The following is a 115,343-nucleotide window of genomic DNA, read 5'->3' as shown; positions in this document are numbered from 1 at the left end:
CAGAGAGAACACCATCGAGTTTTTCAAAGGGTGGCTCCATGCACCAGAAACAGCCACCGGCAAAGAGAGCTGTCTGCTGGTTGCTCGCGCCTTCTTTGTCGGGATCTGGTTGCATCCCGATCGTTTTGTCGTTGCCACTGATTGAGGCAAAGACAATACCTGCTGCCAGCAGAATGCAGATGAGCGAAAAGGTGTGGAATGAAAGCATGACGATATCCTCCTGATTCAAGATCTGATAAAAGGGGATGGGAAAATTTATCATTAAAAGATAAGAATATTTTTCAGGCTCGCCAGACTGAATATGCATCGGCAAACCACCCGGCTGTCGCCTTTCAACGATTTGGGGCAGACAACAAGAAGGAAAAACTTGCCAAAGATGCGGCTAGAAGATACATATTTAAAAGTCAATTCGGCGCTTGGTTTCGAGGCTCGACATCAGCGTACTTGTCGACTCGCTGAGCTGAACAGTACCTGGATCCGCGAGTTTCCTTACGTATGACAGCTTTGTCGCTTGTGGCTGTTCCAGTAAAGGACCCTTTTTTTTCGGACCGGAATGGGCAATGGAGAGGGCCTGCGGAGGGACGACCCGAAGGACGGCGGGTGAAGGGTACTATCTGAAAATCCCCGTAAGAACAACCCCGAGCGCAGTACACCTCATCCTCAGCAAGAGTCCAACCGTCACGGATTCAGGCTATGGCCAACGGTACCTGTCAAGTTCACACTGGCTCGGTCGAATTCGACCGGTCTTGTTCCGGGGCGATGCCAGTCGCGTCGCTCCACCATTACAAATGAGGGAGGTTTTTCATGAAACGACTGGGGATGCTATTTGCGGGAATGCTCGTTCTGGCCATCGGCGTTCCTGCCGCGGAAGCGGCAGTCCGCTATGCCACCATCGGTACCGGAGGGGTGACCGGGGTCTACTATCCGGTGGGAGGTGCCATCAGCAGGATGGTGAATGCCAAGCGTGACGAGTATAATATCCGTGCCACGGTGGAATCCACCGGTGGTTCGGTGTTCAATATCAACGCGTTGATGGCTGGTGATCTCGAATTCGGCATAGTGCAGTCTGACCTGCAGTATCATGCTTTCAGTGGTCAAAATGACTGGGAAGGTCGTCCGCAGGAAAAATTGCGGGCTGTCTTTGCTCTGCATCCGGAAATTGTCACCATTGTCGCTGCTGTGGACAAGGACATCAAGACTGTAGCCGATTTGAAGGGTAAGATCGTCAACATTGGTCAGCCTGGCTCCGGCCAGCGCAGCAATGCCTTTGATCTTTTCGCCGTTGCGGGTATCGACCCTGACCAGGACCTTAAAGCCGAAGGCCTCAGGCCCGCGGAATCAGCAGGCATGCTCCAGGATAACCGCATCGATGCCTTCTTCTACACTGTGGGGCATCCCAACGGTTCAGTCCAGGAAGCCACCGCCGGGACTCGCAAGGTGAATTTTGTCACCGTTCCCGAGGAGATGGTCGCCAAATTGACTGAAATGCACTCTTTTTATGCCCCTGCAGACATTCCGATTCATCATTACCCGAACGTTGTGAATGATGCCGACGTCCCCTCTTTCGGTGTCAAAGCAACCCTGTGCACCAGCGCTGATGTACCTGACGATGTCGTGTATGCCGTTACCAAGGAAGTGTTCACCCAACTGGAATCCTTCCGCAACCTCCATCCTGCCCTGGCAGTGCTGACCCCGGAGAACATGCTCGAAGGGTTGAGCGCGCCGCTCCATCCTGGTGCTGTAAAGTTTTTTAAGGAAGCCGGTCTCATGTGATCGTTGGACCTTGTGGCCCGGACGGCAACCTTGTCGTTCGGGCCTTTTTTTGCTGCCATTGTTCAGCGGGTGCAAGTGCAAGCTGGTCGTGGCCCGAAGGGCGGCTGGTGAAAGTTCTCTTAAAGGATTCTGCTGAAATTATAATATAATTACAGCAAGATATATCCAAAAAAGCGTCCAGCCGTCACGGATTCAGGAGGTGGTTATCGGTGCTTGAGAGCTGATGCGCAGGCTGCCGGGTCAAGATTTCTGTATAGCCCCCTGATTTTTCGCGAATTGAGTGCCGGTGAAGGCTCACCGATCCAGAGGTTACTTTCTGTCAACCTTTTAAGGAGGGCTCCATGAACAGTGCCGATACCCGCAAGGATGAAGGTGTACGCCGTGCCCGGCGCATGGCTCAAGAGGAGGAATTGGGGCTGCGTCGTCCCAAAAACTGGGGGCGCTGGGCGATACCTGTCATTGCGTTGTGCTGGACTCTGTTCCAGCTTTCTCTGGCATCCTGGTTGCTGCTTGACTCCACCATTGTCCGGGCCATTCACCTGGCTTTCGCTTTTGCCCTTGTTTTCCTGGGCTATCCAACCTTGCGGCGTACAATTGACATTCCCGGATTACGCTGGCTTGGTGAACGAAGCCGCGTCACCCTTCCCGATGTTTTGCTGGCCCTGCTTGCCGTCGGCTCGGCACTGTATATTTTTTTTGATTATGAGGGGTTGGCAAGCCGGGTAGGAGCACCGTTACAGCGGGATGTGCTTTGCGGGTTGCTTTTGGTGGTGCTGCTGGTGGAGGCAGCCCGCAGGGTTATCGGGCCTGCCCTGCCGGTGATTATTGTCGCTTTCACCCTTTATGCCTTTTATGGGCCTTATATGCCCGATGTCCTCGCTTTTAAAGGAGTCAGTGTCAATCGTTATTTCTCCCAGATCACCCTGACCACCGAGGGGATCTACGGTATACCGCTCCATGTTTCCGCGACCATCGTTTTTCTCTTTGTTCTGTTCGGGGCACTGCTGCACAAAGCTGGAGGCGGCCGTTTTTTCATTGATCTGGCCATGAGTCTGCTGGGTCGCTACAAAGGCGGTCCAGCCAAGGCAGCGGTCCTCAGCTCGGGTCTGTCCGGACTGGTTTCCGGTTCCTCCATTGCCAACGTCGTTACCACCGGTACCTTCACGATTCCATTGATGAAAAAGGTTGGCTATCCAGCCAAAAAAGCGGGAGCCATCGAGGTTGCGGCCAGCACCAACGGTCAGCTCATGCCGCCGATCATGGGGGCAGCAGCCTTTATTATCGCCGAGTATGTCAACATGCCGTATCTTGAGGTGTGCAAGGCAGCGGCCATTCCCGCCTTTGCCGCCTATGCCACCCTGTTTTTCATCACCCACGTCGAGGCCTCGAAGCTGGGGCTCAAGGGGCTTCCCCGGGTCGATCTGCCCGGTTTTTTCACCACTCTGCTGAGTGGTGTGCAGTTCCTTGTCCCTCTGGGCGTTCTCCTCTATGAATTGATTATCGCCCGGCACAGTCCGGATCTTGCTGCTTTTCGCGCCATCATGACCCTGGTGCCGATCATGCTGCTGCAACATGCCGCCCGTGCCTGGGTTCAAGGCGGAGATGTGCGGGCCGGGCTGGCCCGTGGCGGCCGTGAGGTGTTGGACGGTATGGTGGCGGGTGCCCGCAATATGGTATCGGTAGCCATAGCCACTGCTGCAGCGGGAATCGTGGTCGGGATCGTCACCATGGGGCTGGGCGGGAGGATCACCGATATCATCGATATCCTCTCCGGGGGTAATTTCATTCTCATGCTGATGATTACCGCGGTGGCCAGTCTTATTCTGGGCATGGGGCTGCCGACCACGGCCAACTATATTGTCATGGCTTCCTTGACCGCTCCGGTCATCGTCACCATCGCTCAGTTCCAGGACTTTGCCGTGCCGCTCATCGCTGCCCACCTGTTCTGTTTTTATTTCGGTATCCTTGCCGATGATACGCCGCCGGTGGGGCTGGCGGCCTATGCCGCCAGCGCCATAGCCCATTCCCCGCCGATAGCCACCGGGGTCCAGGGCTTCATGTATGATATCCGCACAGCGGTGCTGCCTTTTATCTTCATCTTTAACACTGATCTGCTCCTGTGGGGGATTGACAGTTTCTGGATGGCGATGCTCATTTTCTTCATGACCTGCCTGGGGTGTTTTGCCTTTGCCGCCGTCACCCAGGGCTGGTTTATTGTGCGGATACGCTGGTATGAAATACCACTTCTGTTGGCCGTGACGGCGGTGATGTTTCGCCCTGGCTTTATCTCCAATCTGGTTGGACTGCCTGGAAAATATCCAGCGTATCTGATTGGAGTGGGTTTATTGTGTCTGGTCATTCTGATGCAATGGCAGCGCCGGCCAAAAGATACGGCAACAGCGGGAGGCATCTGATATGAAAGAACGATATGCACGTGTGCTCTATGCCACTGACCAGGGACCGGGAAGTCGGGTTGTCTTCCGCCATGCCCTGCTCACCGCCCGTCTCCACGGGGCCAGGCTGTTTGTGCTCCACGTGCTTCCAGAGGTCGAGGAGGCGGTCATTCAGAGTGTTGCCGCTGTTATGGGTCAGGATACCCTGATCGACGAGGAACGTAAGCATTTCGATGAGCAGGGGGAGGAGCTTCGCAACCGGTTTATGGAAAACCGTGAGGCCGGGTTGCAGGAATATCTGGTGGAGATGAAGGAGAATATTGAGTTTGCGATCTCCCACGGTCGCCCGGTGGCTGGCATTCTTGCCTTTGCCGATGAAGTCAATGCCGATCTGATTGTGATTGGCGCCCATCGTCGGGGCGTAATCCATCCTTTTTTTCTGGGGTCCGTGGCTGGCCGGTTACTGCGGCGTACCCGGCTGCCGGTGCTGGTCGTACCGCCGGATAAATGACCAGTGCCTGTCCGGGTCCGGGGCGGTGTTCCGATTGAGGGAAGGTGGCCGTCAGTCGATCCGGAAGTTGAGGAGGATGGATTCCCTGGCAGGAAAAAAACGGCGGTACGAAGTTTTTGATTTTTCCAGCATGATTTTTGCGGCCTGGACGGGCTCGGTGTCGGCGTATTTGTCAGAGAGATAGACGATTTCGTGGATGCCCGCCTGAATGATCACTTTAGTGCATTCATTGCATGGGAAAAGCGCGACATAAAGCCGGCAATTCCGCAGGTCGTAGGTGATGGAATTGAGGACCGCGTTGAGTTCCGCATGGCAGACGTAGGGGTATTTGGTATCCAGATACCTGCCTTCCCGTGACCACGGCAGTTCATCGTCCGAGCAGCCCCAGGGGAACCCATTGTACCCGACACCGACAATCTTGTTCTGGTCATTAGCCACGCAAGCCCCTACCTGGGTGTTGGGGTCTTTGGAGCGGTGACCCGAAAGCAGGGCCACCGCCATGAAGTATTCATCCCAGGAGAGATACCCGGTTCGTTTGCCCGTGGTGGTCATTCGGCGGTCAATCCATTGGTTTGCTGCTGCTTGAACTGGCGGCGCCGTTCCCGCCAGTCAGGCGCGTTGCCGGTTGATTTATCAATGAATTTTTTAATGGCCTGGAAATAGAGCAAGCCGGCCACGGCAATGAGCGAATTATGATCAGCACCGGGCACGATCTGCAGTTCCCTTGTCTTGGCATTGCTCTCAGCCATCAGTTTTTCTGCCTGCCAGATAGGGATCAACTGGTCGTATTGGCCGTGAAGAAGAAAGGTTGGTTTGGTAAACTGGCCGATTTTGCCGCTGTTGTTAAAAGTCTGCTCCTCGCTGATGCCCAGCTTTGCAAGGTCAAGCCCCAGGACCTTGGCCAGGGGCAGAGTTTGGGCAAAACCCGATTCGATGATAAGACCGTCCACCGCATCGCTGTGATTGACCGCGACATCGATGGCAGCGGCGCTGCCCAGAGAACGGCCCATGACAAACACCGGGCCACTGTAGCTATGTTCGGTGAGCCATCGACGCAACTGAAGAAAGAGGGCGTTGCTGTCGGATAGAAAAGTGCTGACCAGGGGGGTTCCGTCGCTCCAGCCATAACCGCGGTAATCGGTGACCAGAAAGTTCAGACCCTGCTGCATGTAGATAGGGCCGATGTCATCATAATCGGAAACGATTTCACCGTTGCCATGGAAGAAAATCAATGTAGGGGCCTCGGTGGAGTGGCTGAACAGTCGACAGCCAAGGGAAATGCCATCGGCTATGGTCGGCTGAATATCAATGGCTCCGGAAGGGGTCGGATTTTTGCCGACTCTGGTCGGGTGGAACAGCACCCGGTTGATATCCGGATGATCCATACTCTTCTGTTGTGTCAAAAGGGTCTCCATCTGTTGGTTGTTGTTGTTTTCAGTGTTGCCGATATTGCCGGATACGCCGACAGCGCAGAACAGGAAACACAGGGTGGACTGCATGATGCCGTTCCGTAGTCGTTTCCGGGTGCAATGAAGGCTGGCCCAAGGTCAATGTGCACTGATCCGTTTCCTTCCGTCGTTGCTCCCCAGTGTTGGCCATATTATGGCACCTTTATTTTTTCCTGCCAGGCTTTTTCTTGGGAGACTGAGGACGTTCACACTGCTTAGCGCCGCAGTTGCTGGTACAGTAATAACCAAAGCCGGATTTCCAGGTGACATCGCTGCGGGGGCAATCTTGAACATACTGGGCGTACTGGATCAATCGGTCAACAATCGATTTCGGTATACTGTGTTCCATTTTGCAGGCGGCCTGTTCAGCCTCTGCCTGATCGACTCCGAGTACGGTGACGAAAAAGTTGTTGAGAGCCTCGTGTCTGCCGACCACCTCTTTCGCCGCTTTGAGTCCGGTATCGGTCATGGTGACTAGATCATAGGGGGCGTAATTGATCAGGTCAAGGGAAGAGAGGACGCGCAAGGCATTGGTTACCGAAGAGGCTCGGACGCCAAGTCTTCTGGCAATGTCCTTGGCGCGAGCGACCTGCTTTTCCTTGCAGATGAGGTATACCGCTACCAGATAATCTTCCTGGCTGGCGGTCAGTGGTTGCTTGAGCATCGGCGGTCCATTGCATGGATCAGAAAGGATTCGGGGGAGCGGTCTATATCGAGGAGTCCTGGATCAGTGCACGTTCGTCCGTGCGTCAGCTTTGTTGTCTGTAACCGTTCGATGAAAGTACACTGTATCGGACGGTTACGGGCAATGAAGACGGCGAGCGGACGGACGCCCCGAAGGGCGGTTGGTGAAGGTTATTATCAAGGGTTCCGCTGCAATTACAATGTGATGAAAGTACGATATATCCATAACAAGAGTCCAGATGTCACGGATTCAGGCGAATACGTAAGAATGCTCATTATATCGGACACCTGAAACCGATTGGGTTGCGGACGGTCTCCGATCTGATACGTACTCCACCTGTCCCTTTTTGTCAAAAAATAGTTTCGTGTTTTGAACAGTATTGTTGTCCGGGGACAAATTTAGAAAAGAGTAAACAGAGTCGCTGAGTGACAGCTTTAGCAGCATTTGCCTGCATTGCATTTTAAATACCAACACAGCGGGACTGCAATTGCTTATTGCTGCCGAGGTCTTTGGTTGTCCCGGACCAGACGATCTCCCCTTTTTCCATGATGGAGTGCCGGTCGGCAATCTGGATTCCCTTGCCCGGTTCTGCTTCATCGTCCTCTCGCAGGAGTTCGACCGGGATGCCGCCAAGGTGACCGTCTTTCATGTCCATGGCGAGGCGGAACCCGTCCCGGATATGTGCACCATGTTATTGGAGAAACAAGGGATAAGTGAACGGCAGGCACCTTGCTGCCTTTTTTCCGATGACCGCCTGGGTACCGCCGATTATTCTGGCAGTCTGTCCAGTCTGGATGAGGCAGTCGTTGCTGTGTGCTCAACAGAATTGAGACCCAGATTCCTTTACCCCTGCCAATCGTGGAGCTGATGAGTGCGCAATGTACCACGCTCCTGTATCGGAGGTGATCAGAGGTGTTCTTTTTGCGTTATCCTGATGACCAAGGAACCAGCACGACCGCTGTCCAACTGAAATTCCTTGCCTGCCTGTGCATGTTGATGGATCATGTGGGGCACTATCTGTTGGCTGATCAATACGCCATTATGTGGCCCTTGAGGCTGGTTGGTCGCCTGGCTTTCCCTCTTTTCGCTTTTTTCATCGTCGTTGGGTATCGGCACACCCGGGATGTTTCCCGCTATTGGATGCGGCTGTTCCTGTTGGGGGTGGTCTCCTGGTTTGTCATCGCCTGGCTGGAGGGCAGTCCCCCCAGCCAACTCAACATTCTCTTTACCCTTTGTCTGGGTCTGATGGCAATTGCAGGGTATGAGCGCAGTCCATCCTGGTGGATACCGCTGCTGTGCCTGCTGGCTGCGGAATTGGGTCGGGTGGAATACGGTTCGATGGGAGTGCTGTTGATATTTGTCATGCACCGGTTCCATGGGCAGAGGAATCCTTTTCTGCTGTCATCCGGTTTGATTCTGCTGGTCCTGCTGGGCGTCAACCTGCTCATTGATATTCTCCTGACCGATCCGCATACGGACTGGACTCTATCCTGGTTGCTCCACACGCATCCGACCGCGGTTTTCCAGCCATTCAGTGTCCTGTCCCTTTTGCTGATTTGCCGGTATAATGGGCAGATTGGGTGGCACGCCAACTGGCTGCAGTATTCATTTTACCTCTTTTATCCTTTGCATCTGGCCGCAATCAAGTTGCTGCTGTGAAAGCTGACCGAGAATATGTCCGGGGAGAGAGCATGGAAAAATTTCTGACGGGAAAAACGGCAATTGTTACCGGTGGTTCAAGAGGGATCGGCAGGGCAATTGTCGGCAACCTGGCCGAGCAGGGTGCCACGGTGGTGTTTACTTATCTGCACAACCAGCAGCAGGCAAATGAACTGGTGGAGACGATCGCGGTACAAGGCGGTTCAGCCAGAGCGATCGCCGCCGATATGGCCCAACCCGAAGATATCGACCATCTTTTTTTATCAGTGATGAACAGCTGCCGGCGTCTCGATATTCTCATCAACAATGCCGGTATCGCCATCTACAAGCGTTTTGAGGACTTTACCGAGCAGGATATCAACCAGATTTTCGATGTGAATATCAAAGGGGTTTTTCTCTGCTGTCGCCATGCGGCACGATTGATGGAGAACAATGGCAGTATCATCAATATCGGTTCAACGGTAACCAGGGTCATGCTGCCGACCTATGGTGCCTATGCCGCATCAAAGGGCGCGGTTGAACAGATGAGCAAAGTACTGGCCAGGGAGCTTGGCGGGCGCGGCATACGGGTCAATACCGTCTCTCCCGGACCGATCGATACCGAGCTGTTTCGCGCCGGTAAATCCGATGAGCAGATTGCCCGACTCGCCGCCCAGGCGGCTCTGGGCAGGATCGGCACCGTTGCTGATGTCGCCGATCTGGTCACGGTGCTGCTTGATGAGCGATCAGGCTGGGTAACGGGTCAGAATATCCTGGTCAATGGCGGGTTTGCTGCCTGAGACGCGAAGATTTAGGCGTTCGTTATTTTCCTGGCTTGGGGCGATTGTACCAATAGGCGCAGAGCCGGCGTGAACGGACGGCAAAGGGCATGCACACCATGAGAAGAATCAAACCAAGAATGGCCGGGCTGGTATACCAGTGCAATTTTCGGGCGGAGGTGGCGGCGGGGGGATCGGTGAGGATGATAAACGACTGACCCCGGGCACGCCCCCATTTCTTGAGCAGTTGGGAAAGCCGCAATTCCTCGGAGGCATAGAGCTTGGTATCAAAGCCACCCACGGCTTGAAAGGCGTCTTGGCGGCAGAAAAAGAAGCTTCCGGCGGCATTGCGGGTGAGTCGGGAAATCCAATTCCATAAGCGGAGGGTGCAGCGGCCGAGGAAGGTGGTTGTGCCCTCAAATTGAATGAGAGCTCCTCCACCGACGCAGCGGCCGGAACGAAGCAGGTCAAGGGCATCGGTCAGCAATGCGGCCTCAATGCGGGTATCGGCATCGACAAAGACCAAAAAGTCGGCGCCGCTGACGGCGGCGCCGGCATTGCGAGCGCGGGCGATCTGATTCACCGGCTCGTGAACCACGCGATCGGCGCCGCCGGTTCTGGCCACATCGGCGGTGCCATCGCTTGAGTTGTTGTCCACGACAATACACTCGCCGGCAATGTTCTGCGCAGCCATGGCCCGCTGCACCGCAGCCAAGGTCGCAGGCAGTTCCTCAGCCTCGTTGTAGGCAGGAATGATGATGCTATAGCTCGTTGTTGACAATGGCCTGGATCCGTGACGGCTGGACTTTTTTTGTGATGTATTTCGCAGGACTCAGGTTATGAAGTGCGACAATATTTTTGACACTTCGTCGTCACCCGCCGCCCTTCGGGTCGCCTGTTCGCACGCCATCTTCATTGCCCGTACCGGTCCGAAAAAGTGTCCTTTATTCGAACGGTCACGAACGAAGGTTTTCGGACCCAGGGGATAATAACCAGCAAGGAGCAGATCAACTGTCCTTGAGAACTTCCAGGGCAATGAGGACGCGAACCTCCCTGCCAATGACCCCCATCTCATAAAACCGTCCTGATCCGACATTGTACTCCAGGCGGTCCAGCATGAAATCGATCTCAAAACCCGCGACTGTCTGCCCTCGCTTCAAGGGGTTTTCCTGCATTCCGAAATACCTCAAGGGCACGGTTATCCGCTTGGTCACATCCTTGATGGCCAGGTCACCTTCCAGGGCGTATTCATCCCCCTGTACATGGTGGACGCTTTTGGTGGTGAAGGTCATGCGAGGGTAGGTTCTCGCTTCAAAAAAGTCGGCTGAGCGTAAGTGGTCGTCTCGTCTGGTGATATTGGTATTGATACTGGCAACATTGACCGTGAAATCGAAGCGGGCAGCCGCCAGGTTTTCAGGATCAAACAATATGGTCCCTGAAAAATCATCGAACAGACCGCGGACAGTGACAAAAGTATGCCGGACATCAAAATAGATACCGGTATGGTCCTGGTCGATTTCCCATTGTCCGGCTCGAGCCTGGTCCAGGGGAGCTCCCAGCAGCACAGCAAGGGCGAGGGTGAAGAGGGCGGCTTTCCATTTCATGACAGCACTCCTTTGAATGAGGTTTGAATAGAGAAGAAGGGGTCGCTCTCTGCTCTCTGTCACTGGTCTGGACAGGTGGAAGGCCCACTTGTCCCGAGAACGATTCTCATGGAGCATCCCTTTCGTTCAGTTGTTGTCGACGATCTGATTATCATTATTAATATACTACTTTCGTCAGGCGAGTCAATCAGTGATATTACAAACTGAAGCGTTCCGTGAAAATCCGTTGGTGTGAAAAGCCTAGGCCAGGAAGCACCTTGGCCACTCCCGCCATCATCCCCTCAGGACCGCATATGAAAACCGCTGCGTCCCGGCCGCTGTCCATCAGCAACCTTTCCAGGATGACGCGGTTCAGGCGGTCTCCTGTGGTCGCGGCCTCAGGTCCTCTTGTGAAAAAAAGGTGCATCCGCAATCCGGGAAGGCGGGATTCCAGTTCCCGGAATGTATCGACCAGCACCACATCATCCTTGGTTTTATTGCTCCATATCAGGGTGATCTTGCGGTGGTCGTTCGAATCGGCCATATATCGGAGCATGCTCAACATGGGAGTGATGCCGATCCCGCCGGCGATCATGACCAGTTCCGCGTGTCCGTTGCAACGAAAATGGGAAAAAATGCCGTAGGGGCCATCGATGCTGATCTGGTCACCAGGCTGAACAGTGGCTATGGAGCGGGTCCAGTCACCGCAAAGGCGAATGACGAATTCCAGCTCCTTCGGCCTTTGCGGAGACGAGGCGATTGTAAATGGATGCTCCTCGCTTCGTACACCAGCGGATCTGATCCGAATGAAGGCGAACTGCCCGGGGGCGTATGCAAAAGCTCGGCCTGTTCGCGGCCTCACGCAAAGACGCACGGTATCCCGTCCTGCCGGCTCCACCGCCGCGACCGTGTGTGGTCTGATCCTGATCCAGAACCGATGCGCGGTCATCCAGGCAAACAGCAGCACCCACAGCCCGATGGCCCAGTATGTCGCTGTTTGGGGTACTCCCCGCCCGAAGCTATCGCTGACGTTGAGCACATGAACGGCCAATCCGGCGGTGACCACGACGGCTGCCACGCGATGCGCGGTCCGCCAGAACTCGTAGGGGAGCCGTAGGCTGCTGCGGAAGGTGCTGGTGATGGCCATGCTCAGGATGCACAGTAACAGGCCCAGCCCCACCAGTTCCGGCCAGTAGCGTTTTGTCAGGGGAATGATCAGGGTGTTGTCCGGGAGGTAGACCAGTATTGGGTGGAGCAGGGCGCAAGCGGCAATGGTGATGCCCATCAGGCGGTGAAATCGAAACAGGTTGTTCAAACCGAAAATCCTGTCCAGGAATCTGATTCTCGCACTCCAGAGTAACTGAATGAGGAGGAGGACGCCCGCGACCATGCCCAGGACCTTGCCGATCTGCAGCATGACCTTGGCACTGCCGAATTTGTAGAGCATGGACGAGGATTCGAAGCGGAAGGGGATGGATACAGCCCCTGCAAGCACCACGAGGATGACCAGCACCACCAGGACTCCCAGAACGGTGCGCGTCGCCTGAGACCAGACAATCATAGCAGCTTTCCCTTCAGTGTGTTTCATGTTCGCATCAATCACAATATCGCCGGGTGAGGTCACCATAGGCATCAATCCTGCGATCACGGAAATAAGGCCAGAGGCGGCGGACCTGCTCGCTGCGCTCCCGGTCGAGATCGATGACGAGCACCTGCTCTTGGTCGTTGTCGGCAAGAGCAAGCAGTTCGCCCTGGCACCCGGCAACTAAACTGTGACCCCAGAACTGTGCACCGGCACCGACTCCCGAGGGGTCAGGTTCAAAACCGACCCGGTTGACACTGACCACCGGGATCCCGTTGGCAATGGCATGGCTGCGTTGAATGGTGATCCAGGCCTCTCGTTGGCGGATTTGTTCCTCGAGGGGATCGTTGAGGTCATAACCGATGGCGGTGGGATAGATGAGCAGGTCGGCCCCGGCCATGGCCATCAACCGGGCCGCCTCGGGGTACCATTGATCCCAGCAGACCAGGACCCCCAGTCTGCCCACCGAGGTGGCGATGGGTTGAAATCCGAGATCTCCCGGGGTGAAGTAGAATTTTTCATAATACCCGGGGTCATCGGGGATGTGCATCTTACGGTACCGGCCGGCAATGCTGCCGTCCCTCTCCAAAACCACGGCGGTGTTGTGGTACAGGCCCGGCGCCCGTTTTTCAAAGAGAGAAGTGACCAGGACGATACCCAATTCCCTGGCCAGGGCGCCAAACTCCGTGGTGGCCGGTCCTGGAATCGGTTCAGCCAGATCAAAGCAGGCGGTAGCCTCGGTCTGACAGAAATACTGACTGCAATGCAGTTCCTGGAGAACCACCAACCAGGCTCCCCGAGTGGCGGCTTCTCGGATTGCCTCCACACTCCTGGCGATATTTTTTTGCCGGTCATCGACACAGCGTTGCTGCACCAGGCCGACGGTAAGGATGTTCATGGCAAAACTCCTCTGGGAATCTGCATGGTCACGCAATGCAGCGAACCATGCTGGTGGATCAGCGGGCCACAGTCGATGGCGATGACTGTACGGTCTGGGAAGACCTGAGCAAGGATCTCCAGGGCCTTGGCGTCCTGATCATCCTGGTACACAGGGACCAGCACCGCACCGTTGATGATGAGAAAATTGGCGTAGGTGGCCGGCAGGCGCTGCCCATTGGCATCGTAACAGGGACTCGGCCAGGGGAGGGGCACAAGGCGATAGGGATGTCCGGATGGGGTGCGAAAGGCACGAAGTTCTGATTCCATGGCCTTCAGGGGAGCATAATGTTCGTCGGCAGGATCGTCACATCGGACATAGGCGATGGTGTCGTTGGGGCAGAAGCGGGCAAGGGTGTCGATGTGTGCATCGGTATCATCTCCGACCAGAGAACCGGACTCTAGCCAGAGAATATGAAAAGCCCCCAGCAGATCCGCAAGGGCCTTTTCAATTGCTGAGCGGTTGAGGTGGGGGTTGCGATTAGGATGGAGGAGGCACTGACTGGTGGTCAGCAGGGTGCCGGCACCGTTGCTTTCGATACTCCCCCCTTCGAGGATCAGGCCGAGAGTACGGACTTCACATCGTCCGAATGCCCCGGATCGGGCCAGGGTTGCAGTGATCTGGTTGTCGAGGTAGGCGGCAAATTTCAACCCCCAGGCGTTAAAGCCAAAGTCCATTAGTACCGGGATTTCACTTTCGAGCACTGTGATGGCGCCAAAATCCCGCGCCCAGGTATCGTTGGTCGGCACAGGGTACAGACGGACACGTTGCAGATCCACCCCGTCTTTGATGAGCCGAGTTCGGATTGCTTCAATCTCTGGAGCGACGATGAGCACCTGTTCAAATTGGCTGATTGCCCGGGTAATGGCGACAAAGACCGGTTCAACTGTTTCCAGGAGGTCGTGCCAGTCGCTGGTCGCATGCGGCCAGGCCAGGAGGACACCATCCTGTTTTTCCCATTCAGCGGGAAGACGGATGTTCATAGCTCGATTGTTCTGCAGAGGATTTGGGTTGGTCCATGATGGGAGTTTTTTGGGTCACACCATTTGAAATATGTACAGAGTGGTGAACGGATACGACATTCGTGATGCCCGGGCAAGCAAAAAAAGGACGATCACCTGGATCCGTGAGCGTTCATCCGTGCATCAGCTATATTGGCGTTGACCGTTGAATTTAAGTACATTTTATCGGACGGTTACGGGCAATGAAGACGGCGTGCTGACGAACGCCACGAAGGGCGATGGGTGGAAGTTCGCGTCAAGAATGCTTCGACGATTATAATATGATTACAGCAAAATAAAACTCAAACAACAGGTTAGCCGCCACGGATTCAGGGATCAGTATTCGCTTGTTCCAATTGGTTGCGCTCCCTTCATGCCCCTCTTCGTTTCAAATTAGACAAAAAAGTGGCCGGAATCCAAGCAAAGAAGTAGAAAAGTGCCAAGGACGTGACGGGGCAACCTGAGAATCTCCCCCCTGTGCACGGACACGTATGCGGTGATTGCGTTTCCACTCCAACCAACAAACCATGGCAAAAGGGCACTTCAATGTCTCGACAAGGTAAAAAGGATGATAGTGCTGTTGCCAATAAGGAGCGGATAGGTCTCAGAGTGCTGGTCGTGATCAGTTTTTGCCATTTTCTCAATGATATGCTCCAGTCACTGATTCCGGCCATCTACCCACAGCTGAAAGAGAATTTCGATCTCAGTTTCACCCAGATCGGGCTCATCACCCTGACGTATCAGCTGTCCGCCTCGCTGCTGCAGCCGATGGTGGGATTGTATACCGATCTCCGCCCCAAACCGTACTCCCTGACCTTTGGCATGGGCTGCAGCTTGCTGGGTTTGATCCTGCTCGCCACCGCGCCGGGGTACGGACTGCTTCTGGTCGCGGTGGGCCTGGTCGGCACCGGATCGGCAATTTTTCATCCGGAATCTTCCCGGGTGGCCCGCATGGCTGCGGCCGGTCAATACGGTCTGGCCCAGTCCATCTTTCAGGTCGGCGGCAATGCCGGCACTGCCATGGGGCCGTTGCTGGCGGCACTGATTATCATCCCCCACGGGCGCCACAGTCTTGCCTGGTTTTCGCTGTGCGCCCTGCTGGCCATGCTCATTCTATTCCGGGTTGGGGGGTGGTACCGGAAAAAGCGGCCCGCGGTGGAACATATCAGGCGTCAATGGAGCGCCACCGGGATGGACACCCATCCCGGCGCCGGGACGGTGGTCTGGCCACTTCTGATCCTGCTGGTCCTGATTTTTTCCAAATTTTTTTATCTGGCCAGTCTCAACAGCTATTACATCTTTTACCTGATGCACACATTTCAGGTGTCTGTCCAGTCCGGTCAGATCCGTCTGTTCGTTTTTCTCTTCGGTGCGGCCCTGGGCACGCTGCTTGGCGGCCCGGTGGGCGACCGCATCGGGCGCCGCCGTGTCATCTGGTGGTCCATCCTGGGGGTGGCACCGTTCACCCTGATGCTGCCGCACGTCAGTTTATTCTGGACCGGCCCCTTGACCTTTTTCATCGGCCTCATGCTGGCCTCCGCCTTTCCCGCCATCGTGGTCTATGCTCAGGAACTCATTCCGGGCCGGGTGGGTACGGTCTCGGGCCTGTTCTTTGGTCTGGCCTTTGGCATGGCCGGGATCGGCGCGGCCCTCCTGGGGCGGTTGGCTGATCTGCAGGGGATTGTATATGTCTATCATCTCTGCTCGTTTTTGCCCCTTTTGGGATTATCGGCCATTCTGTTGCCGGATGTGGGGCGGAACAGGGATACTCGGTAGCGGAGACAAGGCATCCCGCTTAAGTACGTTCAGGCAACGGGAAATTGCGTGGGGCTGGATATGGTTATTTTTTAGGGATAAATCGAGGGTCGGTCATGCTTTCCGGACTGAGGATGTCGTAGAGCTGTTCCTGGGTCAGCAGCTCTTTATCGCAGACCAGCTGAAAAACGCTGCTCCCGGTCTTAAGGGCCTCCTTGGCAATGGCGGCACATAGGTCATAGCCAAGGAAGGGGACAAGAGCGGTCACCAGGCCGATACTGTTTTCCACATAACCGCGGCAGACATCCCGGTTGGCCTCTATCCCGTTAACACAGCGGCTGGTCAAGGTGACACAGGCATTGGTGAGGATCATCATGCCGTGAAGCAGGTCATAGGCAATGATCGGCTCCGCCATGCACAGCTCCAGTTCGCTGGCTTCGGCAGCCATGGAGACCACCGCATCATAGCCCATCACCTGATAGCAGACCTGATTGACCAGTTCGGGAATAACGGGATTGACTTTTCCGGGCATGATGGATGAACCCGGCTGCATGGGTGGCAGGTTGATTTCATTGAGCCCGCAGCGTGGCCCCGAGGACAGCCAGCGCAGATCGTTGCAGATTTTCGAGATCTGCACGGCAGCCCGCTTGAGAGTGGAGGACATCTGGCAGAAGGAACCGGCGTTCTGAGTGGCTTCGATCAGGTTACGGGCCCGTCGCAGGGCAAACCCGCTGACCATGGACAACTTCTGGGTGACCAGATCGGCGTACCCGGGCGGGCTGTTGATCCCGGTACCGATGGCGGTGGCCCCCATGTTGATGTCGAGAAATTCGTAGGCAGCCCGTTCAATGGCTTTGATGGCGCTTTCGATCATCACACCGTAGGCACTGAATTCCTGACCAAGAGTCATGGGAACCGCATCCTGATTTTCGGTGCGGCCCATTTTAAGCACATCGCCGAATTCCTCCGCCTTGGCGTCGAGAGCCGCCTTGAGGGCGGTCATGGCATTGATGAGACTGCGATTGGCCAGCAGCACGGCCAGTTTGATCGACGTTGGATACGCGTCATTGGTCGATTGGGAGCAGTTGACATCGTCATTGGGGTGCAGGTATCCGTAGTCGCCTTTTTCCCGGCCCATGAGTTCAAGACCGCGGTTGGCAATGACCTCGTTGGCATTCATGTTGGTCGAAGTGCCGGCACCACCCTGAAACATGTCGACCACGAAGTGTTCGTGCAGATTCCCGGCGAGAAGGTCGTCGCAGGCAGCAGCAATAGCCCGCATTTTTGCTTCCTCGAGTACACCCAGCTCGAAATTGGCCATGGCTGCCGCCTTTTTGACCAGGGCCAGGCCTTCGATGAGATGGGAGAAGTTGCGCAGTTGGATGCCGGAAATGGAAAAATTCTCCATCGCCCGGATGGTTTGCACACCGTAATAAGCATAATCGGAAACCTCCCGGTTACCAAGGGAATCCTGTTCCGTGCGAAATCCTCCTACCTCCTGGATACAGTCTTTCCGCTCATACAGACGGTTGGAGAGTTCCCGCAGTCGTCGATAAATACTGACGGCAATGCGGGCGACAATGCGATGAAAGAGGGCCGGTTGACTGGTGCGGAACTCAGCGATTTTTTCCGTGGAAATCTGCCAGACCGTCGCGCCATGGCGGGTGAAGGCGCTGTTGCTGTGCGAGTGGTCTTCCAGAAAGGCCCCTTCGCTGATCAGGGTGCCGGCGATTATGGTGGCAATATGGCGGGAGGAGCCATGCACCCCGCGCACCAGTTCGACCTTCCCATCAAGAATGATGCCCGCCCATCTCCGGGGCATGGATTCATGAAAGAGCCACTCATTGGGCGCATACGTGCGGCGAATACCCTCGCTGAAGAAGGCGGTGAGATCGTCGGCGGGGATATCCGAGGACCGCGCGGCAATTTTTATGATTTTCTCTTCGATGTTCATCAGTTTTCTTTTTTCGGGCTGGTGAATCCTGGCAGCTCCAGAGGGCTGACCTTGGGTTTTTTCGGGGTTCCGGTGATGTCGGTGATCCTCCGTACGGTGCGGCTGGCGATGCGCTTTCCTTTGGCGCCGGCGCCTTTGATCTGATAATCGTCGAGTTCTATTTCCAGGGCATTATACTTGGCCCGGGACGAGGGGGCTAGGCTGGCCCGGATCCGCAGGCCTTCTTTACCCAGCAGCAGGAGCAGGATAGCTGCGCGTTTCCCCGCTTCGAACAGCCGATACTCACGGTTGAGAATGAATTTGGGCATGACAAAGCGTTTGACATAGGCAAGATTTTCCGGGCCACGGTAGATGAGATTGAAGACAAGGTCGTTTCTCACCACCCCCATCCAGTGCAGATCCGGACCGACAAACAGTTTGTCGGGTACATTGATCACCTTGTAGAGGCCATCTTTGAAAATGAGCAGCAGTCGATCATATTCGGAGCAGCAGCATTCCAGGTCACTGCCCGCCTCCTCGACCTTGATCTTGTGACCGATAAAGCCATTTCCCCGGGTATAAAAGACATTGAGGTTGGAGATGGCCGCAGCCCGGGCATCGACTTCGTCAAAGGCGCGTAATTCACTGCGGCGGGGAAAGAGCGGGCCATATTTGCTGATCAGGGCTTCGAGATACCTGGTGGTAAAACCCACCATATCGGTGAGCTGTTCCCGGATCCTGGCCAGGGCTTTTTCGATCTCCCTGAGTTCCTTCTCCTGACGATTGATATCGTAGCGGGAGATGCGGCGGATTTTGATTTCCAGGAGTCGCTCTACATCTTCGCTGGTGAGTTTGCGGCGTAGTTCATCGGCATAGGGGGCCAGGGCCTGACGAACGGTGCTGACCACTGCCTTGTAGTTGATTTTTTCCTCGATCTGTTTATAAAGCCGTTCTTCAATAAAGATCTGTTCCAGTTTGCGGGCATGCCATTTTTCCTCGAGGCGCTCCAGTTCGATATGCAGTTCCCGCTGCAGATTGTTGAGTAGCTGGTCGGTGTTGCGGCGGAGGATCTCCTCCACCTGCAACTGCCGGGGCATATTTTCCTGGATAGTCACCAGGCTGGGGGAGACACTCAGTTCACAGTCGGTGAAGGCGTACAGGGCGTCAATGGTTTCCTCGGCGAGCACTCCTCGGGCCAGCTTGATTTCGACTTCGACCTTTTCCGCGGTGTAGTCATTGATGGCGGCGATTTTCAGTTTGTTCGCCTTGGCCGCTTTTTCAATGGATTCAATCAGGGACTGGGTGGTGATATTGTACGGCAGTTCAGTGATGACAATGGTTTTCGCGTCCGGCTGCTCCAGCCTGACCCGGCAGCGGATACGACCATTGCCATGGTTGTAGTCGCTGATATCGATGATCCCCCCCCTGGGAAAATCCGGGTAAAGGACTATTTCCTGTCCGTGGAGATAATCAATCTGGGCCTGGAGCAGTTCGGACAGGTTATGCGGCATGATTTTGGTGGCCATGCCCACGGCAATCCCTTCCGCGCCCAGCAGCAGCAGGAGCGGGATCTTGGCCGGCAGGCGTACCGGTTCCTGCATGCGGCCGTCGTAGGAATCGATGAACTCGGTGAGATCCTTGTTGAACAGGGTTTCACGGGCCAGAGGTGACAGGCGGCATTCAATATAACGTGGTGCCGAGGCCTGGTCACCGGTGAAGATGTTGCCAAAGTTTCCCTGCCTGTCGACGAGGTAGCCCTTGTTGGCCAGGTTGACCAGGGCGTCAAAGATCGACTGGTCTCCGTGGGGGTGCAGTTTCATGGTCTCGCCGACTACGTTGGCCACCTTGTGAAAGCGGCCGTCGTCCATGTTGTGCAGGGTCTGTAACAATCGCCGCTGTACTGGTTTGAGACCGTCGTCAACGTCGGGAATGGCTCGTTCGCGAATAACGTAGGAGGTATAATCCAGAAAATTGGCGTCAAACAATTGATGGAGTTTGCCGCGTTGCTGCTCGGGGATGTTGTTCATACCGGCCTGACAATAAGGTGGTCCATGATGTACTGTTTCCGTTCAGGCGTGTTTTTTCCCATGTAGAAACGGAGTACCGGGCTCACCTCGCTTAAGGAATCTATACGGACCGGCCTGATGCGCATATCCGGGCCGATGAATTGCTTGAATTCCGGAGGGGAGATCTCACCCAATCCCTTGAAACGGGTCATCTCGATGGCCCGGTCTCCCTTGCTCTTGGCTTTCAGTGCGGTCATGGCTTCATTGGTATCCTGATCTGAATAACAGTACAGGGTCTTCTCCTTGTTGCGCACCCGAAAGATGGGGGTTTCCAGGATATGAACCCGCTCCTGCCGCACCAGGGGCTCGAAATAATGGAGAAAAAAAGTGAGGAGAAGGTTGCGGATATGGAGGCCATCAACATCGGCATCCGTGGCCAGGATGACTTTATCATAGCGGAGGTCGGCAATGGAGTGCTCGATATTGAGGGCCTGCATCAGGGAATACATTTCCTCGTTTTTATAGAGGACGTCAAGGCGCTGCCCCAACACATTCATTGGTTTTCCCTTGAGGGAGAAAACCGCCTGCGTCATAGGATCACGGGCACTGACAATGGATCCGGCCGCGGACTGGCCTTCGGTGATGAACAGCATGTTCTCCTGTCCGGGTTTCGAGGCGTTCCCTCGTGAGGGGTGATATTTGCAGTCCTTGAGCTGTGGAATCTTGAAAGCGATTTTCTTGGCCTTAGCCTTGGCGTCGCGGCGGACGGACTGGAGTTCACGACGCACCCGTTCATTACGCTGCACCTTGTCCACCAGGACTTCAGCGGTTTCTGGATATTTATAGAGGTGGGTGGCCACCGCGTCCTTGACCGCGTTGACGATACCTGCGCGGATATCGGTGTTGCCGAGTTTGTTTTTGGTCTGTGACTCGAAAATCGGTTCCTGGACTTTGACGGAAAGGATACCGACGATACCGTCACGGACATCGATGCCGGTGAACTTCTTGCCAGTGAACTCGTTGACACCCTTGAGAATGCCCTCGCGGAAGGCGGAGAGATGGGTGCCGCCTTCACTGGTATAGGTGCCGTTGACAAAGGAGAAATAAGACTCGCCATAGTCATCGGTGTGGGTGCAGGCAAATTCAAGGGATTTATCGACGAAATGGAGGGGAGGGTAGATACGTTCGCTGCTCACCTCCCGGTCCAGGAGATCGAGCAGACCATTCCTGGAGAGAAAGAGGGTTTCATCCAGATAGAGGCTCAAGCCGGCGTTGAGATAGGCATAACGCCAGAGCCGCTGCTCCACATATTGCCGGTCGAAGGTGAATTCCGGGAAAACAGTGCGGTCGGGGAGAAAGGTGACCAGGGTGCCGTTTTTCTCGCTGGTCTCACTTTCCTCCTCGTGCTGGAGAACACCCTGGGTAAAGTACGCAGTTTTGGTCTGCCCGTCGCGGAAGGCGGAGACTGTAAAACTGGAGGACAGGGCGTTGACCGCCTTGGTTCCCACGCCGTTGAGACCCACGGAAAACTGAAAAACCTCGGTGTTGTATTTAGCCCCGGTGTTGATCACGGAAACGCATTCCACCACCTTGCCCAGCGGGATACCGCGACCGTAATCGCGGACCCTGCACAAACCGTCGGCGTTGATGGAGATATCGATGCGCTTGCCGTAGCCCATGATGTATTCGTCCACGGCATTATCCAGGATTTCCTTGAGGAGGATATAGATGCCATCGTCGGGGTGCGAACCATCACCCAGGCGGCCAATGTACATGCCCGGCCGTTTGCGGATGTGCTCCAGAGAACTGAGGGTCTTGATCTTGGATTCGTCGTACTGATGTGCGGTCATGCCTGTGCAGGAAGGGAAGGTGTATGGGGAAATGATCATCCAAAGGTCGTATCTGTTCAGGAAAACCGTTCACCAGGAGAGTACCTGTATGGTGGACGATTTCAGTGTCCAGGTCGTGCAGTCTATTTCTTGTCCCCGGTGAACGGGGACAAGAGATGTATGCAGCGGTTCAGTTCGCAGAGATTGTTGTCCGTCTCCCGGGAGATGTCGGGGGGATAGCGCGCATTCTCTGCAAGCGGCAGATTGGCGGCAGAACTGTACCTTTCTCCTCTTTCGAAGTCAAAGGAAAGCACGGATCGTCACGACAATGGATTATTCCATCATGTGAATCCGCTCGCAGTCAGGGCAGATCCAGGTTGGGCCGTTGCTGATACCCCATTTGTTCTCGGCAAAGCACTCGGGGCAGATCTGGAAACCGCAGCCGCAATTCCAGCAGAAAGTTTTGCCCTCTTTGCAGCAGTGGCACTGAAATTCTTTTTTCCGGCGACGGGATCGCTTGGGTTCTTCACTTTGTGATGACATCAGTCCTGATCCTCCGAGCCTGGAACCAGCTCGTTTTCCATCCACTCCAGATAGTTTTCCGCGCCGGCCAGCACCGGCGTGGCGAGGATTTCCGGAACCTCATAGGGGTGGTGGGCTTGAATGGTTCGGCACAACAGAGGAAAGAGATCGCCTCGTGTTTTGATGGTGCAGACCAGTTCCATCCCCTGTTCGACCTTGCCCTGCCAGCGATACATGGAGGTGCAGGGAGCAATCTGGATACAGGCGGCAAGTTTTTTTTCCAGCAGAACAGTGGCTAACTGCTCCGCACTTGTCTGGTCGGCCACGGTGGTGGCCACCTGGATATAGGGTGTCATATGCTTTTTCTCCATTGTTTGCGGTTCAAGGGCAGACAGGCGGTGCCAGGACGGTGAAGTACCTGGACTATTATCCTTGCTGGTGCCTGCGATTCAATGACCGGGTTTGAGGTGTGGACAAACAGGGTGCCAAACACCTGAATCGGTGACGGCTGGACTCTTGTTTGGATATATCGTGCTGTAATCAGAGTATAATTGCAGTGGAACCCTTGATAATACCCTGCACCAGCCGCCCTTCGGGGCGTCCGTTCACACACCATCTTCATTGCCCGTACCCGTCCGATAAAGTCTCCATTAATTGAACGGCCACAGACAATAAAGCTGACGCACGGACGAACGCTCACGGATCAAGGGAACAGGTGTTCTTGATGAAAAGTGTAGCATCGGCAGCGCTGGTTCAGCTCGGGGTGGAATATTTTTTTCAATTGGAATATCTTACCAGCGCTTGAGAAAAAAAACAAATGTCAGCAATCCTCTCAACATTCTCAGAAAGGTGATTCTATGCTCTTTGCCGTGGATGTCGGAAACTCCCATACCGTAAGCGGTATCTTTACAAAAGGTCGGTTGGTAGGCAATTGGCGGCTCCAGTCACGCCAGGACCGTACCGCCGACGAGTTGGCTATCCGCTACCACGGTCTCTTCCAGATGGCCGGTATCGATCCAAAGAAGATCACCGGTTTCATCGTCGCCTCGGTGGTCCCGACCCTGGAAACCAGCTGGCTGCATTTTGCCCGCAATTATCTCACCCGGCTGCGGCAGCCACCGCTGGCCGTCACCCATACCCTCAAGCTTGGCATGAGTGTGGCCACGGAAACACCGGCCGAGGTGGGAGCCGATCGGATCGTCAATGCGGTTGCGGCCTGGGAACGCTTTCATTCGCCGTTGATTGTCATCGATTTCGGCACCGCCATTACCTTTGACTGTGTCAACGAACAACCGGCCTATGTCGGCGGCACCATTCATCCCGGCATCGGCATTTCCCTGGATGCCCTGGCTACCCGCACCGCCAAACTGCCCCGGCTCGATATCGATGTCATCCCGGAGCAGCCCATCGGCACCACCACGGTCAAGGCGATTCATTCCGGCGCCCTGTACGGTTTCGGCGGTCTGGTGGATCGGATGGTGGAGGTTTTGAGCCGGCAGTTGACCCCGGATCAGGAACGGGCGCAGGCCATCGCCACCGGTGGCATGGCGGAACTGATCAAGCCCTATACCAAGTCCATTGATATCATTGATCCCCACCTGACCCTCACTGGTCTTTCATTAATTTACCGCTTGAACTGCGACGGAAAAAATGAGTGATCAGCCGTACCTGCCCCCCGCGCTCAAACCGGGCGACACCATCGGTGTCTTCTGTCCGGCCGGACCGGCTCGGGACAGGCAGCGCTTGCAGGAGGGGATTGAGCTGATCCGTGCCATGGGGTTTACACTCAAGCTCAGCGGTCCGACCGAATGCAGCACAGGATACCTCGCCGGCACTGATGAGGAGCGGGCGGCGCATCTGGTTGCGTTGTGGCGGGACCCGGAGGTCAAAGCCATTCTGGCTGTCCGGGGCGGATTTGGTTGTCTGCGGCTCCTTGATCGCCTGGACTGGTCGATGTTCCGACGTTCGCCCAAGTTTCTCGCCGGGTTCAGCGATGTGACTGTTCTCCTCAACACGCTGCTGCATCGAGGGGAACTGGTGTCGATCCACAGTCCGGTGGTCACCTCGCTTGGGCGCAGCGACAAGGCAAGCGCAACTTCGCTTTTTTCCCTGCTCACCGGCACCAGGATGGCAGAGGAAATCCAACCTCGTGGCCTGGAGATTCTGCGCGGCGGCATCGGCACAGGGCGGTTGGTCGGCGGGAACCTGACCTCGCTGGTGCACCTTCTGGCCACCCCCTGGGATCACACCTGGGAGCAATGCATCCTGCTGCTGGAAGACACCAACGAGCCTCTGTACCGCCTGGATCGGATGCTGACCCAGTTGGCTCTTGCTGGCCGCCTGGAGCGTCTGGCGGGCCTGCTCCTTGGCACTTTTGATTCGGGCCGGGATGACAGCACAGGCAATCTTCGTCTCCAGGAGGGAGTGTGGGACCGGGTCATGGAGCTGGCAAAGCCTGGTTATCCGATATGGGCGGGGTTTCCCGTGGGGCATCGGCAACGAAACATCGCGTTGCCCATCGGCATGAAAGCGGTCATGGACTCGGCAGCCGGCACCCTAACCTTTCTCCCCGAATCTGTCCGAACCTTTTCCTAGAGTGTCCGGTTTACCATGCTGAAACGTTTTTTGTTGACTGGTGCGGCTTTGTTGCTGGTGCTGCTGGTGTACCTGTTCAGTCTGCTGCCTTTTTTTCTGTTGCGTGACAGGCTGGAGGAGGCAGTCCTGCTCCAGTGGCTGTGCTACTGGTTAGCCTTGGCTGCCTTTTTGCTGCCGGTTTTTCTGGGGTGGGTGATTCGAAAATGCTGGTATTTTCAGGGCACAGGCCCGGCGGTGCATGCCGATGAACTGCAGCGACGACTGCTGCAGGTTAACGATAGCCGCAGTCCGGTGCGGGCAACCGGCGAGCGGAATACACTGGTGCTGACCTGGCGATATGAGGACCCCCAGTGGTGTGAATTGCTCAGCCGGTTTAACATTACCCGTTTGTACGAGCTTCATTGCCGCTTTGATCCTGCCACCCGGACCGTCCTGCTGATCGACCGGATACGTGTTGCTGATTTTCTGATCTGCCCGGACCAGCTGAAAATCGGTCTGCGCCGTATTCCGCTGCCTTTCTGCCGGGTGCGGGCTGGACGGCTTGGTACGGTCGAACAGTACGCCCAGAAAGCGGCACATGAGTACGATTTTCAACCCGTGGAGATCAAATCGCCGGTTATGGGCACAATCCTTACCAGTGGCTGGAACGTTCGTTTCAGTTTGATCTGAGCATCATCCCGTCGGGGGGCTTCACACCATTCACTGCCGCAGGGGTTAGAGGGCGAAGCGAAGCGCGGCACCAAGAAAAATGGTGTCTGTGTCAATTTTTTTGTCCTGATCCTTCAGTTCGGTGGTGTCATTGAAACGATAGTTTGCTGAGATATCGACAAAAAGCCCGGGGAGAAGGTTGAGATTGATGCCGGCGCGCAGGGCAAAGAAAGGTTTGTCGGCAAAGCTGCCATCCGTATGAACAAGGCCGATACCGGCTGCCGCATAGAGGCCGTCACCCAACAGAACATAGGCCTGTGGGGCAATGGCAGTCTCGCCGAATCGATCCGGGAGCAGTTCCAGATCAAATTCCAGACCAACCACCCAAGGACGATATTGATAACTGACGAGATAGGAAACGCCGTTCCTATCAAAGCCTTCATCCAGACTGTCGATCGTTGTCCAGTAATTGATGCCTCCGCCCAGTCGATGTACGCTGGCCCACGACGTGGTGGCAAAGCACAGACAAACCAGCATTGGCAATAGATATCGCAGTCCTTTCATTCCTTTTCTCCTGTGGGGATAGTGTGTTTAGGGGATGCTGTTCGCTGGGACCGACAATCGATCCTATGGACCCTTTGGGTGGGTACGAGAGATTTCCTGCCGCCTTCGACGAGGGACCTGTCCACGGAGGACGGGTTGTCACAGGTTAGCTGTTTGATCCTTTTTCAGTACCGTCAGCCATCCATCGTCTCAACTGTGACCACGAAATCCTCCATCTGGATGGTGGCATTTTTTCCTTCTCCCAGCAGGTGAAAAGAGAAGGATTGTCTGGCCTCGGTATTTTCAAAGGAGAACTCGATCGTACTCTCTTCGCCGGCTCGAAGAACCGGGAAACTGGGTATGGGTATATCATTCTGATTACGTTCCCATTGCTTGAGCAGCAACTGCATGCGGATACCGCTTTCATGGGCCTCGACGGCCCGCACCCGGATGGAGACATGCACTCTTGAATGAGCTGGAAAATCAAGATATTGAGCGCCGATCAGATTGTCGCCCCACTCGCTGATGATCTTTTCTGGAAGTCGACGCAATTCCCCCTCGGCAAAATGCAGGACCTGCGATCCCCCGTGACGGGGATGCAATGAACGGTCCAAGGTCACGGCATAGGTAAAAATGTTGCTTCCGCTACCATCTTTGTCCGGAGCGAAATCAGCTGGAGGAAAGCCCAGCAGGCTGGGAGCGGTGCCCACCAGGCAACGGCCGTCGGTGGTGCACTCATAGCGAAGGTTATCAGCAGTGTGCCGGCGCAATTTGGAAGCGGTAAAGGCGATCATTTCCCCGGGAGTGGGATATTCCCGAAAAAAACTGCGACCGATAATGTCCGGGGGCATGTTCAGGCCGAAATAATCGAGCAGGGAAGCAGTGATATCAACCAGGCCGTATCCCCCTTGCTTGATCCGCGGCAGGTCATCGTCCGGAGCGAGGATGATTGCCAGGCCCCAACTGCTGACCCAATCGGCCAGGGCAGAACCGTGAGATTCGTCGGAGGTGATGAGTACCAGGGTGTTATCCAGCACCCCGTCCCGGCGAAGGCCGGCGATGAAGTCGGCGACAGCCTCATCCAGCAGAGCAATGGCTGCTTGTTGTCGGGACGGGTATTGGGCGGCGAACGAATCGGAGACGCCGTAGGGCTGATGGGTCCCCACCGTGAGCAGAGTCAGCATCCAGGGCTGATTTCTGCTTTGGAGTTCGGCAATATAGGTGGCTGCACCGCGGAAGAAAACAGGATCGATCGGTCCCCATGAAAAAGGAAAGGGATTGGGCTCGGTAAACCATTCACTGCCAAGAGTCGTCTGAAACCCCATCAGCGGCATGGCCCGGTCCTTGCTCATGAAACCGAGACCCGCTGCCTGGAGATAGTGGGTGGACCAGCCGTTTTGCGCCAGTTGGGCCGGTAGGCACTGGTCAGCGCGTTCCGGGTTCTGCTGCAGTTCGTAGGCCTTGGGTGTGGTCCAGGAGAGTTTGCTGTAATCACCGCAGAGAATGGCATAGAGACCACGGATAGTCTGGTGGCTGTGGACGGTGAAGTCAGGAATGAGCATGGCCTCCTCCGTGGCAGCGGCCAGCCGATCCATGGTGATGTCATGCGAATCCACGCCCATCTTGGTCCTGATTGCAGGGTAATACAGACCGGGTATCCCTTCCACGATGACAATCAGGAGGTTTTCCGCTTTTCCCCGGGGCAGCAAGGTCGAACTGTTGAGGTCGAGACTGCTGAGGCCCGGCGGCAGATGGACCCCTGTTGCGGGCAGATTTCTCGGTAGGGGAGAGGAAACAGCGTCGACTATGAACCAGTGGAGGGGGTTGTAACGGGCAACAATACTGTGCTCATACAAGCGAGTACTGAAAAAGCCCTGGGTTACCATGATCAGCAGCAGTGCTGCCAGGCCCGGACCCAACCAACGTCGGGCCGGTCGGGACACCGGCAGAAAACAGACCAGCACGGCTGTCAGTAACAGCGCACTGACCGCGCCGGGGGCCGCCAGGTTAAACCCAGCGGTGCTCTTGTGGACAAAGGCTGGATCGGCCAGGTATTGCAGGTCCTGCCAGGTGGGCAGTCGCTGCATGGTGGCCACCAGTTCAAGGGCTGAGGTCTGGAACAGGGCCCAAAAGAGCACCAGCAGCAGGCGCAGCCAATGAGGGCTGTAGAGGGTAACCAGAAAGACAAGCAGGCCCAGACCGCTGTCGGAGAGCAGGCCAACCGGCTGAGAGAGCCCCTGGGAGGCCAGGCGCAGGCAGGCAGGCATGAAACTGGCCAATGCCAGAAGAATCAGGGCGATAGAATTTTTCAAGTGGAAATGCTCCGGTGCGGTATTGCGGGTAAAACAGATCAGCTCGAGGCGGGGGACAGGTAGACCTCTTGGCCAGTGCCCATCGAAAGCCGGCTCTGTTTTGCGATACTCTGCCGCACTGGCAAATGTGCTCTCCGGTATATCAAGCACGCCAGCGACTTGTTTGCCGGCGCGCCTGGATTCAGGACAGAATATTTCGTCTCTGGGTATTCTTTTACCAGAAAAAGGAAAAACCCTCAATAAAGACCACGGCTATAGGCTACAGACTGCCATCCACCATTTCCCGGGGCAGAATGTTTTTGACGTCGTAGATAACGGATCGAGGGCGACACAACCGACGCACATCCATGTCTGCGGGATCGGCGAATTCCCGGTGGGCGACCGCGAGAATCACCGCGTCGTACTGTTCCCGCGGCAGGACCTCGATTATCTGCACTCCGTAGAGTCGGCGGGCTTCTTCCCGGTCAACCCAGGGGTCATAGACCTCAACCCGGGCACCAAAAGTTTTCAGTTCTTCAATGATATCAATGACTCGGGTGTTGCGCAGGTCTGGACAATTTTCCTTGAAGGCCAGGCCGAGGATAAGGATATGGGCTTCAGCGACGTGGATGCGTTTTTTCAGCATCAGTTTGACCGTTTCCGAGGCAATATAGCGGCCCATATCGTCATTGAGGCGACGCCCGGCCAGGATCATTTCCGGATGGTAACCGACCTCCTGCGCTTTGTGGGTGAGGTAGTAGGGATCAACACCGATACAGTGACCCCCGACCAGGCCGGGCCGAAACGGCAGGAAATTCCATTTGGTACCGGCTGCCTGCAGGACTTCGAGGGTATTGATTCCCAGGCGGTTGAAAATCAGGGCTAATTCATTGATCAGAGCGATATTGACATCGCGCTGGGTGTTTTCGATAACCTTGGCTGCTTCCGCCACGCGTATTGAACTAGCCTTGAAGGTGCCGGCAGTGATGATCAGGCCATAGAGCGAGTCGACAAAGTCGGCAATGGCCGGTGTTGAACCCGAGGTAACCTTGATTATGGTGGGCAGGCGGTGTTCGTGGTCGCCGGGGTTGATCCGCTCCGGGCTGTAGCCGGCGAAAAAATCGCGATTGAAAACAAGGCCGGAAGCCTGCTCGAGAATGGGGATGCAGATTTCTTCAGTGGCGCCGGGGAAGACCGTGGACTCGTAAATGATCACATCACCCCTTTTCAAGACCGTGGCCACCGATCCCGAAGCCTTGATCAGGGGGGTCAAATCCGGACGTTTATTGCTGTCGATGGGTGTGGGGACAGCGACAATGAAGACGTTGCACTCCCGCAGGTCTTCCATTGTATCGGTAAAACGAAGGGTTTCGGCCTGACGTAACTCTTCACTGCCGACTTCCCGGGTGCTGTCGATATGCCGGCGGAGTTCATCGACACGGTCCGCTTTGAGGTCAAAGCCGACCGTGGGGAGTTTTTTGCTGAATTCCACGGCCAGGGGCAGGCCGACATAACCGAGTCCGATAATACCGATACAGGCGGTCTCCAGGGAGGGCATGGTCACATCCTTACGGAAAAGGGTTGCAGGTGTATGGTCTGATGTTGTCAAAAGTATAGAACGAAGCGACACGGCTGAGAAGTTTTTCTTGCAAAACAGTGACAGAAAAACCCTAACCCGCAACCGATCGTGCCCAGATCAGACCCCTCTGCTTCGTTCAGGCCACAGCAGGGTGTGGAGCTGGAGCTGCAGGCGGACATTGAGGCGGTGATCCAGCAGCAGTTGTGCCAAGGTGGCCGGCTCAAGGCCGGGCTGCACCGGCGAGAACAGAACGGGGGCGACAAGGTCGAGCCGTTCCCGGAGGACCATGGCGCGTGCCCATTGAAAATCATCACGGGAACTGAGGACGAATTTGATTTCGTCGCTGCATCCCCGTGCGCAACGTTCCCTGAGCAGAATCAAGTTTTCCGGGAGAATGGCCGACGCCATACCCGAACCGGGACATTTGATATCCATGATGATGGTGACAGCGTCGGGGACCCCGTGGAGGGGCAGGCTGCCGTTGGTCTCCAGCAGGACCCGACGACCGCTGTCAAGCAGGGCCTGCATAAGCGGGTAGACTTCACTTTGGGCAAGCGGCTCGCCACCGGTTATTTCCACCAGAACATCGGGTGTTTTTGCCACGGTGGAACAGATGTCAGCGATGGGCATGAGTGTTCCCGGTTCCTGCCAGGTATAGGAAGCATCGCAATAGGTGCAGCGGAGATTGCAGCCGGACAAGCGTATGAACAGGCATGGCAGGCCCGCCCGGGTTGATTCACCCTGGATGGAATAAAAGAGTTCGGAGATGAACAAGTGTTCATGCATAGGTTCAGGTTGCTCCATGGGCGGCGGGTGAAGGGTATTGTCAAGGATTCAACTGCAATCATAATCTGATCGCAGCAAGATATATCCAAAACCAGATCCAGCCGTCACGGATTCAGGAGCCCATCATGATTGCATCCGGTGATCGGCTATGTTTCATGCTGTTCCTCGGGTGGAAATGATCGTTTGTCCGGGGATGCAACCAGAAAAAGAAAAGGCCTTGACGCGATATTCGTGGTTTTGTTAATTTTTGTTTTTGTTATAGTGCCTTGGCTTGACCCGGGGAACGGCTGGTCCTTTTCCTTGAAAGGCCGGCATTGAGCGCACGCCACTGAACAAGAAACTCTCTTTGTTTCAAGGTGAAAACCCGGTCGTTGCTTCTCTGTGGACATGCAGGATTCGATCCGAAAAAGGAGAACACTCTCTGCCGTATTCGAGGCGCGGGCATACAATACAGCTGCAAAGGAACAAGGTACCGGAAATATGGGAACATGCCAACCTGATCGTCTTCCTCTGGTGGTCCATACCGATTGGAGTCGGGCCTGGGGCGGTCAGGAAATTCGCATCTTGACCGAACTGCGGGAGATGCGTAAACTCGGGTTCAGAGTTGCTTTGATCGTACCTGTTGATTCCGAACTGGCACGGCGGGGGGCAAACGAAGGCTTCCCTGTTCATACCGTTTCCTCATTTGCAAAATTCAACCTGCGGTCATGGAAGGAACTCCTTGAGCTGATCCGGGCAATTCAGCCGACCGTCATCAATACGCACTCCTCGGAAGACTCCTGGATGGCAGGAGCCCTTGCCCGTTTGTGCAGGGTACCCCTGATCATCCGCACTCGGCATGTCCTGGCGCCGATCTCTTCATCCCTCAGTTACAAATTCTTCCCCCATCTCATTTTTACCTGCAGTGACGCTATTGCTCACCAGCTCGCTGCCCAAGGTGTGCCAGCCAAAAAAAATGTGGTTTTGTCAACCGGCGTCGATGAAGAGCGTTTCCGCTTTTCCCTGGAAAACAGAAGGGCGGTACGCAGCCGGTACGGAATAGGTGAACACGAAATTCTCGTTGGCAATGTTGGTTTTCTTCGCCATTACAAGGGGCATGATTTCATTGTCAGAACGGCGGCAGCCATGGCCGCGCAATACCGTTTCATGATCGTTGGCGGTGGGGGGGAATTGCCGTCCCTGCAGGCCTTGACCAGGGAGTTCAGTGTGGAAGACCGGGTGATTTTCGCTGGTCATCAGGAGCATCCGGAGGAGTTTTTCAGTGCCTTTGATCTTTTTTTCTTCTCATCGTATGAGGCGGAAGGGGTTTCCCAGGCCTTGATCCAGGGCCTGCTCAACGGGTTGCCGGTCTTGGCCTGCAGAATTCCCTCGACCATGGAACCACTTCGTCATATTCAGGATCATTGCCTCGTCAATTATAATGATGTTGCTGTTGCCTGTCAGGGGCTGGAGGAATTGCAAGCCGTGCCGCGACGTGATCCCGAGCGTATGCAGCGTCAGCACCGGATTGTTGCCGATCTTTATGGCCTGCGCCGCATGGTCGCTATACTTGTGGCCACCTATGCGCGGTACGGGATCAAGGTGCCGTGAGTGATCACAGGTCCCTGTCTTACTCCATCCTTCACGGATTCAAGATCCAGACAGGCCGGGATCGAACCCCGGCCGGCTGAATCGATCGGTGTATGGTCTTTTCCCTCAATCGCCGTAGTAGATCACGCCGCTGGAGTCGGTCTCCTGTATCTCCACTGCATGCAGAGAATAGCGATCAGTCTGTAGAGAATCTTTCAGACGGTTGAACAGGAACATGGCTATATGTTCAGACGACGGGTTGATCGCCTCGAAGGCCTGATGCTGATTGAGGTCACGGTGGTCCAGCTCATCGACCACGGCGTTGACGGTTTTCTTCAGTTGTTTGAAATCGATCCCCATGCCGAGATGATCGAGTTGAGCCGCCCGGACCGTCACTTTGACCTTCCAGTTGTGGCCGTGGGGATTTTCGCAATTTCCGGGATAGGCACGGAGGTGGTGCCCACCGGAAAAGTGGGTTCTTATATAAATATCCATCTGAACTCCTCTGGGTCGCGTAATGTGTTTTGCGTAATGTGTTGGTGTGACCGGAGCGGAGAGCAATTGCCAAGAAAAGCGGCTTGCGTCCTCTCCCGGTACCATGGTAAACATATTGTGTGAACTGTCGATACATTTTGCAAGTGCCCCTCCAGAAACGGCTGTCTTGTCCAGACTCTTTGTAGGCTGTTTTTTTGCATGCCGGAAAGATGAAAAACGGGCCAGCGGTACAATTTGCCGGCGTGCCATGAGAACGAACAACAATTACTTTTCTGGACGGACACCTGCACATAGAGACCAATAGGCCACAGTGGTCAAGCATTGCCATACCCGCTGCTTGCTGTTTCCGCCTATTCCCGTTGTTTGAAAACGGAGCCATCCGTGTCGCAAACGCAGTCTTTCTCACATCTCCAGACCGAAGATACCCTTTTTCAGGGTCAATTGTCCTGCCGGCAAGGTCTTGACGGGTACCGTTTTTCCGTGGATGCGGTTCTTGCCGCTCATTTCACGGTCCCCAGGCCCGGGGAGCGGGTGCTTGATCTGGGCTGCGGCTGTGGGGTTATCGCTCTGATCATGGCCTACCGTCATCCGACCATCAGCTGCTGCGGGCTCGAGGTGCAGGACGAGTTGGCCGCCTTGAGCGAGGAAAACATCACCAGCAACGGGTTTGCCGATCGTTTTCGCCTTGTCCGTGGGGATGTTCGCAACATCGCCGCTGTACTGTCTCCTGAAACCTTTGACCTTGTTGTCTGTAATCCGCCCTATCGAAAAAAGGAAAGCGGCCGCATCAACCCAGGGTATCAGGCATCCCTGGCCCGCCATGAGCTGGCTGGCGGCATCGAAGCTTTTGTCAGCGGGGCGGCTTTTGCTGTCCGAAACCGGGGACGGGTGGTGTTTGTCTATCCAGCCGCACGAAGTGCTACGCTGCTTTGCCTGCTCCATCGCTTCCGGCTGGTTCCCAAACGGTTGCAGCCGATCTATTCCTATCCAGGAGGAGAAAGCGCTCGACTGGTTTTGGTGGAGGCTGTCAAAAACGGCGGCGAGCAGATGGAACTGCTGGCACCCTTCTACATTTTTTCCGGCAGAGAGGGCGATTATACCCCCGCCATGCGCGCCTTGTATCACTGACAGGTATGTTAGCCAAGGTACTCAGCTGCGCAGTGACCGGAGTGGACGGCTTCCTGATCCGGGTGGAAGTGGATCTGACGCGCGGGCTGCCCTCCTTCTCCACTGTAGGACTTCCCGAAGGTGCGGTTCGGGAGGCCAAAGACCGGGTACGGGCGGCAATCAGAAATTCGGGGTATGAATTCCCCCCGAGCCGCATCACCGTCAATCTCGCTCCTGCCTCGGTGAAGAAAGCAGGCACCGGCTACGATCTGCCCATTGCCCTCGGTATCCTGACCGCAGCCGGTATCCTGCGCGGTGATCTGCTGGCTGAAACCGTGTTCACCGGTGAACTCTCGCTGGATGGCTCGGTGCGTCCGGTCCCCGGGGTTTTGCCCATGGCTCTTGCCGCCCGTGATGAAGGGGTTCGTCGTTTTCTCGTTCCCGCGGAGAACGCCGCCGAAGCAGCCATCGTCAGTGGACTGGAGGTGTACGGCATCGAGCGCCTTGATCAGGCTGTCACCTTTCTTGCCGGTGTCAACGATCTGGACCAGATAATAATCGATCCGGAGGAACTTTTTGCCCAACAAGGTGCTTATCCTGTTGATTTTGCTGAGGTCCGCGGTCAGCAATACGCCAAACGTGCCTTGGAAATCGCTGCTGCCGGGGGGCACAATCTTCTGCTCACCGGTGTGCCCGGAAGCGGCAAGACCATGATGGCCCGTCGGCTGCCGAGCATTCTTCCCGACCTGACCCTTGAGGAGGCTATTGAGACCACCAAGGTTTTTTCCACTGCCGGCCTTGTTCCCTCCCATATGCCGCTTCTGGTGACTCGCCCGTTTCGTGCCCCGCACCACACCGTTTCCGACGCCGGTTTGATCGGTGGCGGTCAGATCCCCCGACCGGGTGAGGTGTCCCTGGCCCATAACGGCGTTCTTTTCCTCGATGAATTGCCGGAGTTCAAAAAACATGTTCTCGAGGTGTTGCGGCAGCCTCTCGAAGACGGCACGGTCTCCATCGCCCGGGCCGCCGTCAGTCTGCATTTTCCTGCCCGCATCATGCTTGTGGCAGCTATGAATCCATGCCCCTGCGGTTTCCAGGGAGACCAGGTCCGGGAGTGCACCTGTACACCGTTCCAGGTGCAGCGTTATCGCAGCCGGCTGTCCGGGCCGCTGCTGGACCGGATCGATATGCATATCGAGGTGCCCGCGGTTCAGGTGCAAGAGCTGGTCAATCAGCCCGACGGTGAATCTTCCGCCGTTATCCGCATGCGGGTCAATCAGGCCAGAGTACTGCAACGACAACGTTTTTCCGCTGTGGCCAGGGTCTACTGCAACGCGCAGATGAACACATCCCAGGTCAAGAAGTATTGCCATCTTGATAGTGCATCCGCCCAGCTGCTCAACCAGGCTATCACCAGTCTCGGCCTCTCGGCCCGGGCGTATCATCGTATTCTCAAAATTGCCCGGACCATAGCTGATCTTGGCGGTGACACCTCCCCCACGGTTGCCCATGTGGCCGAGGCGGTGCAGTATCGCCGGGTGCAATATGACTTGTAAGGCTGCGATGACGCTGTTTCTGCAAACGAATTCTCCAGGGTGGCATTGCAACGACTGAGGAACAGTTATTATCGGTCGTGAGGGCCAGATCCGCCATTGGCTCTCGGCAATTTTGCCCCTAATCACAGCAATACGCACTCGTATCTTCTCATCTTCATTCGTATCTGGCCGGGTTGGTTCCCACGGTTGTGGCCTGTTTGAATTTTATTAGAATGCGGCTGTATCCGGTCAGGGTTTGTCTTTGTTGACTTTGGTGGTATATGTGTTATTTTACGTTCGTAAATATCTGCTCAATTATGTAAACTTTTTTAAAAAAGAATTATACGTAAGAACTTAACAATGTTGAATTTTTGTATTATTGATTTTATTTTTACCTGCTCATATATCTGAACATATATCGCGATATTATGCCTCAAAAGATACTGGAAATACTGTCTCTTGGCCCAGCCACAACCAGAACTTTGGCTGCTGGCACAGGGATGACAAGGCAAACAGTTAACAGGAAGCTTAGAGAGTTAGGAGATTCTGTTGTCAAGTTCGATAAAATTAGACCTCCACTCTATTACGCGGTCACCGAAGCATTTGAATCAGGTAGCAAGATTCCTCTTGCTGCTGTAGATCCACATGGCAACACTCACCTCTGGGGAGTTTTACGGCCACTTTCCCATGGAGGATTTTACCTGCAACCAACTGTAATTGCTCCGAAAGTTTTGAGAGGACATAAAGAGACTGGTTTTTTTGAAGGCCTCCCGTTTTTTCTTGATGACTTGAGACCGCAAGGTTTCATTGGGCGGCAGATAGCCAGAGGTTTGAATGCGCAATCAGACATATTCCCGCCTGATCCAAGAAACTGGAATCAGGAACATATTGGTAGATACCTCGTCGCAAACGGGGACGACTTGCCAGGAAATCTGAAAATAGGAAGAATGGCGCTTGATCGCGTAAGGAGACCGCCACAGAAAGCAAGACGTGAAGATTATCCGGAACTTGCCGACAAAGCCTTAGAGGGAGATGTGCATGGATCTTCTGCCGGTGGCGAACAGGCAAAGTTTGCCACCTATTCGAGAGAGAGAGGTGCACATGTTATTGTAAAATTTTCTCCAAAAGGCAATGGGGAGTTAGCTACTCGATGGAGAGATATCCTTGCTACCGAATTCATAGCATCTGAAGTGTTGCATGCATATGATATCCCTGCCGCCGAATTAGAAATTTTTGAAGTTCAGGGCAGGCTTTTTCTTGAATCCCTCAGGTTTGATAGAATTGGTGAACACGGTCGTTTGTCCATGATTGCAATGCAAGCCATCGACAGCGAATTTTCAGGCATAGGGAGTGGCTGGTTAAAAGTTGCAAAATCTCTTGAGCATCAAAAATTAATTAGCCGGCAACATTTTTTTGATATTGCAGTGTATTGGGGATTTGGAAAATTGATTAATAATACCGATATGCATCTTGGTAACGTCGGATTCTCGATTGATAGTTCAGGCTTCAGTCTTGCCCCGATTTACGATATGTGTTCAATGGGTTTTTCGCCTAAGAGTACAGGTGAAATTCCTCCATTTGCCTTTTCCCCGCCAGATATCGATGGTACACTGAGCTATATCAAGGATTCATGTCCTATGATCAAAGGTATGGCGCGATCGTTCTGGAAAAAAACGGGAGAAAGTGAGCTAGTATCTGATGCATTCAAGCGTTTCCTTGAGCAAGCGAATCCGCTGCATAAAATTTAAGCTCGATGGGTAAGTATTGCCATCTTGACACTGCATCGGCCCAGCTGCTCAACCAGGCCATCACCAGTCTCGGCCTCTCGGCCCGGGCGTATCATCGTATTTTAAAAATAGCCCGGACCATAGCCGACCTTGCCGGTGACACCTCCCCCACGGTTTCCCATGTGGCCGAGGCGGTGCTGCAGTATCATCGGGTGTAATATGACCTGTGAGGGTGCGATGACGCTGTTTCTAAACACTCTTTTTTTTGGGAGAGCAACATACTTGCTGAGCAGTCGTTCTATGAAAAATCCGGCCTGCATGGAATGTGATGCTGTTTGCAGAGACTCGTGCTGTGGGATCGACAGTCGGTTGTGGCCATCAGGTCCGTGTTTGTAAGGACGCACCACCTGCGACATGATGAACCAGCAGAAAAATAGCCCCGAGAAGGTTGCGGAGAAATACCGTTTATCCGCCGTGCTCCCATCAGTCGGCATTCGGCTGACGATTATCGCTGGCCTGACTCTTCTGGCCCTGGTTGGTGTTATCATAGGCGGCAACCAGTTGACTCTGTTGCTCCACCAGAAGCATCAACGACCAATCACCGGTAATCTTGCCACGGAAATCAACACCTTCATCGTCCGGCATCACATTGAATCCGTTGGTGAACTCGCCAGAGCCACAGAGGTTATCTCGGTGTGCGCCGGTCATGCGGAGGTTGACAACCATGACCTGCTCAGAGTCCTCAACACCGCCCGAGGAGTTATGGGACTTGCTCTGGTGTACGTCATGGATCAGGACGGCACCGTCATCGGTAGTTCGAATGCACCGGAAGAGCCGGGGTTGACCGGCAATAACTATTCTTTTCGGCCCTATTTTATCCATGCTCTTGCCGGAAGGCCCTATTTCTTTGCCGGGGTTGGGGTCACCACCGGGCGGAAGGGGTTTTATTTCAGTGCGCCGGTGTATGCCGCTCCCATGGAAAATCCGGTGGGTGTCGTGGTCATCAAGACCCGGAGTGAGACCATCGATGCTTTTTTTTCAGAGCTGACCGCTCAGCTTGACGCTTTGTTGCTTTCTCCTGATGGTATTGTTTTTGCCTCGACCCGGGATGAGTGGAATTTTCGATCTGCCTGGCCGCTTTCACCGGAGCGGTTGGGGGAAATCAGAGTAAGCAGGCAGTTCAGTGATCATACTCTGCCTCCTCTCCCTTTTTCGCTCCAAGAGCCGACTGTCCGAACGGATTCCATCCGGGCCACCGTTGATCTGCAACCAGTGGACCTGCCCGGTTGGCAAATCGCTACCCTTGAAAAGGTTCCGTATCCCTGGGTCGTGGTATTGGCTCTATCATCAGGGGTCCTCTCGCTGGGGTTTCTCAGCGGTGTCGTTGTGCTGCACTGGTTTCGGGAAAAACAACTCACCGGACAGATGCTGGCCAACCAGGAAGCCAGTGACCGGGCTGAGGCTGCCCACCAAACTTCGGTGATGGAGCTGGCAACTATTTTCAAAACCAGTCTGGTTGGAATCGTGCTGATCCGTGACGGCAGGGTCATCAACGCCAATGATCGAATGGCCGAAATGTTTGGTTATCTCCAGGAAGAGGTGCTGGGGCTGGATGTTCGGCGTTTTTTCACCAGTCAGAGGGCTTTCCGGCGGTTCGTCCAAAGTCATCTGCCGCTGTTGATCGAAAAAGATGTCAAACAGGTCGAGTACCGTTTGCAAAAAAAGGACGGAACTGTCATACCCTGTACCCTGAGTGGCAAGGCGATCAGTACCAGCAATCTGGCTCTGGGGACAGTCTGGGTTGTCGAGGATATTTCAGAGAGAAAAGCATCGGAGCAGGAACTTGTCCAGGCCAGGGCCGAGGCGGAGGCAGCCAGTGTTGCCAAGGGTGAATTCCTTGCCAATATGAGTCATGAGATCCGCACGCCCATGAACGGCATTATCGGCCTGTCGAATATTCTTCTCCGCGAAGAGATGCCCCCGGCTCAGCGTGAACACCTTGAGTTGATCCAGCGGTCCGCCATTCGCCTGATGACCATTATTAACGACATCCTTGATTTTTCCAAGCTTGAGGCTGGACGTTTCGAATTGGCTCGGCAGCCTTTTTCGCTACGATCCGCCTTAAAGGAAGTCATCCGGCCAATGGAGCCCACGGCAGAGCGCAAACATCTGCAAATCAAGGTGACAGTCGATCCTGCCGTCCCGGATATGCTGATTGGGGATCAAACCAAGCTTATGCAGGTGCTCACCAATCTGATTGACAATAGTCTCAAGTTCACCCGCAAAGGATATGTGGCGATCCGGGTCGATTGCCGACAGACCAATGGGCCCGAGGGAGGGACGCTCCTCTTTGAAATTGCCGACACGGGCATAGGGATTGTGCAGGCCTATCATGCCAAGGTCTTCGAGTCCTTTTCCCAGGCCGACTCCTCCCATTCCCGCAAAGTCGGCGGTACGGGCCTCGGGCTGTCGATTTCCAAAGGACTGGTCGAGCTCATGGGAGGGGAGATCTGGTTTGACAGTGAGCCCGATATGGGGACGCGTTTCTATTTCACCTTGCCGTATGTGACCCCTAAGTCGACTGCTGCTCACCCCGGAAACCATCCAACAATCCACACCAACGTCAAACCGGTGCCGGTAACAGGCAAAAAGCCCAGGATATTGGTGGCAGAGGACGAGTACATCAATAAAATCCTCATTCGTACCCTGCTGACCCAGGCGGGCTACCATGTCACCGTGGTAAAAAATGGGCGGGAAGCAGTGGAAGCCTGGCGCGGGGGAGTCTTTGACTGTATTCTCATGGATGTGCAGATGCCGGAGATGGATGGGTATGAGGCAGTGGCACGTATCCGCGAAGCAGAGCAGGAGGGGGAGCATATTCCGGTGATCGCCATGACCGCGCACGCAATGAGCGACGACCGGCGTAAATGTCTGGCCGCTGGCATGGATGAGTATGTCGCCAAACCCATCGACGGCAGCGCCGTGCTGCACTTGTTGCGGCAGTTTATACCTGATCCTGGTAAGGATGAGGTTGATGAGTCCGTGAGAATCGCCACATGAACCGCTTGGTATATTTGTTGTTCCTGGTCATATTCGGCTTGTTTGCCTACCTGCTGGCGATCAATATCCATTCCGGTCCGGAACCGGTGGATCTGCTTCCAGCCGATACTGTTGCCGTGGTTGAAACCACCGCTCTGTCTCGCATCCTGGCACCTTGGCGCCAGGATATCTTGAAAATGGATGTGACCGATCTCCACGACCAACTCAGTGACCTGAAAGCGTTTGCAGGAGCTGCCACCCTGATGGATGCACTGCAACCAGTCGCCGCCCTGGCCAGGCAGATGACTGCTGCCCCTTTTGTTGAACAACTTTTCGCGGGTAAAGCCGTGGTGGCCTTGCTTCCCGATCATACAAAGCGGCCCTTCGCTGCAGAGACAGTCTTTGCCAATCTGGTTCTGCTTGTCGATCTGCACAATGATTTTGCTGCGAGGCCGCTCCTGCAGGACTTTCTCGGATCCGGGCCACCTGAAGTTTCCGTGTATCAGGGAAAGTCTCTCTTCCATGTGCCTCTTGCTTGCGGAGGGACCCTGACGATCTGGCAACATCGCCAAATATTGGTCATAGCCCTTGACCCCGCACCGGTCAGGCGCTGTATCGATGGAGCACTGGACGGGATGCTCCGGCCTCATACCAGCGGGCTGCGACTCAACCGGGAGTATCAGGAACTCAAGCGCAAGGCAGGAACGCAGGCCGATTTTTTTCTCTACGTCAATCTGGCTGCTGTACGCGGGCATGTCGAGAGCGCCTGGCTGGGTGAACGATTTCCAGAGGGTATGCACCCCAACCATGTTGCTGCCTTTCACCGGGTCGAAACCGATATGCATCGGCTGACCTTGGTGACCTCTTTCCGCGCCGAACAGGTCACAGCCCTGATGAACGCTTATCAACTGTCTGCTCCGGTGCCTCATCCCTTCGCGGACCGATTGTCAGCGGAAAATCTGCTGCTTTTCTGGACCAATTGGTTCTCGCCGCGGTTGCTGTTGGAGCTCATTCCCGAGTCACAACGATTTGAGTCCGAAGCGACCGGGTTGTTTCTTGATCGGCGCTTCGCTGAAAGCAGCGGTAAGGACGGCATGGCTTTTGATGACATATTCGGCAACCAATTTGGAGGATTTATTGACCAGGAATCTTTTGCCGGTTCGAGTCAATCGGTGGCCGGTCTCTTCCTTGAAGTTCGGGATCGAGGGTCGGCCGAGGCTGTTATGCAGCATATCCTTGCAGATTTGCCGGTGGAGACGGTGTCCACGGATGATACGGAAATCGTCTCCCTGATCATGGCAAATGGGCTCTTTCAACCTTCCTATCTGCTCATGGACAGGGTCTTGCTGGTTGCCGATTACCCTGATTTGCTGCAGCGGTGGCGGGTAGTGATGGATCGGGAATGGTTGCAGACCGGGATTATAGAACCCCTTGGAAATTTTTTTCTGACTTTTCAGAGCGGCAAATTGATACCCGAGGTGCATTCAATCCTCTCGGCGTTCGTCAAAAAGGCTGAAGACCGACCATCGATACTGTCGGCACGAGACAGGCTGCTGCTGAGGTATCTGGTCATGCCCTTGCTCTCTGTTTTACAGCCCACCGAAGTCTGTACTCTGCGAGCCTCAGTTGACGGCGGTGAAATACTGGTGGAAATGAACTGGATTCCGAGTCACGTTAACAGCCAGTGAAGGTAAGATGAAACACTGGTAAACGGGTACAGATATGGGTATGAGTAGCGGTGACCGACAACCGGTGGACAAAAGTCAGGGCGGAATCCAGGGTTGTTTGTCGTCCAATCGGTCATATTTTTCCTCGCTATTTTTCCGGGGATGACAAGGTGTCTTGCTCCCGGTATGGGTCGATTTTCATGGAAAAATTGGTAGCAGAACTGAAAAAAATCATTCCGTTCAAGGAAACCACAGTGGTGGGAGATATTGTTATCATTGCTGCAAAACAGCCGCAGATGCTCGTTTATGCCATGGTTGGTGATATAACCCGCGATGAAAGCAGAAAGGAAGAGTGGTGGCAGGTCACCATGCATTTACTTGCCATCCCCTTGCAGACCGTGGTCTGGACCCTGCGGACCCCACAGTTTACTGGAGATGAAATCTTCACCATGGGTGGTGAGGGACGTTTTATCCAGGCAGTGCGCTTTGATCCACCGTCAACCCCTCCATCAGGATTGGATTCGCAGCAACAGCATCCGGGCAATAAACGAAACAGAGGTCTACGGGTTGTCAAGTGAGCTGGTGTCCGTACTTCTGGATCCGTGAACGTTCGTCCGCACGCCCCGAAGGGCGGATGATGAAAGGTATTCTCAAGGATTCTGCTGCAAGTACGATCTGATTACAGCAAGATATACCCAAAACAAGAGCCCAGCCGTCACGGATTCAGGATACTGAAACAAGGCTTTTCCTGCATCGAGTCGTGCCGGCAAATTCAGCGCAGGTGAATATGTGTTCTTCGAAGGAATGCATATGGCAGCGGCACAAAGAGCCTTTCCGGATGAGCAAAAGCTGAAAAAACTCCGCCGAAAAAAACACTGCCCAGCATTGTTTTGAGAAAACCATGGCTTCGCAACCGCGGCGTTGCCTAGCTGTCGAATTTGACCACGAGGATTCTCAGTCGTGAACGAACGCCAGATTATTGAATACATCGTCGACCTTGCCGGCCCGGAAAGTTCAGCGGATCTTGTTGCTGGTATCGGCGATGATTGCGCGGTGGTCGCCCGGGATGATCGCAGATCCTGGTTGTTGACCATGGACACGTTGATTGAATCGATTCATTTTGATACGTCTTTTCATCCCCCGGAGAAAGTGGGGCGAAAGGCTGTTTCCGTCAATGTCAGTGATATTGCCGCCATGGGAGGGGCACCACTTTTTGTCCTCCTCTCAGCAGCCATGCCTCGGGGGTTTGACCAGGAATGGTTCAAGGCCTTTGGCAACGGCCTCGCCGCTGCTTGTCGCGAATATGGATGCCTGATTATCGGCGGTGATACGGTGCGCAATCCGGATGGATTTGCTTTCACCCTGACGGTTATCGGTCAAATTGAGACCAGCAGGGTTGTGTATCGCCACGGTGCCCGCCCCGGAGACACCATCTGGGTGAGCGGTGAACTTGGCCTGGCGGCCGCCGGCCTGCATATGCTGAGCAGTGGTATCGGTGCGGATGAGCAGGACTTTGCCGCCATCCGCGAAAAACATCTCAATCCCACCGCCAGGGTCGCTCTGGGACAGGCGCTGGCTGCTGCGGGGCTGGTTCATGCCATGATGGATCTCTCCGATGGACTGGCCACCGATCTGGCTCATATCTGCAGGCAATCCGGAGTGGCAGGACGGATTATCGGGCACGATCTGCCCGGTGCGGCAACCCTGGCTCGGCCGGCTCGACTCGTGGGCGCGGATACGCTGAACTGGATTATCAGCGGCGGTGAGGATTACGAATTGCTGTTCACCGCTGATCCCGCCAACAGCGCTGCGATACGCCGCATTGCCGAAAAGTGTGAGCTGAAGGTTTCGCCGGTTGGTGATATTATCGAAGGAACGGGGGTGACCCTGGTTCGCCGGCTTGCCGACGGCACCTGCAGCGAGGAGGTTGTAGCATACCGGGGGTATGATCATTTTCGCTCCAGTGACGGAGGACAGGGGGGCGAGTGAACCTTCCCGCGATTTTTTCCGTTTCGTCGGTGGCCAAAGATGAAGCATTCTCTGTTCTTCTCGGCAGGTGTCCTTCCGGGATTCTTCAACCTCAATCATTTGCATGCTCTCAGCACTGTGGGGACTAAAAGGATACGACCATGAAGCGGAAAGATCGTCCACAAGTACTGATTGTCGATGATGAGCACGATATGCTCAATCTGTTGACCAAAGTGCTGGTGAAAAAATGCGGTTACACCGTGGAGACGGCTTTTTCCGCCGAACAGGCCTTGTTGCAACTCAAGGATCATGACTTTGATGTCATCCTTACCGATATTAAGATGCCAGGAATGGATGGATTTGAGTTTCTCGGCCAAATCAATAGGCTGGATACTGCCATCACCACCATTCTCATGACCGGGTACGGGACGATTGCAATGGCGGTACAGGCTCTCAAGGAAGGTGCCTACGATTTCATTGAAAAACCCTTCGACAATGAGCGCATCATTCGCACCATTGACAGGGCTGTTGAACGAACCCGACTGCTACGGGAAAACAAACGGCTCCAGCATCGCCTCGATGACGGGGGGAATCGACATGGTTTTGTCGGCCGTTCACAACGTATGCTGCGGACGTTGGAATTGATTGAGCGCGTCGCGTCCAGTAATGTGACCGTTTTAATTCGCGGTGAGTCGGGCACCGGCAAGGAATTGGCGGCTAGAGCCCTGCATGCCCTATCCGGTCGAGCACATCGGGCCATGGTGACGGTTAATTGCCCGGCTCTGCCGGAGCATATTCTCGAGAGTGAGTTGTTTGGCTATCGCCGGGGAGCCTTCACCGGTGCCGACCAGGACAAGACCGGCCTTTTTGTCGAGGCTCAGGGTTCGACCATTCTCCTGGATGAAATCGCTGATATCCCGGTTGCGGTGCAGACCAAGCTTCTTCGGGTTTTGCAGCAGAAAGAGGTCCAGCCACTGGGGCAGAACAAGACCTTCAGTGTTGATGTTCGGGTCGTGGCTTCGACCAACCAGGATCTGGAAGGAAAAATCAAACGCGGTGAGTTCCGGGAGGATCTGTTCTATCGGCTCAACGTTATGACGGTGACCATGCCCTCCCTGTTGGATATGGTGTCCGACATTCCCCTTTTGGCACAGCATTTTCTCGAACGCTACAGCAAAGAACACGGGCGGGAGGAATTGGAATTCAGCGCCGATGCCCTGCGTAACCTGATGCAGCGACCCTGGGCCGGCAATGTCCGGGAATTGGAAAATGTCGTCAATCGAGCCGTGCTGCTCAGTCAGGGCAGCCGCATTGAAATAGAAGACCTCGTTGATCATTATTCATTTCCGGCCGAACCGGTGCAAACCGGCAGTCGTGATACCTGGCGGCATCTTTCCTATAAAGAAGCCAAGCACAACATTCTGGAGCAATTCAATGCGGAATATCTCACTGAGGCCCTTCAGGCTGCTGGCGGTAACATAACTGTCGCTGCCCGGGCTTGCGGAATGGAGAGGCAGGCCCTGCAGCGCCTGCTCCGTCGCTATCGAATCGAACCAGGGAGTTTTCGCTGACATGGAGAAAAATCCTGCCGGGTATGTTCTGGCCCACAATAAAAACTATTGCAAGTACTGTCCCGGCTATTGCTGTTATCGTCTCCCCGGCTCCACTCTGCTTATCCGGGCGGAGGATATCAACAGGATTGCCCGGTATTTTGGTATCAGCGACGGCGAAGTGCGGCGGCGGTTCATGGAAGGGAAAAACACCTTCAAAACCAGGGAAGACGGTTCCTGTATCCTGCTGAGCAACGAGCGGATGTGTCGGCGCTGCACCATTCATGAAGCCCGTCCGCAACAGTGCCGGGATTTTCCTTATGACAAACCCTGTCCGTACCTGGAAAATTCGGAGTTGCTGGATATTATTCAGCCGCGGGTGGAACAGGTGCTTTTACCAGTCAATCGTTGCCATGGTCACTCAGACCTGGATCCGTGACGGCTGGACCCTTATTTCGGATATATCCTTCTGTAATCATTTTATAATTGTTGAGGAATCCTTGACAATAACTTTCACCAGCCGCCCTTCGGGGCATCCCCCCGCGCGCCATATTCATTGCCCGTACCTGTCCGATAAAGTGTCCTTTAGTCCAACGGTTATTGACAATAAAGTGGACGTACGGACGAATGTTCATGTATCCTGGCCGCAACTCTCCTTCCTTCCTTCCTTTTTCCTTTCTTTCGCCCCGGTTGAGCCGGGCGCATCTTATTTGTTTCTCAGTGCATCTTATTTGTTGCGCACTGAAAGGATAACCTGCTCCACCGCAGCGACCTGCTCGGTGACACGGACTGTCTATTCATTTTAAAAAAGTATATTTATTTAAGGGGATGGGCTGATGAACAGCCGGCGCGGGTATCACTGTGCGGGCTTGACATCGGATTGGCATTGATACTGCAAAGAATGAAAAAACTGGCAGCAACAGAGTTGGGTCAAGCCTTTATAATGTTGTTTTTTTTCTTTTGTTTGCGTGTGCAGCCGATCGGAACCCACCGGATGCAACAAGAAAATGGTCGCCATATCCGTCATCAAGCTTCGTTGATCAGCGAAAAGAGAAGGGCGATATCATGACCACCAGGACGATCTCCTCCGGAATCGTATCCAAGCCGATGAGCGGCTCTTGTCCTGGCAAAAACGATAGGTGTATTTTTTCAGGAGGATTGCATGGCTGAAATTCTTGCCCTTGATGATGTTCTCGACGCCACTGTGCTCGTTGGCAAAATATTACGAAAAAAGGGGCACACCGTTCATACTTTTACGGAAGAGGATGAAGCGATTGCCTTTGCCCGAAAGAACCCTGTTGATCTTGCCATCCTCGATATAAAGCTAAAAAAAATGAGCGGTATCGAAGTTTTGGCTGTTCTGAAAAAAGAAAACCCCTCGGTTCGAGCCATCATGCTCACTGGCTATCCAACGGTGGAGACCGCCCGGGAAGCCATCAGTCTGGGTGCGGATGAATACTGTGTCAAGCCCATTGACCGTGCCGAACTGGAAGAAAAAGTGGAAAAGGTGCTGACCGCGGGATCCGGTCAATGACTTGCGGGTTCGGAATGTGTTGCTCAGAACAAAATCCATCGTTGCCCCATGAGCGCTACTGAGTCACAGACGAGAGGCTGTCGTGGAGAATCAGCAAACACTTGAGTACCAGTTTCTCCAGGTCGTTGGCAAGGTCGCCGGGCTGACCTCGATGGTGTTTGATCCCCAGGAGATTATGGATACCATTGTCCGCAGCCTGCCGCAATTGCTCGGCATCGATGCCTGCACTATCCGGTTGCTTGACACCTCGACCCGTTCTTTTGTACTCGGTGCAGCCCATGGTGTTTCTATTGAATATCTTTCCCGGGAGATTATCGATACGGAAGCCACCATGGCCCGGGTTCGTTCGGGATGCCCGGTCTCTGATTCCCATGTCGACGAGAACCCCTTCTATCCTTTCCGGGAAGCAGCCGTTCGTGAAGGGATCAAGGGAGTCCTCACACTGCCTATAGTTTTCCAGGGTGAACTCATCGGTATCATGCGTCTTCTCACCCGGAAGCCAAGAAATTTCTCCTCGAGCGAGATCTCTTCTTCCATGGTCCTCGCCGAACAGGTTGGTGTTGTCATTTCCCATGGGCGGATGTTTCGCGAGATGGCCAACCAGTTGAATTTTCTTCGTGAAATTCAGGAGATTTCCCGGCTGGTCAATTCAACCCTGGATCTGGATGCCGTGCTTCGTTCCATTGTTGAACGGGTTGCGGTGGCCATGAATACCAAAGCCTGCACCCTGCGACTGCTGGATCCTGACAAAAAGCGACTGGAGCTGGTAGCAGCCTCGGGTGTTTCTGACAGATATCTGCAGCGAGGAATGGTTGAAAAGGAACAGAATATCCGCATGGTTCTCAGTGGAGAACCCGTGGCAATTTATGATGTCAGCAGTGATCGAAGGGTTGAATACCGGCAGCAGATGCTTGATGAAGGAATTGTATCGCTGCTGGCTGTTCCGGTGCAGGTCAATGAAGAAGTGATTGGAGTCATGCGCATTCTGGCCGATGCTCCCAGGGTGTTTACCGATACCGAGGTCCGTTTTGCCGTCACCCTGGCCGAAGTGGGTGGTTCAGCCATTCGCAATGCCAGAAGCTATCAACAGATCAATGGGCTTGTCGAACGGATCGAGGCGCATGAACAGTTTCTTGCCGACATTATCAATAGCCTGCAGCATCAACTGCTTGTTCTTGATCGTCAACGCCGAGTGGTTCTTGCCAATCAGGTTTTTCTTGACGCCACGGGTAAAAAGGAGGCTGAGATTCTGGGCATGGAGTACGGCGAACTGTGTACCTGCACCGCTGATGCTGCCTGCTGCCCGGTCGATCAGATCCTTCAGGGGAAAACGATGCAGCCCTTTATCCAGAAGTCTCCCGGCAGCGAAGGGACGCGTTGGCTCGAACGGACGGCATCGCCGATTTTTGATGCGGATGGACACATAGACTATGTCGTCGAGATCATTCGTGACATTACCAGTGAACGGATGCTGGCGGAAGAAAAGATGGAGCGTGGCAAACTACAGGGGGTCGTCGAATTGGCCGGGACCGTGGCTCATGAGATCAACACCCCATTGTTTGCGGCATTAGGGACGGCGGAATTGCTCGCCGAGGACCGAACGCAACCCGAAGAGGCCGGTGAATTGGAAATAATCATCCGCAATCTACGGCAAATCGGTGAACTGACCCGAAAGATGACTTCGATGACCGGATTCACCGGGAAAGAGTATGTCGGGACCAGCAGGATATTGACCTTCACCGATACCAAGGACCTGAATCCGTGACGGCTGGACGCTTGTTTTGGGCATATATTACTGTAATCATTTTATAATTGCCGCGGAATCCTTGGCAATAACTTTCACCCGCCGCCCTTCGGGGCATCCGTCCGCACGCCATCTTCATTGCCCGTAACCGTCCGATAAAGTGTCCATTAATCGAAAGGTCACGAACAACCAAGCTGACGCACGGACGAACGCTCACGGATTCAGGCAGGGAATAAAGCCGGTGCGGATGAAAAGGAGGTATGTACGGTAACCGTTCACCGGGTGCAAGGAGAAGATTGTACATCCAGGAAACCGCAATCGTGAACCAGCGCGTCGTATGCGGGCAGGCAGGGTGTCGGGCTTCGGTGAGCACAGTGATTCGTTGCTGAAGAGGCACCAGGAAAGAAGTTTTTCATCTCAACATCAGGAGGAAAAGTATGCACAAGAGATTTATGCTCATTGTTTTGTCCGCTCTACTGCTGTGCGGTTTTGCCACAGGGGGAGCAGCGCTTGCCGACCCGTTGGCGGAAGGTATCAGCCAGGGGGTATCTGCAAATGCCATTAATCCCGAGGACGCCCCGGGATATCTGGGCATTCCGGGTGGTCCCCAGATCAATCTGATCATGGCCTTTGTGTGGGCTATCTGGGTCGGATGGATTTTTTCCACGGTGGGCGCCTTTGGCGGTATCATGGCCGGTATAGGGCATATTTCCGTGTATGGGTTGGGAAATTATGCGGCAGACTTCAGGCAGACCTCCCCAACCCTGAATAAGGCGGTCACCGACTCCATCCGCGTGTCCAATCAGTTTATGGTCGGTTTCAGTGCTCTGGTTTCAACATTCAACTACCTTAAACTCGGGCGCCTTGTCTGGCCGGTGGGCCTTTTTCTGGCCATTGGCTCGATCCTGGGCAGCTATCTGGTACCAACCCTGACCGCCGGCAAGATTTCCTTCCGCGAATATGTCGGTTTTTTTGGTATTTTCGTTCTTTTTCTCGGCTGCTACATGCTGTATGAAACTACACCAGCCGGATCGAAAAGAAAGAAAAAAGCCAAGGAGGCTGCCAACGCTTTTGAAGCAACGGTCAAAAAGAAAAAAGCCGGTGAAGCTGTCGACACCAGCGAACTGGGCGTGAAAGTCAGGAAATTCAGTCTGTCCAGGATAGTGTTTACCTTTTACGGGGTCGAATTTTCACTCAATCCGCTCTATGCAGTACTTGGCGGTTTCATAATCGCCTCCATTGCGGCCTTCCTCGGAGTAGGTGGAGGGTTCATACTTGTTCCCTTTCTGACCAGTGTGACCGGACTGCCTATGTATCTGGCGGCGGGAACATCGGCCATGGCAGTGCTCATTGGCATGATTACCAGTATCCTGAGCTACCTTGCCGCCGGGGCCCTGGTGCATTGGCCGCTCATCGGCACCCAGCTGGCGGGTATTTTTGTCGGATCCATGATTGGGCCGAGGACATCGCAATATATTCCGGACAAGATCTTGACCAGAATTTTTATTGTTCTGGCCTTTTACGTCGGCTTTAACTTCATGGCCAGAGGATTTTTGGGTAAAGACCTCATCAGTCTGATTACCGGTGGTTGATTATTGACAATATTGATCCCCTTTAACGATGTGATTGGAAGATCTTCACCGGAAAACAAACCTGTTTTAGATCGCGGAAAGGAAGCCTCTTCTGACAGGGGCTTCCTTTTTGGGAGTGATCACTGCTGCGTTGCCCAGCAAAGAACCAAGAATCCAGGCTGCCAGGTCGGTCCAGTAGACTTGGCTCTTCTCATTGCTTTTTCTTTATCCTGACCGGAGCAGTATAATCATGGAATTATGGCCTGTGCTCTTTGCCGCTCTTGATGCGGTGCTCATCGCACCGTACAGGGTCTTTGCGGTCCCTATTGTTGGATTTTTCTTTGGCACCTTTGTTCTCTGCGCGTGGTGTGTGCTTTTTGGAGAAATGACCTTTCGACTGGTGTCAGCGGTCAACGGGCGCCATGTGAACGCCCTGCGGGCCCAGGCGGTGAGGATGCATAATCTTTCCGTCAAGGCGATTGTCATCAAGGATAAAGAAAGTTATCGCTCGTGCAATAAAGAGGCGAACGAGGCCTTTGGAAAATATTTTTTTAATATGGTGACCCATGGCGCCGCTTATCTGTGGCCGGTCCCCTTTGCCCTGGCCTGGATGGCAACACGTTTTTCCCGGGTTGAGTTCGAACTGCTGTTTTCTTTACCCTTTTTCGGCGATACGGTCGGGTTTGCCGCGGTCCCGATTCCGATGTACATCCTGGCCCGGATACTGTGGAACAAAGTCAAGCCATATCTCTATTTTTTTAATCGCGATCCTCGAGTCGGTCTTGACCAGGGAGAAGTGGAAATGATCAAATGGGAAGAACTGCACGAACACAAGGGACTTCCTGAAAAATTCTGGACCGAGCAGCGGTTGCCGGATTTGGGTGACGGGCTGACAGCGAAAAAATAACGGAAGTTGATGACAGGCCAGGGCGGCCCGAAGGGCGGCTGGTAAAGGTTACCTGTAAGGATTTTGCTGCAATTACAATATGATTACAGCAAGATATATCTAAAATAACAGTCCAGCCGTCACGGATTTGATTCATTTCAGGAGGAGTGCATTTGACAGCGCAACACAGTGCCAGGAGAATTGAGCCTGGTCTGGATAGGCATTAGGGTGCAACAAGCTATGATCGTGTTGCGCTGACCGTAGCATTGCAAAAGACTGTGGCATGAACTGGCGACAAATTTTCAACTATCTGACGGGAAAGCTGTTTTCTCCGAGCGTACTTCTGCGCAAAAAATACTCGGCGTTCAGGGAACTGATCGTCCATGACAACAGCTGCCTTGAGTTGATCGCCGACCTGGAGGAACATTTTTACGGGACAAACCCTGTGGACCACGCCAGGGTGGTCTGGCTTTCTTCCCGATTGGTCGCTGAAGTTGCCGGCATGGCTGAGGCCTTAAAAAAGATGGATCCGGTCCGCTTCCGGAACATTCAGCAGCATCTTGTAACGATCGAACGCCAGATACAGGAAACACTCACTTCATTCCCCACCACCGGTGATACCCCCCCCTTTATTGTCCCTCTGGACGAGTGTGCCGACAAGCCGCAATTGGTCGGTGGCAAGGCTGCCAACCTTGCCACAGCAGCTCTCTCCCCTGATATCCCAGTGCTGCCCGCTTTTGTCGTCACGACAACAGCATGTAACCGAGTTATGCAGCATAAGAGGTTGGATCTGCAGTTACGTCGTATTTTGCAGCAGATTGTACTGGCCGAAACCGAGGACGTCTCGCGGCTTTGTTATCAGGCGCAGGGCGCTGTCCTGGCTGCGGAGGTGCCTGATGAGATTGCCATCGAACTGACCAGGGTGGCGGATCATTTCTGCAGTGATGGCGGCACGGTGGCCTTACGGTCTTCCGCGGTCAGCGAAGACGGTAAGGTCTCCTTTGCCGGTCAGTTTTCCAGTGAACTCGGGGTAGGGCGGGACCAGGTGATCATGGCCTATAAACGAGTCCTGGCCAGCAGATACGCCCCCAAGGCTGTTACCTATCGCATTCTACATGGATTAGCCGATGAAGAAGTTCCCATGGCTGTTTTGATCATGCCCATGGTGGATGCCCTGGCTGCCGGGGTTATGTATACACGGGACCCGGATCAATGTACAGAGCAAGGCGACAGGGAACGGGAGAGTCTGGCGCTGTACGCCGTGGCAGCCCCGGGACGGTACCTGGTGGACGGCAGTCTCAGGCCGCAGGTGCTTTCTTTCAGTCGTGCTCCCGAACCTGTCCTGCTCAGCGAACCGAAAGTTGAGGGAAAACCGGTTTTGGAACCAGGCCTTGGGCTTCGCCTCGCCGGGATGGGCATGGAACTGGAGCGTATTTTTACCCATCCTCAGGATATTGAATGGGTTGTGGATCATGCCGGTACACCGTATATCCTGCAGAGCAGGCCCATTGCCTGTCCATCGCAGTCGGTGTCTCCCTTGCCCCGGACTCCGGAATTTCCTCTTGATGCGGCAGATCTTCTCGCTGAAGGATTGATTCCGGCTTCTTCCGGGGTGGGCTGTGGGCCGGTATTTCTAGTTGAAACTGTCAGCGATCCGGCAGAAATACCTTTCGGGTCTGTTATTCTCGTGCACAATCTCAGCCCGGCGCTGGTACGGATTGTTGGTCAGGTGGCTGCCGTGGTCAGTCTTGCCGGCAGCCGAGGCAGCCATTTTGCTTCCGTGGCCAGGGAGTTCGGGTTGCCGGTCCTGGTTGGAGACCTTGCTTTTTCCTCGTTTTCGCCCGGACAGCTGATCACAGTGGATGCGGATCAAGGGCGGATTGTGTCCGGATGTCCTCAGGAGTTGTCCTTAGGCCAGAACAACGTCAATCGCCGTCCGTTATCGGCACGCCAGGAGGCAGTCATCCCCCTGCTCACCCGTTTGCATCTCACCGATCCGCAATCACCGGATTTTCAATGGCAGTTGGCCCGTTCGCTCCATGATCTGGTGCGGTACATGCATGAAACGAGTGTGAACAGCATGTTTTCCCTGGTGGATGCACGCGGTGCAGCCATGTCCGGCGCCAAGAAACTCGTTACCGATTTGCCCTTGATCCTGTATATTCTTGATCTTGGTGATGGTTTGCATGCCCATGCCGCCGGTAAAACCGAGTTTGTTCCGGAAGATTTCAAAAGTTCTCTGCTCAAAGCTTTCTGGGAGGGGCTGGCCGATCCCGAGGTGCCATGGTCGGACAGTCTGACCCATGTGGACTGGGAGACCTTTGATCGGGTCAGTGCGGGGATTTTCAGTACAGATGCCAGGTTTCTGGCCAGTTACGTGGTGGTTTCCGACATCTATCTCCACATAATGGTCCGTTTCGGGTATCATTTTTCCGTGGTGGATGCCTTCTGCGGTCCCAAGGTCGACAATAATTATATCAGTTTTCGTTTCAAAGGTGGTGGGGCCGCCTTTGATCAGCGAATCCATCGACTGGATTTCATTGATCGGGTTCTCAGCCATTTCGGTTTTCGCATGACCCGTCGTGGTGACCTCCTGGATGCCCGATTTTCTCGAAGCATGGATGTCGACATCTTGCAGCGCCTGACCGAATTAGGGTATATTCTTGCCATGACCCGACTTATGGATATGGGGTTGCGCGAACCGGATCAAGTGGACGCACTGGTGGACGACTTCATGGCGAAACGAGCCCCTGAGGAACCGTAAATATGTTCGGCAAATCATCTGCTCTCACCTGGGTCACTGATCGGTTGGCCGTTGGCCGGGCTCCCATGAGCCATGATGATCTCGATGCCCTGAGGGCCCAGGGTATTTCCGCTATCCTCAACCTGTGCGCGGAATTCTGTGATCTCCACGATATTGAGCGGGAGGCCGGATTCGAAGTCTATTATATGCCGGTTCCCGATGAGGAGGCGCCGAGCCTGGTCGAGTTGGAACGGGCTTTATCCTGGCTGGATGAAGCCATTTATCTGGGCAAGAAGGTCCTTATTCATTGCCGGCACGGCATCGGTCGCACCGGCACACTGCTCAATGCGTACCTTTTGCGGCGGGGACTGGGACACCGACTGGCCTGGAAAACGCTCAAAGGTTTGCGTTCCAGGCCCGCTAACTTCGAGCAGTGGTGGACTATCCGTAAATACGGGAGAAAAGAGCGCCGGTTGAGCATTCGTCAGCCTTCACTGGAAATGAAAAACCTGGTGGATCTGGCTCCTTTTTTTTCTGATTACGGACAGTTGGTCGATTGGGTGGAAGATCTGGCAGGAATCGAGATCGGTGAGATTGGCCGTTGCGGTCGGGATCATCACCGCTGCGGCTCAACTCCGGTGCGATTGACTCTTATAGAAGCAGTGTCCGTGACTCACGCCTTGAATACTGCCTTGAGCAGTGAAGAGCGGATGGCGGCCATCAATAGGGCAGTGGTGGTGGCAAGACAGGAACGGGAGGCTGCCGGTCGGCTGGAAGAAACAGGAGATTTCTGTCTTCGCGACGCTGGAGCTATGTGCCCTTTGTGGTATGCAGATCGCTGTCAGATTTACCAATGGCGTCCTTTGCAGTGCAGGACTTTCGAATTACCGGAGGAGATCAAAGCCGAACTCTGGTCGGACGTGCTTTTTCCAGGTCTTTTTCATTTGTCTAATCAGCTCTTTCTTGCCTTTGCCTCCGCGTTTCCAGTAGATGAGCACCTTGAATTTTCCTTGTCCGATGTGGTGTCTGGAAAATATGTCGAACGCTTCTTTCACCTCCTGCTCAAGGCGGAAGGCGCTTCAGGTTCGATCAGCAACTGAGTGCCGCTCAAAAAAAATGGTCTCCTTTGATCTATTCATCTTGAAGGGGCAGGCTCCTTTGGATGTCCTGAATCCGTGACGGCTGGACGTTTTTTTGGATATATCTTGCTGTAATCATATTGTAATTGCAGTAGAATGCTTAAAGGGAATTTTCACCAGCCGCCCTTCGGGGCGTCTGTCCGCACGCCATCTTCATTGCCCGTACCCGTCCGATAAAGTGTACTTTAATCGAACGGTCACAGACAATACAGCTGACGCACGGACGAACGCTCACGGATCCAGGGATGTTTTAAAAAAACAGGAATCTCTTGCCATTGTCAGCGCGGAATGCAATAGTATTGTGATGTATTTTAAAGCTGCTACCTTTTGGAGAATCATGTCTGCCACTGTCACTACACCCTACATCCCGGAAAAACGACGTCACGCCCGGGTGGATTGCAACCGCAGTGTCAGGATTGTTGGCGGGCAAAAGGTTCTGGGGCCCTATCCAATTAAGAATTTGAGTCTTGGAGGAATATTCGTTCAGGCTGATATCGACATCCCAGTTGGAGAACAATGTCGCCTGCAAATGCGGCACACCGGTAGTCAAGCCAGCTTTATCCTGACTTTTTCCGGAAAAATTCTCAGACGTGAACCTGATGGAATCGGCCTGGCTTTTGTAGAAATGGAACGGGACAGTTTCATGTTTCTGCAGACCTTGGTCTTGTATTCCTCTGAAGATCCCACCAGGATTGCGGAGAATTTCTGTGAGGATTTCGCTTCAGGCTCTCTGCCTTCGTGCTGACAGGTCTAAGGGCACGATTACTCATCTGGCTCTCTTCATGATTCTGTCCAGCCGCCAAAACCCCTGATTATCCCATTCCTCTTGTGGACTTTAACGATTTTACTTTCCTATTTTTTCTTCCATGAACCAACTTGCATCTGAATCTGACAGACAAAATCCGGTCCTCCGAGGAGTTGGTGGCCTTGGTGGACGGGCCCTGTACGTTCTGACTGACCTCGGCAGAATGGGCATTTTTCTGTTCTACGCCCTCATCGGCCTGTTTAAGAGACCTTTTCGATTCAGGGAGGTGGTTAAGCAGGTGTATTTTATCGGGGCCGGTTCCCTGCCGGTCATTTTTTTCACGGCCCTGTCCTCTGGCATGGTTCTGGGGCTGCAGGGGTACTATTCACTCAACAAATTCGGCGCTGAAGGCATGCTCGGGTCAGCGGTGGCACTCACCCTGATTATGGAACTCGGACCAGTGCTCACTGCCCTGATGGTGGCTGGCCGTGCCGGATCGGCGATGTGTGCCGAAATCGGCATCATGCGGATCTCCGAACAGGTCGATGCATTGGAATGCATGGCCATTGATCCCTTTCGTTATCTTATCTCCCCAAAATTTCTGGCAATGCTCATTTCTCTGCCGTTGTTGACCGCTGTTTTTGATGTGGTTGGTATCTGGGGAGGATATCTGGCCGGTGTCAAGCTGATGGGGGTCAATTCCGGCGCCTTCTTTTTCGGTATGGAGCAGAGCGTCACCAATCATGAGATCCGACTAGGGGTTATCAAGTCTTTTGTCTTTGCCTTGCTGATAGTCTGGATATGCACCGGACGGGGGTATTTCGTCCAGAAGATCCGCGGAGCCGGATTCGGAGCCGAAAGTGTCAGCAAGGTGACAACGCAGGCTGTGGTCATGTCTTCAATTTCCGTGCTGATTTTTGATTACCTGCTCACTGCGGTGCTCCTATGAAGAACGTACGTGAGGCGACAGCCGTAACGACCCCGGCGATTGAGTTTGTCGAGGTCTGTAAAGCTTTTGGTGAACGGTCCAAGCGTAATGTCGTGCTCGACAAGGTCAGTTTTTCCATTCCCAGGGGCCAAACAACAGTTATAGCCGGAGGAAGCGGGCAGGGGAAAAGTGTTGTTCTCAAGCTGATCCTTGGCCTGCTACGACCGGATTCCGGCAAGGTGCTGGTGGGCAATCAGGACATTGCCACCCTTGGATACAAGTCCCTGCAGGAGGTCCGGATGTTGTTTGGGGTACTCTTTCAGGGCTCCGCCCTGTTTGATTCGCTGACGGTTCATGAGAACGTCGCCCTTCCCCTGCGAGAACGAACCGAGTTGTCCGCCGGGGAAATCGACCGCCGGGTCTCTGCAACCCTTGAGCAGTTGGGGTTGACCGGGCATGAAGATAAATTTCCGGCTCAACTCAGTGGCGGGATGAAGAAGCGTGTTGGCCTGGCGCGAGCACTGCAACTCGATCCCGAGATCGTCCTTTTTGATGAACCCACCACCGGGCTCGATCCGGTCATGACCCGGGAGATTTATGAACTGTTCACCACAACGCAGCAGCGACTTGGGTATACCGCTGTCATAGTCAGTCACGATATACCCCAGGTCTTTTCCCTCGCCAATCAGATTGTCCTGTTGAATAAGGGAGAATTTGATGTTTTTACCGATGCCGATCAGATCGGTCGATCCCAGAAGCGGTTTATTCGAGAATTTGCCCTGATGGTCATGGGGCAACAGTTGAGCAACGAGAAGCAGGAGAAGCAGTGATGGCGAATACGCGTATAGAGATACTTGTCGGTTGTTTTCTGGTGGCAGGTTTTCTAGCCTTTGGCTGGTTGGCCTTGAAATTGGGTGATGTGCCCTGGCTGACCGGAGCAAGGCACTATGCCCTGGAGGCGGAATTCAGCAATATTTCCGGACTCAAATCCGGTGCTGATGTCCAGATTGCCGGGGTGACAGTGGGCCGGGTCGGTCATCTCAGGCTGAATGAGGATCATATGGCCCTGGTGACGCTGCAGATCGACCGGAATATCCAGATACCGTTGGATTCCATGGCATCCATCAAGTCCCAGGGCATAATAGGCGACAAATTCATTCAGATCACCCTGGGGGGTGATGAAGAGTTTCATCAACCCGGCGGCTTGATCTGGGATACTGAACCAGCCATTGATATCGAGTCGCTTATCTCACAATTTGCCTTTGGACAAGTCGGCAATTAAGCAGGATTTGCAATAATGAAGCTGAAATGGACACAGTTTTTTTCACTGCGGTTGGTTCTGCCGCTGATGCTGGCGGCACTACTCGTCGGGGCCGGGACCTGTCAGGCTTTTGATTTTCTCGATGATGCGAGCTACGAGGAATTTGCCCTGCCCAATGATCCATTGGAACCATTGAATCGGGTTATTTTTACCTTTAACGATATCGTCTATATCTGGGTACTGAACCCAGTAGCCACCGGCTACAGCAAGGTGGTCCCTGCGGATATCAGGGGTTGTGTGGCGAATTTTTTCCATAATCTCGGAGAACCCGTCCGTTCGGCCAATTGTCTGTTGCAGGGAAGATTCCGTGATTCCGGTCGAGCACTCGGCCGGTTTTTTATCAATACCGTTTTCGGTGTTTTCGGTCTGGCGGATCCCGCATCCAATGAGTTTCGATTGGCCCCGGTCCGGGCATCCTTTGGAGAAACACTGTCGGTTTGGGGGGTGGGAGATGGGTTTTATCTGGTCGTGCCCTTCATGGGGCCGTCGACTCTTCGTGATTTCAGCGGCAGCATGGTTGACATCGTGGCCGTTACCACCTACTATCCTTGGAACGATGATTTGAAAACTGCAACCTCGGTGTACACTGTAAACACGGTTAACCGCACCTCACTGCACCTTGGAGAGTACGAACGTCTCAAAGCCATGAGTTTTGATCCCTATGTAGCTTTTCGTAACGGGTACTTCCAGATGCGGGAAAGGAGGGTGGATTTTTTCGAGTTGGACGAGTGACCTGACAGCAAAAATGATGAAGTCATAAAAAGTCCTGTTTTCAAGATCAATGCTCAAAAGATTGTGGTGTAGTTGATATGCATCCATCCACATAGTCTGTGCACCTGTACATTTTTCGACTTTTTACTGACCATACAAATTACCTGGAATACGATTGATAGGACCTCTTTGCATGGCACAAAATTTTCCCTGTTCTTTTCGCGCCCTGTTGTTCAGTTTTGCTTTCATCAGCATGCTGTGTCAACCGCTCTCTGCTTTGGCCGTCCAGGATCCGATCGAACAGCTCCGTCCATTTCTGCAAAAAGTCACTGAAACGCTCAACGATCCTGAGTTGTATACTCTGTCGAGAAAGGAGCAGAGTGAGATTCTGGTGGAACTGGTTCGTGAACGATTCGATTTTTACGAGATGAGCAGAAGAGTTCTTGGACCTCATTGGCGCAATATCGACGCCGAGGAGCGGGAACAATTTGTCACACTTTTTACCCAGTTGCTTCAATACGCCTATATAGATAGAATCGATGACTATTCGGGCCAGGAAGTTGAGTTCGTAGGGCAACGCATCCGGGGAGACCGGGCCGAAGTGCAGACAATATTGGTTGATCGAGATCGGTCCTATAATGTCTCCTACATCATGCATTTGCAAGAGGACCGCTGGATGGCCTACGACATAGTTGCTGAAGGGGTGAGCTTGGTCCGTAATTACATGGAGCAGTTCCGGGAGATCATCAGGCGGCATGGGTACATTGGTCTTATCAGGAAGCTTGAAGAAAGGATTGATGAGCTGGATGGCGGCAAGAGGGAAGCAACCTGAATGGTTCTGCCGGCAGATGCGGCAGTGTCTTTCTCTGGATTCGTGAGCGTCCGCCCTTGCCTCAGCTTCATTGTCTGGGACCGTATGATAAAACTAGACTTTATCGAACGGTTACAGTCAATGAATATGGCGCGCGTCCGCACGCCCCGCAGGGCCGAGGGTGAAAGGTTTTTCAAGGATTCCGTTGCAATGATAACCTGATTACAGAAAAATAAAACTCAACCAAGAGTACAGCCGTCACGGATAATACCTCCCTGTTTCTTTATGCCAAGGCCGCCCGCCTGCAGGGGCTGTGGTGGACCGCCTCCACTATCCAAGCCTGGGGGCGATGGTCGAGTCCCACTTATACATATGGCTGATCAATCAAGTCCAGGTTCCGGCCTTGATTGATCTGTGCACCGGTCAGGATCAAAGTCGGTCATGCTGTTTGCGCTGCGCTGGCAGTGACCGGATGCATACCCCTTGTTGCTCAGCCTTTCGGAAGTCCTAACCTTTCTCAGTCCCTTCCCTGATATTTTTTCAGCCCTTTGCTCATATTGATCTCATTTTGCCGTGTTGGTGCGTTTCTCTCCTTCTCTTCCATTTTTAGATGGCGATAATTTTATTATTTTTGTATATTTTCTAGTTTTTGCAAAATCAATTCTGTCGGTTGGCTGATCGGGCATGCGTATTCGGTTTGATGAAATACCCTCCCAGGGGATTAGCTATGCGATTCGGGAGATACCAGGACTGACCGCTCACCAGGATTTCACTGTTGCCGGTCCAATCCAGGCGAATTGTGTGGTGTTGCGCGGGGATGATGATAAAGTCGCTCTCCAGGGCAAGCTGAGCGGCCCCTTGACCTTGGTATGCGACCGTTGCCTCACCTCTTTTCATTTCGAGATGCAGGTCGAATGGCAGCAATTTTTTGTCATGGCACCCGAACAGTTCCATGATGAGCAAGACCAGGAGTACTGTCTGAAGGACCTGGACACCATCGTGCTGGAAGAACCGGTTATTGATCTTGACGATATCCTCCGGCAGCAGGTATATCTGGCACTTCCCGTTAAAGCCCTTTGTGCCGATTCTTGTCTGGGGATTTGTCCCCGCTGTGGCGTCAATATGAATCAGGAGCAATGCAGCTGTACAATCAGGCAGGAGCATTCGCCTTTCGCAGTGCTCGCTCAATTGAAAAATAGAAAAGAATAAAAACTATATACAGTGGCCCATACCGTCTGTTAGTGATACGGAACGGTATGCGTCATCGATAAGATGGAGGATGGCAATGGCTTTACCGAAAAGAAGACACTCACGTTCGCGGACCAGACAGCGCCGGGCTCATGACGCATTACGTGCACCTGATATCGGCAATTGTCCCGAATGTGGTGAGCCGAAAATGTCGCATCGACTTTGTGGAGGATGCGGTATGTACAGGGGCCGAAGTGTGGTTCAACTCGAGGAAGATATTAATTAGGCACCACAGTGAGGATAGCCCTTGATGCAATGGGAGGCGACCGGGGGCCTGAGATGGCAATCCTGGGCGCCTTAGCCGCTGTCCAGGAGCAAAACGAACTCAGTGTTATTCTGGTTGGTCCCCGCTCGGTTTTAGAACCGCGGCTCACTGAAAAAGCCGGCGGAAAAGGTGAGCTGCTCGAGAGAATCTCCGTCCACCATGCGTCCGATGTGATCACCATGGACGAGTCTCCTGTGGATGCGGTCCGCAAAAAGAAAGAGGCGACCGTGGTGGTCGGCTTTGACCTGGTGCGAGACGGTCAGGCCATGGCGTTGGTGTCAGCCGGAAATTCCGGGGCCACCATGGCTGCAGCCGTCAAAAAACTTGGACGTTTGCCCGGAATTATCCGGCCGGGCATTGCCAGTTTTTTCCCGACCCTGAAAAAACCTGTCATGCTGATGGATATCGGTGCCAATGTCGATTGTCGTCCTCAGCATCTGTACCAGTTTGCCGTCATGGCATCATCCTGCTCCCGACTGCTGCATGATTTCGAACGTCCGCGCATCGGTTTACTGAGTATAGGCGAGGAAACAGGGAAAGGAAATGCTCTGGTCAAGGAAGCGCATGAGCTCCTGAAAAGAAGTCCGCTTAATTTTATCGGCAACGTCGAAGGGCGGGATGTCTACAAAGGAGATGTGGACGTCATTGTCTGTGACGGTTTTGTCGGCAATATATCTTTGAAAATCAGCGAAGGGCTGGCAGAGGCCGCTATGCAGATGCTCAAGCAGGAGATCATGAACACCTGGCGTGCCAAGTTGGGATATCTGTTCATTCGCAAGGCCTTTGCCGCTTTTAAAAGGAAAGTTGATTATGCCGAGTACGGCGGAGCACCATTGCTTGGGATTAACGGCACCGGCATTATCTGTCACGGCGCCTCGAATGCCATCGCTATCCGCAATGCTATTGAAGTTGCCGCAACAATGGTCCGCAATGGGGTAAACGACGCTATTGTCGGTTCCCTGAACGAATATGCGGCGTAATACAGGGTATACATGAAAAAAGCCGTTATTCTTGGCACCGGTTCCAGCCTGCCCGAACGTATCCTCACCAACGCCGAACTCGAGCAGGTGGTGGACACCAGCGATGAGTGGGTAACCTCACGGACCGGGATCCGCATGCGCAGGATCGCTGGGACAAATGAACAGAATTACCAACTGGCGACCTCCGCCGGGCGGCGTGCCCTCGCTGATGCAGGAATTCAGCCCGAGGAACTTGACCTCATTGTAGTCGCCACCATCTCGCCGCACATGATCATGCCGTCCACGGCCTGTTTTGTCCAGGCTGAACTTGGCGCGGTCAATGCCTTTGCCTACGACATTAATGCTGCCTGTGCCGGATTCACCTACGGTCTCGATCTCGCTCGTAATTATATCCACAGCCGTCCGGACATGAAGATTCTTCTCATTGGCGCTGAAACCCTTTCCGCTCGGGTGAACTGGGCAGATCGAAACACCTGCGTGCTGTTCGGTGACGGAGCCGGAGCCGCCGTACTCAGCGGTTGCGGTGACGGGCGGGGCATTTTCGGCACCAATCTCCATGCCGATGGTAGATTGTGGAAACTGTTGTTCATGGACAGCCCGGAAAGTCGTAATCCGGATTTGCAGCGTGAGGATTGGCAGGGAGCGTTTATCCAGATGAACGGCAGTGATATCTTCAAATATGCCGTTCGCTTGATGGCTGAGTCCGTGAACAGTCTGCTGACCTCGCACGCCATCGGTGTGGACGATATCAGTTTGATGATTCCCCATCAGGCCAACATTCGCATTCTAAAAAACCTCAGGGACCGTCTCGGCGTCCCTGAAGAAAAAGTTTTCATAAATGTTGATAAATATGGTAATACCTCCGCTGCCAGTATTCCCATCGCCCTTGATGAAGCCAACAGGCAAGGAAGGTTGGTGCGCGGAAAAATTGTTCTGTTGTGTACCTTTGGCGGTGGCCTCACCTGGGGGTCGCTGCTCATGCGGTGGTAAGAGTTAAGGAGAGACGTAGTGGACTATTTTTTTACTGAACACCAACAGATGATCATTGATACCGCCCGCGAAATCACCAATGAAAAAATTATTCCAGTGCGGGCGGAATTAGATGAAAAAAACGAATTTCCCAAAGAAATTCTTCAAGATATTGCCAAGGCTGATCTGTTCAGCATCTTTGTCCCCGAGGAATATGGAGGGTTTGGCGGCGGCTGTTATGAAATTGTTCTGGCCATGGAAGAGCTTGCCCGTGGCTGCGTGGGGGTGGCCACCAGCTTTGCTGCCAGTGCCCTTGGTATTTTTCCGGTGCTCATAGCGGGCAGCGATGAGCAGAAACAAAAGTATCTTCCGGATATTGCCGCAGGCACCCGATGGGCGGCTTTCGGACTGACCGAGGCCAACGCCGGCAGCGATGCATCCGGTATTCAAACCACGGCGGTTCTGGACGGGGACGAATGGGTCCTCAACGGGACAAAACAGTGGATCACCAATGGCGGGGAAGCGCAGATCTACACGATCATTGCCCTGACCGATCCGAGTAAAGGGGCGCGGGGTGCCTCAATTTTTGTAGTTGAAGACGGGGATCCCGGTTTTTCGTATGGAAAAAAAGAAGACAAGATGGGGATACGCTCCTCTGCAACCCGTGAATTGATTCTTAAAGATTGCCGCATTCCCAAGGACCGACTTGTAGGCAAAAGGGGCACCGGATTTATCACGGTCATGAAAACCTTGGATGTTTCCCGACCGGGGATTGCCTCGCTGGGTATCGGCCTGGCTCAGGCCGCCCTTGACGAGGCGGTCGTCTATGCCAAGCAACGGGTCCAGTTTGGTAAACCTATTATTGCCTTCCAGGCTGTGCAGCATATGCTGGCTGATATGGCCATTCAGGTTGAAGCCGGTCGCGCGCTTGTGTATGCAGCGGCTCGGCATATTGACGCTCACCCCAAGAATATGTCCAAAGCCTCGTCGATGTGCAAAGTCTTTGCCACCGATATGGCCATGAAAGTGACCACCGATGCTGTCCAGGTCCTGGGAGGTTATGGCTACATGAAAGAATATCCGGTGGAAAAAATGATGCGGGATGCCAAGATTCTGCAGATCTATGAAGGGACCAATCAGATCCAGCGCAATGTTATCGGCCAGGAGCTGAACAAAGAATATTCCTGAGCAACGTCGGATAATGAAGCTACTTGTCTGTATCAAACAGGTTCCAGACGCCAAAGACGTACGTCTTGACCCTGTCACCAACACCCTGGCACGTGAAGGTGTCGATTCGATCATGAATCCCTATGACCGCCATGCTCTGGAAGAGGCTGTGGCCATTCGAGAACAGCTGGGTGGCATGGTGAGCGTGATCACCATGGGTCCTCCCCAGGCCGAAGCCGTTTTGCGGGAAGCCATTGCCTGCGGTGCCGATGAAGGCGTTCTCGTCTCCGACCGGGCTTTTGCCGGTGCCGACACCTGGGCTACTGCCTACACTTTGGCCTTTGCTGCGCAGGCCTTGGGAGCATTCGATCTCATTCTCTGCGGCAAACAGGCCATTGACGGTGATACAGCCCAGGTTGGCCCCGGGCTGGCCTGCCGGTTACAGATTCCCTATGTAACCTGTGTGCAGAAAACCCGACATGTCTCCAGGGATGCCATCGAGGTAGAACGGATGATGGATGACGGCTATGATGTGGTCCGTCTGCCACTGCCGGCATTGCTCACTGTTGTCAAGGATATCAATGAACCGCGAGTCGCCTCGCTCAAAGGCAAGATGAAAGCGAAAAAAGCGACCATCAGACAATTGTCCGCTGCTGACATCGGTGCGGATCCACTGTGTATCGGGCTGACCGGATCACCCACACAGGTTGTCCGGGTCTTTTCGCCGGAAGCCCGTGGGGATCGCATGATGTTTTCGGGAAACGTCCAGCAACAGGTCGAACAACTGGTGGCATGCCTGAAAAACCACCTCTAGACAACAAGCGCTTTACATCTCCTTAATAGTATCTATTCCCATGCTTATAATCGATAAGGAAAAATGCTCCGGCTGCGGTCTCTGTGAGGCGAGCTGTGCTTTTGCCGCTATTGTGGTTACCGATGACCTTGCCGTTGTCAATGAGGCCTGCACCCTTTGCGGAGCCTGTGTCGAAAACTGCCCTGATGACGCGTTGCGTATTGAAGTCGCAGAGAGAAGAATCCAGGAGGGTCTTGATGAATATGCCGGAATTCTTGTCTTTGCCGAGTACCGACGCGGGATCGTTGCTCCGGTCAGTTATGAATTGCTTGGGGTCGGCAGGAGGCTTGCCGACCAACGGGGAGTACAGCTCTCGGTCGTGATCGCCGGAGGAGATGTCAGCCGGCATGCCGATTCTCTCATCGCTTCCGGAGCGGATATCGTTTATCTCGCTGAAAGTCCTGTGCTGGAACAGTTTCACGAGGATGTCCATGCCGCTGTACTGGCACAGGTGATCCGCGCACAGAAACCCGAGGTGGTCCTTGCCGGCGCAACAGCCATGGGGCGTTCCGTTGTTCCCTATGTGGCTACAGTCATCGATGCCGGTCTGACCGCAGATTGCACCCGGCTGGAAATCAGAGAGTCGGACGGTATGCTGTTGCAGACCCGTCCCGCCTTCGGCGGCAACATCATGGCAACCATTGAGTGCCCCCATACCAGACCGCAGATGGCGACCGTCCGGCCAAAAGTGATGGCGCCGGCGCAACCGGACCCCTCACGCAGCGGATCCATCATTCGGCTTGAACTGGCCGAAGAGATTCTGCAATCCAGGGTCGAGGTGCTGGAATCGGTCCACAATACCGAAGATCAGGTGAACATACAGGAGATGGAGACGCTGGTTGCCGGCGGCCGGGGGCTTGATTCGGAAAAAGGTTTTGCCCTGATCCGCGAATTGGCCGATGAACTCGGCGGTGCGGTCGCTGCTTCCCGGGCTGCGGTTGACTCCGGCTGGATACCGTATCCCCACCAGGTCGGGCAGACTGGTAAAACTGTTGCTCCCAAGCTCTACATTGCCTGTGGCATTTCCGGTGCTGTGCAGCATGCAGTAGGCATGCAGTCCGCGGAGACCATTGTGGCCATCAATCGCGATCAGAATGCACCGATTTTCAATATAGCCACGTATGGTGTGGTGGGTGACCTGTACGAGGTTATCCCTGAGTTGATCAAACGGTTACGGGAGGTCAAAAAATGATTTTGGACAAGACCATAGCCCTGGTGACCGGCGGCAGCCGGGGGATAGGCCGGGCCATCTGCGTTCGGCTGGCCTCCATGGGAGCCGAGGTCGGCATAAATTATGTCGCCAACCCTGCCGCAGCCGAGGAAACGCTTCGACAAATACAGGAGCAGGGTGGCAAGGGTTTTACGGTCCGTTTCGATGTGGCCGATGCTCAGGCTGTTCAGGAGCAGATCAAGGAAATTATTGCCTCCCATGGCCGTATTGATATTCTTGTCAATAATGCAGGAATCACCCGTGATGGCCTGATGGCGCGCATGAAGGAAGAGGACTGGGACAGCGTGCTCGATACAAACCTCAAGGGCGCTTTTCTCTGCAGCAAGGCCGTGATGAAAACCATGATGAAAAACAGGCGGGGAAGGATCATCAATGTCTCTTCCGTCGTCGGTTTTGTCGGCAACGGCGGCCAGGTCAATTATGGTGCCGCCAAGGCCGGCCTGAGCGGCCTGACCAAATCCATGGCCAGGGAACTGGCCGGTCGAAATATCACTGTGAACTGTGTCGCACCCGGGTATATCATCACCGATATGACCGATGGACTTCCCGAAGACGCCCAGGAGGCGCTCAAGGCACAGATTCCTCTGGGAACACTGGGAACACCTGAAGATGTTGCTGCATCGGTGGGGTTCCTGGCATCACCTGACGGTAATTACATTACCGGTCAGACCCTGCATGTCAATGGCGGGATGTATATGGGACATTGAAATCTAAAGAGCGATATCCAGGATCATGGACATCGTCTGATACCACATAAAAAAAATCAACAAGCTTATTTTGAGGAGAATACCAATGGCAGTCGAAGCAAAAATGATCGATATTATAGTTGAACAGCTCAGTGTTGATCGGGACAAGGTTGTTCCCGGAGCATCGTTTGTCGATGACCTGGGGGCCGATTCCCTTGATCTGGTCGAGCTGATCATGGCCATGGAAGAGGAATTCGATGTCGAGATTCCGGACGAAGAGGCGGAAAAGATTCTCACCGTACAGAATGCCATCGACTACGTTGCAAAAATTCAAGGATAGGACGAGGCAGGGCAAGTGAAGCGACGGGTCGTTGTTACAGGAGTAGGACTGGTCACCCCGTTGGGAACCGGGACCGAACAAACGTGGGACGCTCTGATCAATGGACGAAGCGGGGTTGGACCTATTACCCGCTTTGATGCCTCTGACCAGGCCTCGCGGATTGCCGCCGAGGTCAAGGACTTTGAGGTCGAGGCCTGGTTCGAGAAAAAACAGGCAAAAAACCTCGATGCCTTTGTTCAGTACGCTGTTGCCGCCGCTGACATCGCCTGGAAAAACAGCGGCCTGTCGATCACCGATGCCAATGTCCACCGGGTCGGTGTCATTACCGGCTGTGGTATGGGCGGGCTGCCCACCATTGAAGAATATCATACTGTTCTCGTCAATCGAGGACCACGGAAGATCACCCCGTTTTTTATTCCCAGGGTCATTCCCAACATGGCTTCGGGGCACATCTCCATGTGGATCGGCTGCAAGGGGCCTAATTTAACCCAGACAACGGCCTGCGCCGCCGGTACCCATGCCGTGGGCGAGGCCTTTCGTCATATCGCCTACGGGGATTGTGACGCGGTCATAACCGGAGGGGCCGAATCGGTTATCTGTCCCCTGGCCGTTGGCGGATTCAGTGCGATGAAGGCCCTGTCAACACGGAATGACGAACCATTGGCAGCTTCGCGACCCTTTGACCTGGACCGGGACGGATTTGTTATTTCCGAGGGGGCTGGAATGCTGGTTCTCGAGGAAATGGAGGCGGCCAGAAAAAGAGGGGCTACCATCTACGCCGAAATAATCGGTTATGGTCAGACCAGTGACGCCTACCATATTGCCGCACCTCCCGAGGATGGAGAAGGTGCCGCCCGTTGCATGGCCGCAGCCCTGAGAGATGCGGAACTCAACCCGGAGGACGTCGATTATATCAATGCGCATGGTACGTCAACGCCTCTCAATGATAAATGTGAGACCCAGGCGATAAAAACGGTTTTCGGTGCCCATGCCGGTCAACTGGCCATCAGTTCCACCAAATCCATGACCGGGCATATGTTGGGTGCAGCAGGTGGGATCGAGGCCGCTTTTACAGCTTTGACCATTCATCATGGTGCCATTCCACCCACAATCAACCTGCAGACTCCGGACCCGTCATGTGATCTTGACTACGTACCCAATGTAGCCCGTTCGCAGAAGGTCAACGTGGCCATGTCGAATTCGTTTGGTTTTGGGGGGACCAACGGGGTGATCATTCTCCGCCGGTTTACCTGAAAACCCTGCGCTGGTAAAAAGTAATGCATATTGCCATAGGCTGTGACCACGGTGGAATTGCCCTGAAAAGAGAAATCATCGCCTTTTTGAGCAACCATGGACACCTGGTCAACGATGTCGGATGTCACTCGGAAGATTCGGTGGATTATCCGGATTTTGCCAATCAGGTCTGTGCCGAGATTCTTGCCGGTCGCTCAGATGCCGGTATCTTGATCTGTGGCACCGGTATTGGTATGTCCATGGCAGCCAATCGTCATCGCCATATTCGGGCTGCCCTTTGCCACGAGGCCTTCACCGCCCGGATGAGTCGGGAGCACAATAATGCCAATGTTCTCTGTCTGGGAGGGAGGGTCCTTGGGGTCTCCCTTGCCTTGGACATAGTCGGGATCTGGGTCGAAACCGCTTTTACTGGTGGCCGTCATCAGCGCAGGATCGCCTTGATGGGGTAACCCGTACGCACTCGGTTCCGACCTCTTTACCACCGGCACGCTGATCATGGCTGCCGGTTTTTTTTATTTCCTGGACCCGAGAGCGTTTCATGCCCAACCAGCACATCTACCGTGCAGAAACGTGTAGAGAAGTATCGTCTCCAGCTGCATTTCACAGGTGTAAGGAGTCTTCATGAAGTGTCCCTATTGCGGTCATCTTGACAGCAAGGTCATTGATTCCAGAATCAACAAGGACAAAACCATCACCAGACGTCGTCGTGAATGTACTTCATGTCAGCAACGATTCACCACGTATGAGCGGATTGAATTAATGTTGCCGATGCTGATCAAAAAAGATGGCAGAAGAGAACCCTGGGATCGGGGCAAGATCGTCGCGGGTCTGGAAAAAGCCTGTGAAAAACTGGCGGTGAGCATGGCCGACATCGATACTTTTGTCGATGCCATTGAACAGAAGCTCCAGGATTATGGCGGCAAAGAGATCTCCACCCGGCAGATCGGCGAGTGGGTCATGGAGTCTCTGCCCAATCTGAACGAGGTCGCGTATGTCCGTTTCGCTTCAGTGTATCGGCAATTCAGAGATGTCAATGAGTTCATGGAAGAGTTGAAACTTTTCCTCGGCGAACAGGGAAAACACTGATAACGGCAGGTGACTTGGATGGAAAATCAGGATAGCCGGTACATGCATCTGGCCCTGCTTGAGGCGGAAAAAGGCTTGGGTCGAACGTCTCCCAACCCGTCTGTGGGAGCGGTTATCGTTCAACAGGGTGAAGTGGTTGGCCGGGGCTATCACCAAAAGGCTGGTTCGCCCCATGCAGAGATTCATGCCATTGCCGATGCCGGCCAACGGGCTCGTGGTGGTGTTTTGTATGTCACCCTGGAACCCTGTCGTCATCGCGGTCGGACCCCTCCCTGCACCGAGGCAATTCTCGCTTCAGGCCTTGCCACGGTCGTTATCGGCATGGAGGATCCCAATCCGAGAGTGAGAGGAGGCGGGGCGAAATTTCTCCATCAGCAGGGGATCGAAGTCCGATCCGGTGTGCTGGAAGAGCAGTGCCGGGCCTTGAATCATCCTTTTATCAAGCATAGCGGCACCGGGCTGCCATGGATCGTCATGAAGGCGGGGTTGAGCCTTGATGGTAGAATAACCCGCAGGCGGGGGCAGGGCGAACCGCTGACCGGGCCACAGGCAAAGGAATATGTGCACCGTTTGCGCAATCAAACCGATGCCATACTCATCGGCGTGGATACAGCCCTCATCGATGACCCCAGCCTCACCACCAGGTTAATCGGTTCTGTGGATACCAGGGACCCTCTGCGGGTTATTCTCGATGGCAGCTTACGGTTGCCGCCGAATGCGCACATGCTGAGGCAGGACTCGGCGGCGCAAACCTGGGTGTTCTGCAGCGAAACCGCATGCCGCGAGAAGGAAGCCCAGCTCAACGATAGTGGGGCCCGGGTTGTGCGCATACCCGTGGATATGACACAACGGCTCGATCTTATGGCCGTGTTTCGTTTCCTGGGTGAAAATGATTGCACCTCTGTTCTGGTCGAGGGTGGGGCCAGAGTTCACGGAGCTGTCTGGGGGCAAGGATTGGTCGATGAATTACTGCTGTTGTACGCCCCCTTTATCATCGGCGATCTGGGCACACCTCTGGTCGAAGGTTTTCATCTCGAACGTCGACCGGCAACCACCATCTTCAGTCATCCCACTGTTCAAACCCTGGGAGATGATATCCTTGTCCGTGGCCTGATTCGACCGGAGTTTCGTATCGTCTGCTAACCAGGGGTTCTTGCAAACCACCTGGGACATCAAAGCCCTGCTCATCAGTGGCTTCCAAAATCGGCTCTGTTCCCTGCATCCTTGCTGCGCTGTACATGTACTCATCGAAACAGAACCTCTCTATCGCGGTTCCCTTCGCCCACACACCTCCCTGAATCCGTGACGGCTGGTCAGGCACTACCTACCTTTTATGTATACCCCGGCCATGATCTCCTTGAGCTGTTCCCATTTTTCCAGCAACGCTTCCTTGTCGGCAAAGTCGAGGTGGACAACCAGCCGCTCGTCTTCAAAAGAGAGGCTGTGGTCAATGGTCATGCCGTTCGGCGGCCGCAGCTGGTGGACCAATTGCTCAAAGTCTTCCTTTGCCCTGGTGCTGGCCGGAGCGCTTCTGGCAGACAGAAACGCCAACAAATTCTGTATCTGCTGCGGCATGTTCTCGGACACCACCTGACAGCTCTCGCGCCATTCGTCGATGAAGTGCCTTGCCGAACAATGGTCACGCAAGGATAATTCCGTGAGCAGCTCAATCAGTTTCTGCTGCTTTGAACCGCCGAGCCGGTAGGTGGTGATCAGGTGGACCATGCAGCGCTGATCCTCCCGGGAATGCCTGGCCAGTTGCTTTCCTGTCTTAAGGGAAAGAAGACCCCGGTACAGGCCACGGACTGCTTCAAAATCAAGATTGAGAAGGCCTGTGATGTCGCTGACCTTAGGACTGTTCAGGCGATATCCCAGCAGGGCGAGTATGGATGACAGCTCGTTCCTGGTCAGGTATTGATGCGCCTGGCGGAGGATATAGGCCTGGAGAATGAGGTTGGCCCGACAGGCTGGCAGGTCATGAAGGATTTGAACAGCGCACAAGGTGAACGGTGGTGTGGAGTCGGGCAGAATCTGGGCGAAGCATGTTTCCAGGCCAAGGTTCTTGAGGACAATAAAAGAAGCATAGCCCCCCAGCAAATGATAGGAACCGTTGGCCTGCTCATGGACGGGCAGAGGATGGAGCTGTCCGAGGACACGGATAGAATCAAGCACTGGTTCTTCAATGTGGCCATCGTGGAGGTCACGAAGAAAACTGTCCGGAAAATCGACCGAATGTAAATTGATGGTGCGGAAGCAGTACTGCGGCGGTTCCACGGGAAAAAGAAACATGAGGGGGCTGTGGCCGAAAAAGAGGTTATCAAGGCAGGCTCAGGTGTCCCCGGTGACCGGGTACACACGAAGGGTTGAAGTGCTCTGTACCCTTGATCCGTGCAGGCTGGACTCTTGTTGTTGATATATCTTGCTGCAATTATAATATAATTACAGCAGCTCCCTTGAGGCTAACCTTCATCAGCCACCTTTCGGGGCGTTCGTCCGCACGTCAACTTTGTTGCCCGGGCGGACGAACGCTCACGGATCCTGGGACATATCCTGGGCACAGCAGCCTGATAGTCCGCGCGATGGACCGCTGGTGACAGGTAAGCTTGATTCAGTCCGAGTTGATACGGGAACGGAGAATCCCCGATGGCTTGAAAGTGACCACCCGTCTGGCGTCAAGGGTCAGTTCGCTGCCGGTTTGCGGGTTTCTGCCCCGACGGGATTTTTTATCCTTGACATTGAATTTCCCAAATCCGCTGAGCAGCAGGTCTTCTCCCATGATCAGAGACTCTTTGGATAACGATAAAAAGGTTTCCACTGACTCGGTGGATTGTGATTTAGTCAGATTGGGATGGGTCTTGTAGACCTGCTGCACGAGATCTGCCTTGGTCAGCGTCATGATGCTTTCTCCTTGGTGCCACGTTAAGGGACTGTGGTTCGTCTTTTCAAGGCGTATAATAGGAACAAATACGGTTGCTTGTCAAGACGCTGTTTTAGGAAGAAAGAAAAAGGCATCCGTGCCGGCAAAGCGAGCGGCTGGACCCAGTTCAGCTTCGATGCGTAATAATTGATTGTATTTGGCAACCCGATCGCTTCGTGACGGTGCACCGGTTTTAATTTGTCCGGTATTCAGGGCCACCGCCAGGTCGGCGATGGTCGCGTCCTCGGTTTCACCGGAGCGATGCGAGATGACCGCGGTGTATGAAGCCCTATGAGCCATTTCCACAGCATCGATGGTTTCCGTGACCGTACCGATCTGGTTGAGCTTGATGAGGATCGAGTTGGCAATGGCGTCCTTAATGCCTTTGCGCAGTATGCTGGTATTGGTGACGAAAATATCGTCGCCCACCAGCTGGATTTTTTCGCCCAGCGCTTTGGTCAGTTCCTGCCATCCCGACCAGTCGGATTCATCCAGCCCGTCTTCGATGGTGATCAGCGGGTATTTGTTGACCCAGTCAGTATAAAAAGTGATCATTTCCGCGGCTGATTTTTTCGGGCTTTTCTCCGCTCCCAGGATATAGACGTTGTCCTGGGAAGAATAAAATTCACTGGCCGCCGCATCAATACCGATGAAGATATCTTGTCCAGGCGAATAGCCGGCCTGGACAATGCCTTCCAGGATTGCCTCCATTGCCTCTTCATTGGAACGTAGGTTAGGGGCAAATCCGCCCTCATCGCCGCCGGCGGTCTGCAGGCCTCGTTTTTTCAGCACTGATTTCAAGGCATGGAAGGTCTCGGTGCCCATGCGCAGAGCCTCTGCAAACGATGGTGCGCCGGCGGGAAGGATCATGAACTCCTGTATATCGACGTTGTTGTCGGCATGGGCACCGCCGTTCAAGATGTTCATCATGGGTACGGGGAGGGTTTTGGCGTTCACCCCGCCCAGGTACTGGTACAGCGGCAGATCCAGTTCCATGGCCGTGGCTTTGGCAACGGCCATGGAGACACCGAGAATAGCGTTGGCCCCAAGCTGTTCTTTGTTGACGGTGCCGTCAAGTTCCAGCATGGCGTTGTCGATCACCACCTGTTCCGAGGATTCGAAGCCGAGCAGAGCCGGGGCGATGGTCTCGTTGACATTGTCCACCGCCCGGCGGACACCCTTGCCGCCATACCGGCCGGCATCTCCATCCCGCATTTCCAAAGCCTCTCTGGTTCCGGTCGATGCGCCGGAGGGGACTGCAGCCTGTGCCTTGACCCCTGTTTCGAGACAGACCTCGACTTCCACGGTGGGATTGCCTCTTGAATCAAGTATTTCTCGGGCCAGTATACCGGTAATTTCGCTCATAACGCTGTACGCTCCTGTGCTTTTTGGGGGATCAGATGTTTCCAGCCATCTGGAAGATCGGCAGATACATTGCTACTACAAGTCCACCAATCATGCCACCAAGAAAAACCATCATGAAGGGTTCGATCATGGCCGTCAGGTTGGCAACAGCCTGATCGACCTCTTCATCATAGAAATCGGCGATTTTTTCCAGCATGGTATCCAGTGCGCCCACCGATTCACCAACATTGATCATCTGCACCACCATGTTGGGAAAAACACCGGTTTCCTCCAGTGGTTCGGCGATAGGGCGACCTTCGGCGATGCTTTCGGAAACACGGAAAACAGCACGCTCGATGATCTTGTTCCCCGAGGTCCTGGCCACGACATTGAGGGCATCGAGAATCGGTACACCACTCTGGAGCATGGTGCTCAAGGTCCGGGTAAATTTGGATACAGCTACTTTTCTGGTCAGTTGGCCGATCACCGGGGCCTTGAGGGTCATGGCGTCGATACGCAGCCGGCCTTTTTCCGTGTTGTACAATTTTTTAAATCCATAAAAGAGGAGGATGGCGAAGATCACCATGTAAATAATATTATTCTGCACGAATTCGCTCATGTTGACCACCAGCAGGGTGACAGCTGGCAGGGCCGCATCCATGCTGGCGAACATCTCGACAAAGACCGGGATAACAAAGACCAGGATAACAATGAGAATTAAAATAGAAATCGCCAGGCAGATAACGGGGTAGGTCATGGCCCCTTTGATTTTTTTCTGCAATGCCATGGCTTTTTCCTTGAAAACGGCCAATCGGGAAAGGATGGTGTCCAGGATACCGCCTAACTCGCCGGCCTCGATCATGTTGGCGTACAGGCTGTCAAAAACGGCGGGATGTTTCCGCATCGAATCGGCCAGGGTCGTGCCGGTTTCCACGTCATTCTGGATAGTAGTGAGCACCTTGCGAAAGGTTGGATTGGCCTGCTGTTTTCCCAGAATCTGCAGGCACTGCACCAAGGGAAGTCCGGCATCGATCATGGTGGACAACTGCCTGGTAAAGATGACCAGATCCTTGCCTGAGACCTTGGGTTTGAAGAGGTTTATGTTTTCAAAGAGGTCTTTGGGTTTTTCTTTGATGGTCGGGTTTTCAATCCGTAAACGTCTGAGTTGTGCCCTGGCTCCGGCCTCATCGACAGCCTCGATTTCACCTTTGCGTTTTTCACCATAACTGTTTTTCCCTTTCCAGACATAGATCGGCATGCAGAACTCTCCAGGCAATCTCTTGAGTTTTTAAAGAATGAAACTGTGATAAGAACTTGACAGATGAGACAATTGCCTTTATAAAAATAATTTTTTCCGGGAACAGGGGTCTTGCGACCCAATCTGTTTTTATTGTATGGAAGAATTTTTTCTGATTCAAGAAAAAGTTTATATTTTTTCAGGAGTTGCCAATATGCAAACAAATGATGTGGCAAAGTTCGGCGATGGCTCTTTTCTGCCGGTAATCGACCAGTGTGAAGGATGTGAGCGCATCGTCGAAACGGAGGGCGCCAAATACTGCAACACCTATCTCAATCCCGCGGCAAAATGGCGAATCGGGTTGTGCAATTTCGCCACCCACGCCAAACCGGAAGTGAATTTGGTCAAGATCCGGGTCAATCCGCTTAAAGCGGCGAAACGTGCCTCACGCCGTAAATAAATTCTTGTACAGCATCTGAACTTTGCTGCGGTCGTGCAAGGCGGCCGCAACTCTATCCTCACAGCCGTTTCAACATCGCTTTCCTCTACCGCCAGACTGTTTATCTCCCGAAGATATGGGATCTATCCGACCTTGTACCCCTCCGGTCGCCTGAGACTGGAGGGGACACAGTATCCTGGATCCGAGAGCGATCGTCCGCGCGTCAGCTTTGTTGTCTGTGACCGTTCGATTAATGGACACTTTATCGGACGGTTACGGGTAATGGAGCTGACGTGCGGACGGAAGCCCGGAAGGGCGGCTAGTGAAGGTTATTATATGATCATAACAAGCGTTTAGCCGTCATGGATTCAGGAGTATCCATGGGTGGTTATTTCCTGCCGACACCGGTGTAGCGGAATCCTGCTGCCCGCATTGTTTCCGGGTCGTAGACATTACGCAGATCGATGAACACCGGGTCGTTGAGCTTCTGTTTCAATTGCTCGAGATCAAGAGCCCGGTACTGGTTCCATTCCGTCATCAAAACAAGACAGTCGGCACCTTCCGCGGCCTGGTAGGCATTTTCAGTATATTCGATACCTTTGGGCAGGTACTCTCGGGCCTCGTGCATACCTTTGGGGTCATGGGCCCTGATTCTGGCCCCTTTTTCCATGAGTGCCGGCAGAATGGTGGCTGATGGTGCATCCCGCATGTCGTCTGTTTCCGGTTTGAAGGTCAGGCCGAGAACGGCTATGGTCTTGCCTGTTTCCGAACCTCCGAGCATTTCGCGGATTTTTTTCACCATCCGTGCTTTCTGGGCTGCATTGACCTCCACAGCAGCTTCAACCACCCGAACATTTTCTCCATGTTCCTGCACGATGCGCATCAGTGCCAGGGTATCCTTGGGGAAACAGGACCCGCCGTACCCCGGGCCCGGGTGAAGGAATTTACTGCCAATTCGTCCATCCATGCCGATAGCCTTGGCCAGGTCAATGACATTGGCATTGACTGATTCGCAGACGCAGGCGATTTCGTTGATGAAACTGATCTTCACCGCCAGAAAGGCATTGGCTGCGTACTTGGTCAGTTCAGCAGTTTCGATGGTGGTGCTGACTATTGGTGTATCACGGAGATAGAGGGGGTTGTATATTTCCCTGAGGACCTGTTCTGCTTTGGTGGAGGCAACACCGATAACTACTCTGTCCGGTCGCATGAAATCATTGATGGCCGCTCCTTCCCGAAGGAATTCCGGATTGGAGGCAACATCAAAATCTGCCTGTGGGTTCACCTCGCGGATAATCCTGTCCACCTGTCTGGCTGTTCCCACCGGCACCGTGCTTTTGTCGATGACCACGGTATATCCCCGAAGGTGACCAGCGATCTCTCTGGCGGCCGCAAAGATATAGGAGAGGTCGGCATACCCATCACCCCTGCGTGAGCTTGGGGTCCCGACGGCAATGAAGACCGCTTCCGCTTCGGGGACAGCCTGAGCCATGTCGTTGGTGAATTGTAACCTGCCTTCAGTGGTATTTTTCTGTACCAGCACATCCAGCCCAGGTTCATAGATGGGAATTACTCCCTTTTGCAGAGCGGCAATTTTTTCTGTATTGGTATCAACGCAGGTGACAAAGTGGCCGAATTCAGCAAAGCAGGTTCCGGTCACCAGGCCGACATAGCCGGTGCCGATCATGGTTATGTTCATTGCATCTCCTTAAGTTGTCTGGTGCCGAACAATGCAGTTCCGACCCGGATGATGGTCGCCCCTTCCTCAATTGCCACCGGAAAGTCACCGGACATGCCCATGGAAAGTTCGACGTTGGTGTTATCTGAAAAGAGCTGCCGGTCGGCGAACCGTCGGGCGAGATCTCGTACTGCTCGATAATATGGCCTACTGTGTTCAGGGTCGGGAGAAAAGGGGGGAATGGTCATCAGGCCCCGTACAGGCAGATCCGTTTTCTCCCTGATTTGTCGCAGGAGGTTTTCAGCATCGTCGCACGAGATGCCGGATTTCTGTTTTTCCCCGCCAACATTGATCTGAATAAGAATCGAGAGGTTCTTATTGAGCAAATGTACCTGCTTGTCAAGCGCGATGGCAATTTTCAGCCGATCAACGGTTTCAACCATATCAAAGAACCTGGCCACCTGGGCAACCTTGTTGCTTTGCAGGTGGCCGATGAAATGCCAACCGGTCACTCCCAGGCAGTGTGGTATCTTCGCAACGGCTTCCTGGAGATAGTTTTCTCCAAACAAGGTCTGGCCGCAGGCAATGGCCCGGCGGATTCCTTCAATGGACACCTGTTTGCTCACCGCCACCAGTTTGATATCCGCTGGGTTTCGTCCCGCCTGCAGGGCCGCCTGGGTTATGGCGGCACGGAGCATGGTCAGGTTGTCGTTGATCATACAGGGTACTCCCGGGGCAATTGAAAGAGGCGCAGGGCATTGGCCGTGGTTGCGCGGGCGACCTCCGTCAGGGAAAGCTGTTTGAGCTCGGCCACCATTTGTGCCGTATACAGCATCAGTTTTGGTTCGTTGCGTCTGCCCCGGTTGGGGACTGGTGCCAGAAAAGGCCCGTCGGTTTCCAGGAGAAGATAGCGGAGATCAATGGTGCGGACAACTTCGTGGAGCATGCGGGCACCGTTGAAGGTGACGACACCGGGAATAGAAAGATAAAGGCCCAGATCAATCGCAGCCATGGCCAGTTGAAGGTCACCGGAAAAACAGTGCATCACCCCGCCTCTGGGTAAAGGGCCGCAGGCACGAAGCAGGGCAAGGCAGTCGGCGTGGGCTTCCCGGTCATGGATGATCACCGGTAAATCAAGTTCCCGGGCCAGATGGATCTGCCGTTCGAAGGCGTTGATCTGCACATCACGTGGGGCATAATTCTTGACATAATCAAGACCGATTTCACCGTATCCGACCACGGAGCTGCTTTCAGCCAGCTGGGCCAGCTGCTGCAGCGCCGCATCGGTTGCCTGGCGAGCGTTATGCGGGTGAAAGCCGATTGTGGCATAGATGCCGGGGTAACGTTCGGCAAGCCTCACGGCTTTTCTTGAACTGGCCGCGTCGATGCCGACGGTGATAATGCGACGGACACCCTGATCAGTCGCCCTCTGGATGACCATATCGAGGTCATTTTGATACGCATCCATGTCAAGGTGACAGTGTGTATCGATGAGTTCGATTGTGTCAGGCAGGACAGGAAGAATCGGGAAAGTTTTTTTCATGGAAGGTGCGCAATGGAAGATCTGTTACCTGGTGACTGGCCAAAAATTATTGCTACTGTACTCTGAATCGAGGCGCGCTGGCAAAAGGAACCGCAGGCATATAGTTCAAATGGTGGGTTAATTTTCACAGGACAACCAAGAGTCAGAGAAAGAGTGGTGTTTCTCGATGGGCATCGCTTGGGACCGAAATTGCAAGGGGTTGTATTGGAGCTGCAGCTCGCTGTCCGCAGCACGTGGAGAAGCAGTACCCGGTCAGTGCCACCGCATATAGGAGAAATCCTCAATCATTGCAAAGAATGTTTGTTGACATCGAAACCTTATTTTTTTACAACTGGTTATCTGAGCCATCGACAATTGACCAGGCCGCCTCTGGCGTTGACTTTGCTTACCGGGGACCATTAGCAGGGCCAGACCTCCTCTTTACACGGAGAATCCGCAATACCGGCTGACGGTCATTCGGTTCAGTTCAGGAGTCGGTTGGTAGAGCGGCGCTTGCGGGTAGTCCCGAGATAAACGTCCATAGTGATGGAAAAGTACCGTACTGTCAAGAGTCCACTTGCAGAGAGGGGCTGCTTGTTTTTATGAAATAAGGAGGATACGTCGAATGAAAGAGCATAACGGAATCAAGCTGTTGGTCTTCCTTGGCCTGGTGCTGTCACTGACATTGGCCGGTTGTGCCGCGACAAAACCAAAAGAGAGCATTGAGGTCTCCGGTGGCCTGCCTCAGGTGACCGGTTTTGCCGATGACATCACGGATATCAGTATGCCTGCCGAGCTGAAATGGGATCGAAGAGGATCTCTCGGCATAAAAACAGAATCCTTTCGCGGCGGGATCTGGAGATACAGAGGCCGGGTTGAAATCCTTTCCCTGAAAGATTTCATGATCAGCTCCATGCAGGGCAACAATTGGAGGTTAGCGGGTGAAACCACGTCCAAGGATATCATGCTGGCATTTGTCAAACCCAACAAGACCTGTATGATTTTCATTACCGATGGGTTTCTCGGCAGAACCGAATTGACCCTGTACATTACCATGGATCAAACGGCGGCCATGGGTATGAATCCCTTTGGTGAAATTGTTCACCCGTAATCCTGCGCAATATGGCCGGCCTGCAGGGCAAAAAAATTCTCTTCGGGGTGTCCGGATCCATTGCCGCCTATAAAGCGGCGGAATGGGTCCGGGAACTGGTCCGTGAAGAAGCGGTGGTCACAGTGATAATGACCGCGGCTGCGGAACGTTTTGTCAGCAGCCTGACTTTTGCCGCGCTTTCCGGTAATCCGGTGCATCTTGATATGTTCGACACTGATTCGGAACGAATCATGGCTCATATCAATCTGTCCCGGGAAGCGGATGCCATGCTCATCGCGCCGGCTACTGCACAGACCCTTGCCCGCCTGGCTTCCGGCATAGCGGAAGATCTCCTGGCAACGGTGGCCCTTGCCGCCCGCATCCCGATTGTTGTCTGTCCTGCAATGAACTCGGCCATGCTTGCCCATCCGGCCGTCCAGGAGAACATCAGCCGTGTATGTCGTTTTGGCTACCATGTGGTGCACTCGACCAGCGGCTCTCTGGCCTGCGGTGAAATTGGCGACGGCAGGCTGACGGATTGGGAGTCAACCCGTGAGACCCTGCTGGCACTTTTTCAGCCCGATGATCTTTGCGGCCGGCAGGTTGTGATCACCGCCGGCCCGACCCGGGAGCCACTTGATCCGGTCCGGTTTCTCAGTAACCGGTCCAGCGGCAAAATGGGGTTTGCCCTGGCACGGACTGCGCGCCGTCGAGGCGCGCAGGTGACCCTGATCACCGGTCCGGTCAGTCTTGCCAATCCGCCCGGTGTGGATGTGATCAGAGTGTCGACTGCCGAGGAAATGGCCCAGGCGGTGTTCGGCTGTGCCCCGCGGGCGGATGTCATTGTTAAATCGGCGGCGGTGGCGGATTTCAAGCCCATTGCCTTTTCCGAACATAAACTGAAAAAAAAGACTCAGGGCCTGCAGCTTGATCTGGAGAAAAATATCGATATTCTTGCCGAACTCGGAAGAAAACGGCCTCCCCGCCAATTGTTGGTGGGTTTTGCAGCGGAAAGCCGCGAGCATGCCAGCGAAGGACGGCGCAAGCTGGTGGAAAAAAACCTCGATTTGATCGTCGTTAACGATATCCTTGGACCGCAGACAGGCTTTGAGGTCGAGACCAATCAGGTGATCCTCATTGATCGAAAGGGACATGTTGAGTTGCCGCTGCTCAGCAAGGAAGCCACTGCCCATCGGATCTGGGATGCCGTTGTCACTCTCTTGCCCGCGGTGTCCGTCAGTCCTCAGGAGTACTCCAGCGGGAATCGGGATCCTGGATGCGCATAAGCCGATCGGAACAAAAAAGGCGCATGAAGCAGGTCCAGGAGCTTGTCAGTGAACTGGCAAGCCTGCCCCCCCAGGTCATCAATCAAGCGCCCTGCCCGAGCGAAATTCAACAACACCTGATTGAAATCGGTGCATTACGGGGCAGTGAACGTCAGCGATCAGTACGCTATGTCACCAAGCTGGTCCTTCGCGAACAGGCCCTGCAAGATCTCTATACCTTCATCAGCGCCTATCGCGGTACAGCCCTGGAAGAAAAAAGGCAGTTCCATGCCTTGGAGTTCTATCGCGATACCTTGATCGATGAAGCCATCGAGCAGATGCGGATCTGTCAAGCCGAGCACTCCGAGTGGCAGGAGGATTGGACCAGCGCCACCCTGAAGGAGATCCAAACGCATCTGCCCGCAATTGACATCCGGGCCCTGTCGCGACTTGCCTACCTCTTTGCCCGGACCAGAAACCCCCGCCACAGTCGGGAGATTTTTCGCTCACTGCGTGCAGCGCAGGATCATCAACAACGGGCTGAAAAAAGAGGGGAAAAAGAACCTGCCGGGGGGAATCAACACAATCATGCACTCGGTCCGGGTGCCTGATAATCGAACTCGATCAAGGATCCATTTATCGGGGCAGGTTTTTTTTGCGGAGAAACAGGCCGCCGGGCGCTGGTCAACCAATACCAGGCAGACCGGTCGTCCAAGCATACAGGGTGGTGGAGCAGACCTTTTTACTCCTCCCTCAATTCGTGACGGCTGGACGCATGTTTTGGATATATCTTACTGTACTTATCTTATAATTGCTCAGGAATTCTTGACAATATTTTCACCAGCCGCCCTTCGGGGTATCCGTTCGCACGCCATCTGCATTGCCCGTACCCGTCCGATAAAGTCTACTGTACTCGCACGGTCACAGACAATACAGCTGACGCACGGACGAACGCTTACGAATCCAGGTCCTCGCTTTTTTTCATTTTCCTGGCATACGAAGCAGCCTCCATGCCAGCGATGCATCCTTCGCCCACTGCCTTGGCCATTTGGTATGGGGGGCCGACAATATCACCGGCAGCATAGATGCCGGCCACATTTGTCTCTTGTTTCCGATTGACAGCGATGTACTGCAAGGATTCGCTATCGAGTTGCACCCCGATCTGAGTCGCAAGTTCGAGCGCGCCTTTTGAGCCCAGTTCGATGAATAATCCTTCGCTCTCAAGACGCGTTCCATTCTCCAGTAGAATCGAGGTGACCATGTTTTTTCCGCAGACCTCTCTGACCGAGCTTTCGATGCACTCCACCTTGCTTGCTTTGAGCCGCTCCATCAGTTCCCTGGCAACATTAAGCTTTGCCGACACCAGGTAGACTTTGGCTGCATAATCCAATAAAGTCAGGGCACCATCCACTGCGGCGCTTCTGTCTCCGGTCACCGTAACGACTGCACCCCGATAAAAATTGGCGTCGCAGTCAACACAGTAACTGACCCCACGACCGATGAAGTCTTTTTCGCCGGGAATACCCAGCTTCTTTTTCGAAACACCCATGCTGAAGACAAGGGAGCGTGTCGTTATGCTGCGACCACTTTCCAGTTCGAGCTGAAACAATTCGTTTTCCGAGACGATCTTGAGGACATCTTCCGGCGAGACCTCCGCGCCGAAACTTTTTGCCTGTTCAACACCGGTGCGCAGCAGATCCATTCCCTCCGAAATACCAGGAATAAAGGCATAATTCTCCACATGTGCCCAATAGAGGGACGAGTTTTCGATGCGGCCCAGCATGAGGACATCGGTCTTTCTGCGGACTGCATGGATGGCTGCCTGAATGCCGGCCGGACCGGAGCCGATTATTACCACATCATACATTTGTTTTGACATGCCTGCCTCCAGATAGAGAAAAAAAGGAGATGGATAGGTTAACCAGGTGATTTGATGGATTTTCGCCGAATGTAATGATTAGTACACCATCTCCAGATCTCAGTCGACAGAATAATTGTTTTCGGATATGCTTAACAGTTGTTATAAATCGCCTGAGCCAAGTCATGGCCAGCTTGCACGCCTCAAGGAAATCCGGAATGCAGGAGGCATTTTTCCTCCACCCGCCCGGTCAGCCGCTTTGATCATGTCGAGCAATGTATAATCTTTTAAACAGGAAGGAATTTCGTGTCGGTATCTATTTTTGAAATGATGGCGCATGCCGGTCTGGTCGTCAAGCTGGTCATGCTCACTCTGCTCCTTTTTTCCATCGCGTCCTGGTCCATTGTTTTCATGAAACATCTGCTGTTTAAAAAGACCCGCAACGCCTCCTCCGATTTCCTGGAAGCGTTCTGGAGCAGCAAGACCCTCAATGAAGCCTACGATGCGGCCAGGCAATATTCTTTGAGTCCCGAGGCCGCGGTTTTTGTCTCCGGCTACAGTGAATTGAAAAAGATCAGCGCCGCCCGTGGAGTCGGGCAGCAGGCAACCACCCTCAAGGGGCAGCTGGCCACCACGGATAATCTCAAACGGGCGGTGCGTAAAGCCCAGATTCTGGAAACGGATCGGCTGGCGCGTTCCCTCTCGTTTCTGGCAACCACCGGCAGCACTACACCTTTTATCGGCCTGTTCGGTACGGTATGGGGGATCATGACCGCATTTCAGGGGATCGGCGTCAGCGGATCCGCATCCCTGGCTGTTGTGGCTCCCGGTATTTCCGAGGCACTGGTGGTCACTGCCGCCGGACTCGCCGCTGCCATTCCCGCGGTCATCTTTTACAATCACTACTCCGGCAAAGTTGTCGAATTCGAATCCAGCATGGACAGTTTCAGTTCGGATTTCATCAATCTGATCGAAAGAGATATTCTCACCAGGACATAATTACATGGGACCCATGGGAACAAAAAACGGTAAGCGGGGGTTCCTTGCTGAAATCAACGTGACACCGTTTGTCGATGTCATGCTGGTTCTGCTGATCATCTTCATGGTCACGGCGCCGATGATGACACAAGGTTTGGAGATCGAACTGCCCGAGGCCACCACCAAGGCGTTACCGCAGCAGGAGGAACCGCTGGTGGTCACCATTAACAAGGATGGCGAAATTTATTTGAAAAATGAAAAGGTTTCCCATTTGTCTCTGCGCATGCAATTGAGCGAAATGGCCGAGGAACGGAAAAGGGAAGGTATTTTCCTGCGGGCGGATAAAAGTATACCCTACGGAGAGGTGACATCCACCATGGCTGTCATCCAGGCAGCAGGTTTCGACAAACTGGGGATGATTACTATTCCACCGGAAACCGAAAAATAAAGTGTTGAGCAGCCGGTTGTGTCTTTTTCTGAAACCGATTTTCACCTCCATCGGCAGGCCGATGAAAAGCGCTGGGGTATGGCCTTACTGTTGGCCATGGGGGCGCATATCGGCCTTTTTGTCCTCGCCATCTATCTGCCTTCCCTGTTCGATACCCGAACAATTGCCACCGAGATTGTTGCTGTCAGTCTGGTCTCGATGCCGGAAGAGTTTGTTTCTTCGGAGGCTGCCGCCCCAGCCGAGTCTGCTGCTCCACCGGCCGCTGAACCCGTAGATACACCGCCGCCCGAACCGCCTTCTGAATCGGTGGCACCGCCTGAGCCGCCACCACCTCCCGAATCAACTCCGGTATCCGTGCCTGCCGAGACAGCAGTTGTTCCCGTTCCTCCGGAACCGGCTGCCACGGCTGAGCCGGTCTCCCTTGTCGCGCCGAATCGTAAAGTCAGGGTCGCGCAGGATACTCGGCTGGAGGAAGAGAGAATAAGAGAACAGGCGGCCAGGCAGCGGCAGCAGGAAGAACGTGAACTGGCACAAAGGATTGAGGAGCGACAGCGACAGGCGGAGCAGCGTCGTCAGGTGGAGCAGCGTCGTCAGGCTGAACAACGGGAGGTAGAGCGCCAGAGAGCAATCGCTGCCCAGGCCGAGGAAGAACGTCGTCGAGCCGAGGAAGAACTCAGACGCTTACGTGCCGAAGCCGAGGCCGCCACGGCCGCGGCAGTGGCCGCCCGCAACGCGGCCGATCGGGAAGCACAGGCGGTGCGTGATGCCGTCAATCGGCCCGGGAGCGGCCGGCAACAGGCTCAGACCATGGTCGAGCAGCAATATCTGTCCTCCGTGGCCCAGCGGGTCAGAAGTTATTGGGTCTTGCCGGAAATGCGCAGCTGGGATACCGCCCTGCTCGCCCAGGTGGTCATCACCATAAATAAGGAAGGCGAGGTTCTGCGCATCCAGTTTGATCAGCGCTCCAGGGATCCCCTCTTTGATCAGTTGGTAGAAAGAACGATTCGCAACGCCTCCCCTATGCCTCGGTTCCCTTCAATGCTCCACAAGGACAGCATTGAAGTGGGTTTCAATTTCAAGCCGGGCGAACTTGGCAATATATAAGGAATCGTGTATATAAAAAAACGTGTTTCCTTGAGCCAAACACAACCGGCATCCAATGATATTGTTGGATACCACTCCCCAAAACCATCGGTTGACTATGCATACCAAGTTTTTTATTCCTGTTTGGACAGCTATTACCTGCCTGCTGTTGTTGTTGCCAGTCAAGGAGCTGCAGGCGGAACGTCTCTATTTTGATATAACTGCCACCGATATCCGCAAGATCGTCCTGGCCGTACCTGATTTCACCACAGCCCCGGGACAGCAAAACGGGGCAGCCGCGGCGAGCTTGTTAGCCCAGGGTTTTGCACTGCACAGTTTCCTTGATGTCATTGATACCGAACGCTACGGTGGCCGCCGGGATGCCAGTTGGAGAATGCTCGGGGTTGATTATGTGATAATGGGAAAGATCGAACCCGATCCAGCCGGCGTGATGATCGAAGGCCAGATTCTTGATGTTGCCACCGGCCAGATGCTGGCTGGTCGCCGGTATCGTGGAACTGAGGCCCAGTTCGACGATATGGTGCTGCGGCTCTGTGACGATCTGATCGAAGACTTCACCGGTGAAATGGGGGTGTCCCGGACCTCCATTGCCTATGTGTCGGATGGAACCGGGCATAAGGAGGTCTATGTTGCCGATATCCTCGGACGGAATCCACGGCAGGTGACCCGCCACCGGGCCCTCTGCGTTTCTCCCCGCTTCACTCCCGATGGCCGGTATCTGGCCTATTCAACCTATCATCGCGGCAACCAGGATCTGTATATCACCGACCTGCGGCAAAGCGCCACCACCACCTCTCTTTCCAGGCGACCTGGAATGAACCTGGCGCCGGCTTTTATGCCGGATGGGCAGACCATGGTGGTCACGCTGAGCCAGGACGGTAACCCTGACCTGTATCTGCTCGATCGCCAGGGGAAGATCCTTGAGCGCTTGACATCTCGCTCCGGAATCAATGTTTCGCCATCCCTGACTTCGGATGGAAGGATGCTGGCTTTTGCATCCGACAGGACCAGAAGCGGGCGGCCCAGGGTCTATATTATGGATATGCAGACCCGGCAGACCCGTTTACTGCAAAACGGTCTTGTCGAGAGCAGTGAACCGGCATGGTCTCCGCAAGGTGATGAAATTGCCTTCACTGGTCTGGTGGATGGCAGATATCATCTCTTTATCTCCGATCGCAATGGCGCTAATGTCCGGCAGGTAACATCCGGGCGAGGTGACTTTGAGTCACCAACCTGGTCCCCTGATGGAAGACAGCTCGCCGTGACCCGAAAAATCGGCGGCAGGTCTGAAATCTGCGTGGTCGGGAAAAATGGCCGGGATATTCGGGTCCTGTTCAGGGTGCAAGGCAATCAATCCTATCCCCAATGGTCCCCCCGGCTGCCGTGATACTCTGAGTACCGTCTTTGGGAGGAATGGTTCACCCAAAGACAGGTGGGTGATCGGAGTATCCTGGGAGGACCATATCAGCAGGCCGGGATACGGCAGGCTAAGAGAGCCGCGGTTTTATCCGGGCATTGTTTGATTAAAATGGAGTGTACCTACATGAGAAAAGTGATGAGTATTGCCGTGGCCGGTTGTTCACTGTTGCTGCTAAGCCAGTGCGCAACCCAGGAGGAGGTACGCACGCTGCAAGTGCAGCTTCGGGCCGTCAATCAAAAAGTGGAGAATATCAGACTCAATACCGTTGATGAGATGCAAAGACGGCAGGCAAGTTCGGTGAGCAAGATTGATCATGTCGAGGACGAGACCTTGCGGATCAGGACCGCCATCGAAGAGAACGCGGCTCAGACCGCACAATTTCGTGATCAGGCCAATGAAAATATTGCCGGTCTGCGATCGACTGTCGACGGGCTTCGGGCTGACCAGGAAATGAAATACGCGGAACTGAATCAGAAAGTTCTTGATTTGGAGGCAAGAATTGCCGAGATAGGGGAGAGTTTTGCCAGAGTCCAGCAGACCCGGATCAATGAGGCGGAGCAACGAGCACGAGAAGCGGCGCAACGGGCGGAAACAGCTCGACAGCGGGCGGCCGCCTCAGCTCCGACCACCGCATCCCCCAGTGCCGGGCCGGTGGAAGTTACTCCCGATACCCGTAAAACCAGAGTCGCTCCGCCCTCGGTAACCGCAGCCCCCGCAGCGGCGCCTCCGCAACGAACCACACAGCCGTCGCCTGTCGCGGTGCAACCCAGTACGCCGCCTGCACCGGCCCCTGCCCCTGAACCTGCGCCGGCTGCGCCCACCCCCGCTCCTGCCACGGATCCTTTTGCCCGTGCTCTCAGCCAGTTCAATGAAGAGAAGTACCAGGAGGCCTATAGTTCGTTTGAACAGATCCTGACGACCAATCCCAGCAGCGCCGAAGCGGCGAAAACCCTGTTTTACATGGGCGAGAGTCTGTTCAATCAGGGCGAGTATGACCTTGCTATTCTGGACTACCAGAAGGTCATTTCCAATCACAGCACCAATGCACTCACGCCTACGGCTTTGTTAAAACAGGGCATGTCCTTTGAGAGATTAACCGACCACGAAACCGCGAAAATCATTTACAGGAAATTGATCAATGACCACGGCAACAGCCCCGAGGCTGCCCAGGCTCAGGAGCGCCTGAGCAAACTCTAGGTATGAGCGGGCCTGGTGCCGGTAAAAAAGCACGGCTTGATGCGTTGCTTGTTGCCAGAGGTCTAGCCAGAGATGTTCCCCAGGCGGAACGACTGATCGGCGCCGGTCGTGTACTCGTTGACAGTCACATGTGCGATAAGGCCGGTACCTTGGTTCACACAGGCAGCCTGGTCTCGGTCAAGCCGGGAAAACGTTTTGTCAGCCGGGGCGGCGATAAGCTCGAAGCCGCTCTGCAGAGATTAGCTCTAGACCCAAAGGGCTGTGTCTGCGTTGATATCGGTAGCTCAACCGGAGGGTTCACCGATTGCCTGCTACGCTACGGTGCCACCCGGGTCTACAGTGTTGATGTGGGGTATGGTTTGCTTGACTGGAAACTGCGTCGCGATGAGCGGGTGGTGGTTCTTGAACGTACCAATGCCCGGCATCTGAGCAGAGAGCATATTCCCGAGGCCATCGATCTGGCGGTTATCGATGCCTCCTTCATTTCGCTGCAACCGCTGTTGTCACCGCTGCTGCGATTGTTTCGCGCCTCGGTGCGTATTCTGGCGCTGGTCAAGCCGCAGTTTCAGTTGCCACGGGACAAGATCATGCCGGGAGGTGTTGTCAGTGACGATGCCCACCACCGGCTGGCACTGGCCATGGTACGCGATTTCGCCTTGGATCTCGGTTTGCAATCTGCGGGGACCGTTGCTTCTCCGGTTCGAGGAATGAAAGGGAATCAGGAGTTTTTTATGTTGTTGTCCGGTTTTTTTCCTGTGGAGAGGATCAGGACGGAAATAGAGAAACAAGGAGGTCATGATGTTTCAGAGGTTTTTTAAAATCATTCCGGTAACTGTTTTTTCCATAGTCCTTGGTTTGAGCAGTGTGGGTATGGCCGAATACTTGAGTGTCGCCCGAGATAACATCAATCTGCGCTCGGGTCCAAGCACGAATACGAGCGTTTTATTTCAGCTGCCCGCCGGGTTTCCCCTGCGGGTGCTCGAGCGGCAGGGGGAGTGGTTCAAGGTGACCGACTATGAAAATGACCAGGGATGGATTCATCAGTCTGTGGTCAATAGGACACCCCATGTCATTGTCACTGTCAATGTCTGCAACATCCGCAGCGGTCCCGGGACGAACCATGATATCGTTGGCACCGGTTCCCGTGATGTCATTTTTGCCAGGCACGAGCAACAGGGTGATTGGATCAGGGTTTCCCATCCGGCGGTCTCCGGTTGGGTGCACAAGGATCTTGTCTGGCCGAATTGATCCCTTCGGGAATTTTTGGAACCGTTTTACCAGCACTCGATTCAAGGTGAAACCCCATCAACCACCAATCGACCGCTGGTGAACGGTTCCCTGCTTTCCGCGCTCGAGCAGCGCCGTTATCAACCGACCAAAATCAACCGGCAGCCGAACTGTCTGGCCCGCCTTATTCCTGAACAGCAGATAACCCTGCCGGAGTCCGAACAGCAAAAGATCCCTCGTGAAGGCGACATCGGTCCGGCAGTACTCGGTGAGTTTATCCAGTCGTCCTTCCCGAAACCAGCGCAGTGCCAGCAGGCCATCGCCTTCTTTTCGTTTTTGCAGCGTATGTTCCGCCAACCTGTCCAGGCTGAGACGGTAGCCGAGTTGATTGGTAATCGCCTCGAGGATATCAAAGGCGGGCAGGGCGGCGAGATCCCGGTCGGTATATGTGGAAAGGACCTTGTTGTCAAAACGTTTATTGTTGAATCCCACCACCAGATCCAGGGCAAAGAGCCGTTCGATAAAACCGTGGATGTTTTTTTCCGTATAGGCCGTGAAGTGCTGCCTGTCGTTTTCATACAGTACGGCAACACTGATGCGCATTAAATGTGCCCGGTGCCATCCGCCGACTTCTTGAGCTGATTTCTGCGTTTCCACATCAAAAACGCCAAATCGTTGCGGCAGGAGAAAGTGTGCGGGCGCTTGCTTTTCCGGGGTCCGTGCAAGAATGTTCACCTTGGGCCGAATTTCCGGCCAGTCCAGACGCTGTTCTGGAGACGAGATAAGCTGTTCAAGGATGTATCGGGCCGCCTCTTTGTCAATGGGCCGGTTGCCGGAGCCGCATTTAGGCGAATGAATACAGGAGGGGCACCCGAGCTGACAGGGGCAGGCGGCGATCGCTTCGCCAGTTTGGGTGAGCAACTGGTCGATGGTGGCGAACGCCTGTTCGGTCAACCCCATGCCCCCGGCATAGCCGTCGTAGACAAAGATTGCCGCCCCGCCGGTCTGGTGGTGCCAGGGATGAGCAATACCTCCCAGATCGTTGCGGTCACAGAGGACAAGCAGAGGCATCAAACCGATGAGGGCATGTTCAATGGCGTGAATGCCACCCATGAAATGCAGCTGTTTCGATGCCACCTGGTCACGGATCCAGTCGGGAATCTCGATCCAGAATCCGTTGGTTGTAAAGATCCGTGGCGGCATGTCCAGGGGGGTCCGGCTGATCACCCGTTGACCGCGGGTGGCGACTGTCTGGTAGCCGGTGATCTGCTCCGTGACCCGGAGATCACCGTAGTGAACCTGACTGGCCCCATGCCGGGTGGTATGGAGTACTTGCAGGATTTCAGTCGTCTTTTCGCTCAACACCCTGGTGAAATAGGGAGGATTGACCGCTGAGACCAGAACCTCGCGGCTGTCGAAATCCAGCTTGTCGACATGATAGGTTCGGGCCATGTGCAGATAGATGGCACCGGGGTGGCATTCCCTGATCGCCCGAGAGCCGTCGATATTGCCAAGCAGAATTCTCTGTGGCTGCGCTAGAATGGAATAGGTGTCCCCGCCACCGCGCAGGCTGATTTGGCGCTGTGGATACCTGCGGGCCGCAAACCAGGTGTCGCCGCCGGCGGACTGCAACAATTGGCCTTTGGAGGCCAGTTCCGAAAGCAGGCTTGTCTGCTCCACGGATTGTACCAGCGGGTCATTGATGGTCAGAGGGTGTTCCGCCGCGGCACAAACCAAATGTGGTCCAGCGATGTGCGGATTGGCCGGGTTCATGGTCACCGGTTCCGCGGTGCGATTGAAAAAATCCTCTGGATGCCGCATAAAATACTGATCCAGGGCGTCTTCGTGGCCGATGAGTACCACCAGGGATTCCCGCTGCTGTCGGCCTACCCGGCCTGCCCGTTGCCAGGTGGCCATGATCGATCCCGGGTAGCCGACCAGCAGGCAGATATCCAGATTGCCGATATCGATGCCCAGTTCCAGGGCAGAGGTTGAGATTACCCCCAGCAGTTCACCGCTGGCCAACCGTTTTTCAATCCCACGTCGCTCCTCAGGGAGGAATCCGGACCTGTACGAGGCAATGCGCCCTTTGAGTTTCTTCAGGCGTTGATCAGTCCAGATAGTGATCAGTTCGGTCATTTTGCGTGACTGACAATACACAATAGTTCGCAGGCCGCGGTGGACCGCGGCTTCAAGCAATTGAGTGGCGCTGGCGGCTGCGGAGTCGATGGGGTTGAGGAGGAGAACATTGCGCGCTGCGGTCCCGGCTCCGGAGCTATGGATTGTTGTCACCGGGACATTGAGCAGTCGTCGGGCATGATCACCGGGGTTGCCGATGGTGGCAGAGGCGAGAATAAAGGTCGGCCGGGCCCCGTACAGTGAGCAGATCCTCTGCAACCGTCGCATCACCCAGGCCACATGGGAGCCGAAAACACCCCGATAGGTATGGACCTCGTCGATGATGACATAGCGCAGGCCGCGGAAAACATGTTGCCAGCGATCATGGTTGGGCAGCAGTGACAGGTGGAGCATGTCGGGATTGGTGATGAGCACCGGCGGCGGCTGGGTGCGAATCTTTGTCCGCCGGTACGCAGAGGTGTCACCGTCATACAGGGCAGCGGGTTCTCTGTTCCGCCGGAAAGTGTCTGGCAAGAGTGCCCACAGTTTTTCGATGGTTTTCAGCTGATCCTGGGCCAGCGCTTTCAGCGGAAAAAGAAACAGGGCGTGGGCGGTCTCATCCTCGCCAATGGCCTCAAAGACCGGTAGGATATAGATGAGGCTCTTGCCCGAGGCTGTCGGGGTAGCAACAACGACATGCTTTCCGGCGCGAATATGGCTCAGGGCCTCGTGCTGATGGCGGTACAGGTCGGCAAAGCCGGCAGAATGGAGGAGTTGTCGCAGTGCCGGTGCGAGTAAATCCGGGGGACGGGTGGTGGCGGTGGTGGCCGCATAGGTTCGTTGCGCCGCTACCTGGGGGCCGAATTTTCCTGAAGTATTGAGAGCAGCGATATATTCCGCCACTGTGCCGTATTCGAAGGCCATAGCGTTTCAGCCGAATAATAGATTTGTCATTTTGGGTGAACATCTTTATTATTGCCCGACAAACAGGAAGATCAACACGGCTCCAATCGTGCTGTGCACGAGGGGAGGGCATGCTCTCGCGGGCACTGTTCCTGTTGACCAATATACCACATACCTGGAACCGTGAGGGTTCGCCCGCCCGCCATCTTCATTGTCTGTGACCGTCCGATACTGTCTCCTTTAATCGAACGGTCACAGACAATAAAACTGACGTGCGAACGGACGCCCCGAAGGGCGGCTGGTGAGGGTATTATCAAGGATTCTGGTGCAATTGCAATCTGATTGCAGCAAGATATAAAAAGCAAGATCCAGCCGTCACGGATTCAGGACATATTCCGCGGGACGGGGATAGACCTGTGGTTGTGGATAAAGCGAGAGTCCCAAGAGGTCACAGGAACAGTTCAGTACAAATGAGAACAACAGCAAAGGCTGGCAATGAAAACAATAGCAACCCTTGGACCGGAGCAGTCTCAATCATGGCAGGCTGCCATCCACTACGACAACACGGCTGCCATTCAAACCTACCCCCATGTCGGCGCTTTGCTTACGGCCTTTGACGCCCATGAGGCTGACTATGCCGTCCTGCCAGTGTACAACACCCGTGAGGGGGAAAAGAAACAATATTTCCGTTTCTTCGATCAAATCAAAACCGGTTTCTGGGTAGACAATGTCATTCTTCGCTCCAATCTGTCCCTCGGGGTGTTTGCCGAGGGTGACAGGATCGGGGATCTCGGTCTGCTGATTGGGCGAAGGGAAGTGTTTCATCAATCTGAAGAGTTCATCGAAGACCGCCTTCCTGGGATCTCCGAGATGAGCGTTCGGGATATCGCTGCGGCCATTGCCGAGATTCGGGCTTTGAACAGGGCACGGGGAACCGCGGTGATCGATGCCGCCGAAACCCTGACCAGTCATGGTCTGCACATTATCGAGCGTGAGGTGGCACCTCATAACCGAACCCGCTACGCCGTTCTTGGCCATCGCTTGGCCACGGTCACCGGATACGATGCCACTGCTTTGATAACCGAACCCCTGGATGACCGGGTTGGCATTCTGGTGGACATTCTCAGTGAGTTTTCCCGCCGGGGGATCAATATCGTCGATATGCGCACGGAAAACGATATCAAGACCCAGAAGCTGCGGATATACCTCGAGGCTGAAGGGCATATCCGCAACGACAACATGGCCAGCGCCATCGAGCATATCGAAGCCAGAGTAATCCAGCAACGCGGGGCCATCCGTCTGCTGGGCAGCTTCCCCCGGGTTGATATGCGGACCAAGTACATTAAATCCTTCGGCTTCATTGGCACCGGTTCCATGAGCACCTGGTTTGCTCGGCGACTGGAAAGCGAGGGTTATGAGGTTCTGCTGAGTGGCCGCACCACCACATTGCGACCGGAGGAAATGATCGCCCGGGTGGATGTGGTGGTGATCTGCGTGCCGATCTCGGTAACCTCAGCGACCATCCGTCAATACGGTCCCCTGGTCGCTGGTGGTAAAGCCCTGGTTCTCCTGGCTGGTGAATCGGAAGAGACCATCAAAACCGCTCTGGCGGTCACGGACAATGATGTCGAGGTCATGCTGGTACATAACCTCTGGGGGCCCCAGGCGGCCACCATGAAGGACAAAAATGCCATCGTGGTCCGCACCTCCAGAAGCGGCATGTTCTGCAGCGAATTTGAAGCATTTCTCTATAAGCATGGTGCTGATATCTTTCACGATACTCCGTCGCAGCACGATCTGCTCATGGGTATTGGCCAGAAACTGCCCACCATGATTTCGGTGGCTCTGGCCATGACCCTGAACGACAATGGTATTACCAGCGATGACATCGCCAGTCACTGCACGCTGACCTCTCTTTATCCCATCCTTGCCATGGCACGGGTTCATTCCCAGAACCCCCGGACCTATGCCGAGATCATGTCCACCGCCGGTGACAGCCGCAAGATCGTCACCGATTTCGCCAGGAACCTGGACAGGGTGATCCGCATGGCCGACGAAGCCTCGATTTCCGGTCTTTGCCTTCTCATGGATCAGAACGCTGAACATCTCAGTGAACATTTTCTGCGAGCCCGTATGGATCAGGCCAAGGCCGTCGATGAAGTGCTGGGGCGGATGATTTGACGCGTGAAGATTCGAGTGCGGTTGACCAGGGTCCGGTGAATGGTTATTTTTAGACCATGAACAACAAACGACGAAACCGTTATGTCCTGTTGCTGCTTTTCGCTGCCTGGTGTGTTTTCATGTTTGTCCGCCCGACGCCACCCACCGGTGTAGGCTGAGCTATTCCATTTCAGCTGCCGGTCGGCGGCCTTTCCTGTCCTTTGCCACAACCGGCAGACACAACTTTACCATAATCAAAGGAGTTCGGATCATGCTGTCAACCGTTCTGCAATATATCGAAGAAAAACACGCCTGCCCGCATTGCGAACAGACACTTACCCTCTGTCATGCTCCACCAGTTCATGTCGGTGACGGACTGGGCTGGGGCTCGGAATACCTGTTTATCTGCCTGAACGACGAATGCTCGCTCTTCGTCAACGGATGGGATCATATTTCCAATCAGTACGGCCATGTCGGTTCGTATCGCCACATGCAGATGCCTAATTCCAAAGAAAATTATAATATGATGGTGGTGGGCAAGGAGGCCTTTACCGGCAGTGTGGTCGATCTTGAAGCCCTTAAACGTCGCAATGTTGATTATCAGCGGCGACAGGAGGCCATCGAGGCCCTGGATCACTGTGTCGAGCGTGGTCAACTGGAACCGGTGTTGGCGGTGTTGCTTGATGAAGGCGTCCGGATCGAAGACCGAAAAAAGGCGGCTCACCTGTTGGTTCCGTTGAACGATATTGCCTGTATCGAACCAATTCGTAACTATAACTTCCGCGATGGGCATCTTGAGCAGGAAGTCAATCTGGCCATCAAAGCTGTGCTGGCTGCTCATTTTCTCAAGGAGTGCCCGTATTGCGCTGAACTGATCAAGGCTCGTGCCAATGTCTGTAAGCACTGTCAGCGGCAGCTCAACGCATGATCCCGTCACCGATTGCAAACGAAGCTTGTACCTGTGTTGGTGGACCGCGCTTGTGTATCTTTGCCATCGGACGCGGCCACCCTGCTATCCCACTGATGTCTGAATCGCTCTAAAGGTTCAGCAACGGCAAGGGAAAGGCTGTATGCCCTGGTAAAGGGGAGCGACTAACCTACTTTCCCCTTGCCAAACAAGCAGCTTAAGGGTATACAAGCCCTCGTAAAAAACATGGTGAACGTAGCTCAGCTGGTGGTAGCACCGGGTTGTGGCCTCGGAGGTCGTGGGTTCAAGTCCCATCGTTCACCCCAGGTTTATAAGGGGACAGCGTTCCTTTCTTCCTTCCTGCATCAATAAAGTGCATTGTCGCAGGAGGGGAGAAAGGGACGTTGTCCTTTTTTTTTCTGTTATTTCCTGATAAAAGTCCCTTCCTCAAGCTCCCGAAAAGCCTGGTCCAATTCGTCTTGCGTGTTCATGACAATCGGCCCTCCCCAGGCAATTGGTTCATCGAGGCGAGGCGCGGACAGCAGGATAAACCGCAGAGGTGCATCAGCGGTTGTTACCTGGAACCGGCCACCCTGGTTATAAAGGAGAGCAGTTTTCGGGCCGTGGATAGCTTGCATATCAGGATCGAAGTATCCGGACCCACTGAAAATATAGGTGTATAAGGTATGGTCCGGTACCGTTTCCAGAGCCCATGTTCCCTGAGGAGGAACTATGACATCCATGAAGTTTGGCTGCACATAGCGGCCCGTAAAAGCGCCGGTTGTTCCCCGGTATTCGCCTGCCACCAGCCTGATTTCACATCCCTGATCCTGGATACAGGGGATGTTTTTGGCCAGAATATCTCCATATGCCGGTGCCACCATTTTGTCTTTTGCCGCAAGGTTGAGCCAGATCTGTACACCCAGCATGCGCCCTGGTGGCTGCGGCATTTCCTGATGAATGATTCCGCTTCCCGCGGTCATCCATTGGCAGTCCCCGTCAAAAATATTGCCTTTGTTGCCCAGGCTGTCCCCATGTTCCACATTTCCTTCAAGGAGATAGGTGATGGTCTCGATGCCTCGATGAGGGTGCCAGGGAAATCCTTTGATATAGTCCTCGGGTCGATCATTGTCAAAGGCGTCCATCATCAGAAACGGATCAAAGTCCAGGGTGTGTCGCCTACTGAAAACACGGACCAGCTTAACTCCCGCGCCATCACGGGTCTCTTTGCCGACCACGACCTGTTTGACTGAGCGATATGTTTTCATTTCATTGTCACGCGGATTGTTCAGCTGCCTCGATTGCCCGTTTGAAGCGCTCGGTCGAGAGGCGAAGTTGACAGCCTGGACAACAGGCACCGGGTTTTTTAAACCAACTGACTGGGTTGGTGATTTTGATGCCGCACTTGGGACAGGTTACGGTAATCATCTTGTCTTGCATTATGGTCCTCCTGAAAGGAAAAAAGAATGGGACAGCTTGAAAGCCCCTCTGTTCATATCGTTTGAGTGGATGGCAGGTCGCTGAAAATCAAAAAAGTGCCGAATGTCAAGGAAACGCAGCAGAATTTTCTGCGATATCGTTTACCTGAATCCGTGAACGTTCGTCCGTGCGTCAGCTTCGCTGTTCGTGGCCGTTCGATGAAAGGAGAATTTATCGGACGGGTACGACAATGAAGATGTTGTGCGGACGAACGTCGCGAAGGGCGGCTGGTGAAAGGTTTTGTCAAGGGGGCCGCTGCAAATATACGATGAGTACAGCAAGATATATTCAAAACAAGCGTCCAGCCGTCACGGATTCAGGGTTTGCTTCTCCCGCCCTTGTGAAGGGGCAGCGTATGCTTCTTCCTGCGGAGGATTGACCATTTGGTATGGATAGATATCCTCTATTCGTTCATGAATTTGCATGTAGCGTTTGACGGTGCCGAGTAACCGTTCCGTATTCAGATCATCAACGCTGGATACCCCGGGCGAGCTGCGATATGTCCGGAGAAATTCGAGCAAGCTGGCCAGGACACCGACCGCAACCATATACAATGTGGCGTTGGTGCCGATGACATCCTTATGGAAGACCTGGCACCAGCAGCCGACTCGATAGTCTCTGTACTTCAGCCACACCCCGATTGTGTCAGAGCCCTGCAGGGGGGTGTCTATGTTGTTAAGCAGGGTAAGCTCCAATTCTTGCACAGTACCCCTGGCTGCGTAGATGGAGCGCAATCTCTCCAATGACAGCGGATGGACGGCATATACGAATTGGCCGGGAATGCCAAAGTATTGAGACAGGGAAATAATCTCATCGTGGGGGACAATCATTCCCAATGGGTATTCGTCGAGAGAGAGGATAGGACGCAGGAACTGCTCCATGGAGATAGGGTGCACTATGGCAGGAACATCAAGTTCCTGGTATTTTCCACCTTCACCACAGTACCCCGAGTAATCGATAACGGATTCAGCTAAAAATTGTCGTTTCGACCAGGTGATGAAAGGTGTGCCGGGATCAACCGCGGGAAAGGCGGAGTCATATTCGAATTCAACATAACTCTCGGGAACTCCATAGCGTTTGATGACATCGAGAACCATATGGTTGATAATGCCGGGATTCATACCTGTACTGAGCATATGTGCCCCGTTTGTATATGCTCTGCCAAACTTTTTCAGAGTTGGCAGATACCCGGTCATCGTGGTTGCTTCGGCATTCAGGGAGCAGTTGATGTAGTGTACCCCATGGAGATCGGCCGTGTGGAGGATGGGTTGCGTAATCTGGTCGGTGAGGTCCAGGACAATTACATGGGCATCACGTTCCACTGCCTGCGCGAGGAGCCCCGACAGGGAAGTATTGACATCGGCTTCAATGAACCGATAGTTCAGCCTGGCGTGCGGAACGTGCGGACAGCGAGTTACGGAGTCTGTTTTATCCACCAGATACAGGGTGGAAAGTGCAGCGCGGGAACTGGGCAGGAGTTGCAGAAATGCTTGGGCAACACCGCCTGATGCGCCAAGGACAATGAGGCTGGGACGGGGTGTAGTCATACCGTACTTCCTGTGTACCCAATCACGGGGGTATGTAATTATCTGGTTTAGCTGCTTTTTTTAATGTTTGCATGCTGACGGGGTGCCAGATTTTTTTTTCTTTCGGAGCCTACAACGAGCCTGGTGGCTTTATCCTCAAGGGTAACGTGGCCTGCTACTGGAACAGATAAGCCTGCCTGTATTGAACTAGCTGTAATTATTATCATATAGAGTAATTTGTGTCAAAGATAATAAGAGATGTTTATACCCATTTTTTCCAGTGTATTGTCACTTCACCGCAGAAGCTGCTGCAATCGCCGTTTCAGACGAAGGCGTTGCAGGTACGTCAAGGGGGGGCGAGTCACTGGGATTTTGTCCAGTCGAACTGCCTCGGGTTGGCAGAGCAGGTCGGCCAGATGAACCGTTGGCATGGTTTTGCCAAGAAACCCGCAGCAACCGGCGCAATAGGTCACCAGCCGGCGGCCTCCGCTCTCCTTCCTCCGCAATTTGACCCAACGTTCGGCAAAGGCCGGGCGTACAGTGCTGACCATGCCTCCCTCGCCGCAGCAAAGCGTTCTTGGGCCCTGGTGTTTCATTTCTACTTGTTCCAGGCCAAAGGCGGAGAGCAGCTTCCGGACCGCCTGCTGGATTCCCTCAGAGTTGCGCATGGCGCAGGGATCGTGCACACTGATTGCTCCCCAGGCTGAGGGGAAGGGTACGGTGCCCGGTTCCACCGCGAAATACTCGTAGATTGTCTGTACGGACAATCCTTCTCCGTACTGATGAAAAATTGTATAGCAGTTCGGGCAGGCGACAAGCACACGTCGGACACCCTGACCCTGCAGCGTGTGCCGCAGCTCACCGAAGACCGCTTCAAAATGATCCTGTCTGCCGAGGTCATGGGAGGGTTTGCTGCAGCAATTGAGAACTACGCCAAGAGCGGGAATAATTGAGCGGAGCTTCTCGTAGAGGTGGAGAGTGGTCGCCATGCGACTGCCCGGCAGATTGCAGCCCGGAAAAAAGACCGTATCACAATCGGCAGGGAGTCCTTGATAGGCAAAAAGTCTTGATCGACCGCGGTGTTCATAGCCGAGAATGGTACGGTAGACCGAAGGATCAAAATGTCCGGCGGCAACAAAGATGCGTCGCAGGGTAAGAAAAAGTCGGCTGGGTTCGAGTTTTTCCGGACAGACCGCGGTACACAACCCACAGAGGCTGCATTCGTAAGCCATCGCCAGGAAGGAGACCTGGGTGAAATCATGGTTTCTGGTGATAGCCGAGGGAGTGCCGTAGTGTTTGAGAAAGGCGCAGGATTTGACACAGGCACCGCATTCGCTGCACTGAGTGCTGATCGCTGTCAATTGGCTGGAAAGATCCAGCGGAAAGGACTTCAGTCCGGTCATCGACTGTTCCGTTTCTATTTTTTTATCCTAGAGCGCATGGACCACCTTCAGGGGCGGTTTCGGCCATGTTAAAGATGACGCACGGACGAACACTCACGGATCCAGGTGAGTGCGACAAGGATGGGTTTATTGCCCTTCTTTTTTCGGGCGCCCCGGTCCTCGCAATACAAGAGGATAGTCGAATTTGCTGGAGAGTTCTTCGGCAAGCCATGCATGACCAATAAGCTGGCCCCGCTGAGTTGCTGTCCGGATGAGTTGCAGTTCTGTTTCAGGTGTGGCTTCCTGAAGCCATACGGTATATTTTTGTGCCCGCTGGGCAGCAGATTTCCCCAGGCTCAGGTAAAAGGAATCGAGGTCCAGCCATGGCTGTTTGCTGCAGCGGACCTTGGCCCGGCAACTGGACCAGAGATAGTCTGCTGGATCGTCAACAATTCCGGTCCGTACCGGATTCAGTTCCACATAGCGGCAGCAGGTCTGCAGATAGGGATCGGTCTGCACCGGACTGGACTTGTATCGTCCTTCCCACAAGGAGCCGCTCCGTTTCTGTATTGCATTGATATACCTGGTTTGCCTGCCCGCCAGCCGCTTCATGAGCAAGCCAAGGTGCTCGGGTGTATCACCAGGATCAATCACCAGATGGACATGGTTGGCCATCAGGCAATACGCGTACACCTTGCATCCCAGTTGGGTTTTCCAGGTCGCGAGAGTGTCCAGATAATAGAGGTAGTCGTCGTTGCCGGAAAAAACATTTTGCCGGTTGTGGCCCCGCTGGATGATATGGTGCGGATAGTTGGCAAGGATGAAACGGGCTTGTCGTGGCATGACTCCTCATTATCACAGAGGAGAAATTGCTTCAAGAATAATATAAATCTGTCCCCTTTGGAGTGATGGCTTTGTTGCAGAAAAACTGGGTGACATGATCTCCCTTTTCGGCAAGCGCAAGGCAGGTTTGTTGAAGCACTGTTGTCGACGCAGTGAGCTCATTTGCCTTGAAAAATAAGGGTATCTATCCTCTCTTAAACATGGCGACCGCCTGCCACTGACAGGTCCGGCTTGAAAAAACGCAGCCGCAAGGCATTGCTGACCACGGAAACCGAACTCATGGCCATGGCTCCGCCGGCGATCATCGGGCTGAGGGTCGGTCCGCCAAAGGCATAAAGCAGGCCGGCGGCGACCGGAATACCCATCACGTTGTAGGCAAATGCCCAGAACAGGTTTTGCTTGATGTTGCGGACCACGGCCCGACTCAGGTTCAGCGCCGTAACCAGGCCGGCAAGGTTTCCGCTCATGAGAACCATGTCTCCGGATTCAATGGCCACATCGATGCCCGTGCCCATGGCCACACCCAGGTCTGCCTGGGCCAGAGCAGGGGCGTCATTGATGCCGTCGCCGACCATGGCCACTTTGAGGCCCTGTTGCTGCAGACGCTTGACCTCTTCGGCTTTGTTTTCGGGCAGCACTTCGGCCCGCAGGTTTTCGATACCGGCCTGGGCCGCCACAGCTTGGGCTGTTTGCGCATTATCGCCGGTCAGCATGACCACCTGCAGGCCCCGGCCCTTTAAGGCGCCAACCACGTCCTCAGCCTCGGGCTTGATGCGGTCGGCAATGCCCAGTACAGCCGCGGGCCGGCCGTCCACAGCCATAAATAGGGCGGTTTTGCCGGCACTGGAGAGTTCCGCGGCTTTGGACTGCACCTGCTCCGAAGCTGATTCCGTTGCTGTGTGGTGGAGAAGAAAACGCTGGTTGCCCAGAAGCAGGTCGCGTCCATCCACCCTGGCCTTGATCCCTTGGCCAGGAAAATACTCGAAATCATCAACCGACAGTTCTTCCAGACCCTGTTCCCGGGCCGAGGCGACCACTGCCTTGGCCAGGGGATGCTCCGAGCGGGATTCGGCGGCGGCGGCCAGGCGCAACAGTTCGTTTGCGCTTAAGGAGTGGTCGGCGAGCGGGATGATATCGGTGATTGCCGGGCGCCCCTGGGTCAGGGTGCCGGTTTTGTCCAGGACCACAGCCTGTATTCCGCAAGCGGTTTCGAGTACCTCGCCACCTTTGATGAGTACACCGAGCTGCGCGCCGCGTCCTGTCCCGACCATGATCGCCGTTGGCGTAGCCAGGCCCATGGCGCAGGGACAGGCAATGACCAGAACAGCGATGAAGATGCGCAGGGCGAAGGTGAAGGGTTCCTGGCCGATGAAGTACCAGAATAAGCCGGAAAAAATGGCCACAACAATGACCGCGGGAACGAAATACAGGCTGAGGCGATCCACCAGGCTGGCGATGGGGGCCTTGGAACCCTGGGCCTCCTGAACAAGCCGGATGATTCTGGCCAGGACCGTATCCCGACCGATACGTTCGGCCACCATGTGGATCGATCCATGCGCATTGAGGGTGCCGCTGATCAGGGCATCACCCTGTTTTTTATCCACCGGCAGGCTTTCGCCGGTGAGCATGGATTCATCCACGCTGGTCTGGCCTTGCTCAAGCCGTCCGTCAACGGGAATACGTTCACCGGGTCTGACCAGGAGTACATCACCCGGACGGATCTGTTCCAGGGCAATGCTTTCCTGGTGGCCGTCACGGATACGGGTGGCAGTCCTCGGAGCGAGTTCCATCAGTTGGCGGATGGCATCCGAGGTGCGTGCCTTGGACCGGGTCTCTAGAAATCTGCCGAGTATGACCATGGTGATGATCACGGCGGCGGATTCAAAGTACAGGTCCATGGCCTTAGCCATGGGGTCGCGTCCCAGCGCTATTTCCACCAGATTCCAGGTGCTGTAGACAAAAGCCGCGCCCGTGCCGACGGCTATCAGTGAATCCATGTTAGGGACGCGATTCCAGAGATTGGGAAAACCCCGCGCGTAGAATTCCCGACCGGCCCAGAGGACCGGCAGGGTGAGCAGGAATTGAAGCAGGGCAAAATTGAACGGCGCATGATGCGGGCTGAGCAGGGCAGGCATGGGCAGGCCGACCATCTCGCCCATGGAAACGATGAACAGAGGGACGGCAAAAGCCGCGGCCAGCAGCAGTTTGGTTCGCATGGCCACCAGTCGGGCCAGCATCTCCCGACGCTGGACCTCCGTAGCCGATTCCTGGCTTTGCTGGAATTCGAAGGTGTCGTACCCTGCGTCGCGGATAGCCTGGACAATGGCATCCTGCTGGACGTGTTCCGGGGAAAACCGGACCCGGGCGGTTTCAGATGCGAGATTCACCGAGGCCTGGAGGACACCATCCAGGGCTGTCAGCGCATTTTCAACCCGCCTGACGCAGGCGGCGCAGGTCATGCCCTTGACCGCCAGTTCTATCTCGTCCGGTCTGGTTGTTTGGCGCACCGAGTAACCAGCCTGTTGTATGGCCTGAAACAGCTGTTCCGGTTCGATGACCTTCGGATCCCATTCCACTGACACAGTTTCCGTGGCCAGGTTGACGGCAACCTTGCGGACGCCCTCGAGGGCATTCAGGGCGTTTTCCACCCGTCTGACACAGGTGGCGCAGGTCATGCCCTGGATCGCATATTCAGCCTTGTGAAAGGTATGCTCTCCGGATACTGGCGAAGCGTTGTTCATGATCATCTTCCTTGTGGTATTAAAAAACGGGCAATTGAAAAATAAGGATGCTTTTATCCTCTTGTTTTTCAATCATTTTTCATGGAATGGGCAGTTTGCACTCGTACAAGGCCGCCATTGAACCGCTGCCCATGGCCATTTCATGTAAAGGAGAAACGAAATCCCCTATTTTCAAGAATCCACACTTTTCGTAGAAGCCGGAAGCCTGAGTAAGGTTGGTTTCAACGATCACCCGTTCGACTCCGTGTTCCATGCAGTCATCAATAAACAGGGACAACAGGTGCCTTCCCTGTTCTTGCCTCTGTAGACCCTGCTCAATCACCAGGAGATTAATTTCGCTGGCACCACGGCGCTCCACCTTGCTCCGGTTCTGTTCATGGCGTTTGAGTATACCAATGAAGGCGGATTTCCTGCGCAGGCTCATCGACCGCACCCAAAACAATCGCTTCAAAAAGATCAGTTCGAAGAGCACCAGTTGCATCGCCCCTGCAGCAAGGGGCCTGCGCTCATTGCGACCGAACAGAAATCCTGCAACCCCCTTGTTGCTCTCGATCACCCTGGCGAAGTTGCTGCCCATGATCGAGCCATGGGTATAGGCGTATTGAGCGACATCGCAGAAAGACTGGGGGCTGAAGTGCTGGGAAAACTGCCAGGTTTGCCCCACCAGGGCTGCACAGGCCTGGTAATCCTTCTTTTGGTAGTCTCTGATCACCGTGGCCATGCAGGAGGGCGGTTCAATGAGCATTCTGTTTCAATTGTCTGGATCAGTGAGTGTTCTTCCGTGCGTCAGCTTCGTTGTTCGTGGCCGTTCGATTAAAGTACACTGTATCGGACGGGTACGGGCAATGAAGATGGCGTGCGGACGGATACCCCGAAAGGCGGCAGGTGAAAGCTATTTTCAAGGGTTTAGCTGCAATTATAATATTATTACAGTGAGATATTTCAAAAACAAGCGTCCAGCCGTCACGGATTCATAAAAGCCACGGTATCGGCTGGGTACGAGCAATGAAGTTGACGTGCGGACGGGCGCACTTAAGGGAGGCGAGTGCAGGCGTCTTGTGAAAAGTATTCCCCAAGTATTCTCCGGGAACAGTACGATAATACCCAAACAACAGCCCAGCCGTCACCGATTCAGGAATTAGTTTTTCTCCTACCGCCAATGAAATCAAGCAGAGGCCTCATTCCATTTTTTGAAAATATCTGCTATGCATACCATTAAGCATTGTTCTCCGCAATGCACCCTTGGGTTGCCAGACTGAAGATTTTTTAAGACGACTCGCTCCGATATGAGGATAGTATGTGCGGTAGACTGGACAGCTACCTGGAGGCGCTTTCAACCCTGCGGACCAATACAAACCGAAATAGATGGCCAGATACGACGCGTCATCGGGCCCCTCATCAACCCTTACTTCTCCTCTCGGTTTTCGATTTGATCGCAACCGGATTCATACCCCGTAACTTCATCGCACCGTCCTTCGAGCTGGAAGAAACCTTTGCAGGATATTGGCAGGCAGTGATGCCCATGGGGACACCGGCGTCGATGGCAGGTCCCTTTTACCGTTTACAGACCTCCACGTTCTGGCATTTGGTGACCCAGCCCGGGAATGCATCTGGAAACAAAAAGATAGCTAGCTCTGTTCAACAGTTGCGCGAGCTGTATCTGGGGGCAAGATTTGCTGAGGATTTATATCCGTTGCTCGTTATGGAGGGCTCTCGGCAAAAATTGCGTCAGGTGCTCATTCAGGCCTATTTTTCTCCAGAAATTCAATCGAGATGGTCTGATCAGCGGCAGGAGTGAGCCTGTAGCGGCCACCATTTGTGAGAAAAATTCCCTTTGCGGAGACAGCCTTCTTCATAGTCTGGAAATGCTGTGACGCTTGAGCTTCTGGTGTGTCTACATTAGCCACAAACATGAGTTGGTCACCAGTTTCACCGAATTGGAGCAGATATTGGTTGTGATGGACAAAGACGAGATCCTCATAGGCGTAGGTGATCTCTTCTCCCAGGCCTTCGAGGATCATTTTCAGTTCGCCGAGTGGCCGGTATGCTAGCGTCATGGTGTGGTCCTGTGCTGTTGGTCGTCTTGATGCAGGAATAGTCAGGCAAGGGAACTGCCGTGGACCACCTTGGTCCAACTGGATCTCGCCTTCCGGTTCAGGTTATTTGATGGTCTATTTTTCCTTGCTTTCTTTGGGGCTGAATGTCCTGATCGACTGAATAGCGTTCCAGTCATAATAGCTGTTGAGTATTTGGCTGTTTTCCTCTTCGGTTATCCTGATGAAACTTTCACCGAGGAAGATCACGGCGCGTTCAAACCGTTTACCTTCATTGATCTGTAACGCCACCCCGTTGCGCAGTTTTCGCGACAGGGTGCCATGGAGCGGCATGGAGGCATATTCCAGTATCTTTTCCCACGTGTTCTTCATCATGTGTTGTCCTCGTGTACCCTGCCGCAAGGCCATGGCCACGTCAGTTCCCTTGTGAATGATACTGAGCAATACCCGCGCCTGAAAGATGTTTTGATGGAAAAGGATACTATTTCAAAAGGTTACACCTAGGCATAGCGACAAGTGTGATTATTTGCGCACCACGGGAGACAATAGCGTAGGCAGGGGGTGTACAATAGCGTTGAAAGTCGGACAATTTTTGTAGCTTCTTTGCACCAAGTACGCAAATCTTGCCGCAATCCGTGTATTGCGCTATGTTATCGTACAAAATCCAGGGCGATTGTGAGCAATAAAAGCATGTGCCGCAGCGCCATCTACACCATCGTGCGGATTGCAAGGAGGAGGATATGGAACTCTCAGGAAAGAAAGCCATTGTGCTGATTGAGGACATGTACAACGATTACGAGTACATCTACCCCTATTACCGCCTGCTGGAGGCCGGTGCCGAGGTCCAGGTGGTTGGGGCTAAGGCAGGTCAGGTGTACCAGGGCAAGGCCGGCACCACGGCCAAAAGCACGGCGGCGGCGGCAGAGGTGAGGCCGGAAGAGTTCGCCGGGCTGGTTATTCCGGGCGGCTACGCACCGGATGTCATGCGCCGGCACGCGGAAATGGTCAATCTGGTCAGGGAAATGGATACCCAGAACAAGGTGGTGGCCGCCATCTGTCACGCCGGGTGGATGCTGGCATCCGCCAGGATTCTCAAAGGTCGCACCGTGACCTCGTTTTTCGCCATCAAGGACGATCTGGTGCACGCCGGGGCCAACTGGGTCGACCAGGAAGTGGTCGAGGACGGCAAGCTGATCACCAGCCGTACCCCGGATGATCTGCCCGCGTTCATGCGAGCGGTGGTTCGGGCCATGCAGGCCGGCTGACCCATGCCCTTGTCAAGAGGACAAAGAGGATAAAAGTCTGGTTGAAATCAGGTTAAAAGTAATCCAATAATTGGGACTGTCGTTGTTTTCACGTGCGAATACGAGGGCAGTCCTTTTTGCGATCATCCCCCCGCCTGGATGTACTGCCTGGCATACTCCCAGGCATCACTGCGGGACTTACCTCGAATTCGCTTGTAGAGGTGGCGGCATTGATCATACGCCAGGGTATCAACCAGGGCATTGACCAGGGCATCATTTTCACATTGCGGATAGGAACTGTTCGAACCGTTCGGCGTCAGTTCCTCCTTGACCACCAATTGAACCGCGATCAGACTGCGTGCGGCGAGAAGATCGGCCAGGTGGTCGGGAACATCATCATGGAGCACGTACCGTAAGGTCAGGACATCTCCCGGTCCGATATTGCGCCGTCGAGCCCCCATCTGTTCAATGGCCGGCTGCAGGACAAAAACCGGTTGCAAACTGCTCGTCCCACAGCTCTTCCGTAAAAAACGATACAGGCCGTAATGAATATAACCGGCCTCCACAAAAAAAGACCCCCCGTTTGCCGTCACCTCGACAATGGCCTTGGCCCGTAAAAAATCGCGCATTCTGATACGGTTTGCATCCAGCCGGGAGAAGGTCCTGACCGACTCGGTGAGGTCCCGGAAATCCCCGGTTACACTTTGTGAATAGAAGGCAAGAAGCGCACCGGTGGCCTCTTTTTCCGCCAGATAGATCTCCCGAAGCCCCTCTGTATTGAGAATGTCGGCCGGGGTCCCGCCATCGGCAAAAGATTCGTGAATCCGGGCCAGGCCGTCGAGAAAGGGTTCGACCTGGAGAATCCGTTTTCCCCGGGCAAAAAGCGTTTGCAGCTCTTTACACATCTCCTGAACAAAGAGCGGAAAGCCCGCATCCAGCTGCAGCAGGTAGGTTTCAATGGCCAGGTCGCCCCGGAGCATGGCGTTGAATTCAGGTGTGGGCGGTTCTTCCAGGATGATAGTCTCGCAAGCCTCCATCCGGGCAAGCAGCAGGGGGATCGCCTCAAGGTAATGGGGACTGAAACCGATGAAGATCCGGGCGCCATCGCGCCCGGATGGTCCCTGTTTGCACTGCCGGTCAGGCATCGGGCCAGGTTTCCGTCATATCCGCAAAGGCCACCACCGCGTTTCTACCCTGTTTTTTACTTGCAAACAAAGCATGATCGGCATTGCCGAGCAGGTCGACCATGTTCTGGGCGTCATCAGGGTAGGCGGCCACCCCGCAACTGATTGTCAGACCAACGGCGTGCCCCTGGGAGGTGAGAAAAGGATGACTCTCGATCGCCCTCCGGATTCGATCGGCCAGCATGACCCCGGCAGAACCATCGTGATCCGTCAGGATCAGGACAAATTCGTCTCCGCCGTAGCTGACGCCATATCCGCCCCCCGGCAGAAGCGGTCGGATGACTGCGGCGACCTCGGCAATCGTGCGGCTGCCGTTGAGGTGGCCATAGGTATCGACCACGGATTTAAAGGTATCGATATCAATGAAGACCGCGGCAACGGATTGCAGGGGATGGGCTTCAAGCGAAGCCTGTAGCGTCTGGTAGAGGTAGCGGGTATTATAGAAGCCGGTCAGGTCATCCAGATAGGACAACTCCCGATACCTGATCTCGCTGGCCTTCAGGGCCTGCTGGGTTTTGTACAAGGCGATATGGGTCCTGGCCCTGGCCAGGAGTTCTTCCTTGGAGGAGGGCTTGATGATGTAATCCTGGGCCCCGGCCAGAAAACCGGCGACAATGTCGTGTTTGTCGGTGCTGGCGGTGACGAAAAGAATAGGGATGGCAGCGGTGCGGGGATTCTCCTTGATGATCCGGCAGGTTTCCAGACCGGAGAGCCCAGGCATCTCGATGTCGAGCAGAATGAGCACCGGGCAGGTCGTCTCCAGAAGGACCAGCGCCATATCACCGCTGGCGGCGGAAACGACCGGATATCCGGCCCGGGTGAGCATTGCCTCGAGCGTCCGGACAACGACCGGATTGTCATCGACAATGAGGACGGGGTGTACGGATGTTTCTTCCAGGCTGTGCTGAGCAAGACAAGTGTCCATGGCTTTCCTCTGCATAGTCCAATATCTTTATAAAAATCTATATTTCCAGCTTTCTCAATCTTGTCAAACCGCTGTATTCACCCGATCCCATCCGTCCAGTCCGTGGATAACAGGTCTGTTGTGCCGGGTCGGCGGACAACGAAAAATTCGTAGGCATAACAACGGCTGTGGTGACGGTGCAGGGCTGGTTCCTCCCCGATCTGATCGAGAATGGCCAGGGCTTGGGGATCGTGGCTGTAGACATGGCGAAGTTCCTTGATCCGCTCCTCCATCGGGGTGTAGAAGTCTTCCCACCAGGCTTCGTCGGGCAGGGTGAAGTGGCCAATCAGTTCGAAACCCGCGGCCTGGATGGTGGTGATGAGCTGGTCCGTGTCTCCCATGGCCGGATAGTCAAGCTCAAAACCGGCTCGAACCTCGGCGGGTGGGTTGTCCTCGCGCCAGACCGCGTCGGTGAAGGCGAGGTAGCCGTTGGGGCGGAGCAGGTCATGGCAGAGTTTCAGGGCAGCGGCAATCCCGATGTTGTACAGGGCGCCTTCCGACCAGATGAGGTCGAAACTCCGTGGGGGCAGTTGCAGGTCCGACATGTCGCCGACCCGGGCCTGGATCCGCTGGTCAAGGCCCCGGGCGGTGATCTTCTTCTTGAGGAGCTCGATGCCCGGGGTATGGGTGTCGATGGCCATGATCGATCCGTCAAGAAGTTCGGCCAGGTGCAGGGTCTGGCCGCCTGCGCCGCAACCCAGATCGAGCACCGCGGGCGAGGGGGGCAGATCCCGGCAGAGGCTGAGGGCCCGTGCCGCGCAGGCCCGGTTGCCCGGTCCCTGGCGGGGCAGGGCGCCGTAGACCTCGAAAAATATCTCCCAGAAACGGGGGCTCGGCTCAAGCATGGGTTCTCCTGTGGTGGGTGTTCCAACCATGTAGCGGTTCAGGTAAGGGGTGCCGCTGCCGGTCCGAGAGCGGTACGCAATTCCGACCGCAGTCGGGCGAGGCTCTGCTCCGGGTCGTCGCTTTGCACGGCGACCCAACGTTGTAATTTGGCGATGGCAGCCCCGGAGGCAATCGCCTCTTTGGCCATGTTCACTCCCTTGGTGATACTTTCGGCTTTTTCGCCGATATATAGAGCTGCCTCGGCATTGAGGCAGGTGAAGTCGATGCAGCCCTGATATCCTCTGCCTGTCAGTACTCCGAGGAAGCGGCGTCGTTCGGTGGTCAGATTACTGGTAGCGGCAATGTGCTCAAAGGGAAGGGGCCGCAGGCCGACATCCTCGGGCCGCAGGGTGTAGGCAGTTTTCGTCGACTGGCCGGAAAACTCGTGCACGGTGGAGGGGTCGCAGATCGACAGTTCGTCCATGCCGCCCGCGGGACCGCCGCCCCAGATGCCGATCCGTTCGTCTGGCTTGAGAACAGCGAGTTCGAGCGCATTCAGACTGCAGGAGAGCGGTTCGGCCATAACGGCATGGTCAAAGGAGCAGCCTTCGGGAATCGGAATGGTGCTGGCCAAGGGGGCGAGTATGTACTCGGCAAACCCGCCGTCTCGATGAAAGCCCATGATTTTCATGTGGCGACAGAGGTTCCCGGACCCCCTGCAGACACGGTCGGCAATCTCCGCAACTTGTCCCGGGGTAGACATAGACCCGTTTGCCGATATTGTCCTCGGCGATCTCCGAACCGACGGCGTGGATGGTGCCGACGATCTCTTCCCCGGGTACCCGGGGCAGGACAAGATCCCGGTGCCCGACTTCAATGATTTTGAGATCGGTCCGACATAGGCCGGTGACCGCTGTTTTTATCAGCACTTCTCCTGTTCCGGGTTGCGGGTCCGGAATCTCTGCAAGACGAAACGCCCCGATCTGTTCGACGAGTATGGCTTTCATCATTTCCTCAGCGTACGATATTTCCAGGCCGACCCTTTGTTACCGGAGTTCACGACTTTTCCGTCTACCTTTTTTTCCTGGAATCCGCCAGTCAAAAAGGGTCGAATGTAGCTCCACAGTCTGATTGTCCGTAGATGGAGGGCTGGTGAACGGTTGCTCTGGATGGGCACCGGCTATTTCCTGGGTGCCGATAGGGTGCGGCAAAGAAATGTTTGGGGGGTCTTAGGGCGTCAAGACGGTTGTTTTTCCTGTTTTTTTCAATCATACCATAGCTGATCTTTTTAGAAATTAATGGCATATATATTGCAAAAATGGTAATGTGTTTTTCAGGTAAGAGAATGATGATTCGACCGCTTGCTCTTTCCTGGTGCCATGAAAGAAGATTTCTGGACAGTTTTTTATCCTTTTTTTCTCATACTGATTCTCATACTGATGCCCTGAATCCGTGAGCGTGCGTCAGCAGCGTTGTACGTGGCTTTTGTTCGATCAAAGTATGCTGTCATCCGATAGTTACGGTTAAGGAAGATGGCGCGCGGGTACGCCTCAAAGGGGAGCGATGACAGCGTTTTGTAAAAAATGCCGCTGCACTTATAACCTGATAACAGCCAAATATATCCAAAACAAGAGTCCCGCCGTCATGGATTCAGGTGGTGTGTAAATGAAGCTTCAAACCAGCTGCAAACTGATATTTGATGTCTCGGTTGCAACACCATTTGTCTTGATGCTGCGACCACGCAGTGGTTCCCAGCAGTGGGTTGAAAAAGATGAGTTGCGCATCATCCCGGAAATACCTGTTTATGAGTTCACTGACAGTTACGGAAATTTCTGTCAGCGACTCGTTGCTCAACCCGGTCGTATTTCAATTCATGCCAGGTCCACAGTGAATACGGCCGACAGTATAACCCGCGAGCAAGGAGCACCCTTTATTGAAGTGCAGGATCTGCCGCATGAGGTTCTTCAATATCTTTTGCCAAGCCGCTATTGTGAAATAGAATATTTTGGTCAGCAGGCAAAGGACATAACCGTAAATCTGAAACCCGGTTATGATCAAGTTGCGGCAATTGAGGACTGGATACGTCATAATATTTATTATAGCTTCAGCAACAGCAATTCAACCGTTTCTGCACGCGAAGTCCAATTCAGGCGAAGTGGGGTTTGCCGCGATCTTGCTCATCTCGGCATAGCCTTATGTCGAAGCCTCGCCATTCCGGCGAGAATGGTGGTGGGCTATCTCCATGAGCTTGAACCGATGGATATGCATGCCTGGTTCGAGGTTTTTCTGGCCGACCGTTGGTTCACCTTTGATGCTACTCAGCCCCAGTTGAAAAACGGTTATGTTGTTCTCGGGATAGGTCGGGATGCTGCTGATGTGGCAGTCTACAACCAGTTTGGCCCACCCATTTTTCCAGTGACGCAGGATGTTCAAATTGAACGTATAGATGAAACGTGAGGTGCTACCTGAATGAAACGCAACCCTGCGCGAACTATATAAGCCCACTATTCTTGCCCGAAACAGCGTAAACGTTCACCGAGCGCAAATGAACATCTGCCTGCCCCGGCACCTGAAAAGTATCCGATCATGGAGTTTGTAACAGTGTGGTTTATCACGCTCCTGCATGGCAGTGGGTACGGAAGTGCTGTCCGCGGATCCTCACCCCAGAGGCAGCGCATCCTGAACGCTGACGAATCCAGGCTTCCATTAAATGAACACGGAGGAATATTCAATGCAGACATTCCAAATATACGACCCGGAAGATTATTACGATGAACTCATTGATGCAGACGGCAAGCCCCGTCCCGAGGCCAAGCTTCTCATTGACAAGATCGACTCGCTTCCCCATGGAGATCTGGCACTTCGCCAAAAGGAAGCCGAAGCACTGCTTCTTAAGATGGGCATAACCTTTAATGTCTATGGCCGGGATGAGGGCACAGAAAAAATATTTCCCTTTGACCTCATCCCCAGGATTGTCTCCAGTAGTGACTGGCAGCAGATAGAATCAGGTCTTAAGCAGCGTATCCATGTACTCAATCTGTTCATTCAGGATGTTTATAATGATAAAAAGATTTTCAAAGACAAGGTGGTCCCCGAAGATCTTGTCCTCTCCAGCAAGACATACCGCAAGGAATGTGAGGGCTTTACCCCGCCGCGGGGAATTTGGTGCCATGTAACCGGCACTGATCTGGTGCGTGACCGAGATGGTCGCTTTTATGTGTTGGAGGATAATCTGCGCTGCCCGTCCGGCGTTTCCTATGTCCTGGAAAACCGCCAGGTACTCAAACGAACATTTCCCCAGGTATTCCAAGCCTCCAGAGTTCGGCCCGTAGATGAATATCCGGGAAAATTGTTTGAACTGCTGGAGTTTTTAGCCCCCGACCATGTCCAGTCGCCCACCATCGGTGTGTTGACACCGGGAATGTATAACAGCGCCTATTTCGAACACTCGTTTCTTTCTCAGCAGATGGGCGTGGAACTGGTCCAGGGCCATGATCTCATTGTCTCGGACGGGTTTGTTCATATGTTGACCACAAAAGGTCTGCAACGTGTGGATGTGCTCTATCGGCGAATAGATGATGACTTTATTGATCCGAGCGTATTTCGCCCTGATTCCGTGCTCGGGGTCAAAGGCCTCTTCGAAGTGTATAAAGCAGGCCATATTGCCATGGCAAATGCCCCAGGAACGGGGATAGCCGACGACAAGGTTATCTATGCCTACGTTCCTGAAATTATCAGGTACTACACCGGCGAAGACCCCATCCTGCCCAATGTGCCTACCTACATTTGCCGAAACGACAGCGACCGCAGTTATGTGCTTGATCATCTTGATAAACTCGTGGTCAAGGCCGCCAATGAATCCGGCGGGTACGGCATGCTGATAGGCCCTCATGCCACGAATGAAGAGCGGGCCGCTTTTGCTGAAAAAATCAAAGCAGAACCCAGGAACTACATGGCTCAGCCTACCATCTCTCTCTCCAGGGTGCCGACCATTGTCGGCGACAGGATTGAAGGCCGCCATGTGGATCTCCGGCCCTATATTCTGTATGGAAAAGATATCTACGTTCAACCGGGCGGCCTCACCCGTGTAGCGCTGACCAAAGGATCACTGGTGGTTAACTCGTCTCAGGGCGGCGGCAGTAAGGATACCTGGGTCGTGTAGAGCAATTAATTTGTGGAGGACTTGCAATGCTAAGCCGTGTGGCCAACTCAATATACTGGATGTGCCGATACATAGAACGAGCCGAAAACATAGCACGTTTTATTAACGTCAATCTCAACCTGCTTCTCGATACCACAGAAGAAGGGAAACATTGGAAACCGCTGGTAATGACAACAGGTGACCATGAAATCTTTGCACAGAACGATCGCGAGTATAGTCAGGAAGCGGTCATCCATTTTCTTACCTTTGATCGAAATTATCCCAATTCTATTGCCAGGTGCTTGTCCGCGGCACGGGAGAACGGACGATCTATCCGGGAAATCATCTCTTCGGAAATGTGGGAACATCTCAATCATTTTTACCTGGACCTCACCAGTAAGCAGAGCCTGACCATGGCACTCAAAGACCCCCATCGTTTTTTTAAAATAATTCAATTGCGCAGCCATCTGTTTACCGGTCTGATGGAAAGCACCATGAGTCATGGTGAAGCCTGGAATTTTGCCCGTATCGGGATGATGATGGAGCGGGCTGATAAAACCTCCCGAATTCTTGATGTTAAATATTTCATGCTGCTTCCCGAGACAACCCTGGTGAACGCACCCATTGACCAGATCCAGTGGATGGCGGTGCTCAAGTCGGCAAGCGCCTTTGAAATGTTTCGTAAAAAACATCATAACATCACTCCGCACAGAGTGGCGGAATTTCTCATTTTCGACAGTCAGTTTCCTCGTTCAATCAGGCACTGCATCAATAAGGCCAAAGAATATCTGCACCGCATCACCGGCACTCCTTCGGGTGCGGCAATCAATCTGGCTGAAAAAAGGTTGGGGCGCATTCAGGCAGATCTTGAATATACTGATATTGATGAAGTCATTGAAATGGGCATGCATGAATATCTCGACTCGATGCAAAGCAGGATCAACGATGTCGGTGCGGCAATCGGCATAACTTTTTTCAACATCAAGCCCATTTATCCTGACGTAAACAATGAGCAGTAAAATAAAGGCAAATCCTTCGCCGGGCAGGGTAAAATTCCCGCATTTCCCGAAATTTTGGACTAATTTGGCAAAGTTGAAAAGCAACAACAGATAATATTACCGGTAGGTGCATTCTTGGGAATACATATCTCGCTTCACCATACAACCTCGTATATATACGATCGACGAATTAACCTTGCTCCCCATATAGTCAGGCTGCGTCCGGCACCCCATTGTCGGACCCCGATTTTAAGCTATTCCATGAAGGTATCCCCTGAAAATCATTTTCTCAATTGGCAGCAGGATCCCTTCAGCAATTATCTCGGCCGTCTGGTCTTTCCGGAAAAGACAAAGGAATTCCATGTAGAGATAGACCTGGTTGCCGACATGGTCATCATTAATCCCTTTGATTTTTTCCTGGAACCCGATGCGGAGACATTCCCGTTTACCTATCATCCTGACCT

106 protein-coding genes, 1 tRNA gene and 1 pseudogene (2 of these 108 cut by a window edge) are annotated in these 115,343 nt (G+C 54.1%); 66 read left to right on the top strand and 42 right to left on the bottom strand.

Annotated elements, in window-relative coordinates:
- Window positions 1-115, bottom strand: partial view of a peptide-methionine (R)-S-oxide reductase MsrB gene (gene msrB / locus JWG43_RS01845; protein WP_240193323.1) — the 5' end (the start) only. The gene continues 887 nt to the left of window position 1, outside the view; the window shows 115 of its 1,002 coding nt (coding positions 1-115); the start codon lies at window positions 113-115; its stop codon lies beyond the left edge, outside the window.
- 689 nt (window positions 116-804) lie between these two features.
- On the opposite strand from msrB, the gene JWG43_RS01840 reads away from it, so the two are divergent.
- From JWG43_RS01840 to JWG43_RS01830, 3 genes are all read left to right on the top strand, one after another.
- On the top strand, window positions 805-1,773 hold the full coding sequence (locus JWG43_RS01840; protein WP_205241104.1) for a TAXI family TRAP transporter solute-binding subunit: 969 nt from the start codon (window positions 805-807) through the stop codon (window positions 1,771-1,773).
- Between the two features lie 341 nt (window positions 1,774-2,114).
- Window positions 2,115-4,187: a TRAP transporter permease gene (locus JWG43_RS01835; RefSeq protein WP_205241103.1), complete on the top strand. Its 2,073-nt coding sequence runs from the start codon at window positions 2,115-2,117 to the stop codon at window positions 4,185-4,187.
- Window position 4,188: 1 nt separating this feature from the next.
- On the top strand, window positions 4,189-4,677 hold the full coding sequence (locus tag JWG43_RS01830; protein ID WP_205241102.1) for a universal stress protein: 489 nt from the start codon (window positions 4,189-4,191) through the stop codon (window positions 4,675-4,677).
- Window positions 4,678-4,728: 51 nt separating this feature from the next.
- Here JWG43_RS01830 and JWG43_RS01825 read toward each other — a convergent pair whose 3' ends face one another.
- The 4 genes from JWG43_RS01825 to JWG43_RS01810 all read right to left on the bottom strand — a co-directional run bounded on the left by JWG43_RS01825 (window position 4,729) and on the right by JWG43_RS01810 (window position 7,465).
- Entirely contained in the window at window positions 4,729-5,229 is a 501-nt protein-coding gene (locus tag JWG43_RS01825; RefSeq protein WP_205241101.1) for a deoxycytidylate deaminase, read from the bottom strand.
- On the bottom strand, window positions 5,226-6,176 hold the full coding sequence (locus tag JWG43_RS01820; protein WP_205241100.1) for an alpha/beta hydrolase: 951 nt from the start codon (window positions 6,174-6,176) through the stop codon (window positions 5,226-5,228). Before JWG43_RS01820 ends, JWG43_RS01825 begins: the two co-directional genes overlap by 4 nt.
- 112 nt (window positions 6,177-6,288) lie before the next feature.
- Window positions 6,289-6,789, bottom strand: coding sequence for a metal-dependent transcriptional regulator (locus JWG43_RS01815; protein ID WP_205241099.1), 501 nt, complete (start codon window positions 6,787-6,789; stop codon window positions 6,289-6,291).
- Window positions 6,790-7,270: 481 nt separating this feature from the next.
- A complete protein-coding gene (locus JWG43_RS01810; RefSeq protein ID WP_205241098.1) occupies window positions 7,271-7,465 on the bottom strand; it encodes a hypothetical protein in 195 nt (64 codons plus the stop codon).
- 266 nt (window positions 7,466-7,731) lie between these two features.
- Between JWG43_RS01810 and JWG43_RS01805 the strand changes: the two genes are divergently transcribed.
- Together JWG43_RS01805 and JWG43_RS01800 are read left to right on the top strand one after the other, a co-directional pair.
- The gene (locus tag JWG43_RS01805) at window positions 7,732-8,469 is read left to right on the top strand and encodes a TraX family protein (protein ID WP_205241097.1); all 738 of its coding nucleotides are present in this window, start codon (window positions 7,732-7,734) and stop codon (window positions 8,467-8,469) included.
- A gap of 32 nt (window positions 8,470-8,501) precedes the next feature.
- A complete protein-coding gene (locus JWG43_RS01800) occupies window positions 8,502-9,248 on the top strand; it encodes an SDR family oxidoreductase (protein ID WP_205241096.1) in 747 nt (248 codons plus the stop codon).
- Between the two features lie 22 nt (window positions 9,249-9,270).
- On the opposite strand, the gene JWG43_RS01795 is transcribed toward JWG43_RS01800, so the two are convergent.
- From JWG43_RS01795 to JWG43_RS01775, 5 genes are all read right to left on the bottom strand, one after another.
- Window positions 9,271-10,008, bottom strand: a complete 738-nt coding sequence (locus tag JWG43_RS01795; RefSeq protein WP_205241095.1) for a glycosyltransferase — start codon at window positions 10,006-10,008, stop codon at window positions 9,271-9,273.
- 226 nt (window positions 10,009-10,234) lie between these two features.
- Window positions 10,235-10,831: a YceI family protein gene (locus JWG43_RS01790; protein WP_205241094.1), complete on the bottom strand. Its 597-nt coding sequence runs from the start codon at window positions 10,829-10,831 to the stop codon at window positions 10,235-10,237.
- Window positions 10,832-11,027: 196 nt separating this feature from the next.
- Window positions 11,028-12,398, bottom strand: coding sequence for a ferredoxin reductase family protein (locus tag JWG43_RS01785; RefSeq protein ID WP_205241093.1), 1,371 nt, complete (start codon window positions 12,396-12,398; stop codon window positions 11,028-11,030).
- A 7-nt stretch (window positions 12,399-12,405) separates the two neighbouring features.
- Window positions 12,406-13,290 (bottom strand): carbon-nitrogen hydrolase, encoded by an 885-nt coding sequence (locus JWG43_RS01780; protein WP_205241092.1) that lies wholly within the window; start codon window positions 13,288-13,290, stop codon window positions 12,406-12,408.
- Window positions 13,287-14,312, bottom strand: coding sequence for an agmatine deiminase family protein (locus JWG43_RS01775; protein WP_205241091.1), 1,026 nt, complete (start codon window positions 14,310-14,312; stop codon window positions 13,287-13,289). The genes JWG43_RS01780 and JWG43_RS01775 overlap by 4 nt, the downstream gene beginning before the upstream one ends.
- A gap of 564 nt (window positions 14,313-14,876) precedes the next feature.
- Between JWG43_RS01775 and JWG43_RS01770 the strand changes: the two genes are divergently transcribed.
- A complete protein-coding gene (locus JWG43_RS01770; RefSeq protein ID WP_205241090.1) occupies window positions 14,877-16,106 on the top strand; it encodes an MFS transporter in 1,230 nt (409 codons plus the stop codon).
- A 64-nt stretch (window positions 16,107-16,170) separates the two neighbouring features.
- Here the strand turns inward: JWG43_RS01770 and JWG43_RS01765 are convergent, their stop codons facing one another.
- The 3 genes from JWG43_RS01765 to JWG43_RS01755 are packed head-to-tail and all read right to left on the bottom strand — an operon-like array spanning window position 16,171 to window position 21,874.
- Entirely contained in the window at window positions 16,171-18,039 is a 1,869-nt protein-coding gene (locus JWG43_RS01765; RefSeq protein ID WP_205241089.1) for an aspartate ammonia-lyase, read from the bottom strand.
- On the bottom strand, window positions 18,039-20,045 hold the full coding sequence (locus tag JWG43_RS01760; protein WP_205241088.1) for a DNA topoisomerase IV subunit A: 2,007 nt from the start codon (window positions 20,043-20,045) through the stop codon (window positions 18,039-18,041). The genes JWG43_RS01765 and JWG43_RS01760 overlap by 1 nt, the downstream gene beginning before the upstream one ends.
- Window positions 20,042-21,874, bottom strand: coding sequence for a DNA topoisomerase IV subunit B (locus JWG43_RS01755; protein ID WP_205241160.1), 1,833 nt, complete (start codon window positions 21,872-21,874; stop codon window positions 20,042-20,044). Before JWG43_RS01755 ends, JWG43_RS01760 begins: the two co-directional genes overlap by 4 nt.
- A 243-nt stretch (window positions 21,875-22,117) precedes the next feature.
- Between JWG43_RS01755 and JWG43_RS19855 the strand changes: the two genes are divergently transcribed.
- Window positions 22,118-22,390: a hypothetical protein gene (locus tag JWG43_RS19855; protein ID WP_205241087.1), complete on the top strand. Its 273-nt coding sequence runs from the start codon at window positions 22,118-22,120 to the stop codon at window positions 22,388-22,390.
- Between the two features lie 5 nt (window positions 22,391-22,395).
- Here JWG43_RS19855 and cutA read toward each other — a convergent pair whose 3' ends face one another.
- Window positions 22,396-22,731, bottom strand: a complete 336-nt coding sequence (cutA, locus tag JWG43_RS01745) for a divalent-cation tolerance protein CutA (RefSeq protein ID WP_205241086.1) — start codon at window positions 22,729-22,731, stop codon at window positions 22,396-22,398.
- A 501-nt stretch (window positions 22,732-23,232) separates the two neighbouring features.
- Here cutA and JWG43_RS01740 point away from each other — a divergent pair.
- From JWG43_RS01740 to JWG43_RS01730, 3 genes are read left to right on the top strand one after another with little or no spacing between them, the layout of a single operon-like run.
- Entirely contained in the window at window positions 23,233-24,033 is an 801-nt protein-coding gene (locus JWG43_RS01740) for a type III pantothenate kinase (protein WP_205241085.1), read from the top strand.
- Window positions 24,026-24,970, top strand: a complete 945-nt coding sequence (locus JWG43_RS01735; RefSeq protein WP_205241084.1) for a S66 peptidase family protein — start codon at window positions 24,026-24,028, stop codon at window positions 24,968-24,970. Before JWG43_RS01740 ends, JWG43_RS01735 begins: the two co-directional genes overlap by 8 nt.
- Window positions 24,971-24,985: 15 nt before the next feature.
- On the top strand, window positions 24,986-25,639 hold the full coding sequence (locus tag JWG43_RS01730; protein WP_205241083.1) for a hypothetical protein: 654 nt from the start codon (window positions 24,986-24,988) through the stop codon (window positions 25,637-25,639).
- Window positions 25,640-25,684: 45 nt separating this feature from the next.
- Here the strand turns inward: JWG43_RS01730 and JWG43_RS01725 are convergent, their stop codons facing one another.
- The 4 genes from JWG43_RS01725 to JWG43_RS01710 all read right to left on the bottom strand — a co-directional run bounded on the left by JWG43_RS01725 (window position 25,685) and on the right by JWG43_RS01710 (window position 30,817).
- Window positions 25,685-26,182: a porin family protein gene (locus JWG43_RS01725; protein WP_240193307.1), complete on the bottom strand. Its 498-nt coding sequence runs from the start codon at window positions 26,180-26,182 to the stop codon at window positions 25,685-25,687.
- 173 nt (window positions 26,183-26,355) lie between these two features.
- Complete coding sequence (locus JWG43_RS01720) at window positions 26,356-28,473, bottom strand: LTA synthase family protein (RefSeq protein ID WP_205241082.1); 2,118 nt, start codon at window positions 28,471-28,473, stop codon at window positions 26,356-26,358.
- A gap of 259 nt (window positions 28,474-28,732) precedes the next feature.
- Complete coding sequence (gene tviB / locus JWG43_RS01715) at window positions 28,733-30,010, bottom strand: Vi polysaccharide biosynthesis UDP-N-acetylglucosamine C-6 dehydrogenase TviB (protein WP_205241081.1); 1,278 nt, start codon at window positions 30,008-30,010, stop codon at window positions 28,733-28,735.
- A 138-nt stretch (window positions 30,011-30,148) separates the two neighbouring features.
- Entirely contained in the window at window positions 30,149-30,817 is a 669-nt protein-coding gene (locus JWG43_RS01710) for a radical SAM protein (RefSeq protein WP_205241080.1), read from the bottom strand.
- Window positions 30,818-31,297: 480 nt separating this feature from the next.
- Between JWG43_RS01710 and JWG43_RS01705 the strand changes: the two genes are divergently transcribed.
- Entirely contained in the window at window positions 31,298-32,407 is a 1,110-nt protein-coding gene (locus JWG43_RS01705) for a glycosyltransferase (protein WP_205241079.1), read from the top strand.
- Between the two features lie 105 nt (window positions 32,408-32,512).
- On the opposite strand, the gene queD is transcribed toward JWG43_RS01705, so the two are convergent.
- Window positions 32,513-32,881, bottom strand: a complete 369-nt coding sequence (queD, locus tag JWG43_RS01700) for a 6-carboxytetrahydropterin synthase QueD (RefSeq protein ID WP_205241078.1) — start codon at window positions 32,879-32,881, stop codon at window positions 32,513-32,515.
- Between the two features lie 381 nt (window positions 32,882-33,262).
- On the opposite strand from queD, the gene JWG43_RS01695 reads away from it, so the two are divergent.
- The 36 genes and pseudogenes from JWG43_RS01695 (at window position 33,263) to ribD (ending at window position 70,829) form a co-directional block, all read left to right on the top strand.
- Window positions 33,263-34,009 (top strand): methyltransferase, encoded by a 747-nt coding sequence (locus JWG43_RS01695; RefSeq protein WP_205241077.1) that lies wholly within the window; start codon window positions 33,263-33,265, stop codon window positions 34,007-34,009.
- Window positions 34,010-34,014: 5 nt separating this feature from the next.
- Window positions 34,015-35,544, top strand: a complete 1,530-nt coding sequence (locus JWG43_RS01690) for a YifB family Mg chelatase-like AAA ATPase (protein ID WP_205241076.1) — start codon at window positions 34,015-34,017, stop codon at window positions 35,542-35,544.
- Between the two features lie 407 nt (window positions 35,545-35,951).
- Window positions 35,952-37,271, top strand: coding sequence for a type II toxin-antitoxin system HipA family toxin YjjJ (gene yjjJ / locus JWG43_RS01685; protein ID WP_205241075.1), 1,320 nt, complete (start codon window positions 35,952-35,954; stop codon window positions 37,269-37,271).
- A gap of 11 nt (window positions 37,272-37,282) precedes the next feature.
- A pseudogene (locus tag JWG43_RS01680) lies at window positions 37,283-37,468 on the top strand (magnesium chelatase subunit ChlI family protein); the annotation flags it as partial.
- A 196-nt stretch (window positions 37,469-37,664) separates the two neighbouring features.
- On the top strand, window positions 37,665-40,310 hold the full coding sequence (locus tag JWG43_RS01675) for an ATP-binding protein (RefSeq protein ID WP_205241073.1): 2,646 nt from the start codon (window positions 37,665-37,667) through the stop codon (window positions 40,308-40,310).
- Window positions 40,307-41,977, top strand: a complete 1,671-nt coding sequence (locus JWG43_RS01670; RefSeq protein WP_205241072.1) for a hypothetical protein — start codon at window positions 40,307-40,309, stop codon at window positions 41,975-41,977. The genes JWG43_RS01675 and JWG43_RS01670 overlap by 4 nt, the downstream gene beginning before the upstream one ends.
- Before the next feature lie 179 nt (window positions 41,978-42,156).
- Window positions 42,157-42,534, top strand: coding sequence for a hypothetical protein (locus tag JWG43_RS01665; RefSeq protein WP_205241071.1), 378 nt, complete (start codon window positions 42,157-42,159; stop codon window positions 42,532-42,534).
- 382 nt (window positions 42,535-42,916) lie between these two features.
- On the top strand, window positions 42,917-43,945 hold the full coding sequence (gene thiL, locus JWG43_RS01660) for a thiamine-phosphate kinase (RefSeq protein WP_205241070.1): 1,029 nt from the start codon (window positions 42,917-42,919) through the stop codon (window positions 43,943-43,945).
- A 140-nt stretch (window positions 43,946-44,085) separates the two neighbouring features.
- Complete coding sequence (locus tag JWG43_RS01655) at window positions 44,086-45,495, top strand: sigma-54-dependent transcriptional regulator (protein ID WP_205241069.1); 1,410 nt, start codon at window positions 44,086-44,088, stop codon at window positions 45,493-45,495.
- A 1-nt stretch (window position 45,496) separates the two neighbouring features.
- Window positions 45,497-45,913, top strand: a complete 417-nt coding sequence (locus JWG43_RS01650) for a YkgJ family cysteine cluster protein (RefSeq protein WP_205241068.1) — start codon at window positions 45,497-45,499, stop codon at window positions 45,911-45,913.
- A 462-nt stretch (window positions 45,914-46,375) separates the two neighbouring features.
- Window positions 46,376-46,543, top strand: a complete 168-nt coding sequence (locus JWG43_RS01645; RefSeq protein ID WP_205241067.1) for a hypothetical protein — start codon at window positions 46,376-46,378, stop codon at window positions 46,541-46,543.
- A gap of 93 nt (window positions 46,544-46,636) precedes the next feature.
- A complete protein-coding gene (locus tag JWG43_RS01640) occupies window positions 46,637-47,008 on the top strand; it encodes a response regulator (RefSeq protein ID WP_205241066.1) in 372 nt (123 codons plus the stop codon).
- An 82-nt stretch (window positions 47,009-47,090) separates the two neighbouring features.
- Entirely contained in the window at window positions 47,091-48,773 is a 1,683-nt protein-coding gene (locus JWG43_RS01635) for a GAF domain-containing protein (protein WP_338033213.1), read from the top strand.
- 416 nt (window positions 48,774-49,189) lie between these two features.
- Window positions 49,190-50,344: a sulfite exporter TauE/SafE family protein gene (locus tag JWG43_RS01630; RefSeq protein ID WP_240193306.1), complete on the top strand. Its 1,155-nt coding sequence runs from the start codon at window positions 49,190-49,192 to the stop codon at window positions 50,342-50,344.
- Window positions 50,345-50,573: 229 nt separating this feature from the next.
- Window positions 50,574-51,230 (top strand): hypothetical protein, encoded by a 657-nt coding sequence (locus JWG43_RS01625; protein WP_205241065.1) that lies wholly within the window; start codon window positions 50,574-50,576, stop codon window positions 51,228-51,230.
- A 262-nt stretch (window positions 51,231-51,492) separates the two neighbouring features.
- Window positions 51,493-53,973, top strand: coding sequence for a PEP/pyruvate-binding domain-containing protein (locus JWG43_RS01620; protein WP_205241064.1), 2,481 nt, complete (start codon window positions 51,493-51,495; stop codon window positions 53,971-53,973).
- Between the two features lie 2 nt (window positions 53,974-53,975).
- Window positions 53,976-55,052 carry a phosphatase domain-containing putative toxin gene (locus JWG43_RS01615; RefSeq protein WP_205241063.1) on the top strand — a complete coding sequence of 359 codons (1,077 nt, stop codon included), beginning with the start codon at window positions 53,976-53,978 and terminating at the stop codon, window positions 55,050-55,052.
- A gap of 94 nt (window positions 55,053-55,146) precedes the next feature.
- A complete protein-coding gene (locus JWG43_RS01610) occupies window positions 55,147-55,836 on the top strand; it encodes a PilZ domain-containing protein (protein ID WP_205241062.1) in 690 nt (229 codons plus the stop codon).
- A 223-nt stretch (window positions 55,837-56,059) separates the two neighbouring features.
- Window positions 56,060-56,785: an MlaE family ABC transporter permease gene (locus tag JWG43_RS01605; protein WP_240193305.1), complete on the top strand. Its 726-nt coding sequence runs from the start codon at window positions 56,060-56,062 to the stop codon at window positions 56,783-56,785.
- Window positions 56,782-57,594 carry an ABC transporter ATP-binding protein gene (locus JWG43_RS01600; protein ID WP_205241060.1) on the top strand — a complete coding sequence of 271 codons (813 nt, stop codon included), beginning with the start codon at window positions 56,782-56,784 and terminating at the stop codon, window positions 57,592-57,594. The genes JWG43_RS01605 and JWG43_RS01600 overlap by 4 nt, the downstream gene beginning before the upstream one ends.
- A complete protein-coding gene (mlaD, locus tag JWG43_RS01595; RefSeq protein ID WP_205241059.1) occupies window positions 57,594-58,046 on the top strand; it encodes an outer membrane lipid asymmetry maintenance protein MlaD in 453 nt (150 codons plus the stop codon). Before JWG43_RS01600 ends, mlaD begins: the two co-directional genes overlap by 1 nt.
- A 15-nt stretch (window positions 58,047-58,061) precedes the next feature.
- Window positions 58,062-58,817 (top strand): MlaA family lipoprotein, encoded by a 756-nt coding sequence (locus JWG43_RS01590; protein WP_205241058.1) that lies wholly within the window; start codon window positions 58,062-58,064, stop codon window positions 58,815-58,817.
- Between the two features lie 172 nt (window positions 58,818-58,989).
- Entirely contained in the window at window positions 58,990-59,628 is a 639-nt protein-coding gene (locus JWG43_RS01585; protein ID WP_205241057.1) for an MlaC/ttg2D family ABC transporter substrate-binding protein, read from the top strand.
- Window positions 59,629-60,291: 663 nt separating this feature from the next.
- Window positions 60,292-60,816, top strand: a complete 525-nt coding sequence (locus tag JWG43_RS01580) for a YceD family protein (RefSeq protein ID WP_205241056.1) — start codon at window positions 60,292-60,294, stop codon at window positions 60,814-60,816.
- Between the two features lie 70 nt (window positions 60,817-60,886).
- Entirely contained in the window at window positions 60,887-61,081 is a 195-nt protein-coding gene (gene rpmF / locus JWG43_RS01575; protein WP_338033212.1) for a 50S ribosomal protein L32, read from the top strand.
- 8 nt (window positions 61,082-61,089) lie between these two features.
- Window positions 61,090-62,100 (top strand): phosphate acyltransferase PlsX, encoded by a 1,011-nt coding sequence (gene plsX, locus JWG43_RS01570; RefSeq protein WP_205241054.1) that lies wholly within the window; start codon window positions 61,090-61,092, stop codon window positions 62,098-62,100.
- A 12-nt stretch (window positions 62,101-62,112) separates the two neighbouring features.
- Entirely contained in the window at window positions 62,113-63,090 is a 978-nt protein-coding gene (locus tag JWG43_RS01565) for a beta-ketoacyl-ACP synthase III (RefSeq protein WP_205241053.1), read from the top strand.
- An 18-nt stretch (window positions 63,091-63,108) separates the two neighbouring features.
- On the top strand, window positions 63,109-64,257 hold the full coding sequence (locus JWG43_RS20010) for an acyl-CoA dehydrogenase family protein (protein ID WP_338033211.1): 1,149 nt from the start codon (window positions 63,109-63,111) through the stop codon (window positions 64,255-64,257).
- 13 nt (window positions 64,258-64,270) lie between these two features.
- Complete coding sequence (locus JWG43_RS01555) at window positions 64,271-65,050, top strand: electron transfer flavoprotein subunit beta/FixA family protein (protein ID WP_205241052.1); 780 nt, start codon at window positions 64,271-64,273, stop codon at window positions 65,048-65,050.
- Window positions 65,051-65,090: 40 nt separating this feature from the next.
- A complete protein-coding gene (locus tag JWG43_RS01550; protein WP_205241051.1) occupies window positions 65,091-66,281 on the top strand; it encodes an electron transfer flavoprotein subunit alpha in 1,191 nt (396 codons plus the stop codon).
- A complete protein-coding gene (fabG, locus tag JWG43_RS01545; protein ID WP_205241050.1) occupies window positions 66,278-67,027 on the top strand; it encodes a 3-oxoacyl-ACP reductase FabG in 750 nt (249 codons plus the stop codon). The genes JWG43_RS01550 and fabG overlap by 4 nt, the downstream gene beginning before the upstream one ends.
- 85 nt (window positions 67,028-67,112) lie before the next feature.
- Complete coding sequence (gene acpP, locus JWG43_RS01540) at window positions 67,113-67,346, top strand: acyl carrier protein (RefSeq protein WP_205241049.1); 234 nt, start codon at window positions 67,113-67,115, stop codon at window positions 67,344-67,346.
- 15 nt (window positions 67,347-67,361) lie between these two features.
- Window positions 67,362-68,600 carry a beta-ketoacyl-ACP synthase II gene (fabF, locus tag JWG43_RS01535; RefSeq protein WP_205241048.1) on the top strand — a complete coding sequence of 413 codons (1,239 nt, stop codon included), beginning with the start codon at window positions 67,362-67,364 and terminating at the stop codon, window positions 68,598-68,600.
- A 23-nt stretch (window positions 68,601-68,623) separates the two neighbouring features.
- Window positions 68,624-69,049: a ribose 5-phosphate isomerase B gene (gene rpiB / locus JWG43_RS01530; protein WP_205241047.1), complete on the top strand. Its 426-nt coding sequence runs from the start codon at window positions 68,624-68,626 to the stop codon at window positions 69,047-69,049.
- Between the two features lie 172 nt (window positions 69,050-69,221).
- Window positions 69,222-69,686: a transcriptional regulator NrdR gene (gene nrdR / locus JWG43_RS01525; protein ID WP_205241046.1), complete on the top strand. Its 465-nt coding sequence runs from the start codon at window positions 69,222-69,224 to the stop codon at window positions 69,684-69,686.
- 18 nt (window positions 69,687-69,704) lie between these two features.
- Window positions 69,705-70,829: a bifunctional diaminohydroxyphosphoribosylaminopyrimidine deaminase/5-amino-6-(5-phosphoribosylamino)uracil reductase RibD gene (gene ribD, locus JWG43_RS01520; RefSeq protein WP_205241045.1), complete on the top strand. Its 1,125-nt coding sequence runs from the start codon at window positions 69,705-69,707 to the stop codon at window positions 70,827-70,829.
- 177 nt (window positions 70,830-71,006) lie between these two features.
- Here the strand turns inward: ribD and JWG43_RS01515 are convergent, their stop codons facing one another.
- The 4 genes from JWG43_RS01515 to JWG43_RS01500 form a co-directional block, all read right to left on the bottom strand.
- A complete protein-coding gene (locus JWG43_RS01515) occupies window positions 71,007-71,975 on the bottom strand; it encodes a ParB/RepB/Spo0J family partition protein (protein ID WP_205241044.1) in 969 nt (322 codons plus the stop codon).
- A gap of 319 nt (window positions 71,976-72,294) precedes the next feature.
- Window positions 72,295-72,582, bottom strand: a complete 288-nt coding sequence (locus tag JWG43_RS01510; protein ID WP_205241043.1) for an integration host factor subunit alpha — start codon at window positions 72,580-72,582, stop codon at window positions 72,295-72,297.
- An 81-nt stretch (window positions 72,583-72,663) separates the two neighbouring features.
- Window positions 72,664-73,968, bottom strand: a complete 1,305-nt coding sequence (eno, locus tag JWG43_RS01505) for a phosphopyruvate hydratase (protein ID WP_205241042.1) — start codon at window positions 73,966-73,968, stop codon at window positions 72,664-72,666.
- 31 nt (window positions 73,969-73,999) lie between these two features.
- Window positions 74,000-75,205, bottom strand: a complete 1,206-nt coding sequence (locus tag JWG43_RS01500) for a type II secretion system F family protein (RefSeq protein ID WP_205241041.1) — start codon at window positions 75,203-75,205, stop codon at window positions 74,000-74,002.
- 136 nt (window positions 75,206-75,341) lie between these two features.
- On the opposite strand from JWG43_RS01500, the gene JWG43_RS01495 reads away from it, so the two are divergent.
- Entirely contained in the window at window positions 75,342-75,644 is a 303-nt protein-coding gene (locus JWG43_RS01495; protein WP_240193303.1) for a PxxKW family cysteine-rich protein, read from the top strand.
- 367 nt (window positions 75,645-76,011) lie between these two features.
- Here the strand turns inward: JWG43_RS01495 and JWG43_RS01490 are convergent, their stop codons facing one another.
- The 3 genes from JWG43_RS01490 to JWG43_RS01480 are packed head-to-tail and all read right to left on the bottom strand — an operon-like array spanning window position 76,012 to window position 78,844.
- On the bottom strand, window positions 76,012-77,322 hold the full coding sequence (locus JWG43_RS01490; RefSeq protein ID WP_205241040.1) for a UDP-glucose dehydrogenase family protein: 1,311 nt from the start codon (window positions 77,320-77,322) through the stop codon (window positions 76,012-76,014).
- Window positions 77,319-78,020 carry a YggS family pyridoxal phosphate-dependent enzyme gene (locus JWG43_RS01485; RefSeq protein WP_205241039.1) on the bottom strand — a complete coding sequence of 234 codons (702 nt, stop codon included), beginning with the start codon at window positions 78,018-78,020 and terminating at the stop codon, window positions 77,319-77,321. The genes JWG43_RS01490 and JWG43_RS01485 overlap by 4 nt, the downstream gene beginning before the upstream one ends.
- Window positions 78,017-78,844: a TatD family hydrolase gene (locus tag JWG43_RS01480; protein ID WP_205241038.1), complete on the bottom strand. Its 828-nt coding sequence runs from the start codon at window positions 78,842-78,844 to the stop codon at window positions 78,017-78,019. Before JWG43_RS01480 ends, JWG43_RS01485 begins: the two co-directional genes overlap by 4 nt.
- Window positions 78,845-79,448: 604 nt before the next feature.
- On the opposite strand from JWG43_RS01480, the gene JWG43_RS01475 reads away from it, so the two are divergent.
- Genes JWG43_RS01475 through JWG43_RS01465 form a run of 3 tightly spaced genes read left to right on the top strand, consistent with a single transcriptional unit; the run spans window position 79,449 to window position 81,789 of the window.
- Complete coding sequence (locus tag JWG43_RS01475) at window positions 79,449-79,934, top strand: hypothetical protein (protein WP_205241037.1); 486 nt, start codon at window positions 79,449-79,451, stop codon at window positions 79,932-79,934.
- Between the two features lie 11 nt (window positions 79,935-79,945).
- Window positions 79,946-81,199 (top strand): bifunctional phosphopantothenoylcysteine decarboxylase/phosphopantothenate--cysteine ligase CoaBC, encoded by a 1,254-nt coding sequence (coaBC, locus tag JWG43_RS01470; protein WP_205241036.1) that lies wholly within the window; start codon window positions 79,946-79,948, stop codon window positions 81,197-81,199.
- 23 nt (window positions 81,200-81,222) lie between these two features.
- Window positions 81,223-81,789 carry a DarP family protein gene (locus tag JWG43_RS01465; protein WP_205241035.1) on the top strand — a complete coding sequence of 189 codons (567 nt, stop codon included), beginning with the start codon at window positions 81,223-81,225 and terminating at the stop codon, window positions 81,787-81,789.
- Window positions 81,790-82,133: 344 nt separating this feature from the next.
- Here JWG43_RS01465 and JWG43_RS01460 read toward each other — a convergent pair whose 3' ends face one another.
- On the bottom strand, window positions 82,134-83,057 hold the full coding sequence (locus tag JWG43_RS01460) for an NAD(P)/FAD-dependent oxidoreductase (protein WP_205241034.1): 924 nt from the start codon (window positions 83,055-83,057) through the stop codon (window positions 82,134-82,136).
- Window positions 83,058-83,342: 285 nt separating this feature from the next.
- Between JWG43_RS01460 and tolQ the strand changes: the two genes are divergently transcribed.
- The 7 genes from tolQ (at window position 83,343) to JWG43_RS01425 (ending at window position 89,431) form a co-directional block, all read left to right on the top strand.
- Window positions 83,343-84,035 (top strand): protein TolQ, encoded by a 693-nt coding sequence (tolQ, locus tag JWG43_RS01455; RefSeq protein ID WP_205241033.1) that lies wholly within the window; start codon window positions 83,343-83,345, stop codon window positions 84,033-84,035.
- A gap of 4 nt (window positions 84,036-84,039) precedes the next feature.
- Complete coding sequence (tolR, locus tag JWG43_RS01450; RefSeq protein WP_205241032.1) at window positions 84,040-84,462, top strand: protein TolR; 423 nt, start codon at window positions 84,040-84,042, stop codon at window positions 84,460-84,462.
- 18 nt (window positions 84,463-84,480) lie between these two features.
- Entirely contained in the window at window positions 84,481-85,566 is a 1,086-nt protein-coding gene (gene tolA / locus JWG43_RS01445; RefSeq protein WP_205241031.1) for a cell envelope integrity protein TolA, read from the top strand.
- Window positions 85,567-85,663: 97 nt separating this feature from the next.
- Window positions 85,664-86,953, top strand: a complete 1,290-nt coding sequence (locus JWG43_RS01440; RefSeq protein WP_205241030.1) for a beta-propeller domain-containing protein — start codon at window positions 85,664-85,666, stop codon at window positions 86,951-86,953.
- Window positions 86,954-87,109: 156 nt separating this feature from the next.
- A complete protein-coding gene (locus JWG43_RS01435) occupies window positions 87,110-88,183 on the top strand; it encodes a tetratricopeptide repeat protein (RefSeq protein ID WP_205241029.1) in 1,074 nt (357 codons plus the stop codon).
- 2 nt (window positions 88,184-88,185) lie between these two features.
- On the top strand, window positions 88,186-89,001 hold the full coding sequence (locus JWG43_RS01430; RefSeq protein ID WP_205241028.1) for a TlyA family RNA methyltransferase: 816 nt from the start codon (window positions 88,186-88,188) through the stop codon (window positions 88,999-89,001).
- Window positions 88,979-89,431, top strand: a complete 453-nt coding sequence (locus JWG43_RS01425) for an SH3 domain-containing protein (protein ID WP_205241027.1) — start codon at window positions 88,979-88,981, stop codon at window positions 89,429-89,431. The genes JWG43_RS01430 and JWG43_RS01425 overlap by 23 nt, the downstream gene beginning before the upstream one ends.
- Window positions 89,432-89,488: 57 nt before the next feature.
- Here JWG43_RS01425 and JWG43_RS01420 read toward each other — a convergent pair whose 3' ends face one another.
- Window positions 89,489-92,452, bottom strand: coding sequence for a DEAD/DEAH box helicase (locus tag JWG43_RS01420; protein WP_205241026.1), 2,964 nt, complete (start codon window positions 92,450-92,452; stop codon window positions 89,489-89,491).
- 474 nt (window positions 92,453-92,926) lie between these two features.
- Here JWG43_RS01420 and JWG43_RS01415 point away from each other — a divergent pair, with 474 nt between their 5' ends.
- The 3 genes from JWG43_RS01415 to JWG43_RS01405 all read left to right on the top strand — a co-directional run bounded on the left by JWG43_RS01415 (window position 92,927) and on the right by JWG43_RS01405 (window position 95,824).
- The gene (locus JWG43_RS01415) at window positions 92,927-94,612 is read left to right on the top strand and encodes a prephenate dehydratase domain-containing protein (protein WP_205241025.1); all 1,686 of its coding nucleotides are present in this window, start codon (window positions 92,927-92,929) and stop codon (window positions 94,610-94,612) included.
- A gap of 250 nt (window positions 94,613-94,862) precedes the next feature.
- Entirely contained in the window at window positions 94,863-95,519 is a 657-nt protein-coding gene (locus JWG43_RS01410) for a zinc ribbon domain-containing protein (protein ID WP_205241024.1), read from the top strand.
- A 228-nt stretch (window positions 95,520-95,747) separates the two neighbouring features.
- Window positions 95,748-95,824, top strand: a tRNA-His gene (locus JWG43_RS01405).
- Window positions 95,825-95,920: 96 nt separating this feature from the next.
- Here JWG43_RS01405 and JWG43_RS01400 read toward each other — a convergent pair.
- The 9 genes from JWG43_RS01400 to JWG43_RS01360 all read right to left on the bottom strand — a co-directional run bounded on the left by JWG43_RS01400 (window position 95,921) and on the right by JWG43_RS01360 (window position 105,898).
- Window positions 95,921-96,766, bottom strand: coding sequence for a pirin family protein (locus JWG43_RS01400; protein ID WP_205241023.1), 846 nt, complete (start codon window positions 96,764-96,766; stop codon window positions 95,921-95,923).
- Between the two features lie 7 nt (window positions 96,767-96,773).
- The gene (locus JWG43_RS01395) at window positions 96,774-96,938 is read right to left on the bottom strand and encodes a hypothetical protein (RefSeq protein WP_205241022.1); all 165 of its coding nucleotides are present in this window, start codon (window positions 96,936-96,938) and stop codon (window positions 96,774-96,776) included.
- 347 nt (window positions 96,939-97,285) lie between these two features.
- Entirely contained in the window at window positions 97,286-98,524 is a 1,239-nt protein-coding gene (locus JWG43_RS01390) for a zinc-binding metallopeptidase family protein (RefSeq protein ID WP_205241021.1), read from the bottom strand.
- 272 nt (window positions 98,525-98,796) lie between these two features.
- Window positions 98,797-99,906 (bottom strand): (Fe-S)-binding protein, encoded by a 1,110-nt coding sequence (locus JWG43_RS01385; protein WP_205241020.1) that lies wholly within the window; start codon window positions 99,904-99,906, stop codon window positions 98,797-98,799.
- A 126-nt stretch (window positions 99,907-100,032) separates the two neighbouring features.
- Window positions 100,033-100,728, bottom strand: coding sequence for a transposase (locus JWG43_RS01380; RefSeq protein ID WP_205241019.1), 696 nt, complete (start codon window positions 100,726-100,728; stop codon window positions 100,033-100,035).
- Between the two features lie 194 nt (window positions 100,729-100,922).
- Window positions 100,923-103,469, bottom strand: a complete 2,547-nt coding sequence (locus JWG43_RS01375; protein ID WP_205241018.1) for a heavy metal translocating P-type ATPase — start codon at window positions 103,467-103,469, stop codon at window positions 100,923-100,925.
- 79 nt (window positions 103,470-103,548) lie between these two features.
- Window positions 103,549-104,214: a GNAT family N-acetyltransferase gene (locus JWG43_RS01370; RefSeq protein WP_205241017.1), complete on the bottom strand. Its 666-nt coding sequence runs from the start codon at window positions 104,212-104,214 to the stop codon at window positions 103,549-103,551.
- Between the two features lie 991 nt (window positions 104,215-105,205).
- A complete protein-coding gene (locus JWG43_RS01365) occupies window positions 105,206-105,526 on the bottom strand; it encodes a hypothetical protein (RefSeq protein WP_205241016.1) in 321 nt (106 codons plus the stop codon).
- Between the two features lie 114 nt (window positions 105,527-105,640).
- Window positions 105,641-105,898, bottom strand: a complete 258-nt coding sequence (locus JWG43_RS01360) for a hypothetical protein (protein WP_205241015.1) — start codon at window positions 105,896-105,898, stop codon at window positions 105,641-105,643.
- Window positions 105,899-106,263: 365 nt separating this feature from the next.
- Here JWG43_RS01360 and JWG43_RS01355 point away from each other — a divergent pair, with 365 nt between their 5' ends.
- A complete protein-coding gene (locus JWG43_RS01355; protein WP_205241014.1) occupies window positions 106,264-106,788 on the top strand; it encodes a type 1 glutamine amidotransferase domain-containing protein in 525 nt (174 codons plus the stop codon).
- 122 nt (window positions 106,789-106,910) lie between these two features.
- Here the strand turns inward: JWG43_RS01355 and JWG43_RS01350 are convergent, their stop codons facing one another.
- The 5 genes from JWG43_RS01350 to JWG43_RS01330 form a co-directional block, all read right to left on the bottom strand.
- A complete protein-coding gene (locus JWG43_RS01350; protein WP_205241013.1) occupies window positions 106,911-107,912 on the bottom strand; it encodes a hypothetical protein in 1,002 nt (333 codons plus the stop codon).
- Window positions 107,905-108,876: a diguanylate cyclase gene (locus tag JWG43_RS01345; protein WP_205241012.1), complete on the bottom strand. Its 972-nt coding sequence runs from the start codon at window positions 108,874-108,876 to the stop codon at window positions 107,905-107,907. Before JWG43_RS01345 ends, JWG43_RS01350 begins: the two co-directional genes overlap by 8 nt.
- Before the next feature lie 77 nt (window positions 108,877-108,953).
- A complete protein-coding gene (locus tag JWG43_RS01340; protein WP_205241011.1) occupies window positions 108,954-109,760 on the bottom strand; it encodes a class I SAM-dependent methyltransferase in 807 nt (268 codons plus the stop codon).
- Between the two features lie 38 nt (window positions 109,761-109,798).
- Window positions 109,799-110,422, bottom strand: a complete 624-nt coding sequence (locus JWG43_RS01335; RefSeq protein WP_205241010.1) for a hypothetical protein — start codon at window positions 110,420-110,422, stop codon at window positions 109,799-109,801.
- Window positions 110,334-110,750 carry an alcohol dehydrogenase catalytic domain-containing protein gene (locus JWG43_RS01330; RefSeq protein ID WP_205241009.1) on the bottom strand — a complete coding sequence of 139 codons (417 nt, stop codon included), beginning with the start codon at window positions 110,748-110,750 and terminating at the stop codon, window positions 110,334-110,336. Before JWG43_RS01330 ends, JWG43_RS01335 begins: the two co-directional genes overlap by 89 nt.
- Window positions 110,751-111,405: 655 nt before the next feature.
- On the opposite strand from JWG43_RS01330, the gene JWG43_RS01325 reads away from it, so the two are divergent.
- The 4 genes from JWG43_RS01325 to JWG43_RS01310 all read left to right on the top strand — a co-directional run.
- Complete coding sequence (locus JWG43_RS01325) at window positions 111,406-112,197, top strand: transglutaminase-like domain-containing protein (protein ID WP_205241008.1); 792 nt, start codon at window positions 111,406-111,408, stop codon at window positions 112,195-112,197.
- A gap of 274 nt (window positions 112,198-112,471) precedes the next feature.
- Window positions 112,472-113,902, top strand: a complete 1,431-nt coding sequence (locus JWG43_RS01320) for a circularly permuted type 2 ATP-grasp protein (protein WP_205241007.1) — start codon at window positions 112,472-112,474, stop codon at window positions 113,900-113,902.
- Between the two features lie 26 nt (window positions 113,903-113,928).
- Window positions 113,929-114,900 (top strand): alpha-E domain-containing protein, encoded by a 972-nt coding sequence (locus JWG43_RS01315; protein WP_205241006.1) that lies wholly within the window; start codon window positions 113,929-113,931, stop codon window positions 114,898-114,900.
- A 114-nt stretch (window positions 114,901-115,014) separates the two neighbouring features.
- Window positions 115,015-115,343, top strand: partial view of a transglutaminase family protein gene (locus JWG43_RS01310; protein ID WP_205241005.1) — the start only. It continues 2,983 nt past the right edge of the window; only the first 329 of its 3,312 coding nucleotides appear in the window; its start codon is at window positions 115,015-115,017; its stop codon lies beyond the right edge, outside the window.

Origin of the sequence: Desulfobulbus alkaliphilus, assembly GCF_016918545.1 — a bacterium.
GTDB lineage: Bacteria > Desulfobacterota > Desulfobulbia > Desulfobulbales > Desulfobulbaceae > Desulfobulbus > Desulfobulbus alkaliphilus.
The sequence above is the reverse complement of the archived record's forward strand: the minus strand, read 5'-3'. Positions and strand labels throughout refer to the sequence as shown.

Coding starts and splice junctions, on each gene's coding strand:
- JWG43_RS01840 (WP_205241104.1), top strand. CDS start 805: ATGAAACGACTGGGGATGCTATTTGCGGGAATGCTCGTTCTGGCCATC.
- JWG43_RS01835 (WP_205241103.1), top strand. CDS start 2,115: ATGAACAGTGCCGATACCCGCAAGGATGAAGGTGTACGCCGTGCCCGG.
- JWG43_RS01830 (WP_205241102.1), top strand. CDS start 4,189: ATGAAAGAACGATATGCACGTGTGCTCTATGCCACTGACCAGGGACCG.
- JWG43_RS01825 (WP_205241101.1), bottom strand. CDS start 5,229: ATGACCACCACGGGCAAACGAACCGGGTATCTCTCCTGGGATGAATAC.
- JWG43_RS01820 (WP_205241100.1), bottom strand. CDS start 6,176: ATGCAGTCCACCCTGTGTTTCCTGTTCTGCGCTGTCGGCGTATCCGGC.
- JWG43_RS01815 (WP_205241099.1), bottom strand. CDS start 6,789: ATGCTCAAGCAACCACTGACCGCCAGCCAGGAAGATTATCTGGTAGCG.
- JWG43_RS01810 (WP_205241098.1), bottom strand. CDS start 7,465: ATGGACATGAAAGACGGTCACCTTGGCGGCATCCCGGTCGAACTCCTG.
- JWG43_RS01800 (WP_205241096.1), top strand. CDS start 8,502: ATGGAAAAATTTCTGACGGGAAAAACGGCAATTGTTACCGGTGGTTCA.
- JWG43_RS01790 (WP_205241094.1), bottom strand. CDS start 10,831: ATGAAATGGAAAGCCGCCCTCTTCACCCTCGCCCTTGCTGTGCTGCTG.
- JWG43_RS01785 (WP_205241093.1), bottom strand. CDS start 12,398: ATGAAACACACTGAAGGGAAAGCTGCTATGATTGTCTGGTCTCAGGCG.
- JWG43_RS01780 (WP_205241092.1), bottom strand. CDS start 13,290: ATGAACATCCTTACCGTCGGCCTGGTGCAGCAACGCTGTGTCGATGAC.
- JWG43_RS01775 (WP_205241091.1), bottom strand. CDS start 14,312: ATGAACATCCGTCTTCCCGCTGAATGGGAAAAACAGGATGGTGTCCTC.
- JWG43_RS01770 (WP_205241090.1), top strand. CDS start 14,877: ATGTCTCGACAAGGTAAAAAGGATGATAGTGCTGTTGCCAATAAGGAG.
- JWG43_RS01765 (WP_205241089.1), bottom strand. CDS start 18,039: ATGAACATCGAAGAGAAAATCATAAAAATTGCCGCGCGGTCCTCGGAT.
- JWG43_RS01760 (WP_205241088.1), bottom strand. CDS start 20,045: ATGAACAACATCCCCGAGCAGCAACGCGGCAAACTCCATCAATTGTTT.
- JWG43_RS01755 (WP_205241160.1), bottom strand. CDS start 21,874: ATGACCGCACATCAGTACGACGAATCCAAGATCAAGACCCTCAGTTCT.
- cutA (WP_205241086.1), bottom strand. CDS start 22,731: ATGACACCCTATATCCAGGTGGCCACCACCGTGGCCGACCAGACAAGT.
- JWG43_RS01740 (WP_205241085.1), top strand. CDS start 23,233: ATGCTCTTTGCCGTGGATGTCGGAAACTCCCATACCGTAAGCGGTATC.
- JWG43_RS01735 (WP_205241084.1), top strand. CDS start 24,026: ATGAGTGATCAGCCGTACCTGCCCCCCGCGCTCAAACCGGGCGACACC.
- JWG43_RS01730 (WP_205241083.1), top strand. CDS start 24,986: ATGCTGAAACGTTTTTTGTTGACTGGTGCGGCTTTGTTGCTGGTGCTG.
- JWG43_RS01725 (WP_240193307.1), bottom strand. CDS start 26,182: ATGAAAGGACTGCGATATCTATTGCCAATGCTGGTTTGTCTGTGCTTT.
- tviB (WP_205241081.1), bottom strand. CDS start 30,010: ATGCCCTCCCTGGAGACCGCCTGTATCGGTATTATCGGACTCGGTTAT.
- JWG43_RS01710 (WP_205241080.1), bottom strand. CDS start 30,817: ATGCATGAACACTTGTTCATCTCCGAACTCTTTTATTCCATCCAGGGT.
- JWG43_RS01705 (WP_205241079.1), top strand. CDS start 31,298: ATGGGAACATGCCAACCTGATCGTCTTCCTCTGGTGGTCCATACCGAT.
- queD (WP_205241078.1), bottom strand. CDS start 32,881: ATGGATATTTATATAAGAACCCACTTTTCCGGTGGGCACCACCTCCGT.
- JWG43_RS01690 (WP_205241076.1), top strand. CDS start 34,015: ATGTTAGCCAAGGTACTCAGCTGCGCAGTGACCGGAGTGGACGGCTTC.
- yjjJ (WP_205241075.1), top strand. CDS start 35,952: ATGCCTCAAAAGATACTGGAAATACTGTCTCTTGGCCCAGCCACAACC.
- JWG43_RS01675 (WP_205241073.1), top strand. CDS start 37,665: ATGATGAACCAGCAGAAAAATAGCCCCGAGAAGGTTGCGGAGAAATAC.
- JWG43_RS01670 (WP_205241072.1), top strand. CDS start 40,307: ATGAACCGCTTGGTATATTTGTTGTTCCTGGTCATATTCGGCTTGTTT.
- JWG43_RS01665 (WP_205241071.1), top strand. CDS start 42,157: ATGGAAAAATTGGTAGCAGAACTGAAAAAAATCATTCCGTTCAAGGAA.
- JWG43_RS01655 (WP_205241069.1), top strand. CDS start 44,086: ATGAAGCGGAAAGATCGTCCACAAGTACTGATTGTCGATGATGAGCAC.
- JWG43_RS01650 (WP_205241068.1), top strand. CDS start 45,497: ATGGAGAAAAATCCTGCCGGGTATGTTCTGGCCCACAATAAAAACTAT.
- JWG43_RS01645 (WP_205241067.1), top strand. CDS start 46,376: ATGAAAAAACTGGCAGCAACAGAGTTGGGTCAAGCCTTTATAATGTTG.
- JWG43_RS01640 (WP_205241066.1), top strand. CDS start 46,637: ATGGCTGAAATTCTTGCCCTTGATGATGTTCTCGACGCCACTGTGCTC.
- JWG43_RS01630 (WP_240193306.1), top strand. CDS start 49,190: ATGCACAAGAGATTTATGCTCATTGTTTTGTCCGCTCTACTGCTGTGC.
- JWG43_RS01625 (WP_205241065.1), top strand. CDS start 50,574: ATGGAATTATGGCCTGTGCTCTTTGCCGCTCTTGATGCGGTGCTCATC.
- JWG43_RS01620 (WP_205241064.1), top strand. CDS start 51,493: ATGAACTGGCGACAAATTTTCAACTATCTGACGGGAAAGCTGTTTTCT.
- JWG43_RS01615 (WP_205241063.1), top strand. CDS start 53,976: ATGTTCGGCAAATCATCTGCTCTCACCTGGGTCACTGATCGGTTGGCC.
- JWG43_RS01605 (WP_240193305.1), top strand. CDS start 56,060: ATGGGCATTTTTCTGTTCTACGCCCTCATCGGCCTGTTTAAGAGACCT.
- JWG43_RS01600 (WP_205241060.1), top strand. CDS start 56,782: ATGAAGAACGTACGTGAGGCGACAGCCGTAACGACCCCGGCGATTGAG.
- mlaD (WP_205241059.1), top strand. CDS start 57,594: ATGGCGAATACGCGTATAGAGATACTTGTCGGTTGTTTTCTGGTGGCA.
- JWG43_RS01590 (WP_205241058.1), top strand. CDS start 58,062: ATGAAGCTGAAATGGACACAGTTTTTTTCACTGCGGTTGGTTCTGCCG.
- JWG43_RS01585 (WP_205241057.1), top strand. CDS start 58,990: ATGGCACAAAATTTTCCCTGTTCTTTTCGCGCCCTGTTGTTCAGTTTT.
- JWG43_RS01580 (WP_205241056.1), top strand. CDS start 60,292: ATGCGTATTCGGTTTGATGAAATACCCTCCCAGGGGATTAGCTATGCG.
- rpmF (WP_338033212.1), top strand. CDS start 60,887: ATGGCAATGGCTTTACCGAAAAGAAGACACTCACGTTCGCGGACCAGA.
- JWG43_RS01565 (WP_205241053.1), top strand. CDS start 62,113: ATGAAAAAAGCCGTTATTCTTGGCACCGGTTCCAGCCTGCCCGAACGT.
- JWG43_RS01555 (WP_205241052.1), top strand. CDS start 64,271: ATGAAGCTACTTGTCTGTATCAAACAGGTTCCAGACGCCAAAGACGTA.
- JWG43_RS01550 (WP_205241051.1), top strand. CDS start 65,091: ATGCTTATAATCGATAAGGAAAAATGCTCCGGCTGCGGTCTCTGTGAG.
- fabG (WP_205241050.1), top strand. CDS start 66,278: ATGATTTTGGACAAGACCATAGCCCTGGTGACCGGCGGCAGCCGGGGG.
- acpP (WP_205241049.1), top strand. CDS start 67,113: ATGGCAGTCGAAGCAAAAATGATCGATATTATAGTTGAACAGCTCAGT.
- rpiB (WP_205241047.1), top strand. CDS start 68,624: ATGCATATTGCCATAGGCTGTGACCACGGTGGAATTGCCCTGAAAAGA.
- nrdR (WP_205241046.1), top strand. CDS start 69,222: ATGAAGTGTCCCTATTGCGGTCATCTTGACAGCAAGGTCATTGATTCC.
- ribD (WP_205241045.1), top strand. CDS start 69,705: ATGGAAAATCAGGATAGCCGGTACATGCATCTGGCCCTGCTTGAGGCG.
- JWG43_RS01515 (WP_205241044.1), bottom strand. CDS start 71,975: ATGTTTCTTTTTCCCGTGGAACCGCCGCAGTACTGCTTCCGCACCATC.
- JWG43_RS01510 (WP_205241043.1), bottom strand. CDS start 72,582: ATGACGCTGACCAAGGCAGATCTCGTGCAGCAGGTCTACAAGACCCAT.
- eno (WP_205241042.1), bottom strand. CDS start 73,968: ATGAGCGAAATTACCGGTATACTGGCCCGAGAAATACTTGATTCAAGA.
- JWG43_RS01500 (WP_205241041.1), bottom strand. CDS start 75,205: ATGCCGATCTATGTCTGGAAAGGGAAAAACAGTTATGGTGAAAAACGC.
- JWG43_RS01495 (WP_240193303.1), top strand. CDS start 75,342: ATGGAAGAATTTTTTCTGATTCAAGAAAAAGTTTATATTTTTTCAGGA.
- JWG43_RS01490 (WP_205241040.1), bottom strand. CDS start 77,322: ATGAACATAACCATGATCGGCACCGGCTATGTCGGCCTGGTGACCGGA.
- JWG43_RS01485 (WP_205241039.1), bottom strand. CDS start 78,020: ATGATCAACGACAACCTGACCATGCTCCGTGCCGCCATAACCCAGGCG.
- JWG43_RS01480 (WP_205241038.1), bottom strand. CDS start 78,844: ATGAAAAAAACTTTCCCGATTCTTCCTGTCCTGCCTGACACAATCGAA.
- JWG43_RS01475 (WP_205241037.1), top strand. CDS start 79,449: ATGAAAGAGCATAACGGAATCAAGCTGTTGGTCTTCCTTGGCCTGGTG.
- coaBC (WP_205241036.1), top strand. CDS start 79,946: ATGGCCGGCCTGCAGGGCAAAAAAATTCTCTTCGGGGTGTCCGGATCC.
- JWG43_RS01465 (WP_205241035.1), top strand. CDS start 81,223: ATGAAGCAGGTCCAGGAGCTTGTCAGTGAACTGGCAAGCCTGCCCCCC.
- JWG43_RS01460 (WP_205241034.1), bottom strand. CDS start 83,057: ATGTCAAAACAAATGTATGATGTGGTAATAATCGGCTCCGGTCCGGCC.
- tolR (WP_205241032.1), top strand. CDS start 84,040: ATGGGACCCATGGGAACAAAAAACGGTAAGCGGGGGTTCCTTGCTGAA.
- JWG43_RS01440 (WP_205241030.1), top strand. CDS start 85,664: ATGCATACCAAGTTTTTTATTCCTGTTTGGACAGCTATTACCTGCCTG.
- JWG43_RS01435 (WP_205241029.1), top strand. CDS start 87,110: ATGAGAAAAGTGATGAGTATTGCCGTGGCCGGTTGTTCACTGTTGCTG.
- JWG43_RS01430 (WP_205241028.1), top strand. CDS start 88,186: ATGAGCGGGCCTGGTGCCGGTAAAAAAGCACGGCTTGATGCGTTGCTT.
- JWG43_RS01425 (WP_205241027.1), top strand. CDS start 88,979: ATGATGTTTCAGAGGTTTTTTAAAATCATTCCGGTAACTGTTTTTTCC.
- JWG43_RS01420 (WP_205241026.1), bottom strand. CDS start 92,452: ATGGCCTTCGAATACGGCACAGTGGCGGAATATATCGCTGCTCTCAAT.
- JWG43_RS01415 (WP_205241025.1), top strand. CDS start 92,927: ATGAAAACAATAGCAACCCTTGGACCGGAGCAGTCTCAATCATGGCAG.
- JWG43_RS01410 (WP_205241024.1), top strand. CDS start 94,863: ATGCTGTCAACCGTTCTGCAATATATCGAAGAAAAACACGCCTGCCCG.
- JWG43_RS01400 (WP_205241023.1), bottom strand. CDS start 96,766: ATGAAAACATATCGCTCAGTCAAACAGGTCGTGGTCGGCAAAGAGACC.
- JWG43_RS01395 (WP_205241022.1), bottom strand. CDS start 96,938: ATGCAAGACAAGATGATTACCGTAACCTGTCCCAAGTGCGGCATCAAA.
- JWG43_RS01390 (WP_205241021.1), bottom strand. CDS start 98,524: ATGACTACACCCCGTCCCAGCCTCATTGTCCTTGGCGCATCAGGCGGT.
- JWG43_RS01385 (WP_205241020.1), bottom strand. CDS start 99,906: ATGACCGGACTGAAGTCCTTTCCGCTGGATCTTTCCAGCCAATTGACA.
- JWG43_RS01380 (WP_205241019.1), bottom strand. CDS start 100,728: ATGCCACGACAAGCCCGTTTCATCCTTGCCAACTATCCGCACCATATC.
- JWG43_RS01375 (WP_205241018.1), bottom strand. CDS start 103,469: ATGAACAACGCTTCGCCAGTATCCGGAGAGCATACCTTTCACAAGGCT.
- JWG43_RS01370 (WP_205241017.1), bottom strand. CDS start 104,214: ATGCTCATTGAACCGCCCTCCTGCATGGCCACGGTGATCAGAGACTAC.
- JWG43_RS01365 (WP_205241016.1), bottom strand. CDS start 105,526: ATGACGCTAGCATACCGGCCACTCGGCGAACTGAAAATGATCCTCGAA.
- JWG43_RS01360 (WP_205241015.1), bottom strand. CDS start 105,898: ATGATGAAGAACACGTGGGAAAAGATACTGGAATATGCCTCCATGCCG.
- JWG43_RS01355 (WP_205241014.1), top strand. CDS start 106,264: ATGGAACTCTCAGGAAAGAAAGCCATTGTGCTGATTGAGGACATGTAC.
- JWG43_RS01350 (WP_205241013.1), bottom strand. CDS start 107,912: ATGCCTGACCGGCAGTGCAAACAGGGACCATCCGGGCGCGATGGCGCC.
- JWG43_RS01345 (WP_205241012.1), bottom strand. CDS start 108,876: ATGGACACTTGTCTTGCTCAGCACAGCCTGGAAGAAACATCCGTACAC.
- JWG43_RS01340 (WP_205241011.1), bottom strand. CDS start 109,760: ATGCTTGAGCCGAGCCCCCGTTTCTGGGAGATATTTTTCGAGGTCTAC.
- JWG43_RS01335 (WP_205241010.1), bottom strand. CDS start 110,422: ATGGGCTTTCATCGAGACGGCGGGTTTGCCGAGTACATACTCGCCCCC.
- JWG43_RS01330 (WP_205241009.1), bottom strand. CDS start 110,750: ATGATGAAAGCCATACTCGTCGAACAGATCGGGGCGTTTCGTCTTGCA.
- JWG43_RS01325 (WP_205241008.1), top strand. CDS start 111,406: ATGAAGCTTCAAACCAGCTGCAAACTGATATTTGATGTCTCGGTTGCA.
- JWG43_RS01320 (WP_205241007.1), top strand. CDS start 112,472: ATGCAGACATTCCAAATATACGACCCGGAAGATTATTACGATGAACTC.
- JWG43_RS01315 (WP_205241006.1), top strand. CDS start 113,929: ATGCTAAGCCGTGTGGCCAACTCAATATACTGGATGTGCCGATACATA.